Annotated in this window: 102 protein-coding genes, 2 tRNA genes, 1 other RNA gene and 1 pseudogene (1 of these 106 cut by a window edge); 54 read left to right on the forward strand and 52 right to left on the reverse strand. The window is 70.7% G+C overall.

Annotated features, from left to right (window positions below; genetic code table 11):
• The first annotated feature begins 187 nt into the window (after nt 1–187).
• Nucleotides 188–631 carry a nucleoside deaminase gene (locus AB0I28_RS04395; protein WP_357490816.1) on the forward strand — a complete coding sequence of 148 codons (444 nt, stop codon included), beginning with the start codon at nt 188–190 and terminating at the stop codon, nt 629–631.
• 23 nt (nt 632–654) lie between these two features.
• Here the strand turns inward: AB0I28_RS04395 and AB0I28_RS04400 are convergent, their stop codons facing one another.
• The 5 genes from AB0I28_RS04400 to AB0I28_RS04420 all read right to left on the reverse strand — a co-directional run bounded on the left by AB0I28_RS04400 (nt 655) and on the right by AB0I28_RS04420 (nt 7,187).
• Nucleotides 655–1,836, reverse strand: a complete 1,182-nt coding sequence (locus AB0I28_RS04400; RefSeq protein WP_357489344.1) for a hypothetical protein — start codon at nt 1,834–1,836, stop codon at nt 655–657.
• A 143-nt stretch (nt 1,837–1,979) separates the two neighbouring features.
• Nucleotides 1,980–2,687, reverse strand: a complete 708-nt coding sequence (gene deoD / locus AB0I28_RS04405) for a purine-nucleoside phosphorylase (protein WP_357489346.1) — start codon at nt 2,685–2,687, stop codon at nt 1,980–1,982.
• Nucleotides 2,688–2,703: 16 nt separating this feature from the next.
• Entirely contained in the window at nt 2,704–4,410 is a 1,707-nt protein-coding gene (locus AB0I28_RS04410) for a hypothetical protein (protein WP_357489348.1), read from the reverse strand.
• 14 nt (nt 4,411–4,424) lie between these two features.
• Nucleotides 4,425–6,140, reverse strand: coding sequence for a hypothetical protein (locus AB0I28_RS04415; RefSeq protein ID WP_357489350.1), 1,716 nt, complete (start codon nt 6,138–6,140; stop codon nt 4,425–4,427).
• 39 nt (nt 6,141–6,179) lie between these two features.
• Nucleotides 6,180–7,187 (reverse strand): hypothetical protein, encoded by a 1,008-nt coding sequence (locus AB0I28_RS04420; protein ID WP_357489352.1) that lies wholly within the window; start codon nt 7,185–7,187, stop codon nt 6,180–6,182.
• A 94-nt stretch (nt 7,188–7,281) separates the two neighbouring features.
• On the opposite strand from AB0I28_RS04420, the gene AB0I28_RS04425 reads away from it, so the two are divergent.
• Together AB0I28_RS04425 and AB0I28_RS04430 are read left to right on the forward strand one after the other, a co-directional pair.
• Nucleotides 7,282–7,371: transfer RNA gene (locus AB0I28_RS04425), tRNA-Ser, on the forward strand.
• Between the two features lie 62 nt (nt 7,372–7,433).
• Entirely contained in the window at nt 7,434–7,751 is a 318-nt protein-coding gene (locus AB0I28_RS04430) for an HAD hydrolase-like protein (RefSeq protein ID WP_357489354.1), read from the forward strand.
• Nucleotides 7,752–7,802: 51 nt separating this feature from the next.
• Here AB0I28_RS04430 and AB0I28_RS04435 read toward each other — a convergent pair whose 3' ends face one another.
• From AB0I28_RS04435 to AB0I28_RS04460, 6 genes are all read right to left on the reverse strand, one after another.
• Nucleotides 7,803–9,647: a hypothetical protein gene (locus AB0I28_RS04435; RefSeq protein WP_357489356.1), complete on the reverse strand. Its 1,845-nt coding sequence runs from the start codon at nt 9,645–9,647 to the stop codon at nt 7,803–7,805.
• A gap of 248 nt (nt 9,648–9,895) precedes the next feature.
• Nucleotides 9,896–11,614: a hypothetical protein gene (locus AB0I28_RS04440; protein WP_357489358.1), complete on the reverse strand. Its 1,719-nt coding sequence runs from the start codon at nt 11,612–11,614 to the stop codon at nt 9,896–9,898.
• 26 nt (nt 11,615–11,640) lie between these two features.
• Complete coding sequence (locus AB0I28_RS04445) at nt 11,641–13,368, reverse strand: hypothetical protein (protein WP_357489360.1); 1,728 nt, start codon at nt 13,366–13,368, stop codon at nt 11,641–11,643.
• Nucleotides 13,369–13,697: 329 nt separating this feature from the next.
• Nucleotides 13,698–14,573 carry a hypothetical protein gene (locus AB0I28_RS04450; RefSeq protein ID WP_357489362.1) on the reverse strand — a complete coding sequence of 292 codons (876 nt, stop codon included), beginning with the start codon at nt 14,571–14,573 and terminating at the stop codon, nt 13,698–13,700.
• A gap of 220 nt (nt 14,574–14,793) precedes the next feature.
• Nucleotides 14,794–15,825, reverse strand: a complete 1,032-nt coding sequence (locus tag AB0I28_RS04455; protein ID WP_357489364.1) for a TerC family protein — start codon at nt 15,823–15,825, stop codon at nt 14,794–14,796.
• Nucleotides 15,826–15,998: 173 nt separating this feature from the next.
• Entirely contained in the window at nt 15,999–17,939 is a 1,941-nt protein-coding gene (locus tag AB0I28_RS04460; protein WP_357489366.1) for a hypothetical protein, read from the reverse strand.
• Nucleotides 17,940–18,193: 254 nt separating this feature from the next.
• Between AB0I28_RS04460 and AB0I28_RS04465 the strand changes: the two genes are divergently transcribed.
• Nucleotides 18,194–18,622 carry a hypothetical protein gene (locus AB0I28_RS04465; RefSeq protein ID WP_357489368.1) on the forward strand — a complete coding sequence of 143 codons (429 nt, stop codon included), beginning with the start codon at nt 18,194–18,196 and terminating at the stop codon, nt 18,620–18,622.
• Between the two features lie 94 nt (nt 18,623–18,716).
• Here AB0I28_RS04465 and AB0I28_RS04470 read toward each other — a convergent pair whose 3' ends face one another.
• Entirely contained in the window at nt 18,717–19,214 is a 498-nt protein-coding gene (locus AB0I28_RS04470; protein ID WP_357489370.1) for a hypothetical protein, read from the reverse strand.
• 189 nt (nt 19,215–19,403) lie between these two features.
• Nucleotides 19,404–19,488: transfer RNA gene (locus tag AB0I28_RS04475), tRNA-Ser, on the reverse strand.
• A 133-nt stretch (nt 19,489–19,621) separates the two neighbouring features.
• Between AB0I28_RS04475 and ffs the strand changes: the two genes are divergently transcribed.
• From ffs to AB0I28_RS04515, 8 genes and pseudogenes are all read left to right on the forward strand, one after another.
• Nucleotides 19,622–19,715, forward strand: an RNA gene (ffs, locus tag AB0I28_RS04480) — signal recognition particle sRNA small type.
• Nucleotides 19,716–19,741: 26 nt separating this feature from the next.
• Nucleotides 19,742–21,778: pseudogene (locus tag AB0I28_RS04485) on the forward strand (DNA polymerase III subunit gamma and tau); the annotation flags it as partial.
• A gap of 356 nt (nt 21,779–22,134) precedes the next feature.
• Nucleotides 22,135–22,458 (forward strand): YbaB/EbfC family nucleoid-associated protein, encoded by a 324-nt coding sequence (locus AB0I28_RS04490; RefSeq protein ID WP_357489372.1) that lies wholly within the window; start codon nt 22,135–22,137, stop codon nt 22,456–22,458.
• Between the two features lies 1 nt (nt 22,459).
• A complete protein-coding gene (locus AB0I28_RS04495; protein ID WP_357489374.1) occupies nt 22,460–22,783 on the forward strand; it encodes a YbaB/EbfC family nucleoid-associated protein in 324 nt (107 codons plus the stop codon).
• A complete protein-coding gene (locus AB0I28_RS04500) occupies nt 22,780–23,115 on the forward strand; it encodes a hypothetical protein (protein ID WP_357489376.1) in 336 nt (111 codons plus the stop codon). Before AB0I28_RS04495 ends, AB0I28_RS04500 begins: the two co-directional genes overlap by 4 nt.
• Nucleotides 23,116–23,124: 9 nt before the next feature.
• The gene (locus AB0I28_RS04505; protein WP_357489378.1) at nt 23,125–23,916 is read left to right on the forward strand and encodes a hypothetical protein; all 792 of its coding nucleotides are present in this window, start codon (nt 23,125–23,127) and stop codon (nt 23,914–23,916) included.
• The gene (locus tag AB0I28_RS04510) at nt 23,913–24,296 is read left to right on the forward strand and encodes a hypothetical protein (RefSeq protein WP_357489380.1); all 384 of its coding nucleotides are present in this window, start codon (nt 23,913–23,915) and stop codon (nt 24,294–24,296) included. Before AB0I28_RS04505 ends, AB0I28_RS04510 begins: the two co-directional genes overlap by 4 nt.
• Complete coding sequence (locus AB0I28_RS04515) at nt 24,293–24,970, forward strand: hypothetical protein (protein WP_357489382.1); 678 nt, start codon at nt 24,293–24,295, stop codon at nt 24,968–24,970. The genes AB0I28_RS04510 and AB0I28_RS04515 overlap by 4 nt, the downstream gene beginning before the upstream one ends.
• On the opposite strand, the gene AB0I28_RS04520 is transcribed toward AB0I28_RS04515, so the two are convergent.
• Entirely contained in the window at nt 24,959–25,477 is a 519-nt protein-coding gene (locus tag AB0I28_RS04520) for a helix-turn-helix domain-containing protein (RefSeq protein WP_357489384.1), read from the reverse strand. The two genes, AB0I28_RS04515 and AB0I28_RS04520, sit on opposite strands and share 12 nt — an antisense overlap.
• Before the next feature lie 53 nt (nt 25,478–25,530).
• Between AB0I28_RS04520 and AB0I28_RS04525 the strand changes: the two genes are divergently transcribed.
• The 3 genes from AB0I28_RS04525 (at nt 25,531) to AB0I28_RS04535 (ending at nt 27,661) form a co-directional block, all read left to right on the forward strand.
• Nucleotides 25,531–26,280, forward strand: coding sequence for a class I SAM-dependent methyltransferase (locus tag AB0I28_RS04525; RefSeq protein ID WP_357489386.1), 750 nt, complete (start codon nt 25,531–25,533; stop codon nt 26,278–26,280).
• 273 nt (nt 26,281–26,553) lie between these two features.
• Nucleotides 26,554–27,228, forward strand: a complete 675-nt coding sequence (locus AB0I28_RS04530) for a hypothetical protein (RefSeq protein WP_357489388.1) — start codon at nt 26,554–26,556, stop codon at nt 27,226–27,228.
• Entirely contained in the window at nt 27,215–27,661 is a 447-nt protein-coding gene (locus tag AB0I28_RS04535) for a hypothetical protein (RefSeq protein WP_357489390.1), read from the forward strand. The genes AB0I28_RS04530 and AB0I28_RS04535 overlap by 14 nt, the downstream gene beginning before the upstream one ends.
• Here AB0I28_RS04535 and AB0I28_RS04540 read toward each other — a convergent pair.
• Both AB0I28_RS04540 and AB0I28_RS04545 read right to left on the reverse strand, forming a co-directional pair.
• Nucleotides 27,658–27,831: a DUF397 domain-containing protein gene (locus AB0I28_RS04540; RefSeq protein WP_357489392.1), complete on the reverse strand. Its 174-nt coding sequence runs from the start codon at nt 27,829–27,831 to the stop codon at nt 27,658–27,660. The two genes, AB0I28_RS04535 and AB0I28_RS04540, sit on opposite strands and share 4 nt — an antisense overlap.
• Nucleotides 27,828–28,679 carry a helix-turn-helix transcriptional regulator gene (locus AB0I28_RS04545; RefSeq protein WP_357489394.1) on the reverse strand — a complete coding sequence of 284 codons (852 nt, stop codon included), beginning with the start codon at nt 28,677–28,679 and terminating at the stop codon, nt 27,828–27,830. Before AB0I28_RS04545 ends, AB0I28_RS04540 begins: the two co-directional genes overlap by 4 nt.
• A gap of 253 nt (nt 28,680–28,932) precedes the next feature.
• Between AB0I28_RS04545 and AB0I28_RS04550 the strand changes: the two genes are divergently transcribed.
• Genes AB0I28_RS04550 through AB0I28_RS04560 form a run of 3 tightly spaced genes read left to right on the forward strand, consistent with a single transcriptional unit; the run spans nt 28,933 to nt 30,259 of the window.
• Nucleotides 28,933–29,658, forward strand: coding sequence for a hypothetical protein (locus AB0I28_RS04550; RefSeq protein ID WP_357489396.1), 726 nt, complete (start codon nt 28,933–28,935; stop codon nt 29,656–29,658).
• A complete protein-coding gene (locus tag AB0I28_RS04555) occupies nt 29,655–29,912 on the forward strand; it encodes a hypothetical protein (protein WP_357489398.1) in 258 nt (85 codons plus the stop codon). The genes AB0I28_RS04550 and AB0I28_RS04555 overlap by 4 nt, the downstream gene beginning before the upstream one ends.
• Nucleotides 29,909–30,259 (forward strand): hypothetical protein, encoded by a 351-nt coding sequence (locus AB0I28_RS04560; RefSeq protein ID WP_357489400.1) that lies wholly within the window; start codon nt 29,909–29,911, stop codon nt 30,257–30,259. Before AB0I28_RS04555 ends, AB0I28_RS04560 begins: the two co-directional genes overlap by 4 nt.
• Nucleotides 30,260–30,334: 75 nt before the next feature.
• On the opposite strand, the gene AB0I28_RS04565 is transcribed toward AB0I28_RS04560, so the two are convergent.
• Nucleotides 30,335–31,204, reverse strand: a complete 870-nt coding sequence (locus tag AB0I28_RS04565; RefSeq protein ID WP_357489402.1) for an NAD(P)-binding domain-containing protein — start codon at nt 31,202–31,204, stop codon at nt 30,335–30,337.
• A gap of 81 nt (nt 31,205–31,285) precedes the next feature.
• On the opposite strand from AB0I28_RS04565, the gene AB0I28_RS04570 reads away from it, so the two are divergent.
• Nucleotides 31,286–32,314 (forward strand): helix-turn-helix domain-containing protein, encoded by a 1,029-nt coding sequence (locus AB0I28_RS04570; RefSeq protein WP_357489404.1) that lies wholly within the window; start codon nt 31,286–31,288, stop codon nt 32,312–32,314.
• On the opposite strand, the gene AB0I28_RS04575 is transcribed toward AB0I28_RS04570, so the two are convergent.
• Nucleotides 32,286–32,921: a TetR/AcrR family transcriptional regulator C-terminal domain-containing protein gene (locus AB0I28_RS04575; protein WP_357489406.1), complete on the reverse strand. Its 636-nt coding sequence runs from the start codon at nt 32,919–32,921 to the stop codon at nt 32,286–32,288. The genes AB0I28_RS04570 and AB0I28_RS04575 overlap by 29 nt on opposite strands.
• Nucleotides 32,922–33,006: 85 nt before the next feature.
• Between AB0I28_RS04575 and AB0I28_RS04580 the strand changes: the two genes are divergently transcribed.
• The 4 genes from AB0I28_RS04580 (at nt 33,007) to AB0I28_RS04595 (ending at nt 37,078) form a co-directional block, all read left to right on the forward strand.
• The gene (locus AB0I28_RS04580; protein WP_357489408.1) at nt 33,007–34,611 is read left to right on the forward strand and encodes an FAD-dependent monooxygenase; all 1,605 of its coding nucleotides are present in this window, start codon (nt 33,007–33,009) and stop codon (nt 34,609–34,611) included.
• Between the two features lie 1,031 nt (nt 34,612–35,642).
• Nucleotides 35,643–35,963 carry a YbaB/EbfC family nucleoid-associated protein gene (locus AB0I28_RS04585; protein ID WP_357490818.1) on the forward strand — a complete coding sequence of 107 codons (321 nt, stop codon included), beginning with the start codon at nt 35,643–35,645 and terminating at the stop codon, nt 35,961–35,963.
• A 9-nt stretch (nt 35,964–35,972) separates the two neighbouring features.
• Nucleotides 35,973–36,569 (forward strand): recombination mediator RecR, encoded by a 597-nt coding sequence (gene recR, locus AB0I28_RS04590; RefSeq protein ID WP_357489410.1) that lies wholly within the window; start codon nt 35,973–35,975, stop codon nt 36,567–36,569.
• Nucleotides 36,566–37,078, forward strand: coding sequence for a hypothetical protein (locus AB0I28_RS04595; protein ID WP_357489412.1), 513 nt, complete (start codon nt 36,566–36,568; stop codon nt 37,076–37,078). The genes recR and AB0I28_RS04595 overlap by 4 nt, the downstream gene beginning before the upstream one ends.
• A 10-nt stretch (nt 37,079–37,088) precedes the next feature.
• Here the strand turns inward: AB0I28_RS04595 and AB0I28_RS04600 are convergent, their stop codons facing one another.
• The 4 genes from AB0I28_RS04600 to AB0I28_RS04615 are packed head-to-tail and all read right to left on the reverse strand — an operon-like array spanning nt 37,089 to nt 41,062.
• Entirely contained in the window at nt 37,089–38,054 is a 966-nt protein-coding gene (locus AB0I28_RS04600; RefSeq protein ID WP_357489414.1) for a hypothetical protein, read from the reverse strand.
• Nucleotides 38,055–38,078: 24 nt separating this feature from the next.
• Nucleotides 38,079–38,885 (reverse strand): GNAT family N-acetyltransferase, encoded by an 807-nt coding sequence (locus AB0I28_RS04605; RefSeq protein WP_357489416.1) that lies wholly within the window; start codon nt 38,883–38,885, stop codon nt 38,079–38,081.
• 5 nt (nt 38,886–38,890) lie between these two features.
• On the reverse strand, nt 38,891–39,895 hold the full coding sequence (locus AB0I28_RS04610; RefSeq protein WP_357489418.1) for a P1 family peptidase: 1,005 nt from the start codon (nt 39,893–39,895) through the stop codon (nt 38,891–38,893).
• A gap of 6 nt (nt 39,896–39,901) precedes the next feature.
• Nucleotides 39,902–41,062: an MFS transporter gene (locus AB0I28_RS04615; RefSeq protein ID WP_357489420.1), complete on the reverse strand. Its 1,161-nt coding sequence runs from the start codon at nt 41,060–41,062 to the stop codon at nt 39,902–39,904.
• A gap of 71 nt (nt 41,063–41,133) precedes the next feature.
• On the opposite strand from AB0I28_RS04615, the gene AB0I28_RS04620 reads away from it, so the two are divergent.
• A complete protein-coding gene (locus AB0I28_RS04620) occupies nt 41,134–41,805 on the forward strand; it encodes a TetR/AcrR family transcriptional regulator C-terminal domain-containing protein (RefSeq protein ID WP_357489422.1) in 672 nt (223 codons plus the stop codon).
• Here the strand turns inward: AB0I28_RS04620 and AB0I28_RS04625 are convergent.
• Entirely contained in the window at nt 41,802–43,019 is a 1,218-nt protein-coding gene (locus tag AB0I28_RS04625; protein ID WP_357489424.1) for an MFS transporter, read from the reverse strand. The two genes, AB0I28_RS04620 and AB0I28_RS04625, sit on opposite strands and share 4 nt — an antisense overlap.
• Before the next feature lie 62 nt (nt 43,020–43,081).
• Between AB0I28_RS04625 and AB0I28_RS04630 the strand changes: the two genes are divergently transcribed.
• Nucleotides 43,082–43,633 (forward strand): TetR/AcrR family transcriptional regulator, encoded by a 552-nt coding sequence (locus AB0I28_RS04630; RefSeq protein ID WP_357489426.1) that lies wholly within the window; start codon nt 43,082–43,084, stop codon nt 43,631–43,633.
• Between the two features lie 341 nt (nt 43,634–43,974).
• Here the strand turns inward: AB0I28_RS04630 and AB0I28_RS04635 are convergent, their stop codons facing one another.
• The gene (locus tag AB0I28_RS04635) at nt 43,975–44,697 is read right to left on the reverse strand and encodes a metallophosphoesterase (RefSeq protein ID WP_357489428.1); all 723 of its coding nucleotides are present in this window, start codon (nt 44,695–44,697) and stop codon (nt 43,975–43,977) included.
• A 58-nt stretch (nt 44,698–44,755) separates the two neighbouring features.
• Between AB0I28_RS04635 and AB0I28_RS04640 the strand changes: the two genes are divergently transcribed.
• The 10 genes from AB0I28_RS04640 to AB0I28_RS04685 all read left to right on the forward strand — a co-directional run bounded on the left by AB0I28_RS04640 (nt 44,756) and on the right by AB0I28_RS04685 (nt 53,851).
• Nucleotides 44,756–45,361: an ABATE domain-containing protein gene (locus AB0I28_RS04640; RefSeq protein ID WP_357489430.1), complete on the forward strand. Its 606-nt coding sequence runs from the start codon at nt 44,756–44,758 to the stop codon at nt 45,359–45,361.
• A gap of 164 nt (nt 45,362–45,525) precedes the next feature.
• Entirely contained in the window at nt 45,526–47,193 is a 1,668-nt protein-coding gene (locus AB0I28_RS04645) for an ABC transporter substrate-binding protein (protein ID WP_357489432.1), read from the forward strand.
• Between the two features lie 112 nt (nt 47,194–47,305).
• A complete protein-coding gene (locus tag AB0I28_RS04650) occupies nt 47,306–48,310 on the forward strand; it encodes an ABC transporter permease (protein WP_357489434.1) in 1,005 nt (334 codons plus the stop codon).
• Nucleotides 48,307–49,257 carry an ABC transporter permease gene (locus AB0I28_RS04655; protein WP_357489436.1) on the forward strand — a complete coding sequence of 317 codons (951 nt, stop codon included), beginning with the start codon at nt 48,307–48,309 and terminating at the stop codon, nt 49,255–49,257. The genes AB0I28_RS04650 and AB0I28_RS04655 overlap by 4 nt, the downstream gene beginning before the upstream one ends.
• Before the next feature lie 11 nt (nt 49,258–49,268).
• Nucleotides 49,269–50,327 (forward strand): ABC transporter ATP-binding protein, encoded by a 1,059-nt coding sequence (locus tag AB0I28_RS04660; protein WP_357489438.1) that lies wholly within the window; start codon nt 49,269–49,271, stop codon nt 50,325–50,327.
• Nucleotides 50,324–51,367 (forward strand): oligopeptide/dipeptide ABC transporter ATP-binding protein, encoded by a 1,044-nt coding sequence (locus AB0I28_RS04665; protein WP_357489440.1) that lies wholly within the window; start codon nt 50,324–50,326, stop codon nt 51,365–51,367. The genes AB0I28_RS04660 and AB0I28_RS04665 overlap by 4 nt, the downstream gene beginning before the upstream one ends.
• A 52-nt stretch (nt 51,368–51,419) precedes the next feature.
• A complete protein-coding gene (locus AB0I28_RS04670) occupies nt 51,420–51,617 on the forward strand; it encodes a hypothetical protein (protein WP_357489442.1) in 198 nt (65 codons plus the stop codon).
• A gap of 49 nt (nt 51,618–51,666) precedes the next feature.
• Complete coding sequence (locus AB0I28_RS04675; protein WP_357489444.1) at nt 51,667–52,500, forward strand: DUF1963 domain-containing protein; 834 nt, start codon at nt 51,667–51,669, stop codon at nt 52,498–52,500.
• A gap of 122 nt (nt 52,501–52,622) precedes the next feature.
• A complete protein-coding gene (locus tag AB0I28_RS04680; protein ID WP_357489446.1) occupies nt 52,623–52,874 on the forward strand; it encodes a hypothetical protein in 252 nt (83 codons plus the stop codon).
• 26 nt (nt 52,875–52,900) lie between these two features.
• Nucleotides 52,901–53,851 (forward strand): WD40 repeat domain-containing protein, encoded by a 951-nt coding sequence (locus AB0I28_RS04685; protein ID WP_357489448.1) that lies wholly within the window; start codon nt 52,901–52,903, stop codon nt 53,849–53,851.
• Here AB0I28_RS04685 and AB0I28_RS04690 read toward each other — a convergent pair.
• Nucleotides 53,848–54,426: a TetR/AcrR family transcriptional regulator gene (locus AB0I28_RS04690; protein WP_357489450.1), complete on the reverse strand. Its 579-nt coding sequence runs from the start codon at nt 54,424–54,426 to the stop codon at nt 53,848–53,850. The two genes, AB0I28_RS04685 and AB0I28_RS04690, sit on opposite strands and share 4 nt — an antisense overlap.
• Nucleotides 54,427–54,474: 48 nt before the next feature.
• Here AB0I28_RS04690 and AB0I28_RS04695 point away from each other — a divergent pair, with 48 nt between their 5' ends.
• The 4 genes from AB0I28_RS04695 (at nt 54,475) to AB0I28_RS04710 (ending at nt 58,603) form a co-directional block, all read left to right on the forward strand.
• Complete coding sequence (locus AB0I28_RS04695) at nt 54,475–55,416, forward strand: alpha/beta hydrolase (protein ID WP_357489452.1); 942 nt, start codon at nt 54,475–54,477, stop codon at nt 55,414–55,416.
• Between the two features lie 96 nt (nt 55,417–55,512).
• Nucleotides 55,513–56,202: an RICIN domain-containing protein gene (locus AB0I28_RS04700; RefSeq protein ID WP_357489454.1), complete on the forward strand. Its 690-nt coding sequence runs from the start codon at nt 55,513–55,515 to the stop codon at nt 56,200–56,202.
• A gap of 522 nt (nt 56,203–56,724) precedes the next feature.
• Nucleotides 56,725–57,642, forward strand: coding sequence for a hypothetical protein (locus AB0I28_RS04705; RefSeq protein ID WP_357489456.1), 918 nt, complete (start codon nt 56,725–56,727; stop codon nt 57,640–57,642).
• Between the two features lie 316 nt (nt 57,643–57,958).
• Nucleotides 57,959–58,603, forward strand: a complete 645-nt coding sequence (locus tag AB0I28_RS04710) for a hypothetical protein (protein ID WP_357489458.1) — start codon at nt 57,959–57,961, stop codon at nt 58,601–58,603.
• Nucleotides 58,604–58,653: 50 nt separating this feature from the next.
• Here AB0I28_RS04710 and leuA read toward each other — a convergent pair whose 3' ends face one another.
• From leuA to AB0I28_RS04735, 5 genes are all read right to left on the reverse strand, one after another.
• Nucleotides 58,654–60,345, reverse strand: coding sequence for a 2-isopropylmalate synthase (leuA, locus tag AB0I28_RS04715; RefSeq protein WP_357490820.1), 1,692 nt, complete (start codon nt 60,343–60,345; stop codon nt 58,654–58,656).
• A 233-nt stretch (nt 60,346–60,578) separates the two neighbouring features.
• Nucleotides 60,579–61,235, reverse strand: coding sequence for an HAD family phosphatase (locus AB0I28_RS04720; RefSeq protein ID WP_357489460.1), 657 nt, complete (start codon nt 61,233–61,235; stop codon nt 60,579–60,581).
• Entirely contained in the window at nt 61,232–61,801 is a 570-nt protein-coding gene (locus AB0I28_RS04725; protein ID WP_357489462.1) for a nitroreductase family protein, read from the reverse strand. Before AB0I28_RS04725 ends, AB0I28_RS04720 begins: the two co-directional genes overlap by 4 nt.
• 94 nt (nt 61,802–61,895) lie before the next feature.
• Complete coding sequence (locus AB0I28_RS04730) at nt 61,896–62,420, reverse strand: SUKH-4 family immunity protein (RefSeq protein WP_357489464.1); 525 nt, start codon at nt 62,418–62,420, stop codon at nt 61,896–61,898.
• Between the two features lie 88 nt (nt 62,421–62,508).
• Nucleotides 62,509–63,273, reverse strand: a complete 765-nt coding sequence (locus AB0I28_RS04735) for a hypothetical protein (protein WP_357489466.1) — start codon at nt 63,271–63,273, stop codon at nt 62,509–62,511.
• A gap of 118 nt (nt 63,274–63,391) precedes the next feature.
• Here AB0I28_RS04735 and AB0I28_RS04740 point away from each other — a divergent pair, with 118 nt between their 5' ends.
• Nucleotides 63,392–64,657, forward strand: coding sequence for an aspartate kinase (locus AB0I28_RS04740; RefSeq protein WP_357489467.1), 1,266 nt, complete (start codon nt 63,392–63,394; stop codon nt 64,655–64,657).
• Between the two features lie 5 nt (nt 64,658–64,662).
• Nucleotides 64,663–65,736 carry an aspartate-semialdehyde dehydrogenase gene (locus AB0I28_RS04745; RefSeq protein ID WP_357489469.1) on the forward strand — a complete coding sequence of 358 codons (1,074 nt, stop codon included), beginning with the start codon at nt 64,663–64,665 and terminating at the stop codon, nt 65,734–65,736.
• 44 nt (nt 65,737–65,780) lie between these two features.
• Here the strand turns inward: AB0I28_RS04745 and AB0I28_RS04750 are convergent, their stop codons facing one another.
• The 4 genes from AB0I28_RS04750 to AB0I28_RS04765 all read right to left on the reverse strand — a co-directional run bounded on the left by AB0I28_RS04750 (nt 65,781) and on the right by AB0I28_RS04765 (nt 71,333).
• Nucleotides 65,781–67,184 carry a hypothetical protein gene (locus AB0I28_RS04750; protein WP_357489471.1) on the reverse strand — a complete coding sequence of 468 codons (1,404 nt, stop codon included), beginning with the start codon at nt 67,182–67,184 and terminating at the stop codon, nt 65,781–65,783.
• Nucleotides 67,185–67,259: 75 nt separating this feature from the next.
• On the reverse strand, nt 67,260–67,850 hold the full coding sequence (locus AB0I28_RS04755; RefSeq protein ID WP_357489473.1) for a pentapeptide repeat-containing protein: 591 nt from the start codon (nt 67,848–67,850) through the stop codon (nt 67,260–67,262).
• A 31-nt stretch (nt 67,851–67,881) separates the two neighbouring features.
• Entirely contained in the window at nt 67,882–70,656 is a 2,775-nt protein-coding gene (locus AB0I28_RS04760; protein WP_357489475.1) for an ABC transporter permease, read from the reverse strand.
• The gene (locus AB0I28_RS04765) at nt 70,653–71,333 is read right to left on the reverse strand and encodes an ABC transporter ATP-binding protein (protein WP_357489477.1); all 681 of its coding nucleotides are present in this window, start codon (nt 71,331–71,333) and stop codon (nt 70,653–70,655) included. Before AB0I28_RS04765 ends, AB0I28_RS04760 begins: the two co-directional genes overlap by 4 nt.
• Before the next feature lie 448 nt (nt 71,334–71,781).
• Between AB0I28_RS04765 and AB0I28_RS04770 the strand changes: the two genes are divergently transcribed.
• Nucleotides 71,782–72,357 (forward strand): hypothetical protein, encoded by a 576-nt coding sequence (locus tag AB0I28_RS04770; protein WP_357489479.1) that lies wholly within the window; start codon nt 71,782–71,784, stop codon nt 72,355–72,357.
• A gap of 5 nt (nt 72,358–72,362) precedes the next feature.
• On the opposite strand, the gene AB0I28_RS04775 is transcribed toward AB0I28_RS04770, so the two are convergent.
• From AB0I28_RS04775 to AB0I28_RS04790, 4 genes are all read right to left on the reverse strand, one after another.
• Nucleotides 72,363–72,860, reverse strand: a complete 498-nt coding sequence (locus tag AB0I28_RS04775) for a GNAT family N-acetyltransferase (RefSeq protein ID WP_357490822.1) — start codon at nt 72,858–72,860, stop codon at nt 72,363–72,365.
• A gap of 71 nt (nt 72,861–72,931) precedes the next feature.
• Nucleotides 72,932–73,807, reverse strand: a complete 876-nt coding sequence (locus AB0I28_RS04780) for a sugar ABC transporter permease (RefSeq protein ID WP_357490824.1) — start codon at nt 73,805–73,807, stop codon at nt 72,932–72,934.
• 11 nt (nt 73,808–73,818) lie between these two features.
• A complete protein-coding gene (locus AB0I28_RS04785; RefSeq protein ID WP_357489481.1) occupies nt 73,819–75,399 on the reverse strand; it encodes an ABC transporter permease subunit in 1,581 nt (526 codons plus the stop codon).
• An 8-nt stretch (nt 75,400–75,407) separates the two neighbouring features.
• Nucleotides 75,408–76,643, reverse strand: coding sequence for a maltose ABC transporter substrate-binding protein (locus AB0I28_RS04790; RefSeq protein ID WP_357489483.1), 1,236 nt, complete (start codon nt 76,641–76,643; stop codon nt 75,408–75,410).
• Nucleotides 76,644–76,794: 151 nt separating this feature from the next.
• On the opposite strand from AB0I28_RS04790, the gene AB0I28_RS04795 reads away from it, so the two are divergent.
• Nucleotides 76,795–77,796, forward strand: a complete 1,002-nt coding sequence (locus AB0I28_RS04795) for a LacI family DNA-binding transcriptional regulator (RefSeq protein ID WP_357489485.1) — start codon at nt 76,795–76,797, stop codon at nt 77,794–77,796.
• A 27-nt stretch (nt 77,797–77,823) separates the two neighbouring features.
• Nucleotides 77,824–79,386, forward strand: coding sequence for a glycoside hydrolase family 13 protein (locus AB0I28_RS04800; protein ID WP_357489487.1), 1,563 nt, complete (start codon nt 77,824–77,826; stop codon nt 79,384–79,386).
• Nucleotides 79,387–79,447: 61 nt separating this feature from the next.
• Here the strand turns inward: AB0I28_RS04800 and AB0I28_RS04805 are convergent, their stop codons facing one another.
• Nucleotides 79,448–82,759 (reverse strand): hypothetical protein, encoded by a 3,312-nt coding sequence (locus AB0I28_RS04805; protein WP_357489489.1) that lies wholly within the window; start codon nt 82,757–82,759, stop codon nt 79,448–79,450.
• Nucleotides 82,760–82,837: 78 nt separating this feature from the next.
• On the opposite strand from AB0I28_RS04805, the gene AB0I28_RS04810 reads away from it, so the two are divergent.
• Complete coding sequence (locus AB0I28_RS04810) at nt 82,838–83,098, forward strand: hypothetical protein (protein WP_357489491.1); 261 nt, start codon at nt 82,838–82,840, stop codon at nt 83,096–83,098.
• Here the strand turns inward: AB0I28_RS04810 and AB0I28_RS04815 are convergent.
• Nucleotides 83,095–84,546, reverse strand: coding sequence for an MFS transporter (locus AB0I28_RS04815; RefSeq protein ID WP_357489493.1), 1,452 nt, complete (start codon nt 84,544–84,546; stop codon nt 83,095–83,097). The genes AB0I28_RS04810 and AB0I28_RS04815 overlap by 4 nt on opposite strands.
• Nucleotides 84,547–84,782: 236 nt before the next feature.
• On the opposite strand from AB0I28_RS04815, the gene AB0I28_RS04820 reads away from it, so the two are divergent.
• The gene (locus tag AB0I28_RS04820; RefSeq protein ID WP_357489495.1) at nt 84,783–85,595 is read left to right on the forward strand and encodes a hypothetical protein; all 813 of its coding nucleotides are present in this window, start codon (nt 84,783–84,785) and stop codon (nt 85,593–85,595) included.
• A 55-nt stretch (nt 85,596–85,650) separates the two neighbouring features.
• Here the strand turns inward: AB0I28_RS04820 and AB0I28_RS04825 are convergent, their stop codons facing one another.
• From AB0I28_RS04825 to AB0I28_RS04840, 4 genes are all read right to left on the reverse strand, one after another.
• Entirely contained in the window at nt 85,651–87,525 is a 1,875-nt protein-coding gene (locus AB0I28_RS04825) for a DUF6345 domain-containing protein (RefSeq protein WP_357489497.1), read from the reverse strand.
• Nucleotides 87,526–87,740: 215 nt separating this feature from the next.
• Nucleotides 87,741–88,412, reverse strand: a complete 672-nt coding sequence (locus AB0I28_RS04830; RefSeq protein ID WP_357489499.1) for a hypothetical protein — start codon at nt 88,410–88,412, stop codon at nt 87,741–87,743.
• Nucleotides 88,413–88,444: 32 nt separating this feature from the next.
• The gene (locus AB0I28_RS04835) at nt 88,445–89,113 is read right to left on the reverse strand and encodes an SDR family oxidoreductase (RefSeq protein ID WP_357489501.1); all 669 of its coding nucleotides are present in this window, start codon (nt 89,111–89,113) and stop codon (nt 88,445–88,447) included.
• Between the two features lie 30 nt (nt 89,114–89,143).
• Nucleotides 89,144–89,863, reverse strand: coding sequence for a TetR/AcrR family transcriptional regulator (locus AB0I28_RS04840; protein WP_357489503.1), 720 nt, complete (start codon nt 89,861–89,863; stop codon nt 89,144–89,146).
• Between the two features lie 113 nt (nt 89,864–89,976).
• On the opposite strand from AB0I28_RS04840, the gene AB0I28_RS04845 reads away from it, so the two are divergent.
• On the forward strand, nt 89,977–90,690 hold the full coding sequence (locus tag AB0I28_RS04845) for a DUF2306 domain-containing protein (RefSeq protein ID WP_357489505.1): 714 nt from the start codon (nt 89,977–89,979) through the stop codon (nt 90,688–90,690).
• Nucleotide 90,691: 1 nt separating this feature from the next.
• Here the strand turns inward: AB0I28_RS04845 and AB0I28_RS04850 are convergent, their stop codons facing one another.
• Together AB0I28_RS04850 and AB0I28_RS04855 are read right to left on the reverse strand one after the other, a co-directional pair.
• Nucleotides 90,692–91,195 carry a hypothetical protein gene (locus tag AB0I28_RS04850; protein ID WP_357489507.1) on the reverse strand — a complete coding sequence of 168 codons (504 nt, stop codon included), beginning with the start codon at nt 91,193–91,195 and terminating at the stop codon, nt 90,692–90,694.
• 361 nt (nt 91,196–91,556) lie between these two features.
• Nucleotides 91,557–92,885 carry a dicarboxylate/amino acid:cation symporter gene (locus AB0I28_RS04855; RefSeq protein ID WP_357489509.1) on the reverse strand — a complete coding sequence of 443 codons (1,329 nt, stop codon included), beginning with the start codon at nt 92,883–92,885 and terminating at the stop codon, nt 91,557–91,559.
• A gap of 335 nt (nt 92,886–93,220) precedes the next feature.
• Here AB0I28_RS04855 and AB0I28_RS04860 point away from each other — a divergent pair, with 335 nt between their 5' ends.
• Nucleotides 93,221–93,856 carry a hypothetical protein gene (locus AB0I28_RS04860; RefSeq protein ID WP_357489511.1) on the forward strand — a complete coding sequence of 212 codons (636 nt, stop codon included), beginning with the start codon at nt 93,221–93,223 and terminating at the stop codon, nt 93,854–93,856.
• A gap of 49 nt (nt 93,857–93,905) precedes the next feature.
• Here the strand turns inward: AB0I28_RS04860 and AB0I28_RS04865 are convergent, their stop codons facing one another.
• Nucleotides 93,906–96,773 (reverse strand): BTAD domain-containing putative transcriptional regulator, encoded by a 2,868-nt coding sequence (locus tag AB0I28_RS04865; RefSeq protein WP_357489513.1) that lies wholly within the window; start codon nt 96,771–96,773, stop codon nt 93,906–93,908.
• Nucleotides 96,774–97,199: 426 nt separating this feature from the next.
• Here AB0I28_RS04865 and AB0I28_RS04870 point away from each other — a divergent pair, with 426 nt between their 5' ends.
• From AB0I28_RS04870 to AB0I28_RS04880, 3 genes are read left to right on the forward strand one after another with little or no spacing between them, the layout of a single operon-like run.
• On the forward strand, nt 97,200–97,529 hold the full coding sequence (locus tag AB0I28_RS04870) for a hypothetical protein (protein WP_357489515.1): 330 nt from the start codon (nt 97,200–97,202) through the stop codon (nt 97,527–97,529).
• 36 nt (nt 97,530–97,565) lie between these two features.
• Nucleotides 97,566–98,216, forward strand: a complete 651-nt coding sequence (locus tag AB0I28_RS04875) for a pyridoxamine 5'-phosphate oxidase family protein (protein WP_357489517.1) — start codon at nt 97,566–97,568, stop codon at nt 98,214–98,216.
• A gap of 21 nt (nt 98,217–98,237) precedes the next feature.
• The gene (locus AB0I28_RS04880) at nt 98,238–98,921 is read left to right on the forward strand and encodes a hypothetical protein (RefSeq protein WP_357489519.1); all 684 of its coding nucleotides are present in this window, start codon (nt 98,238–98,240) and stop codon (nt 98,919–98,921) included.
• Nucleotides 98,922–99,436: 515 nt separating this feature from the next.
• On the opposite strand, the gene AB0I28_RS04885 is transcribed toward AB0I28_RS04880, so the two are convergent.
• Both AB0I28_RS04885 and AB0I28_RS04890 read right to left on the reverse strand, forming a co-directional pair.
• Nucleotides 99,437–100,576, reverse strand: coding sequence for a hypothetical protein (locus AB0I28_RS04885; RefSeq protein WP_357489521.1), 1,140 nt, complete (start codon nt 100,574–100,576; stop codon nt 99,437–99,439).
• A gap of 52 nt (nt 100,577–100,628) precedes the next feature.
• Nucleotides 100,629–101,909 carry a hypothetical protein gene (locus AB0I28_RS04890; protein WP_357489523.1) on the reverse strand — a complete coding sequence of 427 codons (1,281 nt, stop codon included), beginning with the start codon at nt 101,907–101,909 and terminating at the stop codon, nt 100,629–100,631.
• Between the two features lie 214 nt (nt 101,910–102,123).
• Between AB0I28_RS04890 and AB0I28_RS04895 the strand changes: the two genes are divergently transcribed.
• Together AB0I28_RS04895 and AB0I28_RS04900 are read left to right on the forward strand one after the other, a co-directional pair.
• Nucleotides 102,124–104,739: a hypothetical protein gene (locus AB0I28_RS04895; RefSeq protein ID WP_357489525.1), complete on the forward strand. Its 2,616-nt coding sequence runs from the start codon at nt 102,124–102,126 to the stop codon at nt 104,737–104,739.
• Nucleotides 104,740–104,894: 155 nt separating this feature from the next.
• Entirely contained in the window at nt 104,895–107,870 is a 2,976-nt protein-coding gene (locus tag AB0I28_RS04900) for a hypothetical protein (protein ID WP_357489527.1), read from the forward strand.
• 41 nt (nt 107,871–107,911) lie between these two features.
• Here the strand turns inward: AB0I28_RS04900 and AB0I28_RS04905 are convergent, their stop codons facing one another.
• From AB0I28_RS04905 to AB0I28_RS04915, 3 genes are all read right to left on the reverse strand, one after another.
• The gene (locus AB0I28_RS04905) at nt 107,912–108,340 is read right to left on the reverse strand and encodes a hypothetical protein (protein WP_357489529.1); all 429 of its coding nucleotides are present in this window, start codon (nt 108,338–108,340) and stop codon (nt 107,912–107,914) included.
• 220 nt (nt 108,341–108,560) lie between these two features.
• Nucleotides 108,561–109,511 (reverse strand): pentapeptide repeat-containing protein, encoded by a 951-nt coding sequence (locus AB0I28_RS04910; protein ID WP_357489531.1) that lies wholly within the window; start codon nt 109,509–109,511, stop codon nt 108,561–108,563.
• A gap of 16 nt (nt 109,512–109,527) precedes the next feature.
• Entirely contained in the window at nt 109,528–110,316 is a 789-nt protein-coding gene (locus AB0I28_RS04915; protein WP_357489533.1) for an isocitrate lyase/phosphoenolpyruvate mutase family protein, read from the reverse strand.
• A gap of 121 nt (nt 110,317–110,437) precedes the next feature.
• On the opposite strand from AB0I28_RS04915, the gene AB0I28_RS04920 reads away from it, so the two are divergent.
• Nucleotides 110,438–111,694, forward strand: the 5' portion of a protein-coding gene (locus AB0I28_RS04920) for an AlkA N-terminal domain-containing protein (protein WP_357489535.1). The gene runs 225 nt beyond the window's last position; only the first 1,257 of its 1,482 coding nucleotides appear in the window; its start codon is at nt 110,438–110,440; the stop codon falls past the right edge of the window.

Raw genomic sequence — 111,694 nt, forward strand, 5'->3', positions numbered from 1 at the left:
CCCTCAACACCGCCATCTGGCACAACTGGAACACAGGCGCACCCGTCAAACGCTCCCTCATCGCCTACGACCATTAACCCATCAACGATCTAGGGAGCGTCCGGTGGGCCGTCGCGGGTGCCGCGGCGACCCACCGGACGCCTCTGCGCCTACCCTCGAAGGCGTGATCACGCGTTTCGACGACTGGATGGGCCGCGCGCTCGACGTCGCGGCCGGCGCCGACCCGGCCGACGTGCCGGTGGGCGCGGTCGTCTACGGCCCCGGCGGCGAGGAGCTGGCGGCCGCGGCGAACAACCGCGAGGCCACCGGCGACCCCACCGGGCACGCCGAGATCCTCGCCCTGCGCGCGGCCGCCCGCGTACACGGCGACGGCTGGCGCCTCGAAGGCTGCACCCTCGTCGTCACCCTGGAGCCGTGCACGATGTGCGCGGGCGCGCTCGTCCTCGCGCGCGTGGCGACGGTCGTCTTCGGCGCCTGGGAGCCCAAGACCGGCGCGGTCGGCTCGCTGTGGGACGTCGTGCGCGACCGCCGCCTCAACCACCGCCCGGAAGTGTGGGCGGGTGTGCGCGAGGAGGAGTGCGCGGGGCTGTTGCGGGGGTTCTTTCGCGACCGTCCCGAACCGGCCGCCTGAGCGCGCGGCCGGCCCGGGCGGAGTCACAGCCCCAGCCGCCAGCCCGTGAGCGAACCCGCGTCACCGGCCGAGCGGTCGGTCACCCGCAGCACCCATCTCCCGTTCGGCGCCCTCAAACACCCGTCGACGGTGACGGCCAGGTCCGTGACGCCCGGATCGGCCAGTGCCGACGGCGCCCCCTCGACCACGCACACGCCGTCGACGGGAAGCACCGTGAGCACGATCGTCGCCACCCTGACGATCCCGTCGCGGGTCCCGCGCCCGCTCACCCTCATCTCCCTCGTCCCCGGAAACGCATCCGGCGGCGTGGTCACCGTCAGCACCGCCGACTCGCCGACGGCGAGCTCGGACGGCGTCACGTTCGTCGTGCCGCCACCGAAGGGCCTCGGGGGCATCAGCGTCAGCCGCTGCGGGTCCCCGGAGACCGGCGACGTCGTCACCGGAAGCGTGAACGACTCACCGGCGTGGATCGTCACCTCGGCCGGACCGTCGATCGCCACGGCGAAGTCGCCTTCGGGCGAACCCGGAAGGAAGCCGGTGTTCAGCAGTCCGTCCGGCGAACCCGGGTGCGGCTCGGACCAGGTCGCCACCGCGCCCTCGACGAGGGCCGCGCCGACCTGCGCCGGCGTCGCCCCCGGCGAGGTCTGCAAGTACATCGCCGCGACGCCCGCCGTGTGCCCGGCCGCCGCCGACGCGGACGCCACCGTCCCCGTCGCTTGACTCCCTCCCGGCGCGGCCGCGGTGATCTGAGCGCCCGGCGCGTACAGGTCGACGCACTCGCCCCAGGCGGTGACCCACTCGACGCCTTCCACGGTCCGCGCGGGCACACCGGCGCAGCCGGACACGCGGACCGACGCCAGCGTCACGTCCTTGGCGACGCCGTAGGCCTCGCCGCCGATCACGCCGGCGGTGCCGGTCGACGACTCGGTGCAGGCCCCCGACACCAGCGAGACGCCGACGGACGCGCGGCCGCCGAACTCCTCGTGCGCGGTCGAGACCCCCTCGCCGATCACATAGACGGTGACGTCGGGCGCGCCGTTGGGCGGGGCGTAGACGCCGTCGAGCGGCGGCTCCTCCTGGTCGACGCGGTCGAGACCCCACGCGCCGGGTGGCGGCGCGGCGGCTTGTGCGGGCCCCGCCGCGAAGGCCGAGACGGCCCCGGCGAGCACCAGCGCGGAGAGGAATGTGAGTCGGGCGGAGGGCATGGCGACTCCTCGGACTGGGCATCGGACGGGCGATCCGGTCACGATGAAGTTACCGACCGGGTCCGACATTTTCGATCTAGCCGCCACCCCTCCCCGCACACGCGAAAGGCCCGGCTCCCGCCGGGCCCCACCAGCCGAAACGCCTACCGGATGACCGCCCCCAGCGCGATCTCCACCATGTCGGCGAAGGTCCGCTCGCGCTCCTGCGCGGGCATGGCCTCCTCGCGGAAGATGTGGTCGGAGATCGTCACCAGCGTCAGCGCGCGCGCCTTGAACTTCGCGGCGAGGGTGTACAGCGCCGCCGCCTCCATCTCCACCGCGAGGCAGCCGTACTCGGCGGCCTTCTTGTAGGTGTCGAGGGAGTCGCCGTAGAACACGTCGCTGGACAGGATCTGCCCGACCCGGATGGCCGCGCCCTTCTCGGCGGCGACGGCCACGGACGCGCTGAGCAGCCCGTAGTCGGCGACGGGCGCGTAGGACAGCTGCCCGGCGAAGCGGTTGACGTTCATCGACGAGTCGGTGGCCGCGCCGATGCCGGCGACGACGTCGCGCAGGTTCACGTCGTCCTGGATCGACCCGGCGCTGCCGACGCGCACGACGGTCTTCACGCCGTACTCGGCGAGCAGTTCGTGGGTGTAGATCGACGCCGAGGGCATGCCCATGCCCGAGCCCTGGATCGACACGCGGTGGCCCTGGTAGGAGCCGGTGAAGCCGAACATGTTGCGCACGGTGGAGTAGCAGACCGCGTCGTCGAGGAATGTCTCGGCGATCCACTTGGCCCGCAGCGGGTCGCCGGGCATCAGTACGGTCTCGGCGATCTCGCCGGGCTTTGCGCCGATGTGGTTGCTCATCCCCCGGATCTTGCCATCACTCCCCGACGGCCGACGCCGGAACCCAGCCACACGAGACGGACCCGTCGGCGCGCGTCATCCGCACCACCGACCAGCCCAGCCCGGTGTCGCGGTACACGGCCATGACCTCGGTGAACTCGCCCGGGTCGCCGACCTTCGGGGCGCCGTCGACGGGCCACACGAGCGCGGTGGTCCCGGCGGTGACGGGCCTCGGCACGTCGTCGGCCATGAGGGAGCAGCGGTGGACGGAGCCGAAGGCCGGGGCGGTGGCGACGGGGTAGCCGCCCTGGACCTCGACGAGCAAGGTCGCCTCCTCGAAGTCCTCCGGAGCGCCGGCGCAGCCTCCGGCGTAGCCGACGCGGGCGAAGCTCTTGATCTCTATGGCGCCGTCGACGACGACGGGGTCTTCAAAGAAGTCTCCACAGTGGACGCGGGAGATGACCGTCCCGGGGATCTGCACGGGCCCGCCGTCCTCCCACAGCCAGATCTGCATCCAGGCGGGCTCGGCGTTGCCGCCGTGGGTGACGAGCATGGTGACGGCGTCGAGGTCGTTGTCGCCGTCGAGGTCGGCGTAGACGGGCTCGGCGGCCAGTTCGGTGAAGGAGATCTCGTCGTAGCGGTCGGCCTCGCCGCCGACGAGCGTCGTGCTCGCGTCCGTGCCCTCGAAGCCCACGTAGGTCGCGTTGGCCCAGTCGTGGGCCTTGATGTCCTCGCTGGGCGGCCCGGGCTCCTGGATCTGCGGAGAGGCCTGCCCGCCGCTGCCGTTGAAGGCGTTCACGCCGACGACGACGCCCCCGGCGATCACCGCGACGCCGACGGCGGTGGCGCCGATCTTCAGCGCGGCCGTGCCGATGAGGCCTTTCGCGGCGGCGGCCTTGGCGCCGCTTCCGGTGGTGAGCGCCGACAGCGCCCCGGCGGCGTTCTGCCCCGCGATGATGCCGGCGGTGGCTGCCATGCCGGTGGCGGCGGCGCCCGCGACGGCCAGGTTGATGGACACGACGGCGTCGTTGAGGGGGCGCACGTCGGCGCCGACGAGCGCGGCGGCGAGCGGGATCGGCGGGGCGCCGGGCATCGGGCGGGCGGGGAGGGTGAGGGCGTCGCGGAACTGCGCGGCGGTCGGCCGGGCGGACGGCTCGGGGGCGGTGGCCGAGCGCAGGAGTTCGGTGAACGACGCGTCGATGCCGGGGATGTCGGCGACGGGGCCGGGCCGCCCGCCGAGCGCCCGGTACACAGTGGACGCCAGCGCGAACACGTCGGCGGCTGGCCCGAAGTCGTTCGGCGCGAAGGGATTGGGCACCGACATCGGCCTTGCCAGGCCGGGCGCGCACGTGTCGAAACCGCCCAGCGCCACCTGCGAGTCGTAGATCACTGTGGACGGACACACGGCGCCGTGCGTGAGACCGCGCGCGTGCGCCGCGGCCAGCCCGTCGGCGACCGCCTCGGCGATGATGACGGCGGCGGGCCAGGTGACCGGGCCGTGGTCGACCAGGTACTCGGCGAGCGTCGCGGAGGAGGCGTCCACGACGAGCATCGCGCGTCCGTCGGCCTCGCGGGCGGCGTGCCGGACGTCGGCGATCCCGGACTCCCTCGCGGCGTCGAGAAGCGCGGCCGCCCACGGGTCGAAGTCCTCGGCGGCGACGGGATGGCGGCCCACGATGCGCAGCACGGGACCGGGCCCGGCGTAGACGTCGGCGGTCTCGTCGGAGTGGATCGGCGTTTCCATGGCGCTCCTCGTGCTCAGTCGTCGAGGCCGTTGTTGGGCACCCAGCCGCAGCTGACCGTGTCGTCGTTGCGGGTCATGCGGACCCGCAGCCACTCGGGCGGTTCGTCTTCCTGCCAGGTGGTGTAGACCAGTTCGAGCCGCTTGAACCTGTCGGGAGTGTCAACGGTCGGCGCGCCCTCGGCGGGCGCGATCAGCGGCTCGTAGTTGAAGATCTCCCGGACGTCCTCGTACTCCGACGGCAGGCAGGACTGGGCCGCGCCGTAGGTCGGCTCGATCGCGACGGGGAAACCGTGCTTCACACCGATGACGACCGGGTCGTCGGTGTGGATCACCTCCGCGCAGCTGATCGTCGACTCGGTGATCTTCCGGACGATCCGGAAGCCGTTCTCGACGGCCGTCGGCGGGTCGAAGTCGTCGTCGCAGCGCGCGCCGTCGGCGAGGGCGTACGGGAGCTGCACGGCCTTGTCGCCCTCCCAGAGCCAGACGTAGGCCGCACGCCAGTAGCCGTTGCCGTTCTCCAGGATCAGCACGGTCATCGCGTCGAGGTCGTTGTCCCCGTCGGCGTCGGCGTAGACGATCGGGTCGTCGGCGAGCCGGTAGCCGTGGTCGGGGTCGTTGTAGTTGAAGTCGGGGCTCTTGCCGCCGGTGAGCTGCGCGTCGAAGCCGCGTTCGGTGTCGAAGAAGGTCGTGTTGGCGAAGTCGAACTGCTGGATCGCGGTGACCAGCGGGCCGGGGCCGGCGGCCTCGTCGTCGAGGACGTTGACGGCGACGATGGCGCCGGCGGCGATGACGGCCGCGCCGGTGGCGAAGGCGCCGATCTTCAGGGCGCTCAAGCCCATGAAGCCCTTGGCGGCGGCCGCTTTCGCGCCGGTACCGCCGGCCAGCGCCGACAGCGCCCCGGACGCGTTGTGGCCGACGATGACGCCCGCGGCGGCGGCCATGCCCGTCACGGCGGCGCCGGAGATCGCGAGGTTGATCGACACGACGGTCTGGTTGACCGGGCGGACCGGCGCGCCGACGAGCGCGGGATCCATCGGCACGGCCGGCTGCGTGTTCTCGGTCGCGCCGACGCTCGACAGGGTATGGAACAGCTGCTGCGCGGTGGGCCGCTGCGCCACGTCGGGCGACAGGGCCGCGCGCAAGGCTGCCGTCAGCGGCGGCGGAACGTCGTAGATGTCGCCGACGTAGCCGCCGAGCTGCCCGCCGAGCGCGAGGTAGAGCGTCGCGGCCAGCGCGTAGACGTCCCCGGCCGGTCCCTGCATCCCTTCGGGCGCCGTGAAACGGCTCGGCTCGGGCGCCTTGGCCATACCCGGCGCGCACGCGTCGAACCCCGCGAGGCGGACGGTGTCGGCGAAGACGACCGTCGAGGGGCACACCGCGCCATGCCACAGGCCCGTGCCGTGCACCTGCGCGAGCGTCGCGGCCAGCGCCACACCCGCCGTGTGCACCTCCGCGACCGGCAGCGGTCCCTGCGCGACGAGCCGCTCGGCGAGCGTCACCCCACTGGCGTCGACGACGATCATCGGCCGCCCGTCGGGCTCCCGAGCGGCCTGGAAGACCGTCGCGACGCCCGGCAGCGGCGACACCGACAGCAGCGCCGCCGCCCACGGATCGAAGCGCGAGGCCGCGACCGGCGCCGAACCCACGACCATCACCGCCGGACCGCCGCCCGGCGCGGCCGCCGCGTACACGGATGCGGTCTCGTCGCGGAAAATGGGCGTATCGCTCATGTCCGTGACATTAGCGAGCAGCGGCAAGGGCCCTTCGGGTCAGCCCGTCACCGCCGACCACGGCACCCAGCCGCAACCGGTCCCGCCGTCGGCCCACGTGATCGTCGCGATCGCGTAGCCGTTGTCGAGCGTGGCGTCGGGGGAGGGCCGGTGGTGGACCTCCAGCTTGCTGTAGTCGGCCGTCTCGGCCAGCTTCGGCGCGCCCTCGGCGTTCAGGACGACCGGTTCGGCCTTGCCCGTCACGTCGGTGATCTCCGTCGAACCCGCCGGGACCACGCGGCAGCGCGTCGTCGCCGAGTGGTGCGCGCCCATCACCTCGACCGGGAAGGCCTCGTGCATCCCGACCGTGATCGTCTCGGTCGCCGGGTCGCCGCCGCACACGTTCGCCGTCGATCGGGTCAGCGCGAAGCCGCCCTCGCCCGCCGCGACCGCCATCGGCGTCAGCGGGTCGCACGCCCACTGCCAGCTCGCCTCGAAGGCGATCGGCTGAGCGGCCGTCCCGTCCCACACCCACAGCAGGACCTGCGACCACGGCTTCTCGCCGGCGATGTCGACCACGGCGGCGGCGTCCTTGTCCCCGTCACCGTCGATGTCGGCGAACACGGGGTCCCCCTTGAGGGTGAAGTCCTCGAACTTCCCGTCGGCGAAGGCGACCAGGTCGCCCTTGGCGTAGACGGCGGCGTTCTTGAAGTCGACCGCCTCGATCCCGCCCGCCGGCTGCTCGGTCGCGCTCGACGAGGGGCCCGGGTTGAGCGCGCCGGGGTCCTCCTCGTCCTTGTTGATGTAGTCGAGGCCGAAGTACACCGATACGCCGAGGACGACGACGGCCGCCGCGACGATCCCGATGATCGGCCACGGGCCGCGCTTCTTCGGGCCGCCCTGCTGCGGTGGCGTCGGAGGCAGCGGGGGGAGCGGTGACCAGCCGTGCTCGGCCGGGCCGAACGGCTGCTGGCCGTGCACGGGAGTCGGCGGGGGCTGGTGCGACGTCGGTGCGCCCTGTGTCGGGTCCCACGGCATGCCGCCGGGTGGGGGAGGGGTCACGCTCATGGAGATGAGGCTAGCGCCGCCGGTCAACGGGGGTGTCGGCGGTGAGCCGATACCGGCGTGCGAAACGCCGAGGCCGTCAGGTAGCCTCGTCGACGGTGGCGTGTCCGAGTGGCCGAAGGAGCACGCCTCGAAAGCGTGTGACGGTGCAAGCCGTCCGTGGGTTCAAATCCCACCGCCACCGCCAGCACGTGAGCGCCGCGCCCCCACAAGGGCGCGGCGCTCTGCTTTGGCCGTGAGGGAGGGCGCGTGAACGCACGCGACGGCTACCTCACCCTCGCCGGCCTGCGCGAGGACATCGCCGCCATCGTGGGCAGGCCCTACGCCGCTCCCGAACGCATGAAGCCCGACCCGGCTCCCATCCGCGCCGCCCTCGCAGTACTGGGCGAGCACGCGCGCGAAGCCGTCATGGCCGGCGACTCGGCCACCGACGTGCGGGCCGCCCGCGCCGCCGGCACCGCCGCAGTCGGCTACGCCAACCGCCCCGGCAAAGCCCGCGCGCTCACCGACGCCGGCGCCGAGGCGGTCATCACGCACATGCGCGAACTCGCCGCACAAATGGCCTGAACGACGGCGCCGCCCGCCACCCCCAGGGGCGACGGGCGGCGAAATCGCGCGTCAGACCACCACGTCCCAGGGCACCCAGCCGCAGCCGAGCTTCCCGTCGGTGAAAGTGATCACGCCGTAGGCGTACCCGTTGTTGATGTCGGTGCTGGTGCCCTCGCTGTAGTACACGACCATCTTCGTGAACTCGCTGTCTTGCGCCACCACGTTCGACGACGCCTCCGGGTGGAACAGCGGCTGCGCCTTCCCGGTCACGTCCTCGGTCTCCAGGCCGGTGGAGTTGACGTCGTCGCGGCAGTTCACGACGGCACTGAGGTGACCGTCGTCGTTCTGCACGATCTCGTCGTCGTGCATCTCGACGTGCACGGTCTCACTGGGGTTGAAGCCGTCGTTGCAGAAGTTCGAGTCGGAGCGGGTGATCTCGAACTGCCCCGGCGTCGAGGAGCTCGCCGCGACCTCCAGGTTCGGCAGCTCGCTGCACGTCCACTGCCAGGTCGCCTCCCACTCGACGGGCTCGGCGCGCTTGCCGGCCGGGTCGTACAGCCAGACGTGCACGAACTCCCACGGGTCGATGTCCTCCGACGAGTCGCCCTCGTTCTGGATGACGGCGGCGGCGTCGAGGTCGTTGTCGGCGTCGATGTCGGCGTAGACGGGCGTCGAGGTCATCTTGTACAGGCCGGTCTCGCCGTTGCTGAGGCTGCCGGGCGCCTGGAGGAGCGAGACCTCGGCGTTCTCCAGGTCGATGGTCGTGATGCCCTCGTCGATCACCGGCTCCGACGGCACGGGGTCGGGGTCGGCCGTCTCCTCCTTGCTGAAGGCGTTGACGGCGACGATGATGACGGCGGCCACGACGACGAGCGCGATGGCGCCGACCACGAAGATCATCGCCGCGTTCGACTTCTTCTGCGGCGGCGGCTGGGGCCCCCAGGGCTGCTGGAACTGCTGCGCGGGGGGACCGGTCACGGGGTACATCGGCGCGCCGGAGGTCGGGTACTGCGCCGGGACGCCCGAGGTCGGGTACTGCGCCGGCACTCCCGAAGTCGGGTAGGGCGCGGGCGCGCCGGACACCGGCCGGGCGGCGGCACCGGCGTTGTTGATCTCGACGACGCCCTGCGTGACCGGGCGCACGGCGATGCCGACGGCCTCGGGATGCAGCGCGGGCGCGGCGTTGGGGACGTGCGGCAGGTCGATCGTCGACAGCTCGGCGTGCAGCTGTGCGGCACTGGGGCGCCCGTTCGGGTCGGGGTTCAGCGCCGCCCGCAGGATCCCGGTGACCTGCTGCGGAACGCCCGGTAGGTCGAGCACCGACTGGTTGCGCAGGCCCGGGTTGTACGGGTCGGAGGCGTAGGGGAGCTGCCCGCCGAGCGCGACGTAGCTGGTCGCGGCGAGCGCGTAGACGTCGGCGGCCGGGCCGGGCGCGGAGTCGAGCGGGTTGAACCGCGAGTTCACCGAGTGCAGGCCCATCCCGGGCGCCTGACCGTCGAGCCCGGCGAGCTGCGGGTGCCCGAAACCGTTGAACAGCACCGTCGAGGGGGATACCGCGCCGTGCCGCAGTCCGTTCTGGTGCAGCGTGTCGAGCGCCTGGGCCAGCAGGGAGGCGTTGGTGACGGCCTCGCCGACGGCGAGCGGACCCATCTGGCAGAGGCGTTCGGCCAGTGTGCTGCCACCGGCGTCGACCACAATGGACGGTCTGCCGTCCGGGCCGACTCCGGCGTGGAAGACGGTGGCGATGTTGGGGTGCGAGGACAGCTGCCGCACCAGGCCGGCCCAACCGCCGAAGGACGCCTGGTCGACGAACTGGTGGCCGACGATCTGCATCGCCGGCGAGGCGTCCGGACCGCTGGTGGGATAGCTCGCCGCGGTGTCGTCGGAATGGAGTGGGGACGCAGGCGTGGTCATGGCGTTGCCCTCGTTCTCTTCGGTGTTCTCACGCGATCGTGCCAGGGGGGATCCACCCTCGGACGACCGTGGGGTCGGCCGGGAGCGAGGCGGGCGAAGTGTTCCCAGTGACAAGGGTCCACCCGGATGGACTTCCTGGGATCCCCGACTCGTGCCGATCCGGCGGTCGGTGCGAGCGGTGTCTGCGTGGCTGTCATAGGCGCCGGGTTCTCCTCGGGCGGTTCATGGTGGGCTTTCGCGGTGCGGTGTCAGGCGACGTCGGCGGCGGCCACCCATCCGCAGGTGGCCGTGCCGTCGGATCGTGAGACGTACGCCAGGAGCCATTCGACCGTTCCGGCGGTCTCGGGACGGAATACCGTTACCGATTCGATGCCGTCGCCGACCTCCATGGCTTCGCTTGTCGGGGCCACCCGGACGATCGTGTCGGCGCCGTGGTCCTCGGTCTCCACGCCGGGTGTCGGTTCGCAGCGTGAGGCGGCGCCGATGTGCGGCCCGGCCTGGATCAGCAGTCCACCGGACATCTGGACGCCGATGGTCTCGTACCTGCGGTCGGACTCCTTGACGGCCTCGCAGTTGACGAAGGGGTTGGCCGAGACCAGTTCCAGCTCGAACGAGGGACCGGAGGGCCGCATGTCCCTGACCTCGCAGATCCCGTTGACGACCTGGCCGGCCTGCCGCAGCCCGTCGCTCCAGTAGAAGACCAGCACGTAGGCGCGGGTGCCGTTCTCGGTGGTGACGGTCAGGTGGATCGCGGCGGTGTCCTGGTCGCCGTTGTGGTTGCCGTCGGCGAACACCGGGCCGGTGACCAGGGTCCAGGTCTCCGTCGGCGCGCCCTCGCCCGAGCCGACGCCCGTTCCCGTGCCTCCCTTGAGTTTCACCTCGCGGGCGGCGTCGTAGGGGACGGTGAACTCCACGGCGTCGAAGTCGACGCGCTCGATCTCGGCGGAGCGGTCCTCGGTGGCGTCGGCGAACTCGTCCCGCAGCATCCAGGCGCCGCCGAGCCCGCCGGCGAGCACCAGGAGCACGATGAAGACGACGAGCACCCGTCCGCTGTAGGTCCTCTTCGGCTTCGCGCCCGTCGACGGCAGGGGTGCCACGCCGGCGGGCATCGGCGGCCGCTTCTCGCGCGGGATCCTCGGCTGCGTACCTGTCACGGCCTCGTTGATGGGGGCGACGCCCTTGTTCGCCGCGCGTACGTCGGAGCCGACGACGGTGACGGGCAGCGCGACGGTCGGCGGCGACTCCGCGATGTCCACCGTGGACAGCGCGTCGCGCAGGAGCGCCGCGCTCGGCCGCGCCGACGGGTCGGGATTGAGCGCCGTGCGCAGCATCCCGGTCAGCTCCGGCGGAACACCCGGCAGTTCGGTGATCCCGCGACGGCGCAGCGCCGGGTCGGTCGGGTCGCCGACGTACGGCAGCGTCCCCCCGAGCGCGACGTACGCCGTCGCGGCGAGCGCGTATATGTCGGCGGGATATCCCGGATCGAGCTCGGGCACCGTGTACAGGCCCGGCCGCGCGGTCTTGACCAGCGAGGGCGCGCACATGTCGAAACCGGTCAGCATCGGCGTTCCGTCGACGGCGTAGACCACTGTGGACGGACAGATCGTGCCGTGCCGCAGGCCCGCCGCGTGCGCGGTGTCGAGGGCGTCGGCGATCGCGGTCGTCGTCCGCACGACCTCGGTGACACTCGGCGGAGTGCGCACCAGGCGCTCGGCGAGAGTGGTCGATCCCGTCCCGCACAGGACATAGGGCCGCGAGTCGTCGGTCAGCCCGGCGGCGGCCACCGCGACCAGGTGCGGATGCCGCACCCCGCGCAGCCGCTGCGCCCACGCCGAGAACTCCCCGCCGGGCTCGACGGGCCGGTGGCCGACGGTGTAGATGAGCCGACGCCCGCCCGGCCCGGCGGCCTCGTAGACCGCGGCGGAGTCATCACTGCTCAGCCAGCGGATGATCTGGAAGCCGTCCATCGCGCAACGTTATCCGTCGAACGCCACTAGACAGCCAGCTCGATCCACCCGCACGCGACGCTTTCGTCCGCATACGTGAGTCTCGCGTTGACCCAGCCGTCGGAGTTGATGAGCTCCCCGGGGTTGTAGGAGATCGACGGAAAATCGCCTTCGATGACCGGTGAGTCGGCACTGGGCGCCAGGTGCGGTGTGACCGGTTCGAGGACCTCCGACATGGAGGCCGGGTCGAGGCTGTTGCAGCGGTCGGGCGAACCGAGTACAGGGGCGGTCTGCGCGAGGAATCCCTTGTGGACGCCGATGGTGTAGGTCTCGGTGGTCATCTCGTCCTCGGTGACGGCGTAGCAGCCGGAGGCCGCCGACGTGCCGCGCGTGGTGGCCTCGACCTTGCCGTCGGCGACGTGGACGTCGTCGACGTGGCACAGGCCCTCGCCGGTGTTGGGGACCTGGACGGCCTTGCCGTCCTCCCAGATCCAGGCCATGAAGAAGGGCGCGCCGTACTCGTAGCCGGACAGGTCCATGACCAGCACGGCGTCGAGGTCCTTGTCGCCGTCGAGGTCGGCGTAGACCGGGTCGTGGGTGATGGTCCAGCTGTAGTCGTCGAAGACGTTGTCGTGCTTGGCCTCGTAGGTGCCGTTCTGGAGCTGGACGGCGTCGGCGCGGCCGTTGGGCTCGATGAAGGAGATCGAGGTGAAGTCGACGCCCTTGATCGGCGGCTCGTCGAGCCGCACGACGGGGGGTGCGGCGACGCCGGTGTCATTGGCGACCTGCACGCCGACCACCGCAGCACCGGCGGCCACGGCCGCCGCCGTGACGCCCAGTCCGACTTTCCACACCAGTGCCACGCCGGTGCCCTTCGCGGCGGTCACCGCCGCCGTCCCCGGCCCGGTCGCCTGCGCGAGCGCGATCGGGGCGGCTTTGCCGGCCAGGATGCCCGCCGTGGCGGCGATCCCGGTCGCGGCCGCCCCGGACATCGCCAGGTTGATCGACACGACCGTGTCGTTGACGGCCCGGACCTGCGCGCCGACGCGCTCGGCCTCCATCCGCTCGATCGCGGCGGCGGGCATCACCACGGCCGCCAGCGAGTCGCGGAGCAGGCCGACGCCGGGCCGCGCCTTCGGGTCGGGATGCATCGCCGCCCGCAGCGTTGCGGTGACCTGCACCGGAATGCCCGGCAGGTCCTCCACCGGCGCCGAGGCGTAGGGGATCGTGCCGCCGAGGGACACGTAGGCCGTCGCGGCCAGTGCGTACACATCGGACGGTGGGCCCTGCTGTCCCTCCGGCGGTGTGAAGACGCCCGGGGTCACCGGCGCGGCCATCTCCGGCGCGCGGGTGTCGAGGCCCGCGAGGCGCACCACGCCGTCGCCGTCGAGGAGCACCGTGGACGGACACACCGCGCCGTGCCGCAAGCCTCTAGCGTGCAGCGCTTCCAGGGCGCCCGCCACCCGGACGACGACGTGGAGCACGACGTCGGCCGCGGGCGGTGTGGCCGTGGTGAGGAGTTCGGAGAGCGTCCGCTCGGCCGTCGCCGACACCAGGAAGGGCCTCCCGTCGGCGCCCACACCGCCGAGTGTGACGTCGATGAGGTTCGGGTGCGCGCTGATCTCGATGACCGCCCGCGCCCACGCGTTGTAGCCGTCGCGGTCGGCCGCCGGGCGGGTGCCGACGGTGTAGATGAGCCGGCGGCCGGTGGCGTCGGCGGCCTCGTAGGTGGCCGCGGCGGGGTCCTCACCGAGCGGACGCACGATCCTGTCCATGCGGCAACCGTATGGCGCCGGGGCAACAGGGGCCTCGGGTGAAGGGTGGGAGGGGGAGGGACGTATGTCCAGAAGATGAGGGTTGGCCGGGTGGTTGCCCGCAGATTGTCGGTTATCCACAGGCGGGTGGTTATCCACAGCGAACGGCGCTCGCGTTCGCCACCTGTGCGTGAAGGTCCTCTACCGTCGGACGTAGGGAGGAGGCCGGGAGGCCCCAGGGCTGAGAGTGAGCCGGATCGCCCGCGTGGGGCTGAGAGCGAGTCGCATCGGGGCCGCAGAACACGGCGAACGCGAGCCCGGATCGCCCGCGTGCGCGCCGCAGCCGGCACCTACCGCCGCACCCCCCGCAACCGCCGCACCCTCCCCAGCGCCTCGGCCACCCCCGCCGACCCGAGCCCCGCCGCCAGCACGCCCGCCTCCCCCAGGTCCTCGTCGCACCCGCCCAAGTTCCCCAGCGCCAGCCGCGCGTGCGCCCGCCGCGCCAGGCACGCCGCCCTTCCCCGCACCCGCCCCGCCCCGAACGCGCCCGCCGCCTCGCCGAGCCACTCCTCCGCCCGCCGATACCGCCCCAGCACCAGCCACGCCCTCCCGATCACGCCGGGAACATGCCCCGCGTCGCCGAGCACCGGCACCGCCCACGCCGGCACGTCGCCCGGATCCGCCGCCGCCCACAACCGCTCCGCCGCCTCGACATGCGCCACGGCCGCATCGGTGTCCCCGGCGCGTTCGCGGTAGCGCGAGGCGCCCGCGCGCAGGTTCGCCGCCTGTACGGCCGGCAATCGCCCCGTGAGGGCGTCTTCCGCATGTCGTGCCGCACCGGCGTGGTCGCCGCACGCGTCGAGCACGGATGCGCGATCCAGCCGGATGTGCGCCCGCAGCTCAGGAGCGACCGCCACGCGCTCCGCCGCGTCGAGCAGCCGGTGCTGTTCCCGCGGATCAGCAAGCCCGGCGTCCCCGAGGGCCGAGGCGACCCGGTCGGCGAGGACGGCGACGGCGTGGTCGAGCCGCCGGTCACCGCCGCCGAGGCTCAACGCCCACCGAACCGCCTCCCGCCCGGCGCCGGCGATGGACGCGCCACCCTCGGCGAGGTCGCGGCGGGTCAGGTCGCCGGCGAGGGCCTCGACGGCACCCGCAGGGGTGGGGGCGGCGTGAACCGCGGCGATTGGTGTGAGGGCCAGACCGGCGAGCAGCTTTCGGCGACGCATGGGCTGAAGTTAGTGGCTTTCGCCCTGATTTCCAGGGATTTCACGCGGCATTCCGGCACCGATGCCGGGCACATCCGCGCGACGTCGGCCTCTGCGCGCCCTGAGCGGACGCGCAGAGGCCGTCACCGTCACCGTCGCGGCGGAGGAAGAAGCGAGATGCAGGTGATCGCGAGACCGACGACGGCGAGCACCCAGACCAGCGCTTCGAGCAGCATTCGCATCATGGTGGGCTCCCGCCCGCGACGCGCTCACGCTCCTGCTCGCGCTTCTCCTCGCGCGAGTTGGACCGCAGGCTCGTCACCGTGACCGTCGCCAGCACCAGGACGATCACGCCCAGCGAGATCGGCGTCGGGATGTCCGGCACCGCCGGCCACACGGTGTGCGCCCAGTGCAGCACGAGCTTCACGCCGATGAAGGCGAGGATGATCGCCAGGCCGTGGTTGAGGTGGCGCAGTTTCGTCAGCGCCGAGTCCAGCAGGAAGTACAGCGCGCGCAGTCCGAGCAGCGCGAACGCGTTGGTCATGAACACCAGGTACGGATCGGCGGTGATGCCGTAGACGGCCGGGACCGAGTCGACGGCGAACACGATGTCGGTGGCGAACACGGCGAAGACCACCACGGCCAGCGGCGTGAGCGCCCGGCGGCCGTTCTCGCGCGCGAACATGCGCGTCCCGCGGTAGTCGTCGGTGACGGGGAGCACCCGTCGCAGGAGCCTGACCGACCGCATGTCGCTCATGTCGCGTTCCCGCTCAGATCCGCCGACGGCGTCGCGGAGGATCTTCACGGCCGTGACGAGCAGGATGCCGCCGAAGACGAGGAACGCCCAGGTTCCCGCCTCCAGCATCGCCGCGCCGAGCGCGATGAACACCGCCCGCAGCGCCAGCGCGCCGACGATGCCGAACAGCAGCACCCGCTGCTGGAGCTTCGCCGGCACCGCGAAGGCGCCCATGATCAGCATGAACACGAACAGGTTGTCGACCGACAGGGACTTCTCGACGACGAAGCCGGTCAGGAACTCCATCGACACCCCGCCGCTGAAGGCGGGCCACAGCGCGAGGCCGAACAGCAGCGGCAGCGTCAGGTAGAAGATCGACCAGCCGGTGGCCTCGCGCATCGACACTTCGTGCGGCTTGCGGGTGACGATGAAGTCGACGACCAGGAGGGCGATCAGCACGGCGACGCTCGCCGCCCAGAGCCATGGGGAGCCGATCGACTGCGTCAAGGCAGCGTCGGCTGACGCGGAAAAGGGCACGAGACCTCCACGAACGTTGTCGTTCGAGGTCTCTTTCGCCCCCGCAGGGACGGCCCGCCGAGGCCACATGGGTGGCCGTACTGACCGGTCGGACCCGAGGAAATACTCCCCTCGCACCGCATTCTACGGGCGATCAAGGGCGCGAGGGAACAGTGCGGGGTGAAGTTGGCCGGTCAGCCGCAGATGTCGTCCCGGGTCAGCGTGAACGTCCCTTTCCCCGTCGTGATGACCAGCCCGTCGAAGCGTGCGTCCGGCGTCGAGCACATCCTGATGTCGCCGCGGCGCTTCTGCAGGAAGTCCACCAGCCCTTCCTGGTCGCGGTTCCAGTACGGCGAGGAGGCCTCGACGAACATGCGCACCAAGGCGGTGCAGCCGTTGAGGGCCTCCTCGTGGGTCGGGTCCGAGCCGCCGGTGACGCTCTCCCCGTTCAACTGGTCGACCGCCTTGTCCAGGTGCTGGATGATCGCCTGATTGGTCACCGACTTCACCTGGTAGCACCGCTTCTCGCCGCCGCTCCCGCCCGGTGCGCTCACCACGTCGGTCACCTTCAGCCGCCCGTCCTCCCGCACGGGCGTATCGAGCGTGACCGTGCGGTCGGGGGCCACGTTCAGTTCGTCGATCGCGTGGTGGAGTTCGCGCAGGTAACCGCGCAGCTGGTCCTCGTTGGCGCCCGCGCTGAGCTTAGCGGCGAGCGCCTGCCACACCTGGGCCCGGGAACCGGCGTTCTGGAGGGCGACGAGGTGCGGCAGCATTCCCCAGTCGATGGCGTTGTCGAGCGCCTCGGGCACCTTCGCGGGCTGCGCTCCGGCGTCGAGCATGGCGTTCATGATGTCGAGCACGTCGGCGGTGTGCTCGCCCACTCGGGCGAGGACCTCCCACACGTTGGCGCCCGGCACGCCCTTCTTGTAGACGTTGTTCAGTTTCTTCTGGTCGGCGTCGACGTCGGGGCTGAAGAGCTCGGCCTCCATGGAGATCCGCACCGAGCCTCCGGTGCCGATCGCCTGGTTGGGGTGGCTCACGGTCGGCGAGGGCGCCGACGCGCCGGGTTCGATGACGCCGAGGTCGAAGGGGCCGTGGGTGGAGCCCGGCCGCTCCACGAGGGTCACGAACACGCGGCCCGCGACGGCGCCGTTGTTGGCGACGACCACCGACCAGCTGCACGTCCTCGTGATGCACGGGCCCGAGCCGAGGTCGTAGGTGACCTCGAAGGCCGGGCGCTGCGGCGGCAGGTCCGCCTGGGCAGGCGGTGGGCCGGACGCGCTGTCGGGGGCGGGGGCCGCCGAGGGCGCCGGGCCCCGGCCCGACATGGTGGCCGACGCGTCGGACCGCGTCGTGTCGGCGGGCCCCTTGTCCTCGGGTTCGGGGGACATGACGATGTGGCCGCTGCCGTCGGTGTCGACGTCGCGGTAGGTGGCGCCGGGGCCGTCGGCGAGCCCGAGGGGGACGATGGGCGCCGCGCCGCCGGTCGCCGGTGTGATGCGGCCGGACTCGATGGGGCCTGACAGGGAGACGACGTGCCGCGGTGTCGTCTCGCTCAGCAGGAGCGTCCACGCGCCCGACGTGATGGTGAGAACAGGGGCGTCGTCGTCCTCGGCCGCTTCGCCGCCGGCGGCGACCGCGGACACCAGAGCGGCGATCGACGACGGCTTCAGCGCCGCGGCCGGCTCGAAGGGGAACGCCACGCCGGCGTCCGGGCGCACCCAGCGGTCGCGCAGCTCGGCGACCTGGGCGGGCGCGCGCCGCAGCCACCAGTCGGCGTCGCCGTAGACGGCAGACCCGTCGGGGGTGGCCATGAAGGTCGCCGTTCCCTGGCCGGGGTCGGTGACGGTCCCGGTGGCGTACCCGTCGGACGTCACGGTGAAGGAGCCGTTGGTCTCCAGGCCGGTGGCGTCGAGGTAGGTGTAGGCGAGCCGCACGGCGGGAGCGCCGCCGAGTTCGCTCGCGGGGCCGTCGGTGAACGTGGCGGTGGCGGCCCAGGGGTGCCAGACCGCGACGGTGACGAGGAGGGTCACCAGGACCGCGGCCGTGGTGAGGAAGGCGATCCAGACGCGCGGCGGGCGGGGCGCCCCCTGAGTCGCGATTGGGGTGGGATCGACCGGGTACCGGGGCCCCATGCAGCGCTCCTTCTCGTCGGGAACGCACAGGTTCCTGCTGTTCTGGCCGAGTTGCGGGTTATGCCTGCCGGGACCCTAGCAATCCGTCCTATGTGGAGCAACCTGTGCCGGACCCGTTCCCCGGCCGGTGATCCGGAATGGAGACAGCGGCGGTTTCGTCTGGCAAGATCATGCATCGACCGGCCGGACTGCTCCCTCCGCATTTGTCCGTTCCCCGCCGGTCCGGATCCATCCCCCCTTGAGAGGTCCACTTCATGTTCGTCAAGAAGCTGCTCACCGCCCTCGCGGTGGTCGTCGTCGCCACCGCCGGAACCCTCGTCGCGGCGTCCCCCGCACAGGCCGCCGACTGCGACCACATCTGGTACACCGACGAGTCGGACTCGGTCGGCTCGGTCGACCAGGGCGGACGCCTGTGCTTCCGGGAGCACGGCGACTACATCTGGTTCACCGACTTCGACGCCGACGGGTGGGGCGCGCGCCTGTTCGTCTACATGGCCGGCACCGGTCAGTTCCTGTACTCGCTCCAGGCCTCGGGCGCCGGTGACGTGCAGACCGCCAACGCCGACGACGGCATCGCCTTCCACAACCTGCCGGAGACCTCGATCAAGTTCCGGATGTACCTCTACAAGTCCGGCTCGAACCCCATCGGAGAGGTCACGCACACGGTCGTCAACGACCACTGACCTGCGCTGAAGTGACGGCGGTCGGCTTTCGGGCCGGCCGCCGTTCTCGTTCGGTCACGCGGCCGGTGCGTCGGTGGCGTCGGGACCCGCGGCGTCAGCCAAACGTCTCGGTCACCCCGTACGGCAGCCGCCGCCCGTCCACCTCCGCGCTGTCACCGTGGGCCAGGACCGGCGGCAGCAGGGTGCCGGGCCATGGCCAGTCGAGACCGACGCCGACGTCGGCGGCGCGTTCGGTCAACGCCTCGGCGGCCAGGTCCAGCAGCAGTTCAGCGTCGTGGACGTCCTCGGCGTCACCGTCGGGGGCCGGCACGACGTTCACCGGTGAGTGCTCGGCGTCGAAGCTCAGTTCGGCGAAGTCGGGGATGTGCAGACGGAGGCGCGGGAACAGGTCGTGCTCGGCGACCATGTCGCCGGAGACGTAGACCCGCAGGACGAGAGTCTGGCCGCAGCCGGGCGCCAGGTCGAAGCCGCCCGAGCGGATGAGCTCGGCGACGGCCGCCTCCGTCTCGCGGCGGTCTCCGTGGAGCCCGATGTGCTCGAAACGCGTGTTGCCCGACCAGCATTCGCCGCCGACCATGAAGAAGCTGCGCATCCGGCCACCTTAGGGTTCCCGGCGCTCACACGCCTTCCGTCGGGTCTTCCCAAAGAGCGAAGCCAGGTGGTCTGAGCAGCTAAAACGTGGGTCAAGAAGCCAAAACGGATGGACCGAACGTTCGGCCAAGCGCACGTACAACGAAGGCGCCTGCTCCGCGTTACCGCAGGGCAGGCGCCTTATCGCCGGCGGAGGATACGAGATTCGAACTCGTGAGGGCGTGAACCCAACCCGCTTTCCAAGCGAGCGCCATAGGCCTCTAGGCGAATCCTCCGTGGAGGAGGATACATGAGCACCGCGCCCGCCTCGAAGGCAGTTACACCCCCTGCGACCCGGCCATGACCCAGCCCACACCCGCGACTCCCGCGACGCGCTTCAAGACCGCCCACCGCGTGCGGTACGCTGGCGAAGCCCCTCGTGCGGCGTCATCTTGTGAACCTCCCCAGGGCCGGAAGGCAGCAAGGATAAGCAAGCTCTGTCGGGTGCGCGAGGGGCCCTTCGTTTCGAAGTCGTCGAAGGAGACCCACGTGGCCCTGGCGCTCTACCGCAAATACCGGCCGCAGTCCTTCGGGGAACTCATCGGCCAGGAGCACGTCACCGAGCCCCTGATGCAGGCGCTGCGCAACGACCGCCTGAACCACGCCTACCTCTTCTCCGGCCCTCGCGGCTGCGGAAAGACGACTTCGGCCCGCATCCTCGCCCGCTCGGTCAACTGCGCCCAGGGCCCCACTCCCGACCCGTGCGGCGTGTGCGACTCCTGCGTCGCCCTCGGCCCCGACGGCAACGGTTCCGTCGACGTCATCGAGATCGACGCCGCCTCCCACGGAGGCGTCGACGACGCCCGCGAGCTGCGCGAACGCGCCGTCTTCGCGCCCGTCCAGTCGAAGTACAAGGTCTACGTCATCGACGAGGCGCACATGGTCTCGTCGGCCGGGTTCAACGCGCTCCTCAAGCTCGTCGAAGAACCCCCCTCGTACGTCATGTTCGTGTTCGCGACGACCGAGCCCGACAAGGTCCTCCCGACCATCAAGTCCCGCACACACCACTACCCCTTCCGTCTCATCCCCCCGGCGACCCTGCGCGGCTACCTCGAAGAGCTCGCCACGCGCGAAGGCGTCCAGGTCGAACAGGCCGTGTACCCGCTGGTCGTGCGCGCGGGCGGCGGCTCGGCCCGCGACACGCTCTCGGTCCTCGACCAGCTCATCGCCGGCGCCGGACCCGAAGGCGTCACCTACCAGCGCGCCATCGGCCTGCTCGGCGTCACCGACGTCAACCTGATCGACGAGATGTGCGACGCGCTCGCCGCCGTCGACGGGGCCGGGGTCATGCAGGTCATCGACCGCGTCGTCGAGGCCGGACATGATCCGCGACGCTTCGCCGCCGACCTGCTGGAGCGTCTTCGCGACCTGATCGTGCTCAACCAGGTCCCCGACGCCGCCGGCAGCGGTCTCATCGACGTGCCCGCCGACCAGCTCGAACGCATGACGGGGCAGGCGCTGCGCCTGGGCCCGGCGTCGCTGTCGCGGATGGCCGAGATCGTGCACGACGGTCTGCTGCTCATGCGCGGCACGACCGCCGGACGGCTGATTCTCGAACTCGTGTGCGCCAAGGCGATCCTGCCCGCGGTCGACGACTCGGCGGCCGGGCTGCTGCAACGCATCGACCAGCTCGAACGACGCGTCGCCGACGGTCTCGTGGTCTCCGGCGGAGGCGCTGGGGGCGGCGCGGTTTCGGCCGGGCCCGCCGCGAGCGCCGGTTCGCCGGGTCTGTCGGCGAAGGACGCCGCATTCGCTGCCGCGCAGGCAGCGAAGGGAAAGCCCATCACGGTCGAGCCGCCGAGCCCCGCGCCGCGCCCCGAGCCGCAGGTGACGGCCTCGCAGCCGACCCCGCCCGCCGCTACTTCAGCTTCCACAGCTTCTCCCTCCGACACGCCGTCCACCCAGGGCTCACCCTCCCAGGGGGCCCACCGTCCGCACTCAATGCAACCTGGCCAGGCACCTGAGGGCCAAGCCCCGTCCACAGACCCTGTGGATAACCGGCCGGTTGTGGATAACTCTGTGGACACAGGCGTGCCGAGCGGCCCTCCCCGCGTCGGCGTGAGCCCTCCGACGCCCCCCACCTCCCCGGCGCAACCGCCCGCCTACCCGCCGGCGGCCCCGCCCACCTCGGCCGCCCCTGTGTCGCAGCCGTCGGCCACCGCCCCCGCGCAACCGCCGACGCCGCCCGAGCCCCCCACCCCGTCGGCGCCGCCCGCCACGGGCAGGCCCGACGCCGCGGCCGTGCGCCGCTCGTGGGACGCCATCAAGGACGCCGTCAAGCGCCGCAAGCGCACCGTCGGCGCGTACCTGATGGAGGCGACCGTCCGCGACGTCGACGGCGACACCATCGTCCTCGTCTTCAAGCACGCCTTCCACGCCACGGCCATGGGCAACGGCCAGTCCCTCGACATCTTCGTCGAGGCCCTCACCGAGGTCATGGGCGGCAAGTGGAAGGTCCGCTGCGAAGTCGGTGACGCCGGCCCGCAGGCCGCCCCCCGCCGGCCCGCGTCCCCGCCCCCGGCGGCCGCGCCCATACCCCCACCCGCGGCGCCCGCCCCCCAGCCCACCCGGCAGGCACCGACCGCACCCCCCACCCCGAGCCGGCGCGAGACCCCGTCGGCCAGGCCCAGCGCCGCCGACGAGCCGCCCTGGCCAGAGGAACCTCCGCCGGACGACCTCGGCGGGGACCCCGACGAGTTCCGCCGCAGCGTCGCCGGCAGCGACAGCACCCCGATCGGCACCGCCGCCGAACGCGCCGAGCGCCTGCTGCGCAGCGAGTTCGGCGCGGAGAGCATCAACCAGTAGGCCGGGTGCGGTTCATCGCTCCGATTCATCGGGCGCCTTGCGTTCGGAGGCTATGGTGCGTGTCGGGAGGGAAGGCAATGGCAGACGATCGATCAGACGACGTCCGTGACGACGCCCTGGATTTATTCGCCGAGCTGCGCGCATTCGGCCTAGAGGCCGAAACTCCCCTCGGTACCGCGGTGGAAAAGATGTCGGCGATCCTCTTCAAGACCGATGCCGAAGACGGCACGGTCAAGGTGCACATGACGGCGACAGGTTCGCTCACTCGCGTCGAGTTCCGAAACCATGCCTTCCGCCGGCACGACGAACAAAGCCTCGCTTTGACCCTCGTGGAAACCATTCGCAAGGCCGAGGACGTGGCCCGGGTCGCCGCTGGATTCGTGCGCGGAAACGAGCGCTGACATGGCCAGAACACTCCGTGAGTATCACGACCAAGTCGAGTCGGCCCTCGCCGGCTTCCAGAAAAGGCTGGCGAACGCGACGCTGAAGGCCACCGAAGGTCGAGTGAGCGTGACTTCCCCATGCGGAACCGTACGCGTGGAGGTGGGCGGAGACCTGCGCCTGCGGGATCTGGCCATCCGGCCGGGCGCTCTCGCCCGGCTCACCGAAGACGAACTCGCCTCGCTGATCACCGACGCGTACAACCAGGCATTGACCGCGATGGTGCAGGCGCAGTATCGGCTGGTCAGCCGCTCGTTGACGATCGAACGGGGTGGATCCGGGTGAAGGCAGATCTGGACAGGCTTCGCTGGTTCGCCGAGTTCTGCGAACGAACGCGAGGTGTCAGCGATGGCGCGAGGACGCAGGGCGTGCAGGCCATTGCGGACATCATCACCAGAACGGAGCTGGGCTTGGCCTCGTTCGGCGGGGAGGAGGCTCCATGGTCGCGGGAGCTGATGGCCGCGTGGAACGGTGCCTTGGAGTGGCGCCGGAACGAAGCGAGCTCGGTGGCCCGTGAGTTGCTCTATTACGTACAGGCGCTCGAAAAGGTCGCTCGGGAATACGACGAGGAAGACCGGGAATCGGCCGCCGAGCTCGGAAACTACCATCATGCCTGATGAGGTGGCATGAACACCGGAGCCGACTTGCGCACCACCGCCGAGAACTATGTCGACGACATCGTCTTCGCCGATGACATCGCGTGCACATATCTCGGTGCGCCGGAGAGCCTCCCCCTGCCGAGCGTCTTGATCGCCTCTCTCGCCTCCATCGACACCGAGGCCATGCGCGCTCAGATGACGGCGCTCGACGGGGCCAAGGACTTCTATGGGCCGATCACGGCCGAGCACGGCGAATTCCAGGCGCTCATCGCGCAGTGGCGTGGGGACGGGGCTTCGGCTTTCGAGGGGCGGTGGCAGGCCCTGGCGCGCTACGTGCACGGTGATGCGTCGGCTGCGGAGAATCTGAGCCTCGTCTCCCGAATCGGTGAACACGTGGCGCTCACCATCGGCTCGGACTACATCAGCGGCGTCGTCGGCGCCTGCGAGGCGGCTCAGGTCGAGTGCGCCCGATATATCCGCGAGGATTTGAAGGCGGCCCGGACCATGGGCGACGACTTCATGGCGATCGGAACGGGGCTGGTCGGAGGCGGGGTCACCGGAGCGGGCGTCGGCGCTCTGTTCGCAGGAGTCGGTGCCGTCCCCGGTGCCGTGATCGGCGGACTGGTGGGTGCGGTGGGAGCGGGGTACTCGATCTTCACCGGATGGGCGGCGGAGACCAACCGCGTCAAGGCAGCGGTGATGGGCATGGGCGCGCTGGACGACCTCATCGCGCTCGACGTTTCCGGGATCGGTGAGCTGAAGTTCGATCCCGGTGCGGCGAGTTCGAGCGAACTGACCGCGCCGTGGAGGCCTTCGTGAACACGACTCCCGCGTGGCGCGACCTTGAGGCGATTCGCGAGTCGGAGGCTTACCTGAAGGTCCTGCGATACCACCGGTTCTTCTACGGCTTCGCTGCCGGCGGCGCGCTCGTTCTCATTGCCACATATGTTGTCGGCGTCGCGGTCTCCTCCCCGGTCAGGCCGAGTGGTGCGCTCGTCCTCGCGTTGTCGGCCATGGCCGCGGTCGTGGTGGGCGTGCTGGTCGTCTGCATGGCGCGCGCGGTGCGGACGGCACAGGTCTTCGCGCGGCCGTTCCTCGCCGACGGTGCCGATCAGCGCGAACGCCGGCGCCGCAAGCAGCGACTCAACCAGGCGATATTCACCGACGTCTTCACTCGGCGACGGGAGTCAGGATCGTGACGGCTGAGGCGCCCGCCGCCACCAGGGGACGGCCGGTCGTCAAGGCCGTGCTCTGCCTGGCTCTTCTGGTGACCACCGCTATCGGATGCACGCCGAAGCCCGGCCAGGACAGCACCGCCTCGCCGACCCCGTCTGCCCCTAGCTCGCCCGGACCGTCCGAGACATGGGCGGACCCGGGGTACGGCCAACACCAGGGCTATCACTTCTTGCACGGCCTGTGCTCCCAGCTGGACTGGGCTGGCTTCGAGCAGCTTGCGCCCCTCGACGGCCTTCCTCGCGACTTCTACCAGATCGGCGCTCAGGCCAGTGTTCTCGAGTGCGATCGCCAGTACGACGGAGACGCGGCCTCGGCAGAGCGCGATGTGGTCGGCCTGGCGATCGCGCTCCATAAGGCTGGAGGGACGGCCGAGGACGACTACCGCCAGCAGGCCGAGGGAACACAGTGGCGGAAGCTGGAGATCGACCCCGCCATCTGGGATGAAGCGGTGATCCACGACGGCGTCGAGGATGGCACGCGGTACGTGAACCTCCTGCTCCGTGACGAGGTCTTCGTGGCGTCGATATTCATCGAGGTCGGGGAAGAGAAGCTCGCCGACGCCGCCGATCCCGCCGCCGCACTCGAACAGCTCGCGCTCGACCTGGTCGCGGAGGCCCGGGAGCTGTCACTCGTCTGAGCGCGCTCCCGCCCGCGACGCGATCAGCGGCCCCAGCACCTGCGTGCCCGGCCCGATCCGCCCGCCCGGCCCGGGCAGCTGGGTCGTGTTGTCCGACGTGAGCGCCTCGCCGCAGTTCCCGCAGGTGGTCACCGGCACCGTGTCGCTGCGGCAGTCGAGGTGGTGGACGCGCGCCGGGGGACCCGCTTCGCCCGCGTACCAGCGGTCGCCCCAGTTCATCAGCGCGAGCAGTACCGGGTAGAGCTCCTTGCCCTTCTCCGTGGCGACGTAGTGCTCGCGGGCCGGGCGCTGTTGGTATGTCTCGCGCGTGAGGACGTCTTCGTCGAGGAGTCGCGCGAGCTTCGCCGCGAGGGTCTTTCGCGAGATGCCGAGGTCGCGAGCCAGGTCGTCGAAGCGGGTGACGCCGGCGAGCACGTCGCGCATGATCAGTGCCGTCCACGCGTCGCCGAAGAGGTCGGTGGCGCGTGCGATGGAGCAGGCTACGTCGACGAGCGGGGTCCGGGTCATGTTTCGATCCTACTCAGGTTCCTTTAGGGAACTTGTCCTGGTAGCTTGGGGCCATGAGCGCCCCGCGGATCGAACTCGACTCGGCCGAAGCCATCGACGGTCGCCACATCCGTGCCCTGGCCTTCCACGACGTGCGCATGCGCTACCTGTCGGAAGTCCTCGCGAAGGTCGGCGTCGACGGGGGTCCCGCGCTCGTCGTCGGCAGCGGCCGGGGGTTGATCGCGACGGGCTTGGCGGAGCGGGGCTTCGCCGTGACCGGCGTCGACCCCTCGCCGTCGGCGACCGCACTGGCTCGCACCGCCGACCCGGCAAGCGCCGCGACCTATGTGACCGCCCCCGCCGAGGACCCGGGACTGCCCGACGGCGCGTTCACGTTGATCTACTACGCCGACACCTTCGAGATCACCTCGCGCCTTGACCAGGTGCTGGCCCATGCCGCACGGCTGCTCGCCCCGGGCGGGGTGCTGGTGTACGACACCGTCAACCGCACCCTCCCTTCGCGACTGGTGTACCTCGGCGCGTTCCAGGGGATCCCGACGACCCGGATCATGCCGCCTGGGCGGTACTCGGCGTCGCGGCTGCGGCCTCCGGCGGAACTGTCGGCGGCGATGGAACGCAACGGACTGCGGAACCGGGATGTCTGCGGCTTCAAGCCGAGCGACCCGCGCAACCTGCTGAAGGCCGTGCTGGCTCGCCGGAAGGGGCGGATCACCGACGCGGAGATCCCGCCGCTGGTCGACTTCGTGCTCGACCCGAAGGGCTCCCCGGTGGTCACATACCTGGGGTATGCGACTCGGGTGTGATCACGCCAGGAGCAGCCTCCCGGCCGCGAGGGTTGCGAGCGATACGGCGAGCACATCTCCTCGCCCGACAGGTTCGAGCGCGCCGTCACCTCGACGACCTCGGTTCCCCGAAGGAGTCCGGCGTTGACGTGAAGCCGAGGCGGCGACCGGTGGTCATCCGCCGGGGATGTGACGGGGAGTGGGGATAAACCGGCACGGGAGTTGTCCAATGTGTACCGGTGGTGTTGACGTTGAGGATTTGGGTGCTCGACCACTGTGGTTAGAGTGGCGGGGATGGGGGCGTTCGAGGAGTTTCAGCGGCTGGTGTCGGCCGGGCTGGAGGCCCTGGGTGACGGGTTCGGGCTACTCCAGGCTGCCCGAGACAGGTATGCCGAGGCGCAGGCGGAGTTGCGGGAAATCGTCGCGGGCGGTGCGAACGAGAGCGTCGAGTCGTCGCTTAAGCGGCTGGACAAGGTGGTCGCAGCCCTTGACGCGGCGATCCTGCGGCGCGACAAGGGACTTGACGAATTCGAGTCCTATTTGGACCAAATCGGCGCCTACGGATCGCAGGGGGCGTTGGGTGACAGGCCGCACCGGGTGGTGGCGCCCAAACCGAAGAGCGGCGACCTAGAGAAGGAGCTGGCCGGGAGCGACGACGGTGACTCCGAGATGAGCCGGAAGCGCCGGATCGCCCGTGCGATGGTGCGCAACACCGGGGACATGCGTAAGCAGGTCGAAACCTGGGCGAAGACGAGCCAGCGTACGGACCGTGAGATCGAGCCACCGCCGCCGGGTTCGACGTACCCTGGCGTGGTTCATCCCTCAGGTCCGGATCCCGCCGTCCCCGATCATGCTCCCGCGTTCGATCCCGTCGGCGCTGTTACCCAGGCCGGCGTGGTGGTAGTGATGACGTTCCACGCCGTTACTCAACTTCGACGTAAGAAGAAGGAGAAGCATGGCCAAGCCTGAGTACAAGGAGTTCGTTCGGGCGTACCTGCACGCGGAGCACGACAGGGCCGATGCGATCCGGGTCGCCATCCACGCGGATGATCAGGCGGACTTTCACCTTTTCCTCGGGGCGTTCCTGTCGGTGATGCTCGACAAGCGCTTCGGCGGCAGCTTCGGTGTCGAGGACATACGGGTCTTCGTGCGAGAGATGGAGTACGACTACCGGAACAACCCGAACCCGATCAACCCCCGGGCAGTCGAAGGCTTCCTGCGTGCCATCAACGGTGAGGAACGCTTCTTCGACGAGTTCTCGATGGAGGAGCAGGTCCGGGCGCAGTTTCTGATCATCACGAAGATCGCCGTGCAGGACCCGGCCGTGCTTCTGAAGTTGGACGAGTACTTGGCAAAAGCGGACGCCGATCACGCCGAAATGGTCAGGGACCTCGGCGTCTAGCGGAGACCCGAGACGAAACCGGCCCAAGTCGCACGGTCGCAGGTGAGGGCGGGGCCGGCCTTGTCCTTGCTGTCGCGGACGGCGACTTCCGGGCCCGAGGCGGCGACCTCGACGCACTGTCCTGTCCCGCTGTTGCTGCGGGAGCTTTTGCGCCAAGCGAGCGGAGTCATGTCAGCTCCTCGGTGAGCGAACGGATGTAGTCCCTGGACTTCTCGGGGCTGTACGCGATCCGAGCAACGTCAGCGTACGCGGCGCGGAACGCCGAAACCCGGGACGGTTCCTCGAAGAAGGTCCGATCCACGAGGCTCTCGATGTACGCCACCTCGGGGTAGGGATCTGGCATCTCGAAGTGCGTGAACGGTCCCTTGCAGTCAGGACTCCAGCCCGCGGAGTCCGGCAGAATCCGCACCTTGATGTGCGGGGGTAGCGCCGTGAGGTGCCGCAACTGTCCAATGCGGACCTCGGGGCCGCCGATCGCCCGCCGCAATGCTGCCTCGCCGATGACCGCCGAGAGGGATGTGGGTTCCGCGGATTCGAGGATGCGTTGGCGCGTCAGCCGAAGTTCGACCAGGCGCTTCACTTCCTCGGCGGTGGGGTCTCCGGGACTGTGCATCATGATGGCCTTGATGTAGTCCTCGGTTTGGAGCAGGCCGGGGACGATCATCGGACTGAACTCGCGGATCTGGGTCGCACGGGACTCCAGCCAGGTGTAGTCGATGAAGCCCGTCTCCAGGCCGTCCGTATCGCCGTCCCACCAGTCCTTTCTCCACGAGTCCTCTGACAGGCGCAGGAGAGCATCACGTTCCCGGGCGTTGTCGATGCCGTAGAAGCTGATCAGGTCGCGGATGTATGAGGGCCGGATCGGCTGCGTGCCACGTTCGAAGCGGCTGATGGCCGAGAGTTCCAGCCGGAGGTACTCGCCTGCCTGCTGCTGGTTGTAGCCCGATCGCACTCGTGCCGCTCGGAGACGCTCACCGAGCCATTGGGAACGCAGGGAGAGAGTCTGGTTCTTGGCCATGTCCCAATGTTATCCCAATCAGTACTTGCCCCAATTCGGATCACGTGTCATGATGCCTGTGTGGCATCAGTGACCTAGAGTTATCTCTTGAGGTCACGACCGATGTCGCGTCCTCGATAAACGACCGGGGCGGGCCGCTTGGCCTGAGAAACCTGTCCCGCCCCGGTCCAGAACGATCGGAGGTGCCCGCAATGCGGGTTCCCGACCAATACCCTGTGTACCACGCCGACCACGCCTCCCCCGGGAGGCGGGCATGATCACCTCCACGACCCTCTACCGCCGCCGCTCCATGCACCGCCAGCGCGACCTCGACTCGCACTACCTCATCCCCTCGGCAGCCCTCATCGCGTTCGCGCTCGCCACCGCCGAAAACCCCGCCCCCACCACTCTCCTGACCTCCACGCTCTACATTCCCCTCCTCTCCTTCTGGGCCTCCTGGAACGACACCCGCCAACTCGCCGCCGGCCGCGTCGAGATCTGGCGCGACGTCAAGTGGTGGACCCACAACTTCCCCATCACCGTCCCGCTCGTCCCCGTCGGCAAACTGACACTCGCCTTCGCCGCCCTTCCCGCCTTCACTTCCACGGCAATCGCAGTGGGTTGGGTCGACCATCTTCTGTGGACTGTTGCCGCATCGACTCTCTTGGCAACGCTCGTCTACACGGTTCTCGGCATCGCCCTCGCCGCGACCTCGCACAAGGCCGTCACCGTCGGAATCGCCTACGTTCTCGGCATCGAACTCGTCGGCGTCGTCTACATCGACGCCCTCGCCTGGCTTTCGCCCACCGCGTGGGTCCATTCCATCGTGCTCGCCGACCCACCGCTCCCGACCGTCGCGGCGTGGACGCTGCTCGCCTGCTTCCTCGCGCTGGTCGTCTTTCTCGGCAGTGTCGCGGTGATCTTCCCGCACCGATACCGGTACTCGCGGTTCCGCCGGAAGCTCGCCGACCTCGGCTGGGGCGAGGAGGACGCGTCGTGATCGCGCATCTCAACCACCACATCCGAACCCAGATCACCGCCGAAATGGCCTACGCCTACCGCCAATTCCGCTCCCACCTCCACGACCCCTGGTCGGGCTACTGCTATCCCTGCGACACCCCCGGCCCCTGCCCCATGTACACCCACTGGCTCGAACGACTCCACGCCCTCGAAACCGCACAACAACGACTCATCACCGATGCCACCGCCGACACCGAACCCGAACCTGATCCCGACGGGGAGGGAGCGCCGTGACCGTTTCCGCCCTCGCCGGCCCGCGTCCCTGGCGGCACAAGCCCCAAGCGGGCACCGCCTCGCCTGTCGAGTTCCACCTCGCACTCGCATTGCAACGACAAGAACGCCGACAGTCCATTGTCGACGATCACCGTCCCGGGCGTCGACGCCTGCGGATCGTGCGCTTCGCGGGATTCCCGATCCTCGCCCTCGTTCTTCGCTGCGGCTGCTGCGGCGCGGTGTGGCCCTGCCGGGAACTACTCGGCGTGCTGCGCGCGAAGGTCGGATGGACGGCGCAGATCGACAAGCTCGACCAAGTACTCGACAGCCTCCGCCGGAAGCGCCCGAGCGCTCGAAACTCCTGGTGACGCCCGCGCCCTCTGCTTCCGACCACCGACAGCCTCGCCCGGCGCCCCACTGTGGGGCGCCGGGCGGGGCTCGGGTCAGCGCAGTTCCTCGATCACCCGAGTGAACCCGCTCTTGCCGTGGCCCTTCTCGGCTTGGGCGGCGAACAGTCGGGCGAGGGGCTCCAGCAACTCCGTTGAGGCGCCCTGGTCCCTGCTCGTCTTGAGGATGTTGTCGAGGCCGGCCTGGTTGACGTCGAGGTCGGAGAAGCTGACCGGGAAGTCGCCGGCGTCGATCTCTTCAGCGAGGGCCGGCAGCAGCTCGACGGTCTCGCGGAGCCAGGGGAGCAGCAGCTCCTTGGTGAACTCGCCGGCGGTGGCGCCTTCGGTGGCGACCATCGCCACGGCCTGGAAGAAGCCCGCGAACAGGCCGTACATGCCGCCCAGGACGGCCATGTCGTTCAGCGAGCCCAGACCGTGGTCGGCGCCCAGGTACTTGGTGCTGCCGAGCAGGGCGATGAGGTCGGCGTGTTGCGCCTTGGCGTCGGGGGAGCCGCTGTAGATGGTCAGCGACTCCTTCGTGCCGATCGTCTGGGGGACGCCGAAGACGCCGCCGTCGAGGTAGCGGCCACCCTGTTCCTCGACGTAGGCGCCAATGGCGCGGGCTTCGTCGGGGCGGCCGGTGGACAGGTTCAGCACCGTCTTGTCCTTCAAGGCCGGTCCGGCCTGCTTGAGGGTGGCCAGCACCGCCTCGGCGTCGAACAGCATCGTCAGCACGAAGGGACTGGCGGCGACGGCTTCGGCGACGCTGCTCGCCTCGACGGCCCCTGCCGTGACGAGCTCGGCGGCCTTCCCGTCGCTGCGGTTCCAGACGGTGACGGTGCGGCCGCCTTCGAGGAAGAGGCCGGCGATGGCCGAACCCATGCGGCCGAGGCCGAGGACGGTGGCGGAGGTGCTGGTAGCGGTCATGAGCCAAGCTTCGGCCGTCGGGAGAGGATCGAACAGCGGCAGGAATGACCGCTTGCGCAAAATTCCTGCCACACTTCGATCATGACTTTGGGAACCGTCGCCATGGCCATCCTCGGGGACGACGATCTGCTGCCCTGGGACCTCTACGAGTACGGCATCGTCGCCTCGATCTTCGGCTCGCCGCAGCCCGATCTGGCCGACCCCTGGTACGACCTGAAGTTCTGTGCCGCCTCGCCGCGCGAGCGCGAGTTCGGCCACGGTTTCGCGCTGACGCCCGCTCACGGGCTCGACGACCTGGTCGCCGCCGACACGGTGATCGTGCCGTCGGTGCCGCAGGCGTGCGTGACCGGTGTGGTCGACGTGGCGCCCGAGCTGGTGGAGGCGTTGCGGGCCGCGCATGCCCGAGGCGCGCGGATGGTCGGGTTGTGCGACGGGGCTTTCGCATTGGCCGCGGCGGGCATCCTCGACGGGCGGCGGGCGACCGTCCACTGGGAGCACACGGCCAAGCTGCGGCAGCGGCATCCCGAAGTCGTCATCGACGACTCCGTGCTCTACGTCGACGAGGGCGACGTCCTCACCGGGGCGGGGATGACGGCCGGGCTCGACCTGTGTCTGCACGTGGTCCGCCGCGACCTCGGCGCGCGGATCGCCAACCGGCTCGCTCGCCGGATGGTGATCCCGCCGCATCGCGCGGGCGGGCAGGCGCAGTTCATCGAGCTGTCCATGCCCGTCGCCGACGACGATGGGCTCGGCTCGGTCCTCGACTGGGCCAGCGCGAACCTGGACCGGCCGCTGACCGTCGACGACCTCGCCAAGCGTGCGAACATGAGCCCGCGCACCTTCTTCCGGAGGCTGCACGAGTCGGCGGGCACGACGCCGCTCCAGTGGTTGCTGCACCAGCGGCTCGCCTACGCGCAGTCGCTGCTGGAGTCGTCGAAGCTGTCCGTCGACGCGGTCGCGCGGATGTGCGGCCTCGGTACGGCGGCCAATCTGCGGCGGCACTTCTCCCTTCAGATAGGCGTGTCGCCGGCGGAGTACCGGCGCACGTTCCAGCTCGGCCCGGGGGCGGATCCGGGCGCGCTCACAGGCGTGAGCGCAGCCCGGCGATGATCGTGCGGGCGCCGTCGTCGAAGGTCTCGTCCGGATTGTCGCGCCACATCTCCCCGAGTGTCGCCGCCGACAGGGGGTAGCGCGAGGCGTCGAGGTTCGACGACGGCATGCCTCTGGCGTAGGGGTTTTCCTCGGCGTAGGTGTGGCCCAAGCGCGCCTGTTCCTCGATGGTGAAACCGACGGTGTAGTGGAAGAGGACCGGGAAACCCCGTGCCGCTTCGGGCGGGGAGAACCCCGCGTCGGTCAGGGTCCGCAGCGTCAACTCGGTCGTGCGGAACATGGCCGGGTGCGAGATGTTGGTGCCCGCGAAGACGCGCGCGCCGTCCCGGTAGCGGAGCATGCCTCGGCGCAGCCGGCGTGTGGTGTCCAGCAGCCAGTCCTCCCAGGTCTCGCCTCTCGCGGGGGACTCCAGGCCGTCGACCGTCTCGACGAACATGACCTCGGCCATCTCGTCGAGCAGCTCCTGCTTGCCTTTCACGTGCCAGTACAGCGCGGGGGCCTTGATGTCGAGCTCCTTGGCCACCGCGCGCATGGTGAGCCCTTCCAGCCCGACGTCGTTGAGCAGGCCGAGTGAAGTGCGGGCGATCAGGTTCGCGTCGATTTTCATGACCCCTCCAAATTCCTCCTTGACAACTTAACACAGTTCGAGTAATCCTTAACAGCGTTCGACTAACAACGTTAAGGAGATCATCATGATCCGGGCAGAAGTGATCATCGCGGGCGGCGGGCCGAGCGGACTGATGCTCGCCGGGGAGCTGCGGCTCGCCGGCGTCGACGTCCTCGTGCTCGAACGCCTCGCCTCGGGCATGCAGGAGTCGCGGGCGGGCGGAATCCACGCCCGGACCATGGAGATCTTCGACCAGCGGGGACTCCTCGACGCGATGCTCCCCGAGATCAAGCGGATGAACGTCGCGCACTTCTCCGCCCTCTGGCTCGACGTCAGCACCATGCCGACGCGCCACCCCTACCTGGGCATGATCCTGCAGAGCCGCATCGAACGACATCTCGGCGACTGGACCTCCGGGCTCGGCGTGCGCGTCATGCGCGACGCCGAAGTCGTCGGCGTCGAACAAGGCGACACCGGGGTCGAGGTCCGCGTCAGATCCGCGGCAGGGGAGGAAAGCGTCGTCCACGGGGACTACCTCGTCGGCTGCGACGGCGGCCGCAGCGCCGTGCGCAGACTCGCCGGCTTCGAGTTCCCCGGGACCCCGGCGAGCATGACCGCGCTGCTCGCCGACGTCGAACTCGCCGAGCCGCCCGCCGGGCGGGTCTTCCAGGAGCGCCGCGAGCACGGGTCCTTCTCGGTGATGGACTTCGAGCCGGGCTGGTACCGGGTCATGACCAACGAGTACGACCACGTCATCGACCGCGACGCCGAGGTCGGCCTCGAAGACGTCCGCAAGGCCATGGTCAAAATCGCCGGCACCGACTTCGGGATGCACTCGCCGCGCTGGGTCTCGCGCTTCAGTGACGCCGCCCGGCAGGCGAGCGAGTACCGGCGCGGGCGGGTGCTGCTGGCCGGCGACGCCGCGCACATCCACTTCCCGGCGGGCGGGCAGGGGCTCAACACGGGTGTGCAGGACGCGGTGAACCTCGGGTGGAAACTCGCGGCGGTGGTGCGGGGCGGCGCGGAGGAGCTGCTCGACACCTACCACTCCGAGCGGCACCCGGTGGGCGAGCGCGTGCTGCACAACACGAGAGCGCAGACGGTCCTGGGCGCGCCCGGAGAGCACATGACCGCCCTGCGGGAGACCTTCGCGGGGTTGCTCGGGATCGAGGAGGCGAACGCGCGGCTCGCGGGGATGATCACGGCCCTCGACGTGCGCTACGAGATGGGCGGAGGCGGAGACCACCCGCTGCTGGGGCTGCGGGTGCCGGACGTGGAGATCGAGCTTGCCGGGGCCGATGGTGCCGAGAGGACGCAGAGAACTGGTGGGACCGATAGGACCGGCGGGGCCTCGCGGGTCCACGAGTTGCTGCGGACGGGGAGATGGGTGCTGCTCGACCTCGGCGTGGGGCGCGACCCGGCAGCAGAGCCAGACACGGCTGCGGGGCTCGACCTGGCCGCGGGGCTCGACCTGGCGGCTTTGGCGGCGGAGAGAAGCGAGGTCGACCTGGTGGCGGCGACCTGCCCGGAACAGAGATGGGCACTGCCGCCGACGGGTGAGGTGGAGGCACCGCTGGCGGTGCTGATCCGGCCCGACGGGCACGTGGCGTGGGTGGGCATGGGCGCCGACGGCGACGCGGAAGGACTGCGGGCGGCGATGAGGAGGTGGTTCGGGACGAGGGGGGAATGACGAGGAGCCTGTGGGTGTGAGCGGTCGGTCGCGGCCGCGCTCGGCCCGAGGGCGGGACGACTCGTGTGCGCGGGCGGGAGTCTGCGCGCCTGGGGTGGTTCCGACGGCCCGAGGAATCGCCCGTGCGTGGGTGAGGGACGCGACGAGCCCGGCCTTGCCGGGACGTGCCGTGAATCGCCATCGCGCGGGTGGGGGACGCCGAGCCCGGCAACCCTCACCCACGCCCAGGAACCGCGTGCGCGGGTGAGGGTGCCCAACGCGGGAAGCGGACGGGCCTGCGCGGGAACCGCCGTGCGCGAGCGGGTGGCCGAAGCCGAAGGCCCTCGCTGGCAGCGGGTGGAACCGCCGTGCGCGCGAGCGGGCGGGCGGCCAACCGACTCTAGGGCGTCCTGTGAGACGTCAACCGCCGTGCGCGCGAGCGGGCGGGCCGGCTGCGCTCGGTCCTGAGGCGGGCGCTGCCATGCGAGGGCCGGTGCCTCCAACGCCGGAAGCAGATCGGCCCGAGCGTGGAAGCCGCAGTGACTGCGGGGTCGGTGGCCGCGGCATTGGGTGCGGACGGGCTGCGTCAGGGAGCCGGTGTCTTGCTCCGGTGGCCGCAGCGCCGGCAGGAGAGGGGCGCCTGCGCCCGGCATCCGCCGCGCGTGTGTGAGCGGTCGGCGGGCCCCGGCCGCGCTCGGGTTCGAGCGCTGGGCGCGCTCGCGTGCGGGTTTTGGCCGCAGTGCTGGCGGGAGACAGGGCACCTGTGTCCGGGGACCGCCCTGTGCCTGGCTGCGGCCTGGCTGCGGCCTGTCGGTGGCCGGGCGACGGTCGGGCGACGGTCGGATGCGTCGGGCTCCTGCGTCAGACAGCGGCCACGCCGCAGTCGTGCTCCGCCCCGAGCGCGGGAGCCGCCGTGCGTGCGGGTCGGTGTCAGCGGACACGTCAGGGCCACGGGCTAAGCTGCGGGGGCGGGGCGGGCACGAACGTGGGCACGTCAACCGCGTGAGACGGACATGGGGACGGCGGAGGGAAACGGCATCATGATGCCCGACATGCAAGGGCTGCTCCAGCAGGCCCAGCAGATGCAGCAGCAGTACGCGGAGGCGCAGGCCGAACTCGCCTCGGCGAAGGTCGAGGGCAGCGCCGGGGGCGGCCTGGTCAAGGCCGTCGTCACCGGCGACAACACCCTCGTGTCGGTCAAGATCGACCCGTCGGTGGTCGACGCCGACGACATCGAGACCCTCGAAGACCTCGTCGTCGCCGCCATCCACGCCGCCGGCACCGAGGCGCGCAAGCTCGCCGAGAAGAAGCTCGGCGCGCTCACTCAGGGCCTCGGAGGTCTCGGCGACAGCCTCGGCCTGCCCGGCTTCTAGGCGGACGACGTGTACGAAGGCGCACTCGCCGACCTCATCGAGGAACTCGGCCGCCTCCCCGGCATCGGGCCGAAAGGCGCGCAGCGCATCGCGTTCCACATCCTCTCGGCCGACACCCACGACATCGACAAGCTCGCCGACGCGCTCAAGCGCGTCAAGCAGCTCGTCCGCGTCTGCGAGATCTGCTTCAACGTGTCCGAAGAGGACCGCTGCCGCATCTGCCGCGACGGACGCCGCACCGACGAGAACATCTGCGTCGTCGAGGAGTCCAAGGACGTCATCGCCGTCGAGCGCACCGGCGAGTTCCGCGGCCGCTACCACGTACTCGGCGGTGCGATCAATCCGCTTGAAGGCATCGGCCCGGACAACCTGCGCATCCGCGAACTGATGACGCGCCTCCAGGCGGGCGAGACCAAGGAACTCATCCTCGCCACCGACCCCAACACCGAGGGCGAGGCGACCGCGACGTACCTGGCGCTGCTCGTCAAGCCGATGGGCATCACCGTTTCCCGCCTGGCCAGCGGCCTGCCGGTCGGCGGGGACCTGGAGTACGCCGACGAGATCACCCTCGGCCGCGCGTTCGAAGGCCGACGGGTCCTGGATTGAGGCTCACCCGGGGCGGGTGGCACGTCTTAGCCCTCGCCGTCGCCGTGGTCATGGCGGCGGCCATGCCCTTCGCGATCGTGTGGCGGATGACGCTGGCCTGCTCCGAGGACCTCGCCGCCGAGGAGGCCGAGGTCCACAGCGACCACCGCTTCACCGCCGATGACATAGGCGGCATCGGCGACTACATCGGTGTGCACTGGGCCCTCGACCGTCTCGGCGACTGCTCGTCGGGGCGCCCGCCCGAGGCGCTGGTCTACCGCGCCCTCTTCGAGCTGGACGCGCCGAGCGTGCAGACACTCCTCTGGGATCACACGTGGCTGCCCGCCACGCCCGTGACCGCCGACGGCCCGGCCGGTGAGAACGCGATCGGCTCGGCGCTGCTCGCCTACGTGCCGGCGGGCGCCGAGTGGTCGATGGCCGCCGCGCTCGACATGGCCGACCTCGGCGCGTACACCGGCTCGCTCTTCCTCGACGCCGAGCACGCCCTCGCCTACGCGCGCTTCTGGTGAGGCGCCGCCGTCACTCGATGAGCACGACGGCGACCTCGGTCCCGCCGAACAGGATCAGGCAGCCGGTGCCGCCGCCCCAGTTGAAGTGGCCGTCGACGTTCACGTCCAGCCCGTAGACGAGCGGCGCCGGGCCGCCGTCGGCGAGACGGGCGAAGATCGTGGCGAACAGGTCGCGGCCGAGGTGGGCCACCAGGAGCTCGTCGGGAAACCGCGGCCGCGCGGACTCCATCTCATCGGCCGAGATCGCGCCGAGCAGCGAGGCGCCTTCGGCGGCGCGGTACAGGTTTCCCGCCTCGAAGACGTTCAGGAACGTGGTGAACTCGGCCGGCGAGAGAGCGTCGAGATCATCCTCGTCCTCGTCGTAGATCTCATCGTCGTCGACGAGATCGGCGCCGTTCTCCCGCCACCACTCGTCGACGGCCGTCCCGGGATCGGCCGCTTCGGCCAGGTCGAGGCCGTGCTCGGCGAAGGTCACCGCGGCCTCGATCCGGGCGTTCTCGCCGACCGACACGAACTCGCCCAGCAGGCGGTTGACGCAGGCGAGGCGCTCTCCGGAGCCGGGGCCCAGGTCGGCGGGGTCCGGCCCGTCACCGGGCTCCGCGGGGCGAGGTGCCAGCGACAGGCGCAGCGCGCGGCCGGATGCCGAGCCGCCGACCAGGACGATCCCGTCGTCGGTGCCGACCCGCGAGAGCCGCGGGAACCGGTCGACGACCGTTCGCCCGATCGCGGCGGTGAGGGCGCTCGCCGCTTCGTCGAGGTCTCCGCCGAGGAACCGGGTCAGCAGTTCCTCGACATCGCCGGCGCCGGTCACCGCTTCGCCCGCGCCATCGGCGGGAAGGTCGCTCGCGTTTCCCACCACGACTTCCCCGCGCAGGTCGCCCCTGCGCGCCCAGTGCGGCAGCAGCCGCATCGCCGTCGCCAGGTCGAGCGCGCTCGGGCCTGCGCTGCCCGCCTGCACGGCCCCATCGCCGGTCATCGTCAGTCTCCCGTCCTCATCGCGTCAGGCGCCCCACACATACGGCGTCGTCGTCTCCACCGCGAGCAGCCCGAGCCTGCGCAGGATCGGCATGCTGTCGTCGGAGGCGTCGACCTGCACGTACTTGTACCCGCGCTCGACCGCCAGCCGCGCCCGGTAGGCCACCATCGCCTTGTAGATTCCCTTGCCGCGCCACTGCTCCAGCGTCGAGCCGCCCCAGAAGGACGTGAACTCGGTGCCCTCGTGGAAACGCATCCAGGCCGCGCAGACGACCTCACCGGTCGCCTCCACCTCGGCGACGATCACGACCGCCGGGTCGCCGACCTCGGAGAGGTCGCGCGTGAGCGCGTCGACCATCCACGAACAGTCGTAGCCCCACACGGTCTCCTGCATGGCCGCGATCTTCTCCAGGTCGGCGCGTTCGCTCACCTCTCGAATGCGCACGCCCTCGGGCGGCTTCGCCTCGCCGGCCAGCACAGCGGCCTCGCCGACGATGAGCGTCTCGCGCTCCTCCGGCACGAAACCGGCGGCGGCGAGGCGATCGGTGAGGTCGGCCGGCCGGTCGAGGCCGTGCGTCTTCCACTCCACCGACAGGCCATGAGCGCCGAAGTGCGCGCACTGGCGGGCGATCAGCGCGTCGAGTTCGGCGCCCTCGAGGCCGTCGAGTCCCGTGTAGGTGAGGAAACCACGCCCGGTCAGGGGCGTCTTGCGATGCAGCGGACCGTCGGTGTCGATGTTCGAGACATTGTCGACGAGCAGCCGCGCGCGGATCTGCTCGGTGTAGGCGGCGCGGTAGGCGTCGGCGAGAGGTGTGCGATCAAGATCGTCCATATGGGTCACCTAAGCACCAGCGCGCGCAGGCGGTCCACAGGTATTCCGGGCAGCGTCCGGCCCTGGAAGCCGACGGTCGTGCGCGCGGCCACGAGCGAGTTGAGCACCGACTCCTCGACGGCGTCGAGCGCGGCGGCGAACAACGGGCTCAGCCCCTGGTCGGACGGGGCGGCGCCGCTCGCGGTCGAGAAGGCGACCCCGTAGTCGCCGCTGCCGTGGGAGTAGTCCGCGCCGGTTCGGCCGAGCCCGAACACCAGCCGTCGCGCCAGCCGGGTCAGCTGCCGGGCGTCGAGCGGCGCGTCGGTCGCCGCGATGATCATGCACGAACCCGCCTCGGGCGCGTTCGGGTCGGCCAGGCCCAGTTCGGCGTGCCCGGCGGTGACGCCGCCGACCCGCAGCGTGCCACCGAAGTTCGCCTGCACCAGCACTCCGAGGGTCACCTCCCCGCCCGGCAGGTCCACGAGCCGCGAGGCCGTGCCGATCCCCGCCTTGTAACCCAGCGCCCCCGTGCCGGTCCCGGCGCCGACCGAGCCCTCCGCGACCGGCCCTCCCGCCGCCTCGCCGATCGCCGCGAGAACGTCGGCCTCACCGACCGGCCGCGAGCGCCCGTCGGAGAGGAAACCGTCGTTGCACTCGCCGACGAAGGGGTTGAAGGACACGACTGCGGAGTGGGCGGGCTGCGCCAGCATCCACGTGACCAGGGCGTCGGCGGCGCGGAACGCCGACAGCGTCGAGGTCAGCACGATCGGCGACTCCAGGACGCCGAGTTCGGCGAGCTGCGTCGAGCCGATGAGTTTCCCGTAGCCGTTTCCCACGTGGAGTCCGGCCGCGACGGTTGAGTCCGGGCCGATGCCCTCGGGGACGATCGCGGTGACGCCGCTGTGGATCGCCGGCGGCCGCAGGATCGTGGTGTGCCCGACGAGTACGCCCGGCACGTCGGTGATGGCGTTGTGCGGGCCGGTGCGGCCGGGCGCGGGTACGAGTCCGTGATCGCGGGCGCGTGTCGTCATGGGGGATCAACGTACGCCTTTGATCCCGGCGTGCGCGGCCAGCGTCCCCGCCGCGGTGACACCGGCCGCGAGGAGGAAGGCCCAGTGCAGGCCCCGGCTGAAGTCGCCGGCGCCGAGGACCGCGCCGTAGGCGGTGACCCCGATGCCGCCGCCGAGCTGCTGGACGGTGTTGTTGATCCCGGCGGCCAGGCCGAGGCGGCCTGGGCCGTCGACGGTGAGCGCGCCCAGCACCGGCAGCGCGATTCCGGCCCCGAAGCCGGAGACCACCATGCCGGGCATCAGCGCCCACCAGCCACTGCCCGTCCCGGTGAGGAACATCCACGTCAGCGCGAGGACGACCAGTCCGAGGCCGCCGACGACGAGCCGTCGTGGCGGGACGCGGGACATGAGCGACCCGGCGACCGGTCCGGCCAGCAGCAGGGGCACGACTCCCGGCAGGAGCGCCAGGCCGGCGCCGATCGCGGTGTAGCCGCGCACGTCCTGGAAGTACACCGAGATGTACATGAACAGCGCGAAGGAACCGGCCTGGACGACGAAGGCGGCGGCCTGCGTGCCGAGGAAACGCGGACGCAGGAAACCCGCGAATCCCAGGCCGGCCGACGCGGGTGGGTCGGTGCGGGGGAGCGTGCGCCATGCGATGAGCAGGCACACCGCGGCGACAGGGACGTTGAGCAGGAAGATCCAGCGCCAGGACGCACCCGACACCAGCGCGCCGCCGACGAGCGGTCCGGCGACCACGCCGACGCCGGCGGTCATCCCGCGCACCCCGAAGGCGATGCCACGGTCGCGGCCCTCGTAGGTGAGGGCGACCAGCGACATGGTGCTCGCGAACAGGATCGCGGCGGCGAAACCCTGCACGACACGCCCGGCGAGCAGCGTCTCGATGCCGGTCGCCAGCCCGCACGCCAGTGAGGCGGCGCTGAACAGCGCGACTCCCGCGTAGAACATGCGGCGGTGCCCGACGCGGTCGGCGAGCATGCCGGTCGGCAGTTGCAGCAGGCCCATGGTCAGCGCGTAGGAGGTGATCACCCACGAGAGGCCGCCGAGGCCGGCGTCGAGGTCGTCGCCGACGGCGGGCAGCGCGACGGTGACGACCGTGGCGTCGAGCATGAGCATGAAGACGGCGAGCACGATCGCGGCCAGTGGCCACCAGCGCGACTTGAACATCGAACCTCCCTAGCGGTGTTCGGGAGAAACTAACATCGCTAGGGAAACTCTGGCAATGCTAGATTTCGGCCATGTCCGACAACCCGATCGGGGCGGCGTGGAGTGACGACGAGACCGGCACGCGACTCGACCGCGCCGAGATCGTCCGGGTGTCGCTCGAACTGCTCGACACGCAGGGCCTCGACACCTTCAGCATGCGCAGGCTCGCGCAGGCGCTGAACATCAAGTCGCCTTCCTTGTACTGGCACGTGCGCAGCAAGGAGGAGCTCTACGACCTGATCATCGACACCGTCTACGGGCGGTGCGCGCTGCCGGCGCAGACCCCGGACTGGGAGGGGCGGCTCACCGAACTCGCGCTGTCGCTGCGGAAGGTCCTGCTCGACCATCCGGCCGCCGCGCGGCTGCTGCCCGGGCGCGTTCCGGCCGGGCCGAACGCGTTGCGCCTGGCCGACCATGTCGTCGGGACGATGCGGCGGGCCGGGTTCGACGACACCTACGCCTCCTACGGCTACCTGATCCTGCACTTCTACGTCACCGGCTTCGCCAGCCAGGAGGTCGCCTTCGGCAAGGGGTCGGCCGGCGACGTGCGCCTGGCCGACTTCGGCGCCTTCCTGTCCGGGCTGCCCGAGGAGCGCTACCCCGACCTGACGGCGGTCGCGGGCGTGATGCTCGACGGGCGGCTCACCGACCGGTTCGCCTTCGGGCTGGAGGGGATCCTCGCGCGGTTCGCCAGGGAGCTCTAGCCACGCACCCGCCGGAACTCGCGCAGTCGCAGGGCGACGATGCCGAGGCCCAGTACGCAGGCGAGTCCGCCGCCGATGAGGGCGCCGGGCAGGCCGGCGACCTGCGCGACCACGCCCGCACGCGCGCTGCCGAAGGCGGGCGCACCGTTGGTCTGGGCGAGCCACAGGCTCGTCACGCGGCCGCGCAGACCGTCGGGGGTGTGGGCCTGGAGGAGGGAACCGCGCAGGATCTCCGACACGAGGTCGGCCGCGCCCGACAGCGCCAGCAGGGCCATGCCGGCGAACAGTGCGTGGGTGAGTCCGAGGCCCGCGATGGCCAGGCCCCATATCGCCGTGGCGATCAGCGCGACCATGCCCGGGAGGCGCACGCGGCTCGTCCAGCCGCTGGTCGCGGCGGCCGCGATGGCGCCCGCGGCGGGCGCTGCCGACAGCAGGCCGAAAGTCGTCGCGTCGCCGCCGAACCAGTCGGTGGCCAGGGCCGGGAAGAGCGACTTCGGCGCGGCGCAGAGCATCGCGACGGCGTCGACGAGCATCACCCCGGCGACGATCTGGTTGCCGCGGACGTACCGGAAGCCCTCGGCCATCGACCGTAGGCCCGGGCGCGTCGGCGCGGGTGTCGACGGCGGTAGTGGGCGCACGAAGCGCATCGCCACGGCGAACAGCGCGAAGCCGGCGGCGTCGACGGCGAAACAGGCGACCAGGCCCGGGCCGGCGATGAGGTAGCCGGCCAGGGCGGGGCCTAGGAGTGCCGCCGACTGGGTGGTGAGGCCGTTGAGGGCGGCGACGGCGGCGAGCCGTTTCACGCCGACGAGGGCGGGCACGGCCGCGTAGGTCGCGGGGGCGCCGAGGCCGGCGAGGAAGCCGATAGCGGTGGTCGACACGTAGATGAGCCACAGGCGAGGGCTGTCGAGGAGGCTGTTGCCGAGCAGGGCGAGGGCGAACAGCGCGCCCGGCAGGCGCACGGCGGTCAGCAGGGCGCGGCGGTCGACGCGGTCGGCGAGCATGCCGCCGAGGAGGAGCCCGGCGATCATGCCGAGGCTGGTGACGAGGCCGCCGAGCCCGACGGCGACGGTCGAGCCGGTGAGTCCGTAGAGCTGCCAGCCGGCGGCGGTCTCGGTGAGGGCGCCGCCGAGCAGGAGGGCGCAGCGTCCGGTGAAGAGCCAGCGGAAGTCGCGGCTTTCGCGCAGGGGTGACACGTCGAGCAGCAAGGCCATGCGAGAGACGATACATAGCTTATCTTGAGATGCAACATGCTGTTTCACACTATGCTGCGCTGGTGGACGCCAAGCTGCTCGACGCCGCCATGTCCCTGCTGGCCGAGACCACGTGGGACGGGTTGACGCTGGGCGCCGTCGCCGACCGGGCGGGGGTCTCGCGGGCGACCTTCTGGCGGCAGGTCGGCGGGAAGGACGAGCTGCGGGCGGCGCTCATCTCGCGCCTGGCCGTCGACTACCGCGACGCGCTGTGGCCGATCCTCACCGCCGACGGGACCGGGCGCGACCGGCTGCGGGCCGCGCTGGAGGCGCTGTGCGAGGTCGCCGACCGGCACCTGCCGCTGCTGTCGGCGGTCGACACCGCGTTCCACGACGCCGAGCCGGAGGACAAGGGCGGGTCGCCGGCGGGGTTCGTGGGGCCGCTGACGCGGCTGATTCGCGACGGGATGGCCGACGGGAGCCTGGCGGAGCAGGAGGATCCGGAGACGGCGGGGGATCTCGTGTTCAACACGGTGTGCTGGCCGTACGTGCACCTGCGGCGGCATCACGGGTGGGCGCCGGGGAAGGCGCGGACGCCGTTGCTGGATCTGGTGGTGGGGGGAATGGCGACTTAGGGGGCGTTGGGTGGGGGTGCTCGGGGGCCGGGCGGCGGCTCGATCGGGGGTGGGCGCTCAGGGGGCCGATCTGGTGCGTGGGGAGGATCGGCCGAAGGTACTTGCCGGGCGGCTTGGTGGAGTGGTTGGCCGGCTCGATCGAGGGTGTGGGGCCTCCCGGCCTCCTCCCTACGTTCGACGGTAGATGCGCGCCCGGCGTGGGCGGCGAACGCGAGCCGCGCTCGCTGTGGACAACCGGCGGGTTGTGGACAACGGCCCGCCGGCGCCCCGTCCGTTGTCGCCCCGGCCCGTCGCCCCGACCGCCCGGCCACCCCGCGCCCGCCCCCTGCCCCGCCGTTCCCCTAAACCACCCGCCAGTGCGTCATCACCCGGCGGTCCTCCACCACGTGGAACGCGACCCCCGGCGGCGCCTCCAGGTCGACCAGCCCCTCCCCGGGCTCCCAGTCCAGCCGCAGCGTCGACGTCACGCCCGGCGCGATCAGCAGCGGCAGTCCGGCGAACGTCGACGCCGCCGCCGTGTGCGTGTGCCCCGTCAGGATCGCGATGACGTCCGGATATCCCGCCAGCACCTCGGCCAGGTCCTCCGGCTTCTGCAGCAACCACTGGTCGACGACCGCCTGATGCATCCGCACCGGCGGGTGGTGGAACGCGATCAGCGTCGGCGTCCCGCGCAGCCCGTCCAGCGTCGCCGCGAGCCAGGTCAGCGTCTGCGGCGTCAGCTCGCCCTCGTCGCGGCCCTCGATCAGCGAGTCCAGCAGCACCAGGGCATGCCCGGCGACGTGGTGCACGACGTTGAGCTCCCCGTCGGGGCCGCCGAGGACTTTGCGATACCCCTCCCGGCGGTCGTGGTTGCCGGGCAGGTGCAGCACCGGGTACGGCGAGTCGAGCAGTCCGGCGACGATCTCGTACTCGTCGACCCTTCCGTGGTCGGCGATGTCGCCGGTCACGAGGATCGCATCAACGGGCCGGGTGAGGCCGTGCAGATAGTCCATGACGCGGCGGGCGCGGTCGGTGGCGCGATCGCCGCCGTCGATGTGGGTATCGCTGATGTGGGCGAGGAACATGAGCGGAGCCTAACGCTTAGGAGAAGTCCAAACGTTAGGTAGCGTAGGCTCTCGTCCCGTGGAGATCAAGCAGGCCCGCGGCATCGCCCTCGAACTCGCGCTGACCATCCGGCACGACGGCGAGGGCGGCATCGCCGACGACATCGGCGATCTGGCCGGCTTCCGTTCCTGGCTCAGGGAACACGCGGCCGTCCTCGGCGCCGGTCACACCGCCGACGAGCGGCATCGGCTCCGGGTCGTGGCTCTGCGCAAGGCGATCCGCGCGCTCTTCGCCCACGCCGTCCATCCGGGCCCGCGCAGTCGCGCCGACACCGGCCGCCTCATGTCACGCCCGAAGGCGCTCGGCGTCGTCAACGCCGCCGCGAGCGAAATGCCCGTCGTGCCGGTTCTGTCGTGGCCGGCGGAGCCGGTAGCGACACAGTCTCCTGTGGACGGACGACCGCTCACGGCCGTCCTCGCGCAGGCGGCCATCGCCTTCCTCGCCGGCCCGGATCGCCTGCGGCTGCGGGCATGCACGGCTCCGCGTTGTGTCCGATACTTCGTCAAAGAGCACAATCGGCAGCAGTGGTGCAAAACGTCCTGCGGCAACCGGGCCCGAGTCGCGCGTCACTACGAGAAACAACGCGAGAGTGGGCGCACCGGGCACAAAACCCCCACTCAGTGAACGATCCGGCGGCATTCACACGCAGCCGGTCACAATCGAATATCAGTCTCGAGTGGGCCGGTTCACACCAGCGCCACCTCCCACTAACGTTCCCACCAGACGGCACCGGAACGGCCGATGATCTCGCCGCCGGGGCACCACAGTAGAAACAGTGAGGTGGCTTGATGAAGCTTCGCAAGCTCCGAGGCGTGTTGGCGCTTGCCTCTGCCACAGCCCTGGTGCTGGGCACGGCGGCGTGTGCCGACAGTGACCGCGGCGAATCCGGTTCCGAGGACCAGACCTTCGTCTTCGGCGCACCCGGCGACCCCAAGTCGCTCGACCCGAGTCTCGCCACCGACGGCGAGACCTTCCGGGTCACCCGCCAGGTGTTCGAGACCCTTCTCGAGCACGAGCCCGGTGGCACCAAGATCGTTCCCGCGCTCGCCGAGAGCTACGAGCAGTCGCCCGACGGCCTGCAGTGGAAGTTCAAGCTCAAGAGCGGCGTCACCTTCCACGACGGTGAGGCCTTCAACGCGGCGGCCGTCTGCAAGAACTTCGAGCGCTGGTACAACTGGAGCGGGACCTACCAGTCCACGAACTTCTCCGGTTACTGGCAGGAGCTGATGGGCGGCTTCGCCAAGAACGAGAGCGAAGACACCCCCGCGGCGAACTTCAAGTCCTGCACCCCCAACGGCGACCTCGATGTCACCATCGACGTCAACAAGTACTCGGCGACCCTTCCCGGCGCGTTCACGCACGCCGCGATGGCGCTGCACAGCCCGAAGTCGATCGACGCCTACGCCGCGGAGGCCCCTCCGACCGGCCAGGAAGGCTCGTTCACCTACCCCCAGTACAGCCAGACCGCCGGGACCGTCGCGGGTACCGGACCGTTCAAGCTGAGCAACTGGGACAAGGGCGCGCAGCAGGTCACCCTTGAGCGCTTCGACGGCTACTACGGCACCAAGGCCGGCGTCCAGAAGCTGGTCTTCCAGACCATCAAGGACGCCAACGCCGGTCGCCAGGCCCTTGAGGCCGGTGACATCGACGGCTACGACCTCGTCGCGCCCGCCGACGTCAAGCCGCTCCAGGACGCCGGATACCAGGTCCCGACCCGCGGCGTGTTCAACATCCTCTACATGGGGATGCAGCAGGAGACCGAGCCGCTGCTGAAGAAGAAGGAGGTGCGCGAAGCCCTCGCGCACGCCATCGACAAGCAGTCCATCGTGGACTCCAAGCTCCCGCCGGGTGCCACCGCCGCGACGCAGTTCATGCCCGACACCGTCGAGGGCTACAACCCCGACGTGCCGCAGTACGAGTACGACCCGGCCAAGGCCACCGAGCTGCTGAAGTCCGCCGGTGCCGAGAACCTCAGCATCGACTTCTGCTACCCGACCGAGGTCAGCCGGCCGTACATGCCGAGCCCGCCGGACATCTTCGAGATCCTCAAGGCCAACCTCCAGGCCGTCGGGATCACCGTCAACGACAAGCCGATGAAGTGGGCGCCGGACTACCTCGACGCCACCGACGCCGGTAAGTGCCCGCTGTACATCATCGGCTGGACCGGCGACTACAACGAGGCCTTCAACTTCATCGGAACCTGGTTCTCGGTCTACGACTCGGGCTGGGGCTTCAAGGACGAGAAGCTGTTCGCCGACATGGCCGCCGTGTCCGCCGAGCCCGACCAGGCCAAGCGGGTCGAGCTCTACAAGGCGCTCAACGCGCAGGTCATGGAGCTCCTCCCGGGTGTGCCGCTGACCAGCTCGCCGCCGTCGATGGCGTTCGCCAAGAACGTCAAGCCGCCGACGACCAGTCCGCTCACCCAGGAGAACTTCGCCGAGGTCTCCTTCACATAAGCAAGCACTCGTCGACCGCCCGGGACTGTGTCCGAAAGGGACACGGCCCGGGCGGTCGCGAGTCCGGTCTGTTCGGCGGTGGCCGAGCCATCGAAGCGCACGGAGGTCGCGGATGCTCCGATACATAGTCAGACGCCTGCTGCAGCTGATCCCCACCCTGTTCGGGTTGTCGATCCTGCTGTTCGCCTGGTTGCACAGTCTTCCCGGCGGTCCGGAGGCGGCGCTGCTCGACGTGCGCGCCACCGACGCCAAGCGGGCCGAGATCCGTTCGGCGCTCGGCCTCGACGAGCCGCTGCTGGTCCAGTACGGACGCTTCATGCAGCGCCTGCTGCGCCTCGACCTCGGTGACTCCTTCACCACGGGCACACCGGTCATGGAGGAGTTCGGACGGCGCTTTCCCGCGACCGTCGAGCTGACCATCGTCGCGATGGTCATCGCGATCGGCGCCGGCATCCCGCTCGGCTACCTCGCCGCCCGCAGGCACGGCCGGCTCTTCGACGGCCTGACCGTCACCGGTTCCCTGCTGGGCATCTGCGTGCCGATCTTCTTCCTCGGCTTCATCCTCAAGGCCATCTTCGCCGTCCAGCTCGGCTGGTTCCCCTCGCTGGGCCGCCAGACCCCGGGCATCGACGCGACGAGAGTGACCGACTTCTACGTCCTGGACGGGATACTCACACAAGAGTGGGACGCGTCATGGGACGCGCTCGTCCATCTCATACTTCCCGCGATCGCGCTGGCGTCCATCCCCTTCGCGATCATCGTGCGGATGACGCGCGCCAGCGTCCTCGAAGTGCTCGGTGAGGACTACGTCCGCACCGCCGAGGCCAAGGGCCTGCGCGAGAACACGGTTCGCGGACGCCACGTGCTGCGCAACGCGATGCTCCCGGTGGTCACCTCGATCGGCCTGCTGACCGGGGGTCTGCTGTCGGGGGCGGTGCTCACCGAGACCGTCTTCGTCTTCGGTGGCATCGGTTCCTTCCTGGCGACGGCGATCAGCAACCGCGACTACCCCGTCCTGATGGGCTTCATCATGATCATCGCGGTGATCTACGTGCTCATCAACCTCGCCGTCGACCTGTCCTACAGCGTCCTCGACCCAAGGGTGCGTGTGCGATGAGCACGAAGACCGAACGCATCGACCGCCTCGCCGAGCTGACCGCTCGCACCGACGAAGGCGGGCACGGCCTTTGGTACGAGGCCTTCCGGCGGCTGCGGCGCAGCCCCCTGGCGATCACCGGTGCCGTGATCATCGCGATCTTCGTGCTGATCGCGATCCTCGCGCCCTGGCTCGCGCCCTACGACCCCGCCTCGCAGCTGTGGCTCAGCGAGATCCGCGGCTCCGAGGGCTTCATCCCCGGCCCGCGACCCGAGAACTGGCTCGGCGTCGACGGTCTGGGCCGCGACGAGCTGTCCCGGCTCATCATCGGCTCGCGGCAGTCGCTGCTGGTCGGCGTCGTCGCGACCCTCCTCGGCTTCACCGTCGGCGCCATCCTCGGCGGCCTGTCCGGCGCCTTCCTCGGCATGTTCGGCAAGCCCGGCCGCTGGATCGACTCGGTCCTCATGCGCTTCAACGACATGGCGCTCGCCGTGCCGTCGCTGCTGCTGGCCATCAGCGTCGCCACGATCCTGGGACAGGGCCTGGTGACCGTCATGATCGCCGTCGGTGTCACCCAGGTCCCGGTGTTCGCCCGGCTCCTGCGCGGCTCGATGCTCGCCCAGTCGCACTCCGACTACGTGCTCGCCTCGACCGCGCTCGGCGTGCGCAAGAAGCGGATCGTGCTCAATCACATCCTGCCCAACTCGATGAGCCCGGTTCTGGTGCAGGCCACGCTGAGCCTCGCCACCGCGATCATCGAGGCCGCCGGGCTGTCCTTCCTCGGACTCGGCGGCGCCGACGCCTCCAACCCCGAGTGGGGCGTCATGCTCGCCGACTCGCAGCAGTACCTGGCCACGAACCTGCGCCTGGCGGTCTACCCGGCCGTCGCGATCATCATCACCGCGCTCGGCTTCACCCTTCTCGGTGAGGCCATGCGCGAGGCGCTCGACCCGAAGCTGCGGAAGTAGGGACGGACACGATGGCACTTCTCGAAGTAGAGGACCTCGCGGTCACCTTCCAGCGCAAGGGGACCCGGCCGGTGCACGCCGTCGACGGCGTCTCCTTCACCGTCGCCGAGGGCCAGGTCGTCGGCCTGGTCGGCGAGTCCGGCTGCGGCAAGAGCGTCACCTCGCTGGCGCTGATGGGTCTGCTGGCCAAGCGGGGCGTGAAAGTCGGCGGCCGGGCCCTTTTCGAGGGCAACGACCTGCTGACCATGCCGAACTCGTCGCTGCGGGACATGCGCGGCTCCGAGATGGCGATGATCTTCCAGGACCCGCTGTCCTCGCTGAACCCGGTCGTCCCCATTGGACTCCAGGTGACCGAGGTGCTCAAGCGGCACCGGGGCATGAAGGGCGAGCCGGCCCAGAAGGAGGCCGCCGACCTGCTCGACCGCGTCGGCATCCCCGACCCGCGCCGGCGGCTCAAGGAGTACCCGCACCAGTTGTCGGGCGGCATGCGGCAGCGCGCGCTGATCGCCATGGCGGTGGCGTGCAAGCCCCGGCTGCTCATCGCCGACGAGCCGACCACGGCGCTCGACGTGACCATCCAGGCCCAGATCCTCGAACTGCTCAAGGAACTGGTGGCGCAGGAGGGCACCGCGCTGATCATGATCACCCACGACCTCGGGGTGGTCGCCGGTCTGTGCGACGAGATCAACGTGATGTACGCCGGACGGGTCGTCGAGGCCGCCGCCCGCAGGCCGCTGTTCGCCAACCCGACGCACCCGTACTCGGTGGGGCTGCTGGGATCCATCCCGCGGCTCGACGCGCCGAAGGGCGAGAAGCTGCGGCCGATCCCCGGTTCGGTCCGCGACAACATCGCCTGGGTCGACGGTTGCGCTTTCGCGCCGAGGTGCGCCCACCGCACCGACGAGTGCCTCGACGGTCCGCCGGCGCTCGTGCAGACCTACACCGGCCACTCCTACCGTTGCGTGAACCCGTTCACCAGCGACGAGGTGGAGGCCGCCGCCGCGTCGGCACCGATCCTGCGCGCACCGGCCATTGTGGACCCCTCGACCGAGACGGACGGTGAAAGATGAGCCTGCTATCCGTACGCGACCTCAAAGTCCACTTCCCGATCAAGCGGGGCGCGCTCTTCGACCGCACCGTCGGGCACGTCTACGCCGTCGACGGGGTCTCCCTCGACGTCGAGCAGGGCCAGACCTACGGCCTGGTCGGCGAGTCCGGTTGCGGGAAGAGCACCCTGGGCCGCGCGGTCCTGCGGCTGGTCGACGTGACCGCAGGGCAGGTCCTCTTCGACGGCACCGATCTGGCCTCGCTGGGCGCCGAGCCGATGCGCAAGGAGCGCCGCCGGCTCCAGATGGTCTTCCAGGACCCGATGTCGAGCCTCGACCCGCGCCAGAACGTCGAGTCGATCCTGTCCGAGGGCCTCGCCGCGCACGGGATGATCGGCGACCGCAAGGCCCGCCGCGCGCACATCCAGCAGACCCTCGACGCCGTCGGCCTGCCCAGCGGCGCGCTGAGCCGCTACCCGCACGAGTTCTCCGGCGGTCAGCGGCAGCGCATCGGCATCGCCCGCGCGCTGGTCCTCAAGCCCGACGTCATCATCGCCGACGAGCCGGTCTCCGCGCTCGACGTGTCGGTGCAGGCGCAGGTCATCAACCTGCTGGAGGAACTGCAGGACGATCTCGGGCTGACCTACCTCGTCATCGCCCACGACCTGGCGGTCGTGCGGCACATCAGCGACACGATCGGCGTCATGTACCTCGGCGGAATCGTCGAGGAGGCGCCCAGCGACGTGCTCTACGTCAGTCCGCGCCATCCGTACACGAAGGCGCTGATGTCGGCGGTTCCCGTGCCGGACCCCGAGGTCGAGGACACCCGCGAGCGCGTGCTGCTCAAGGGCGACCTGCCCTCGCCGGCGAACCCGCCGTCGGGCTGCCGGTTCCACACGCGGTGCCCGTGGCGGCAGGAGACCCGTTGCGACACCGAGCGGCCGGAGCTGACGCTGGTCGCCGAGGGGCACAAGGTCGCCTGCCACTGGGCCGCCGAGATCGAGGCCGGCCAGATCCAGCCGAACAGCGAGGCGGTGGTCGCCGCGGCCGAGGTCGCGGCGTGAGGAATCCGGCCGACGGTGGCCATCGGCGGCGGGCATGGCCGACACTGGATTCATGAGCGCGAACGAGAAGGATACGGGCAAGAGCCGTACCGGCTTCGCGGTGTGGATCGCGATCGGCATCGCCATGGGCGCGGTGTTGGGTCAGGTCGCCTTCGACAACATCGCGATCGGCGTCGGCTTCGGTGTCGCGATGGGTGTGGCGCTGGGGTTGGCCTTCGACAGCGGTAAGAAGACGGACGGCAAGGACTGATCCACCCCGGTCGATCCGCTTGTCACACCTCCATGTTGAAATGCCCGGCATGGATCGCGACGCTGCTTTCGCCGCGCTGCAACAGTTCTGCGCCGACCGGCTCGGGGCAGAACTCGCCGCCGAGTACCTGAGGCTCGCCCGGCCGGGTTTCTCCCTCACCTGCGCCGAGCCGGGTGAGGCGACCGGGGAGTGCCGTTTCGGTGGGCGGGCGATGCTCGCGCCGGGTACGCCGTGGCCGAGGTGCGACGGTCATCCGCTGAGTTTGATCGCGGTACTGGACACCGATGCGCTCGGTTCCTGGCTCGACGGGATCGTGCCGCCGGGCACCGGGCTGCTCAACTTCTTCTGTCTCGACAGCGATTCCGACCACGCCGACCCGGTGGCCTTCGACATCGCCGGGAAGCACTCGGCCTCGGCGCCGCAGATCGGCGTGGTCATCGCGGCTCCGGCCGCCACGGCCGTCGAGACCGGAGCGCCCGAACGCGCGAGCGAGTTCGAGGCGGAGGAGTGGAAGGCGACTGCGGGGTTCTGCTTCCCCGACGACTGGGACCCGGCCTGGAATCTGATGTTCCCCGGGACCGGCGCCGACCACTACGCGCTGCGGTCGAGGATCCTCGATCAGCTCACCGACTGGGACGAGCGGCCCGGCGCGGTGGTGTCCGAGGACATCGCCTTCGGCCGCCCGCAGTTCCCGACCGGCAGCGCGCCCTACATCGGCGACGGCTCCGATCCCAACGACTACCACCACCTGCTGCAACTCGGCGGGAACGAGCGTGAGTGGTTCATCGGCGGGGAGGGCGGCGTCATGCACTGGTCCATCCCGTCGGCGGCGCTGCGGGCCGGGGACTTCAGCCGGGCCGTCCCGACTCCGGACCACTTCTAGGAGTCCGGCATGGATCGTGAGGCCACTTTCGAGGCCCTGTACCGCTTCTGCGCCGACCGCCTCGGCGTCGGACTGGCCGCCGAGTTCGTGAGACTCGCCTGGCCGGTGAGAGGGGCGTCGAGATGATCGAGACGATCCGGGTGTCCTCGCCGAAGCTGGGCGTCGCCTTCGGCCGGCCGGACTTCCCCTCCGGCGGTTCCCTCGCCATGGATCCCAAGATCGACTCCCGGGACCTCCACCACCTGCTCCAGCTCGGGGAGGACCACGAGTGGGAGATCGGCGGGGAGGGCGGGGTCATGCACTGGTCCATCCCGACGGCGGCGCTGCGGGCCGGGGACTTCACCAGGGCGATCCCGACGCCCGACATGTTCTAGGACCACCGACCCCACCGAAGGCAGAGATGATCCGCCAGATCCTTTCCAGCACACCGATCCCCAACGGCACCACCATCACCGACGTCTCCTTCGCCGACCACGGCGGTTCCCCGCTCGTCGTCTGCGCCGACCGCTACGGCGGGCTGTGGATTTGGTCGCCGGCGACGGGCGAGTGGGCGGCCAAGCCGGTGCCCTTCGCACACGCCGCCGATCCGGTGATGGAGCCCTATCCCGACGCAGGCAACGAGTTCGATCACATCGCCCTGGCCGATGTCGGCGGCCGCCTGCTTCTTGCGGGCGGCGGCGACGAGCAGGAGCCGGCGGTGTGGGACTTCGAGACCGGCGAGATCGTCGCACGGGTGCCGGTCACCGGCGCCTACCTCACCGACATCGTGGCCGTCGGCGGCGCTTTCGTGACCGCCGAGCAGTACGCCGAGCGTGCGCGCTTCTGGTCGCCCGCACCGGATCGGGTGCTCGGCGAGGTCTCCTCGCTGTTCTGCCTCGCCACCGCGCGTGCGTGCGGGCACGACCTGGTTCTGGCGGGCGGGGTCGGAGCGGTGGCGTGGGACGCCGTCACGGGCGCCAAGATCGCCTCCTGCTACGTCGATGACAACGACGAGCGGATCTGGGGCGTGACGGCCTGCGACGCCGGCGGCCGGTCGTTCGTCGTGGGCGCCACCGAGTACGGGCGCGTGTGCGTGTGGAACTTCGACGCGGGCGGCACGGAGGAGGACTACGCGCAGGTCAAGGCCGCCGAAGGCGAGCTGGAGGACGTCGAGGTGCTCACCGTCGACGGCCGCGTCCTGGCGGTCACGGCCGCCGACGGGGGCGGCCTGCGGCTGTGGAACGTCCCGGATCTCGGCGAGGCGGGGCACGTCAGCGGCCACGAGGTGAGCGTGATGGAGAAGGCGCTCGTCGACGGCCGCGAGGTCCTGATCACCGGCGGAAACGACGGCACGATCCGCTTCTGGCGCTAGGAGGCCAGTTCCCGCTCGACCGCCGCGACGACGATCTCGCCCGCGCTCAGCACCGGCTCGGGGCTGCGCAGAGCGCGGGCGAGCACGAAGGCGCCCTCCAGGCTCGCGATCGCCGACACGGCAAGGGTTCGCGCCCTCGCCGGGGCGATCCCGGCCTCGGTGAAGCGGGCCGCGGCCTGCTCGATCCAGTCGGTGAACACCTCGGCGGTGGCCTGCCGCAGGTCGTCGTCGGTGCTGGCGACCTCCAGCGCGATCGCGGCGATCGGGCAGGCGTCGGCGTAGTCGCCGGCCTCCAGGACCTCCGCGGCGCCGGCGAACCAGGCGCGCAGTCCGGCGACGGCGTCCTCGGCGCGCACGACGTCGAAGGTCCGGGCGTACCCGGCGCCCTCGGTGCGGATGATCTCGGCGGCCAGTTCCCTTTTACCGCCGGGAAAGAAGTGGTACAGCGAGCCGAAGGGCGCCCCGGCCTCGCCGGTGATCTGCTTGAGCCCGGTGCCGGTGTATCCGTTGCGGCGGAAGAGGCGTGCCCCGGTGTCGAGGATGCGGCGCCTCGTCGGCGACTTCGATGCGGCCATGCCGCAAGTGTAGGGTCACGCTAGAGCGATCTATCAAGAGGAGTCGCCGTGACCCCCGAACCGGCCCCGTCCGCGCCGCTCCTGCTGGCGGACCTGCCGTCCGGCCCGATGCACTATCGCGCCGAAGGCCCCGCGAACGCGCCGCCGATCGTCTTCCTGCACGGCCCGCTCATGGACGGATCGGTCTGGGACGACGTCGTCGGCCGGCTCCGCGACGGCTACCGATGCATCACCCCGACCCTCCCCCTCGGCGCGCACCGCCTCCCCATGCCGGCTGACGCCGACCTGTCCATCCGGGGCGTGGCGCTGCTCGTCGAGGAGTTCCTGGAGGCCCTGGACCTCACCGGTGCCACGCTCGTCCTCAACGACTGGGGCGGCGCCCAGGTCCTTCTCTCCGAGCGCCGGACCGAACGCCTCGGCCGGGTCGTGCTCACCTCCTGCGAGGCCTTCGACAACTACCCGCCCGGCACCCCCGGCCGCACCCTGCGCGCCGCCGCCCGCGTCCCCGGCGGCCTGTGGCTGCTGTCGCGGCTCTCCGGGTCGCGTGCCTACCGTCGTGCGCCCAACGGCTGGGGCGCCATGAGCAAGCGGTCCGTGCCCGCCGCGATGATGGACGCCTGGTTCGCGCCCTCGCGGCAGTCCCCGCTCGTGCGCCGCGACCTGCGCAAGTACCTGCTGTCGGTGCCCCCGCGCGAAACGCTGCTCGCCTGGTCGGAGGCCATGCGGGGGTACGCCGACCCCGTCCTGGTGGTGTGGGCGGCCGAGGACCGGCTCATGCCCCGCGAGCACGGCCGGCTCCTGACGGAGCTGTTCGCCGACGCCCGGCTCGTCGAACTCGACGACTGCCGGACACTGATTCCCCTCGACCGGCCGGAAGCGCTCGCCGGCGAGATCGTCCGCTTCGTCGGCAACGGGACCGTTGTCCAGCCGTTATACCACCGTGATCGGGGCGGCGAAGATCAACCCGAACGGAGGAGGCCCGCGCGCTGAGCATCTGAAATCTGTTTCGGGGGTGTTGCGCGCGCCACGTTTGCCTCTATGCTGACCCGCACGGGACCACGCCCTAGGTCCCGCTGGAGGTGTGGCATGCGGTCCAAAGACGCGCTGATCGCGGGTGTGGTGGCGCTGCTGGCGTTCGGTACGGTTTTCACCGGCCTGAGCGTGATTCGCGGCGAATTCCGCGACAACACCGTCGACATGTACCGCGACTACGACAGCGGCGAGCCCGGCGGTCGCGATTTCGCTTTGCCCGACTCCGGAAACGATCCCGCTGCCGCGTCCCCCGCCGCCGGACCGGAGGTCCCCCTCGCCGACGGCGCCTACGTCCTGCGGCCCGCGCACTCCCTCAAGTGCCTGGCCGGAGCCGACGTCGACGGCCGCGTGCTCCTTGTCCAGCGGACCTGCCTGCTCGGCGAGAAGGCCCCCGTCCAGCCCGAGACGATGCCCACGATCCAGCTGACCGAGACCGGCGGCGGAAACTACCTCGTGCAGCTGGCCGGGGCGGCCGGGCTGTGCATGACCGTCGACTACGGGATCGGCGAGGAGGGGCGCCTGGTCGGACAGCAGGAATGCAATCCCGGCCTCTATCACCAGCGCTTTATTCTCAAAGCGGTGAAAAGCCCCGTGGCGGGTGGATTCCAGATTCGTCCCGAACACAGCGAACTGTGTTTGACCGTCCCGAAGAGCAGCACCAAGTCGGGCGTTTCACTCGTGCAATCCGAGTGTAAGAAGAATGCGGCCAACCAAGAGTTCATGGTCGACCCGGCGATCGTCTGAATCGGCTGTCCGACAGTCCCATTCCGGCCCCACTGTCACACCCTGGATCTAGAATCAAGGCAGATCTGCGTCACCGCCGGGGGAAGGACGTGGCATGCCGGATTCTGTCCAGAAGTTCACCGTCCACAGGGGATTCACCAGGGTCTGCCGGACCCTGCTTCGCAGGCTCCGCACGCCGTTGATCAAGCGCGACGGGGCCCCGCAGGACCCGCACGACTCGCTCGGCGTGCACTCGGCGCTGGAGTTGCCGTGGCGTGATCCGCCGTCGGTGCGACCGCGCAGAGTGCGCGGATGGTGGCGGCGGACGCGCGATTCCTTAAACCGGAGCTTTAATCGGACGCGAGTACTGCTTGCCACGATGATCATTTCGCCGATACTGGCGATCCTCGCCGGTTCCTGCGCCTACTTGAACTCCCGGTGATCATTTAGCCTCGGTCCGGTTCATCCCTTTTGTTCCGCCGCCCCCCACGCGCTCGGTGCTGTCCGTACGCTATCGCCCAAGACTGTCGAAAGGACGGGCGTATGGCGCAGACCCCACCCGCCGACCACGAGCCGCAACCGGATCTCACGGCACCTTTCGCCTCACTCGCCGACACCCACCGGCGAGCACGGCCGATCCGGCCCGCCGCACCGGCGCGAGCCGTGCCTCCGGCGAAGAAGAAGACGCCGGCCAAGAAGCCCGCGGTCAAGAAGACGCCGGCCGAGAAGACCCCGCCCGAGAAGCCCGACCCGAAGCCCGCGGTGAAGGCCTCGCCACGACCGAAGCGAACGGCACCGAAGCCGGAACGCGCGAAGAAGACGGCTCGCCGGGCCCGGCCTCCGCGCGCCAGGCGGACGCCGATCCTCGTGCGGCTGTTCGACCGCACGCCGACCGCCCGCCGCCGGGCCGCGCCGAGGCTCTCCCCCGACACCGGCACGACCAGTGGCATCGCGTGGAGCGTGCGCTCGCTGGTGCTCGTTGCCGGAGTCGGGATCACCATCGCGCTCGCCGGTACCTGGAACGGCGACGGGCCGACGATCCCCGAGGCGCAGCCGATCGAGGAGATGGCACCGCCCTCGCTGGACCCGGCGGCCGGCCCGACCGGTGCCGAGCCGACGACCACCCCGCCGGCCGAGAAGCCGGACAAGCCCAAGGCCCCCGACGACGATGACGACAAGGGCGACTCGGGCTCCGACGGTGGCGGCGGCTCCGACGGAGGCGGCTCGAACGGGGGCGGTTCGAGCGGCGGCGACGACGCGAAGCGTCCGGCGCCGGAGCCGACGGACGAATGCCCGGCGGACATCTGTTACGTGCCCGACCCCGAGCCGACCGAGGAGTACGACCCCTACGAGCCCGACCCGTACGAGCCTTACGAGCCCTACGAGCCGCCCCCGGACGACGGTGGCGGCGGCCAGCTGTGCAGCGTCGACCCGATGACGGGCCAGGTCTGGTGCTACTAGAGCCTGGCCGTCGGTCGCCGCGGATGCCGCAGCCCCGCTGCCGCCCAGCGGTCACGCCCTAGAAGGGGACGCCCCCGCCGAAACGGGGGGCGTCCCCTTGCCCGGCGAGGGCTGTGCGTCCTGCCCGGCTTCATGCGCCACCTCTGGCGGATCCTGGCCGCCCTCGCCGACCTGCACGGCCCGGCGACGTCCGGCTCGTTGTCCATTTCGACAGCTGATGTCAGGGGGCTTTTCCCTACCCTGACACCGAAACCGGGGTAACCCTCCGGGTCTTCACCGATACCGGCCCCCTTCGCCCGGTCGTAGCGTTTCGCCCATGACGACCGCCACCGCCCCCGCAGTCCCCGCCGCCCCCCGGCTGCTCACCTCGCCCGCAGCGATCGCCCTGGTCGCCGCCCCCGCCCTGTGGATCGTCGGCTGGGTCTTCATGCGCGTCGACGGGCACACCGGCCCCGGCTGGGGCTGGCACAGCGCCCACCTCATCTGGGTCGTGAGCTTCCTGCTCTTCGCCGTCGCCTCCGTCGGCCTGCACCGCCTCGCCGACGCCCGCCACGTCGGCAGCCGCGCCGGGAGCATCACCGGCCTCATCCTGGCGCTCGCCGGCGCCGCCGCGATGCTCGTGCAGATGGGCATCGACCTCTACGTCGGCTTCACCAGCGCCACCGACGCCGAGATGAGCGACAACTACGACCCCTTCCTCGACAAGCCCTGGATCGACCTGACCTTCTTCCAGATCGGCCCGTCGCTGCTGTTCATCGGCCTGCTGATCCTCAGCATCGTCGTCACCGTGCGCGGCAAGGCCCCGGTGCTCACCCCGATCCTGGTCGGCGTCGGCATCACGATGATGGTCCTGGGCCGCACCGCCCTGCCCGACAGCCTGCGCTTCGTCGAAGGCGTCGGCGAGCTCGTCATGTGGATCGGACTGGTCGCGGTGGTCCGGCACAAGGCCGTGGCCCGCTGACGGACACGAAGAAGCCGGAGTCCACAAGGGACTCCGGCTTCTCGTCGTCGTTATCCGGCGTACGCGCGGTTCACCGCGCTCGCGACGGCCCGCATGGAGGCCGTGACGATGTTGGCGTCCACTCCGGCGCCCCACAGCGGGTCTCCGTCGACGGCGCACTCCACATAGGCCGCGGCCTTGGCGTCCCCACCGGACGACATCGCGTGCTCGGCGTAGTCGAGGACCTGCACTTCGATGCCCACAGTGGACAACGCGTCCACGAAGGCCGAGAGCGGGCCGTTGCCGGTCCCGGTGACCTTATGCTCGACCTCGTCGACGTCGATGGTCGCCGACACCACGACGGCGCCGTCGGCGCCCGTGGTGGAGCTGTGCTCGCCGATGACGACCCGGCGCGCCGGGCGCTCCAGGTACTCCCCGGCGAAGATCTCCCACATGCGCTCCGGCGACACCTCGCCGCCCTCGGCGTCGGTGTGGGCCTGCACGACGTGCGAGAACTCGATCTGCATGCGGCGCGGCAGTTCCAGCTGGTACTCGGTCTTGAGGATGTAGGCGACGCCGCCCTTCCCGGACTGCGAGTTGACCCGGATGACCGCCTCGTAGCTGCGGCCCACGTCCTTCGGGTCGATCGGCAGGTACGGCACGCCCCACGTGAACTCGTCGACGGACACGCCCGCGGCGGCCGCGTCGGCGGCGAGCCGGTCGAAGCCCTTGTTGATCGCGTCCTGGTGCGACCCGGAGAACGCCGTGTACACCAGGTCGCCGGCGTAGGGGTGGCGCTCGTGCACCGGCAGCTGGTTGCAGTATTCGACGGCGCGCTTCACCTCGTCGATGCGCGAGAAGTCGATCATCGGGTCGACGCCCTGGCTGAACAGGTTCAGCCCCAGCGTCACCAGGTCCACATTGCCGGTGCGCTCGCCGTTGCCGAACAGGCAGCCCTCGACGCGGTCGGCGCCGGCCATGACGCCCAGCTCGGCGGCCGCGACGCCGGTGCCCCGGTCGTTGTGGGGGTGCAGCGACAGCACGACCGACTCGCGGCGCGGCAGGTTGCGGTCCATCCACTCGATGGAGTCGGCGTACACGTTCGGCGTGGCCATCTCCACCGTCGCGGGCAGGTTGATGATCAGCGGCCGGTCGGGGGTCGGGTCGATGACGTCGATGACGGCCGAGCAGACCTCCAGCGCGTAGTCGAGCTCGGTGCCGGTGTACGACTCGGGTGAGTACTGGTAGCGGATCTCGGTGTCGGGCGTGTAGTGCTCGGCGTACTTCAGGCACGTCCGCGCGCCCTGCGTGGCGATGTCGGTGATGCCCTCGCGGTCCAGGCCGAACACGACGCGGCGCTGGAGCGCCGACGTCGAGTTGTAGAAGTGCACGATCGCGCGCTTGGCGCCGACCAGGGACTCGAAGGTGCGCGAGATCAGGTGGTCGCGGCACTGGGTGAGGACCTGGATGGTGACGTCCTCGGGGATCAGGTTCTCCTCGATGAGCTGACGCACGAAGTCGAAGTCGGTCTGGCTCGCCGAGGGGAAGCCGACCTCGATCTCCTTGTAGCCCATGCCGACCAGCAGCTGGAACATCCGGCGCTTGCGCTCGGGCGACATCGGGTCGATCAGTGCCTGGTTGCCGTCGCGCAGGTCGACCGCGCACCACTGGGGGGCGGCCTCGATGGCGCGGGTGGGCCAGCGGCGGTCGGGCAGGTCTACCGCGAAGGGCTTGCCGTAGGCGGTGTAGCGCTGTACCGGCATGGGGCTGGGCTTTTGTGATGTGGCGGACACGCTGGGGACTCCTCGAAATGTGGTCTGCGGTCTTGGTGGACGGGCGCAGCCGGCGCGCGGAACCTCCGCGACGGGGTGCCAGCTCTAGCGAGCCCCGCCGCGGCGACCAAGAAGGAGTCCATGCCACATGAGATCGCCAACCCTACGCGCGTGAGCGCGGGCCGGGCCACATTCCCGGGACGGCCTCCCGAATTCTGGGACGCTTACAGCTCCGGGAGCAGCCCTTTCACTTCGCGCATGGAGCCGACCACGATGTCGGCGCCCGCCTCGGCGAGCCTTTCCGGGGGCAGCAGCGCCGCGTGCCCGACGACGAACATGCCGGCGGCCTTGGCGCCGGTGACGCCGGCGATGGAGTCCTCGATGACCACGCAGTCCGACGGGGCCACACCGTGCCGCTCGGCGGCGTAGAGGAACAGGTCGGGCGCGGGCTTGCCGTGTGCGACCATCACGCCGCTGTGGATCCAGTCGGTCTCGAAGTGCTCGGCGAGGCCGGTGACGGTCAGGCGCAGGTCGATCTCGGCGGGCGTGCCCGAGGAGGCGATGCAGTAGGCGGTGCCGTCGCGCTGGAGGGTCTCCAGCAGTTCGGCGACGCCCTCGACGGCGACGAGTTCGCGCCGCAGCACGTCCCCGCAGCGCTGCTCGTAGTCGGCGATGAACGCCGCCGGCAGCGCGCTGCCGAGGTTCGACTCGATGAGGGCGACGCAGTCGGTGGTGCGCTTGCCCATGTAGAGGTCGACCGACTGCTCGAAGGTGGTGGGCAGCCCGGCCTCGGTGAGCATGGCGGCGAACACCACGTTCGAGAGGCGCTCGGAGTCGACGAGGACGCCGTCGTTGTCGAAGATGATCAGCTTGGGGGTCATCCCAGCACCAGTTCCGACAGCGGCAGGCGCACGCGCGGGGCGTCGTCGGGGCCGCGCAGGTCGTCGGGGAGCTTCTTGGGGTCGTCGGCGCGCCCGACGGCGGCGACCGTCAGCGGCTCCAGCGTCTCGGGCAGGCCGAAGGAGGCGGCCAGCGCGTCGCGGTCGAAGCCGGCCATCTGGCGGACGGTGAGCCGGTCGGCGGCGGCCTGGAAGGTCAGGTGGGCCATCGCCTGACCGACGTCGTAGGCGCCCGAGCCGGGCATCGGGCCCTTCTCGTCGGCGGTCACGCGCACGGCCACGACCAGCAGCGAGGCGTGGCGCGCCCAGCCCTGGTTGCCCGGGTTGAGGGCGGCGAGGATGCGGGTGAAGTTCTCGTCGTCGCGGCGCCCGACGATGAAGCGGGCCGGCTGGGAGTTCCCGGCCGACGGCGCCCAGCGCGCGGCCTCCAGCAGGGCGGTGATCTCCTCGTCGGCGACGGTGTACTCCGAGTCGAAGGCGCGGGTGGAGTAGCGGGTCGCGAGCAGGTCGTGCAGCGGCACCGAGGTCTCGGCGTGCCGGTCGGACATGAGGGCTCCTAGCGGGGAAGATACTGGCGCATTCGCCTTCAATCCTGCCGCAGTGGGGCCGTGCGGGCCCGGAGCCCGGCCTGTGGGTTTGGCCTCACTCCAGCTCGACGCGGGCCAGGATCGTCGCCCACCACTGCTCGGGGTCCTCGAAGGAATGGGGGTCGAGTTCGTGCAGTCTCGCCGACAGCTCGGCGAAGGACGCCGCGGCGACCTCGGGCTCGGCGGCCGCGCGGATGCGGTGGCTGTCGACGGCGTGCAGGAAGGTCACGAAGCCGGCCAGGTCGTTGTTGACGATCTCGCCGTGGGCCTTGCCGCGCAGCTGCGCGAGCATGACGAAACCCTGCCCGGCGTTGACCGAGTACCGCATCCCCAGCCGCCCGGGAGGCCCGCCGAAGACGACCTCGCGCTGGGGGCCGAACTTGGTCTCCACGTCGAAGAAGGTGAGGAAGTCCGGGCCGCCCTCGACCTCCACGGTGAACGAGGGCGCGGCGAAGCGCGGCAGGCCGACGTCGATCAGGACGCGGGCGTCGACGTCGCGGAGGCCAAGGGGGGCGACCCGTTCGGCGTCCAGCGTGACGACGTCGCCGTACAGGTCGGACATGTCCGCGTGTGTCAGCACGGCGTCACAGTAACTCAGTTCACCCCCCGGCGACGGGCCGTCGGCGCACCCCCGGTGCCCGGTTTGATGCCTGTTTGCGGCGAAACGGTCAGTCTCGTGGCTTCGGTGACCCCGACTCCGAGGGCTTCGGCGGTGGCGGCGGGGCCTTCGTGCCCAGCGGGGCGCCCTCCGACACGTCCGCCGGGAGCGTCGCCGTCGGCGCGGCCGGCAGCGGCTCACCGACCAGCGTCACCGTCCCGAACCACACCTTCACGGCCGTCGGCACGCCGTCGGGGGCGAAGCAGTACGTGCCCGTCGCGATCGGCGCCGACAGGACCACCGAGTTCGACTCCACCGAGAAGCACTCTCCCGAGGCGCCCTTGGGCTGCTTGCCCGCCGCGATCGACAGGGGCGCGTTGCGGTCGAGGAGGACGTCGAGCCAATCCGTGAACAGATGCTGGACCTGGGGGTCGGAGCCGCGGGGAACCGCCCCGGTCGCGGCGGCCATCCGCACGCACTGCTGCGGCCCGCCCGCCAGGACGCACTGGAAGAAGCCCTGCGCCGTCCACAGGATCGACACGTCGGCCCGGCCGCCCAGCGCGCCGCCGGGCACGTCCACCCGCCACGTCCCGTCCTCGGCCATCAAGACCGTCACCGTCCGCTCCGCCGACCCGTGCTTCCACAGGTAGGTGGCGGTGTAGCGGCGGTCCTTCGACAGCGCGACGACCGAGGTCAGCGCCGCGCGCGGCCTCGACCACGCAGGCTCCGACGACGACGTCGCGGGCTCCGGAACCGGCGCCCCCGACCCGCATCCCGACAGCAGCAACGACAACACCAGAAGGCCCGCCCCGGCCCTTCGACCCTTACGCCCCATCGCCACATTGTGCTCGCGACCTCTCGTTACTCATGTGGCGGCTCGCCGCACATTCGGTAGGCTGGCCACGCCGACGCCACAGCGAGGTGGCCCCGCCGTCGACCAGAGGAACCCACACGTGGCTCTCGTAGTTCAGAAATACGGCGGCTCTTCGGTGCAGAACGCCGAGCGCATCAAGCGCGTCGCCGAACGGATCGTCGCCTCCCGCAAGGCCGGCGACGACGTTGTGGCCGTGGTCTCCGCGATGGGCGACAGCACCGACGAGCTCCTCGACCTGGCAGCCCAGGTCTCACCCCTTCCCCAGCCGCGTGAGCTGGACATGCTCCTCACCGCCGGTGAGCGCATCTCCATGGCCCTCCTGGCGATGGCCATCAACAACCTCGGCTACGAGGCGCGGTCGTACACCGGCTCGCAGGCCGGCGTGATCACCACCTCGGTGCACGGCAAGGCCCGCATCATCGACGTCACGCCCGGCCGCATCCGCAGCGCCGTCGACGAGGGCGCCGTCGCGATCGTGGCCGGCTTCCAGGGCGTCGCGCAGGACACCAAGGACATCACCACGCTCGGCCGGGGCGGGTCGGACACCACCGCCGTCGCGCTGGCCGCCGCCCTGCACGCCGACGTGTGCGAGATCTACACCGACGTCGACGGCGTCTTCACCGCCGACCCCCGGATCGTCCCCGACGCCCGGCGCCTCGAGAAGGTCACCTACGAGGAGATGCTCGAACTGGCCGCCTGCGGCGCGAAGGTCCTGAATCTGCGCAGCGTGGAGTACGCCCGCCGCGAGCGGCTGCCGATCCACGTGCGCTCGTCGTACTCGAACAAGCCCGGAACGATCGTCTCCGGATCTATGGAGGACACCGACATGGAGCAGGCCCTGATCACGGGCGTGGCCCACGACCGCAGCGAGGCCAAGATCACCGTCCTCGCGGTGCCCGACGAGCCGGGCGCGGCCGCGGCCATCTTCAACACGGTCGCCGACGCCGAGATCAACATCGACATGATCGTGCAGAACGTGTCGACGAAGGGCACCGGCAAGACCGACATCTCCTTCACCCTCCCCAAGGACGACGGCCCGACCGCCATGGCCGCGCTCCAGCGCATCCAGGCCAAGACCGGCTTCGACGGCCTCCTCTACGACGACCACATCGGCAAGGTCTCCCTGGTCGGCGCGGGCATGCGCTCGCACCCGGGCGTCGCGGCCTCCTTCTTCGCCGCGATCGGGCAGGCGGGGGTCAACATCGAGCTGATCTCCACCTCCGAGATCCGCGTCTCCGTGGTCACCCGCGACACCGACCTCGACGCGGCCGTCGCGGCCGTGCACAACGCCTTCGACCTCGGCGGCGAAGAAGAGGCCGTCGTCTACGCCGGAACGGGCCGGTGAGCAGCATGAGCCGCAAACCGATCATCGCCGTCGTCGGCGCCACCGGGGCCGTCGGCACGCAGATGCTCAAGATCCTCACCGAGCGCGCCGAGGCGGGCGTCGGCGACGTGTGGGGCGGGGCGCGGCTGATCGCGTCGCCGCGCTCGGCGGGCCGGCGACTGTCGGTCTTCGGGCGCGAGGAGACCGTCGTTGCGCTGTCGCCGGAGGCCTTCGACGGCGTCGACGTGGCGCTGTTCGACGTCCCCGACGAGGTCTCGGCCGAGTGGGCGCCGATCGCCGCCGCCCGCGGTGTCGTCGTCATCGACAAGTCGGGCGCGTTCCGGATGGACCCGCAGGTTCCCCTGGTGGTGCCGGAGGTCAACCCCGACTCGGTCACCGACCGTCCCAAGGGGATCATCGCCAACGCCAACTGCACGACGTTGGCCATGATGCCCGCCCTCGGTGTCCTGCACCGGGAGTTCGGGCTGGTCAAGCTGTACGCGGCGAGCTACCAGGCCGCGTCGGGCGCCGGGCAGCAGGGCATCGACGAGCTCTACGACCAGTACGAGGCCGTCGCCGGCAGGCGCACCCTCGGGCAGACGCCCGGTGGTGTGCGGGATGCCTTGGGCGAGAAGGGTTCTGAGGTCTTCGGTGCGCCGCTGGCCATGAACGTCGTGCCGAAGGCCGGTTCGTGGAAAGAGGACGGCTGGACCAGCGAGGAACTCAAGGTCCGCAACGAGAGCCGCAAGATCCTCGGCATTCCCGACCTCGCCGTATCGTCGACCTGCGTGCGCGTCCCGGTCCTGGTCGGCCACTCCCTGGCCGTTCACGCGACCTTCGCCTCCGAAGTCGACGCCGACACCGCCCGCAAGCTCCTGACCGGGGCGCCGGGTGTGACCGTCCTCGACGATCCCGCCAACGACGTCTACCCGATGCCGGCCGACACCGCCGGCACCGACCCGACCTATGTGGGCCGGATCCGCCGTGCCCTCGACGATCCGTACTCGCTGGACATGTTCATCGTCGGCGACAACCTCCGTAAAGGCGCGGCGCTGAACTCCGCGCAGATCGCCGAACTGGCGGTCGCGCGCGGGCTGTAGCCCTCGACGTCCGACGGCCCCGGTGCTTCGCGCCGGGGCCGTTGTCAGGTCCGGGTGAGGTCGTCGCGGGGTCCGGCCCGCCGGTCCAGTTCGGCGGTGTCGATCCCTTTGGCGGCGAGGAAGACCGCCGCCTCGGCGAAGACCTGCCGCTCCATGGTCTCGGCGTGGCGCAGCATGTCGCGTTGCTGGAGGTGTTGTGGCGCAAGGTGTCCGGCGCCCAGCTCCCGGATGCTCGCCGGTGCCCCGCGGTCGTGCCGGGTACGGCGTGAGTCGCTGACGGCGATGTCGCCGAAGGCGCCGAAGACCATGAACGGCGCGGTCACCGCGTCGAGGGGGAGCATGGCCAGGGCGCGTAAAGCGTTGCGCGCGAACCCGGCCGCGCCGGTCCGCCGCTTCGCGCCGAAGACGTGGAACCCGGCCCGGGTGGGCGGCAGCGCGAAGGTCGCCGACTCCAGGTGCATCACCGCGTCCTCGATCGCGGCGTGCGTGTAGACGGTCGTGACCAGTTCGCCCGACCACGCCACCACCTGGCAGCGCAGGAAGTGCCGCAGGCTCGGCGAGGGATTCTCGATGACGGCCGCCATGACACCGTCGGTGGCGAAGTGCCCGTCGACGCTGCGGACCGTGCTCAGCGCCGAGGTCCCGGCGAGGAAGACCTGGTCGGCCACGGTCAGCCCGGCCAGATGCGAAGGGCCCAGCACGCCCGAACCGAGCCGGACCATCCCGGCGCGCAGGCTCGCGACGAGCTCGCCGGTGGTGAAGGGCGCGGCCGGGCCGTCGGCCGGTCGCAGGGGGAACGTGGACCGGCTGCCGCGCAGGAACTTTCCCGACCCGGCGAAGGGGTGGCCGGCGGAGTAGATCACCAGATCGGCCTCGGCGGGGAAGCGCGCGAGTTCGCGGTGCGACGAGAGGCGGCCGTCGGCGATCAGGGTGAGCAGGATGGTGCGGACCAGCGCGGTGGCCAGTGCGACGGCGGCGAGGAGGGCGAGCAGCGACCAGGTCGCGGGGTCCGGCGGGCCCCATTCGGCGCCGAGGCCGGCCGCGAAGTCGGTGAGGCCGCCGACGAGGTCGGCGATGACGGAGGGTTCGAAGACCACGAAGAAGACGCCCGGCGCCAGGATGAGCACGCCGAGCACAACGGTGGTCCACATGACCGCCCGGTAGCGGAAGATCGCGGTGACCAGGCCGAGCACGGCGAGCCAGACGAGCAGGAACGGCGTGACGATCGCGATGGCGACCAGGATCGCCGACAATGCGGCGCCGTGGAAGAGCCGCAGCGTCCCCGCGCGTTTGCAGTGGGCGACCACGAGTGCGGGTTCGATGCCGAACTCCGGCGCGGCGGCACGTGTGCGGTCGTTGACGACCTCGCGCAGCACTCGCCGCCGGAACACGTCGTCGAGGTAGGCGCCCGCCGACAGGTGGCGGGTCGCGCTGGATGTGTCTTCCATCGGACCCCCCGGACGACCGAGAGTGGACGATCCCTCACCGTCCCACGGCGGTCGCGCAGCGTCAATCCCCGCCCGCTACTGCACTTTCAGGCCGAGCGCCTGCGCCACCACGACGGCCTGGTCGCCGTCGATGACCGCGTCCCGCAGCCGCACCGTGAGCGGGTCGAGGGAGGTCAGGTCGCTGCCCCGGAGGTCGGCGCCGGTCAGGTTCACCTCGCCCAGCGCGGCACCGGACAGGTCCACATTGGTCAGCGTCGCGCCGCTCAGGTTCGCCGCCGTCAGGTCCACCTCGCGCATCCGCACGTTCCGGAACACCGCCCCCGTCAGGTCGCGCCCGTGCAGGCTCGCGAAGGACCAGTCCCCGCCCTCCACCCGCAGCGGCCGCATGACCGACTGCCCGAACTGCGAACCGGTCATCTTGCATCCGTCGAAGTCGGCGTCGAAGAAGTTGCAGGACTTGAAGGAGCAGCGCAGGAACGCCGAGTCGGTGTGCCGCGAGGCGTTGAAGCGCACGTTGTGGAAGACGCAGTCCTCGAAGACCACCCCGCGCGTGCTCGCCTCGGTCATGTCCACCTGCGAGAACGTGCAGCGCTTGTAGGCGCGCTCGGTCAGCTCGTCGCCGTACCAGTCGTCGCCCCGGAACTCGGTGTCCTCGATCGTCTCCACGAGGGCACGGTAGCCGACCGGGCGGACATCCTCACCCGTCTCGGGTGAGGAGCTCGGTGAGCGGTCTGCCGCGGACGGTCAGGGCCGCCACGACCGACATCGCCGCCGTCAGCACGACGGCCGCGCCGCCGACGACTCCGGCGGCGGCCCACACGCGGCTGTCGGGCGCGCCCATCAGTGCGCTCACCGCGCCCAGACCCGTGGCCGTGCCGACGATCGCGCCCGTGACGCCGAGCGCCACACCCTCACCGGCGATGAGGCGGAACAGGTGACCCGGGCCCCAGCCGATCGCGCGCAGCGTCGCCAGCTCGGCGTCCCGCTCACGGATGTTGAGGTAGACGAGGTCGGCGATCGACAGCGCTCCCAGCATCATTGTCAGCGCGGCGGCGGCCAGGTCGACCCCGCGCACCTGGACCGACACGTGGTCGCCGAGCAGCGAGCCGTGCGCGGTCCCGTGGAAACCCCACATCGCCGCGGCGAGCACGGCCATGGCGCCTGTTCCGACGGCCAGCGCGAGCACGCCGAGCAGACTGCGGCCCGGCAGCCGCCGCAGGTTCGCCAGCGCGAGACCGAGGAGACCGCGGCCGGCGGTGACCGCGCGGTCGGAGACCGGTGGGCGCAGGGCGGCCATCGGGTCGAGCCGCCGGACCCGCCACGCCGGGACCGCCCCGGCGAGCAGCGCCAGCACGACGGCGACGGGTACGGCCAGAAGGGCCTGGCCCACCGGTACGCCGACGCTGAGCCACCTGGTCGCGGGGACGCTGACACCGGCGCCTAGGACGCCGGCGGCCAGGCCCACCGCGCCGACCTCGGCGAGGACCAGCGCCATGAGTCTTCGGCCCGGCCAGCCCACGGCGGCCAGGACGGCGAGTTCGTGGCGGCGGGTGCGGACCGAGGCGGTGACGGCGTTGCCGAGGAACAGGACGCACACGACGAGGATCAGTCCGAAGAGGACGACGCTCTTGCGGTCGACGGCCTCGATGAGCGCGACGGCCACGCCCTTCTTCGTCCACTGCTCCTCCAGCAGCAGTTCCGGCCTGCCGAGTTCGCCGGCGGGGAGGAGGACGGGCCGGCCCGTCGGCGAGGCGCCGATGGTGATGTCGACGTCGAGGCCGGTCTCGCGCTGGATTCCCTCGGCGACGAGGCGGATGCGCTCACGGGAGGACTCGTCGAGGCCGTCGATCCCGGAGACGCGGATCCGGACGGCCGAGACCGGTGCCTTCCACTGGTACTCCTTGCCGGGGGTGAGCGCGGTGAGGGTCTCGAAGGTCGTGAGGAGTTGCGGGGGAGCGGTGAGGTAGCCGGCGGGATTACCGGTCGGAAGAAGCGGCTGTCCATTGAGGAGGGCGGTGCTCGTGTCGTCGGCGGGCGTGAGCCGCTGGGTCTCGTAGGAGTTCGAGCCGGCGGCCAGTCCGGGGACGGCGGTGAGCGCGGCCGGGTCGAAGGTGCCGACGACGTCGGCCTGTGAGATGCCGAGGGCGGCGGCTCCGGGACGGAGCGAGACCTCGTGGAAGGCGGTGTCGGTGAGCAGCATCGACGAGTCGTCGTGGACGACGAACGGCGGCGAGTACCACGAACCGCCGGCCGAGTCCGGTGCCTCGGCGGGCCGGAGCACCCCGTCACCGTCCACCGTGGACACCAAGGGCGCCGGGAGATAGATGACGCCGGCGCTGATGTCGAAGAGGTCGCCGGCGAGAACGGCCGCGTCGATCGCGCCGGCGACGGTCTCCGCGGACTCGGCGTCCAGGGCCGCCAGTCGCTCGGCGCTCTCGTCGAGCGTCATGCCGGGCAGCGGGAGTCGCCCGGTCGAGATCTCCGTGCCGACCCGCTGATCGACGCCGAGAGAGGTCGAGGCGAGCATGGGCACGAAGACGATGTCGTTGCCGGGTTCGCGGTAGACGGTCTCGCCCGGGGTGAGCGGCCGTCCGGTGCTCAGCGCCGTGTCGAGACCGGTGAGAGCCGCCTCGGCGACCGGATCCACGGCTGCGAGCAGGGCCGGGACCGACCACTTGACACCGATCCGCAGCTCCGCCTCGACGTGCGTCTCACCGTCGAAGGTGACGAAACCAGCGGGCGTGCGCTGGATGACCAGCAGCGAACCGCGCTCGTCGGCGTCGTAGGCCGACGGGGTCCCGCCGATCTGGTTCAGCACGCACACTGGTTCCCATCGTCCCGGGGAGATCTCCTCGAACGGCGGATTCGCGTGGGTGTCACCGACATCGCAGGGCGAGCCGTCCAGCTCGGCGCCCCGTGCGGCGGGGTAGCTCGTCGTGAGGCTGTCGTGGTCGAGCTTCGGCCAGGCGATCGGGTTGGTGGTCAGGTAGACGTAGGAGGTGCCGGGGTCGGCGACCTCGCTGAGGCCGCGGTCGGTGCGCCAGGTGTTGCGGAGCCTGATGATCTGGTTCCCGGCGCCGGTGTCGACGTGCGCGGTGACATCCACATAGGACGTGCGGGTGTGCGGCAGGTAGCCCCCCATGCCGATCGGCGCGGCCACCTCGATCCCGTCCATGGCGGCGATCCGGTCGACGGTGTCCAGGGTGATGCCGCCGGCGAATCCGTCGGACAGGTAGTTGCCGCGCACCAGGCCCTCGGTCGCCTCCGTCGGCGAGCGGGAGCCGGGCGGGCGCACGAGGATGTCGTAGACGCCCCGGGAGTTCGCCTCCACGGTCTCGGTGACCGACAGGCGGGAGCTCGCGACACTGCCGGTGAGGACGGTGAACCCACTGGTGGCGACGAGAAGACCGAGCAGCAGCGCGACGCTTCGCGACGCCCGCCGCCGCAGCTGGATCCACGCGAACCGGATCACGCGTCCGTCACCTTTCCGTCCCGGACGCGCACGACGCGGTCGCAGCGCTCGGCGAGTCCGGCGTCGTGGGTGGCGATCATCATCGTCGTGCCGAGGCGTTCGCGCAGCTCGAACAGCATGTCGACGATCTCCTCGCCGGTGCGCGAGTCGAGGTTCCCGGTCGGCTCGTCGGCCAAGAGCAGGACCGGATCGTTGACCAGTGCCCGTGCGATCGCGACACGCTGCTGCTGCCCGCCGGAGAGCTTGGCGGGCAGGGCGGTCTCGCGGCCCTTCAGTCCCACCGCGTCGAGGAGTTCGGCCGCCTTGGCGTGTTTGTCGAACGCGGTCTTGTACGGCAGAAGGGGAGCGGCGACGTTGTCGGCGGCCGTCAGCGTCGGCAGCAGGTGGAAACGCTGGAACACGAAGCCGATCCGCCGCCGGTACTCCGGCAGCCTGCGGCGTTTCAGCGCGGTGATCTCGGTTCCGTCGACGACGATCGTGCCGTCGTCGGGCGAGTCGAGCGCCCCGATCAGGTGCAGCAGCGTCGACTTCCCCGACCCCGACGGCCCCGTCACGGCGACGATCTCCCCGCGCTCGACCTCGACCGACACGTCGTCGCAGGCGCGGATCGGCTCGTCGGCGCCGGTGCGGTAGGTCTTGTGCAGGGCGGTGGCCTTCACCAGGGGACCGGACGGCACATCTGCTCCTCTATCCACTGTGGGGGGAGCAGCGGGCCCCTCGAGGGGCCCGCTGCCGCCTTGTCAGCAACAGCCGTTCTCGAACCAGCCGGTGTCGGAACCGTCAGTGCAGATACGACGCTTCTGCCGGTACTTTCCCTGGAATGTGTTGCAGGGAAGGTTGTTGAAGCACTGGGTGTACTCGCTGCAGGTGACCGCGGATGCGGACGCGCGTGGAGCCACCCGGGATAGGAGGGCGTCACTGATTCTGGCGAAAAGGCGCATGAAGGGGCACTCCTTGAAATCGGGCACTGATCGCATTGGGCATGCGGCGCACGCGGGCGGCGTGCACGGCAACACACTAAGTGACAACGCCGAATCGCGTCAACCCTCCTCTTTGTCCAGTTGATCATCCTCTGACCCACGGGAAACGGCTTCGTCACGGCGATCCCGTCGCTATCGTGTCCGGATGAGCACCATGAGGCACTGGGACGGCGACCCGCACTGCCGGCTGATCATCGCCCCCGGAATGGGATACACCGCCGACGCGCCCCTCCTCTGGTACGCCAGGGTGGCCGCGCTCAACGCGGGATGGTCGGTCACCGACCTGAACTGGGCAGGCTCGGCCTCCGACATCGACGGCGTCAACGCCGGCGTAGCGCAGGCGCTCGACGAGAAGCCCGCCACGACAACGGTCCTGCTCGCGAAGTCGCTGGGCACCCTGTCGGTCTCGACCGCCGCCGACCGCGGTGTCGCCGGCATCTGGCTGACGCCGCTGCTCGCCGGCGACGGCCCTCGGCAGGCCCACGTCCGCGCGAACCTGCCCTCGCTGTTCGGCCCGCAGCTGCACATCGGCGGAACCGCCGACGACCTGTGGGACCGCACGCTCGTCCCGGCCGGCCACGCCGTCCTGGAGATTCCGGGCGCCGACCACGCGATGCACATCGCCGGCGACGTGCTCGGCACGATCGACGTGGCCCGCCAGGTCACCGAGCGGATCATGACGTTCATGGACACCGTCTGCCATGGAACGGCGACGGCGTAAAGGGCTCAGCCCGCTCGCTTGCGGGTCAGCAGCACGCTGACCTCACCGTCGTCGGGGTCGACGATCTCACCGTCGTCGACGTATCCCAGTCGGCGCAGCAGTTTCAGCGAGGCCGCGTTCTCCGGCGCCACCGTCGCGTGCACCTCGTCGAGCCCCAGTTCGCCGAAGCCGTACTCGGTGAGCAGCACCGTCACCGCCGACCCGATACCGCGTCCCCACACCGAAGGCGCCAGCGCATAGACGATCTCGTGGCCGTCGACGGCCGGATGCGGGCTGGGCTTGAGTTCGGCGTGACCGATGTAGACGCCGTCCTCGCAGATCGCCCAGATGTCCCAGGCGGGACGGCTCTCGGCGAGGAAGGCACGCCGGAAGACCGCGGCGGCACCGTCGGCGGGCATGCCCATCCACCGGTTCACGCTCTCGTCGCCGAGCAGGCCGACGAAGTCGTCCTCGTCGGCGGGGGTGTAGGGCCGCAGTTCGAGGCGGTCCGCGCGCAAGATCATGGTCACGGTCGGACGGTACCGCCGGTCCCGGGCCCTCGAAAGCGAGTTTCGCACGGCCCGGGACGCGGCGGTCAGCCCTTCACCGCGCCGACCGTCAGGCCGCCGACGATGTATCGCTGCAGCAGCTGGAACACCGCCACCGTCGGGATCGCCGTCAGCAGCGTGCCGACGGCGAAGATGCCGAAGTTGGCGTTGCGGTTGGTCTCGTTGATCAGCCCGAACAGGCCGATGGCGAGGGTCTTGTTCTCCGGCTGGGTCAAGAACACGTTGGCGATCAGGAACTCGTTGATCGAGCCGATGAACGCCAGCAGCCCCGACACCGCCAGGATCGGCGTCACCAGCGGCAGGATGATCCGGAAGAACACCTGCGCGTGCGACGCGCCGTCCATGACCGCCGACTCGTCGAGCTCCTTCGGCACGGTGTCGAAGAAGCCCTTCATCAGCCAGGTGTTGGCGCCCAGCGCGCCGCCGAGGTAGACCAGCGTCAGCCCCGACAGCGTGTTGAAGCCCAGCCCCGGCCAGTACTCGGTGACCTCGCTGAACATCAGGAACAGCGCCACGATCGCCAGGAACTGCGGGAACATCTGGATCAGCAGGAGGCTGATCAGCCCGACCCGCCGGCCCTTGAAGCGGAAGCGGCTGAACGCGTAGGCCGCGATCGCCGAGACGAACACCGAGATGAACGCCGCCGAACCCGAGACGATCAGGCTGTTGAGATACCAGTGCGCGAACGGCGTGTTCGCGAACAGGTCGCCCACATTGGACAGTGACACGCCGCCGGTCGGGATCAGCGCGGTGGAGCTCAGCGTGCCCTGCGGGTTGAGCGCCGCCGAGATCACGAACACGATCGGGACCAGGGCGAACACGACCGCCAGGCCCAGCACGAGGTGTCGCCACCAGTCGCGGCCGCCGGAGGGGCGACGCCGGCGCTTGGGCGCCGTGCTCACCGTTGCAGCACTCACCGGTAGACCTCCTCCTGGTTGCGGGTGACCCGGAAACCGATCGCCGAGACCGTCGCCACGATCAGGAAGATGAACACCGACACCGAGGCGGCGAAGCCGTACTCGGCGCCCTGCCCGCCGAAGGCGAGCCGGTAGGTATAGGTGATCAGCAGGTCGGTGCCGCCGACGGTGGAGTTGCCCGCCTCGAAGGGACCGCCCCCGGTGGTGAGCTGGATGGCGTTGAAGTTGTTGAAGTTGAACGCGAAGGACATGATCAGCAGCGGTGTCAGGGAGACCAGCAGCAGCGGCAGCGTGACCCGCCGGAACGCCTGGAACCCGGTGGCTCCGTCGATCTTGGCCGCCTCCAGCGTCTCCGTCGGGATCGACTGGAGGGCACCGGTGGAGACCAGGAACATGTACGGGAAGCCGAGCCACAACTGCACGAGGATCACCGCGAAGCGCGCGGTCCAGGGATTGCTGAACCACCCCACGTCGAGCCCGAACATGGTGTTGATCAGCCCGAAGTCCTGGTTGAACATGTCGCGCCAGATGAGCAGCATCGCGAAGGCCGGCATCGCGTAGGGCAGCACCATCAAGGTCCGGTACAGCGCCTTGAAGCGCAGCCGCTCCTTGTGCAGCGCGATCGCGCACAGCAGCCCCAGCACGAAGGTCACCAGCACCGAGATGATCGCGAAGGCGAAGTTCCACCACAGCACCGACAGGAACGGGCCGCGCACCTTGTCGTCGGTGATGACCCGGGTGAAGTTGTCGGCCCCGACACTCACCTGCCACCCCTGCGGGAGGCTCTCGCCCGCCGCGTCGGTGAAGTAGCCGTGTCCGGGATCGGCGGTCCACACCTGGCCGGTCACGGCGTCGCGAACACAGTCGCAGCCCTCGTCGTAGGCGCGCGCCGATGTGCCCTGGAACGCCCGGGACAGGCCGTTGGCGCGGATGCCGCCGCCGTCGACGGGCACCGCCAGGTCGGTGATCTCCTGGCTGCGCTCGGCGGCCTCGGCCGCGGTGAGGATCGTGTAGCCCTCGGCCTCGGTGATCTTCCCTGACAGTCCCTTCTGGACGTCGGTGGGAGCCAGATCCCTAAGGCCCTCGGCGTTTCCGGCCCAGTACTTCCCGCTCGCCGGGTCCGACAAGATGAAGACGAGCGCGTCCTCACCGTCGGCGGCGATCGCCAGGTCGTACTCGGGGGAACCGGGGACCTGCGTGATCGAGGCGGTCTCGATCGACACGATCGCCTCGTCCTTGTCGCCGCGGTGGCCGTCGCCGAAGTTCGTGACCGATGTGGACAGTGTGTACAGCACCGGCACGATCTGGAAGGCGATCAGCAGCAGCGTCCCGGGGATCAGGTACTTCAGCGGGAGCCGCCGGTTGGGGGAGAGATAGATCCAGAAGAGCAGGGCGGTGGCCGCGGCCACCACCCCCACTCCGATCCACGAACGCGCGCCGATGAGCGGCAGAACCGCCCAGACGGCGAGCGCGGCGACCACGCCGAGCAGCGTGATCCGTACGACCAGGCCCGTGAGGCCCGAACCGGCGTAGCCCTGTTTCGAGCGTTGCCGGCTCGCCGTCTGAACAGCGTCCATGTTCTTCGTTACTTCTTGATCGCGTCGCCGATGGTGGTGGCGGCGCCTTCCACCGTCTCCGTTACGTCGGCACCGCCGACGATGGCCGACTCCGCCTTGCCGAAGGGGTCCCAGATCGCCGACATCTCGGGGATCGCGGGCAGCGGGGGAGCGCCGGCGCCGGCCTCGGCGAACTTAGCCAGGTCGGGGTCGGTGGCCTTGACCTTGTCGAAGGACGCGGTCAGCGCCGGGGGACGCGGGTCGGCGTTGTAGAGGGCGGTGGCGAGGGGCTCACCGGTGACGTAGTTCGCCACGAACTCCTGGGCGACGGTCTTGTGCTTGCCCTTGCTGGCGACGAAGAAGCTCTGCACGCCGAGGAAGGGGGTGGCCTTGCCCATGCCCTCGAAGCCGGGGATGGGCGTGATGTCGTAGTTGACGCCGGCCTTCTTGATGTCGCCGACGGCCCAGGGGCCGGAGACGAGGTAGGCGGTCTTGCCCTCGGTGAACAGCGGGATCGAGTTCTCCGAACCGATCGAGGTCTTCAGCACGCCCTTCTTGCCGAGCTCGGAGATCTTCTCGAAGGCCTCGATCGACTCGGGCTTTCCGACGCCGAGGTCGGCCGGGTCGTAGTCGCCGTTGTCCTTCTGTCCGAAGAGGTATCCGCCGGCCGAGGCGTAGAGCGGGTAGGCGTGGTAGGCGTCGCCGTTGTCGCCGACCTGCAGCGACAGCAGTTCCTCGGTCTTGCCGTCCTTCTTGAGCTTCTCGGCGTCGGCGACCATGTCCTCGATGGAGGAGGGCGCTTCGGGGGCGAGGTCGGTGTTGCGGATCAGCGCGAGGTTCTCGACGGCGTAGGGGGCGCCGTAGACCTGGCCGTTGTAGGTGACGGCCTTGAGGGCGTCGGGGTTGAAGCCGGCCTTCTGCGCGTCGGTGAGCTGGACCGGGTCGATGGCGCCGTTCTGGACGAGGTTGCCGATCCAGTCGTGGGCGCCGATGACGACGTCGGGAGCGTTGTCACCCTGGGAGGCGGTGACGAAGTTCGCCTGGAGGTCCTTGGAGACCGCCTCGACCTTGATGGTGACTCCGAGCTCGCTCTCGAACTGGGACCGGAAGGACTCCAGGACCGGGGCCCTCTTGTCGTCGGCCCAGATGACCAGGCCGGGCTCGCTGCCCTGTGCCCCGTCGTCCTTCTTGTCGTCGCTGCCGCAGCCGCTGACGGCAAGCGCCAGCGCGGCGGCAACGGCGACGCCTGCGATCTTCACGCGCATTGTTGCTCTCCGTATGGGGGGAGGTGGCCGTCCGTAGAGGGGGGTCGGCCAGTGTGAGTCATTGTGAACGCACGTTAGCAAGGGATTTCAGGAACCGAAAGAGTTTGCAAGGTCTTTGTTTTCACGTTTCACAGCGGTTACAGTCAGCGCTATGCGTACGCGACTGGCCGACATAGCCCTCCAGGCTGGGGTGAGCGAGGCCACCGTCTCCCGGGTGCTCAACGACAAACCGGGCGTCCGGACCGAGACCCGGCAGGCCGTGCTCACCGCCCTCGACGTGCTCGGTTACGAGCGGCCGCCCCAGCTTCGGCGCCACAGCGCCGGCCTGGTCGGGCTGGTCATCCCGGAGCTGGAGAACCCCATCTTCCCGGCGATGGCGCAGACCATCGGCTCGGCCCTCGCGGCTGTGGGCTACACCCCTGTCCTGTGCACCCAGTCGCCCGGCGGCGTGCCCGAGGACGAGTACGTCGAGATGCTCCTCGACCGAAACGTCGCCGGCATCATCTTCGTGTCCGGTTTGCACGCCGACACCAGCGCCAGCCATGACCGCTATCACAAGCTCGCCGACCGGGGCCTGCCGATGGTGTTCATCACCGGTTACGTCGCCGGTCTGCCCGCGCCCTGCTTCTCCTGCGACGACGCCGCCGCCGCGCGCGTCGCGGTCAGCCACCTCGCGGCCCTCGGCCACGAGCGCATCGGCCTGACCTCGGGTCCCGAGCGTTTCCTGCCCGTCCAGCGCAAGCTCATCGGCTACCGCGACAGCATCCGCCACTTCGGCGGCGAGGAGCTGATCGAGCTGTCGATGTTCGGCGCCGAGGGCGGCCACGCGGCCACCGGCCGGCTCCTCGACCGGGGCGCGACGGCGATCCTGTGCGGGTCGGACCTGATGGCCCTCGGCGCGATCCGCGCCATCCGCGAGCGCGGACTGACGGTCCCGCACGACATCTCCGTCGTCGGCTACGACGACTCCCCGCTGATCGCCTACACCGACCCGCCGCTGACGACCCTGCGCCAGCCGGTCCGGCAGATGGCGCTGGCGGCCGTGCACGCCCTCGTCGACGAGATCAACGGGCAGGCCGCGCCGCACTCGGAGTACATGTTCAGCCCCGAACTCGTCGTCCGCGCCTCCACCGGCGCGGCCAGACGGAACTGACGACCCCATCCCCTAGGAGCACTTCTCGTGTCTGACACCACCGGTCAAGAATGGTGGCGCACGGCCGTCATCTACCAGGTCTACCCGCGCAGCTTCGCCGACGGCAACGGCGACGGAACCGGTGACCTCAAAGGCGTGCGCGACCGCATCCCCTACCTCGCCGACCTGGGGATCGACGCGATCTGGCTGTCGCCCTTCTACACCTCCCCGCTCAACGACGGCGGCTACGACGTCGCCGACTTCCGCGACGTCGACCCGCGTTTCGGCACCCTCGCCGACTTCGACGCGATGGTCGCCGACGCCCACGCCGCCGGCCTGCGCGTGATCGTCGACATCGTCCCGAACCACAGCTCCTCGGAGCACAAGTGGTTCAAGGAGGCCCTGGCGGCCGGGCCCGGCTCGCCGGAGCGCGAGCGCTACCTCTTCCGTGACTCCACTGTGGAGGGTGAACCGCCCAACGACTGGCAGTCGGTGTTCCACGGCTCGGCCTGGACCCGCGTCGAGGACGGGCAGTGGTACCTGCACCTGTTCGACTCGACCCAGCCCGACTTCAACTGGGAGCACGAGGACGTACGGGCGGAGTTCCTCGACATCCTGCGCTTCTGGCTCGACCGCGGTGTCGACGGTTTCCGCATCGACGTCGCCCACGGCATGGTCAAGGAAGCCGGCCTGCCCGCGCTCGGTGCCCCGCAGACGATCGAGATGCTCGGCACGACGAAGGCCCCGTACTTCGACGTCGACGGCGTCCACGACATCTACCGCACCTGGCGGCCCGTCCTCGACTCCTACCCCGGTGACCGCATGGCCGTCGCCGAGGCGTGGGTGGAATCGCCGGAGCGCCGCGCGATGTACGTCCGCCACGACGAACTGCACCAGGCCTTCAACTTCGACCTGCTCCTGGCCGACTTCGCCGCCGCCGACTACCGCAAGGTCATCGACGCCGAGCTGGCCATCAACGCCACCGTCGGCGCCCCGGCGACCTGGGTCCTGTCGAACCACGACCGCCCCCGCCACGTGACCCGCTACGGCGACGGTGAGGCCGGCCTCGCGCGGGCCCGCGCCGCCTCGCTGCTCATGCTGGCGCTCCCCGGTTCCGCCTACGTCTACCAGGGCGAGGAACTCGGCCTCAACGAGGTCCTCGACCTCCCCGACGAGGTCCTCGACGACCCCACCTGGAAGCGCTCCGGCGGCACCGACCGAGGCCGCGACGGCTGCCGTGTTCCCCTGCCGTGGAAGAGCACCGGCGAGTCGCTGGGCTTCGGCACCGGCGGATCCTGGCTCCCCCAGCCCGCCTTCTGGTCGCGGCTGTCGGCCGAAGCGCAGGACGGCGTCGCAGGGTCCACATTGGAGCTCTACCGGGCGGCCCTGCGCGCCCGCCGCGAGCACCTGCCCAGCGACGCCATCACCTGGCTCGACGGGCCCGCCGACGTCCTCGCCTTCTCCAACGGCTCCATTCGCTGTGTGACGAACTTCGGTGAGACGCCCGTCGCACTCACCGAGCTGGGCACACTGGAAGGTGACATCCTTGTCTCGTCGGGACCGGTGGCCGAAGGCGTGCTGCCGGCGAACACGACGGTGTGGATCGGGTAGGCAGGGGTAGGTAAGAACCACAGACCTGGGTCTTCGGGCCTTGTGGGGTGGAGGCGGCGTCTCAGGGGTGGGGCGCCGCCTCATCACGTCCGGGGGTGTTTCGTGGGGCGTTCTGGCAGGTGGGGACGCCGCAGGAGTCCGTGCCGGGGCGCAGGTAGGAGAGCCAGGCGAGCGTCGCGGAGACATTGGCGCGGGCCCGGGGCGTGAGGCCGGGGTCGTCGAGGGCCGCGCGGAGGTGCGGGAGAACGATGTCGCGCCGGTTGGCCTTGAGGATCACGCTCGATACTTCGACGGAGAGCCCCGTTTCGAGGTATGGATGGGTCAGGGCGCGCACCGCCAAGGCGGCGAACTCCTCATCTCGGCCCAGATGGAACATCAGGCCCATCCAGGGAACGAATAGCTCCACGGCCGACACCGTTGCGGCCCGCGCGACGATGGCAGGCAGTGTCCCGTCTCCCTGATGCCGGAGCAAGAGCCCGGCGACGGCGATCAGATCGTTCTCTCCAACTTCCGGATCGTCCAGAACCGAAGCGGCCAGTGCCGAGTAGAGAGGAACTCCCGCCTCGGCCAGTTTCTCTGCCGCGATGCGCCGTTTGCGTACGTCGAGCGTGTCCCAGTTGCCCACGGCCACTTCGCTCTCAGCGTCGTCGACGCCATGACCGAGCAGCAGGAGGGCCATATTTGCCGAGTCCGAATCGGAAAGCTGGGCAGTCGCGAGCGCGCGCCGTGCGTACGCGACGGCGAGGTCCGGGTCTCCCGCGTACTCCGCTCGTTTCATCAAGACGTTTGGGTTCGTTTCATGCGGTTGGTCATCGCGCTTCCTGGACGCGCTTTCCGCCTCCAACCGTCCTCGTAGCTCAGTGGCGTTCTCGGTCATTCCGCTCTCGCCCAGGCAATCGATGAGTTCATCCAAGTAGGACCCGTTCAGCTGGCCGATCGAAGCACGCGAGACCAGGTCGCCGACGACCGTGGCGACTTCGGCGCGGGTTGCCTCCCCAGCGCCTTTGCTCCAGGCGCGCACCGCCCACCCGATGTCCATGCCGTCGGCATCCGGGGAAGCGAGTACCGCACGCGCCGGTATCGGCACGAGGTCGTGGCGACCCACCTTGGCGAGGCGGTCGGCAACCTGCGCGAGACTCCAAGGATCCAGGAACTCTAGTCGTCGGTGCTCAACGACTCGGTCGGCCTGGTCTGGTCCGGAGACGGTGAGCCAGAGTAGGGATGCCTCCACGTCAAGGTCCTCCAGCAGGTGCTTGGCCAGTTCGTGCTCGGCCACCGCCTGCTCGCCGAGTTCGAACAGCGCCTCGATCGCCGACAGCCGGACCTGATTTCGCGTGCCCGCTTCAGCGATCACTCCCGAGACGATCTCGATCGGTACGGCCGTCTCCCCGATGACTTCCGTGAGTGTCTGGGCTATCTGGAGCCTTAGCTCAGGAGACGCCCCATCGAGCAGCCGCACCAGTGGATCGCGGCCATATGCCGGTCCCTTGATCCGAAGTAGAGCCCCGGCGGCACCGGCACGCACAGCGACCGGAAGCTCCTCGTGTTCGATCAGGCCCCGAAGGTAGGCCTCGGCCACGGCGTTCTCGCACATCGAGGCGAGCACGCGGAAGTCGGATCGTCCACTGGCCAGACCGCTGTCGCCGAGGTACCTGACGACCTGCTCCGCCACCGCCGGCGAGACGGCCGCTCCTCCTTCGGCGAGCAGCATCCCGGCGAAGTCTCCGGAGTCGCGGCGCAGCATCCGGCGAACGCTCGCGTCGAGTCCGCCGTCGTTCGCCTTCCCCCAGATCAGGGCGGTGAACAGCGCCAGGTTCTCGGGATGGTCGCCGTCCAGCCACGCCTCCAGGTCCGTGGCACTGTCCAGGCCGGCCGCGATCGCCCGCGCCGAGACGTACTCGGCGAAGGAGTGGTGCAGGAAGCGGATCGACGGTCCCTCGTGGACGAACAGCCCGGTGCCGATGAGAACGTTCTGCACCGAGCCGACGCCGTCGGTGGAGTCCGACGGCAGGCCCTGGGACTCCGCCCACTCCCGCGCGACCTCCGCGAGGTCCCGCTCGCTCTCCAAACGCGCTCGTCCCAGGTGCTCGATCAGCGCGTCGCGGCGGGCGCGCGGCCAGCCGTCGGACCGCGACCGTCCGCTGAAACGCTCGTCCACCAGGTACTCGTAGAAGCGTTCGTAGAGTTCGACCCTGCTCGTCGGCAGCGGGCGGGTCGGCTCCTTGGCGAACATCACCGCCGTGATCGTCGCCAGCAACGGGTTGCGCACCAGTTCGCGCAGCCTGCTCGTGCGGACCTGGTGCAGGTACTGCCCGGCACGCTCGTCGGGGAACCAGCGCTCGGCGAAGTCGGCCAGGTCGGCGGACTTGAACTCCACCATCCGGTAGTGCCCGATGCGCTCGGTCATCAGGGGTGCCAGTTCGTCGGAGGGCAGCGCGCGGGTGCTCACCACGAGCCGGAAGTCCCCTCCACCGCGAGCGTGATGGGCGAGGGTGGACACGAGCTTGCGGCGCGCCTCGTCGTCGGTGATCTCGTCGAGACCGTCGACGAACAGCAGCCACCGCGCTCCGTGCACCCGGCGCGCGAGGAGTTCGGCCGTGACCGAGGTGACGAGGATCGGCCCGAGGGTGTCGTTGACGGCCCCGGCCAGGGCCGTCGTCCAGCTCCCGGGCCGCACGAGCTCCCGGGCCGGAACCCGCAGGGGGATCAGCGGTTCGGTGACCGGGCAGTCCTCCTCGGCGCCGAGCCAGCGGCGGGCCAGCAGGCCGGTCACGAAGTACCCGAAGGTGGACTTCCCGCTGCCCGGTTCGCCGGTGATCAGCAGGTGCTCATGGAGGTTCAGCGCGTCGAGGGCGGTCGCGGTCTCGGGCGTGCCCCGCTTGGGTTCCGGCGCGTCGGCGTCCTCGTGCGCGGTCACCTGCTGGCGCACGTAGATCGTCGACAACGGCGGGGGTGTGACCTGGAGCCGCTGGTAGGGCAGCTGCTCCACCGTCTCGCTCTGCGCCTCCAGCAGGTCCTTCAGCTGAGGATGCGGCTGCCCCGGAATGTCGTCCCAGGAGGAGATCGCGCTCGCCGCGTCCTGGTCGGCGCGCACCTGGCGTTCCGCGGCCCGCCTCGCCGTTCGCCACAGGGTCTCCGCCTCCGCGGCGGGTTGCCCCAGAGTCGCGGCGATGGTCCGGATCTCTTCGAGTTTCAGCGGGCGGGCGGCCTTGGCGAGGTCGTAGACCAGGTTCTTGTTGAGCAGCCGATTGGCTTCGAGGAAGGCGTTGACACTGCGGAATCCGGCGTTCTCCAGCGCTCGCGCGAACCACTCGGCGAGCGGTTCGAAGACCTCGTAGCGCTCCTGCCTCTTCGCTGGCCGTCCCCCCGGCATCGGGTCCCCTTTCGCGCTGGAGTTTCCCCGAGTTTCCCACCGTAGCGGGAAACTCACCGCCTCCAACACGCTGGATCCATGCCGCAGCAATTGATCCCGTATCTCGCCCTGGTCCCGCTGGCCGTCACGCTTCTCGCCGTTCTGCGCACCTGGCTCGCCGAGCGCGCCCGGCTGAAACGCCTCGCCGCGATGATCGCCGACACCGCTCCCGCCAACCGTCCCGCACTTCTGCGCGCCGCCGCCGCGTACGAAGCGGCCGCCGCCTCCGTCAAGGAGGCGGCGGCCGCTGACGGCCCGCCCGCAGAGGCGGCCCAGCCCGGGTGCGGGCCGTGCCCCTAGCCGACCGGGACGGGCGCGGGCCCGGCGGCGGCGGTCGGCGCGGTGGTGTCGTCCGGCGCGGGCTGCTTGCGGAGGAGGCGGGCGAGGCCGGCTCCGACGAGGGTGAGCAGGCCACCGGCGAAGGCGGCGGCGCGCAGGCCGTCGGAGACGTCGCCGACGGGGGCGGGCGTGGCGGAGTGGAGGTCGATGCCGGCGTTGGCGATGGCCACCAGGCCGGCGAGGATCACCGCGCCGCCGATGAACTGGGCGGTCGAGGTCATGGCCCCGGCGACGCCCTGCTCGTCGGGCGCCACCTCGGAACCGGCGGTCATGAAGATGGGCGGGAAGGCGGTCCCGGCGCCGAGTCCCCAAAGGACGATGCCGGGGATCAGGGCCGAGTAGGAGCCGCCGACGGTCATGCCGAGCCCCAGGGCGAGGAAGGACGCGGCGACCACGACCATCCCCAGCGAGATCGACGTGCGGGTCCCGAACCTGCCGACGATGTAGGGCGCGACCTTCGCCGCGCCGGCCATCGACAGCGCGCTCAGCGGCAGGAACGCCAGCCCCGCCTGGAGGGTCGTGTAGCCCAGGACGTTCTGCACGTGGCTGGTGAACAGGAAGTACTCGGTGCCGATGACGCCCATGAAGATGAACACGACGGCCATCGCGACGACGAGGCTGCGGTTGCGGAAGAGGCGCAGCGGCATCAGCGGCGAGGCGCTGCGGTGCTCGATCCACACGAACAGGGCCAGCAGGGCCAGTCCGGCGCTCAGCGCGCCGAGCCCTTCGAGGGTCGCCCATCCGCTTTCGGGACCACTGACCAGACCGAAGACCAGGAGCGTCGCGCCGACGGTGGCGACGATCGCGCCGGGGAGGTCGAAGCCCTTGCCGCTACCGTCCACAGTGGTGTCGCGGTGCAGCAGCCGGGGCGCGGCGAGCAGGGTGAGGGCGACGACGGGGACGTTGACGAACAGGACCCATTCCCAGCCGAGGAAGCTGGTCAGGACACCGCCGCCGAGGGCGCCGACGGCCGCGCCGGAACTGCCCGCCATGCTCCAGATCGTGAAGGCGCGAACCTTGGCCTTGCCCTCGAAGGAGATGTTGATCAGGCGCAGCACGGCCGGGGTGAGCAGCGCGCCGCCGAGTCCCTGGACCGCGCGGGCGGCGATGAGGACGGTCTGCGACTCGGCGAGGCCGCCGACGAGTGAGGCGAGGCCGAACACGGCGATGCCGGCGATGAAGACCCGGCGGGCGCCGAGGCGGTCGGCGGCGCGTCCGCCGAAGAGCAGGAAGCCGCCGGTGGTGACGGTGTAGGCGCTGATGACCCACTGGAGGGTCTGCGGTGAGAAGTCGAGGTCGCGGCCGATGGCGGGCAGCGCGACGAAGACGATGTCGAAGTCGACGGCGATCAGGAACTGGCTGATGGCCAGGAGTGCGAGCCGGAGAGCGGGGCGGTCCTTGCGTTCCATGACGGGCCTTTCTGCGGAGTCAACCCGTGCCCTTGGGGCACTGTTTGTAACAGGTATGAAGTTATGTGCCTGTGCGGTCGTCCGTAAGAAGGCAGTTTTGTGTTCCGGTGGCACAAGGATGTGACCGTGCAGGTCAGCGGCCCGCTATTTAGTGCAAGGTGAGCGTTGCCACTGGCGGGTAGCCTCGGTGGAGCCCACGGATCGTCGCCCGCGATCCACGTTCGCGAGGAGTGCCCATGCCGCTCGTCTCCCTGCCCGTGCGCGCGTTCGCCGCATGTCTGCTGCTGGCGGTCACGTCGGCGTGCGCCGGTCCGACGGTCACACCGAACGCGCCGATGGGCGCTTCGGCGGAACCGGTGCAGTCGCCGGATTCGGCGGGCGAGGCGGCCGCGATCCTGGCGACCGGCAGCTACCGCTTCGACATCGACTTCACGACGCCTCAGCGGACCATGGGCGGCTTCCAGAAGCCCGCCGCCTCGGCCGAGGGCGGCGGAAGCGCCGACGCCCACGCCGGAACCTTGCGCGTCGCGTACGAGGAGGTCGACTCGCGCTTCGCGTCGGGCGCCGAGATCCTGATGATCGGCGAGGAGGCGTGGAGCCGGATGACCAGCGGTGGCCGGGCCGTCATCGGCTGGGTGCGGACCGTGCCGGGTGCGACGGCGTTCTCCGGGCTGGAGCCGTGGGCTCTCCCAGGGGCCGTCGCTTCGGCCGAGGGGGTGGCCCAGACGGCGCCGGGTGAGTACACCGGCACTCTGGATCTGCGCACCTCCACGCTCGCCGACCTGGACGGGAGCGTCGGCGCGGACGTGTCCGCCGTGCCCTTCACCCTGACGCTCGACGCCGAGGGCCGGCCCGCCACCTTCCACTTCGCGACCGTCGACGGGACGCTCTCGGCGGCCTACTCCTTCACCGACTACGGCCTCACCGTCGACGAGAAGCCGCCCTCGGACGCCGAACTCGGCGACCCCCTCGACGCCGCGCCCGGCACCGATACCAAGTGCTCCATGAACGGCGAACCCGTCGACTGCGACGACATCTTCCCCGGCTGACGCCCGACGGCCCGGCCCGGCGTGAGCCGGACCGGACCGCCGATCAGCGTCTACATCAGACGGTGCCGCTCACCGTCCACCACCAGCCGGTGGGCATGATGTCGGGCCCCGTCGAGTAACCCGACTGCCAGTAGTGGTCCTCGGCGTTGGTCAGCCACTTGCCGCCGCCGAGATAGCGCGCCGGCCCGAAGGACCGGTACACGACCCCATGGGGTTCCTTCAGCAGCGCCATCGTCGCCCACGCCTTGCGGACGGTGTAGGCCGGCCGGATCGTCCACCACAGGAACTTCTGCGGGAACAGGTACTTCGCGAAGGTCCCGCCGGTCCCGCCGCCCACGCAGTAGGCGTTGGTGTGGAAGCCGTTCATCATGTGCATCCCGCGGAACGACTGCCCCCAACGGGAGATGTAGTCGTGGGATCCGTTGGTGTCGCGCAGGACCTGGCACGACTCCAGTTGCAGCCACTCGTTGTTCACGTCACCCAGACGCAGGTCCGAGGGCACGATGCTGGTGTCGTTCACACTGCTCTTGAACGTGAAGCCGCCCGACCAGCCGTGCCCGGTGTACCACTGGGCGTCGACGTCGTCGGCGTACTCGTAGTCCCAGCCGCTCTGGCCCGAGTCCTTGAAGTCCTTCTCCCAGGACGAGGCGCCGCGCCAGTCGTGGTCGACGAACTGTCCCTTGCTCTGCATCACCGACTTGAAGCCGTTCGCGCTGGCCTGCGCGCACTGCCACTCGTCGACGGTCTGCGAGATCCCGACACTGCCGAGGGCGAAGCCCCCGCCACCGGGCTGCGAACCCCCGAAGAAGCCGCCGTCGCCGTCGGCGACGACGGACGCCAGCGCCGTGATCCCGTTGGCGTCGGTCACTTCCAGCGTCACCGACTCGCCCTTGGCGCCGTCGCGAGCGGTGCGCCGGTAGCCGACGGAGGGGTCGGTGCTCTTGTCGAGAACGGTCGTCGACGACGACCACTGGTAGCTGTAGGGCGCCGTTCCGCCGGAGACCTTCGAGGTCGCCGAGACGCTGTCGCCCTGCCGCTGGACGTCGACGGTGAACGACGGCGCCGACTCGCGAACCGCCGGCACGAGCCTGCTCGCCTGCGTGGTGTCCTGCCCGGCCGGGCGGCACGTGTACTGCGGCCAGACCTCCTTGACGGTCCCGCGACCGTCGGCGTTCTGCGAGGTCAGCTCGGGCATCTGGTAGCCCAGCGTCGGCTCGCCCTGCTCAACGGCGTCGCCGTACAGGCGCTTGCAGTCGGCGCGGGCCTCGTCGGGGCTGATCACGGGGACCTGGCGGCTCGGGGCGAGGCGGCGCAGCGACTGCGACAGTTCGGTGACCGTGCCGCCGCCGTCGAAGCTGATGCGCAGGTTCGCGCCCTGACCGGTCAGCGGCAGGCCGTCGAGGGTGATGTCGAAGCTGACCTGGGTGTCGATGGCGTGCTCGGCGACGACGTTGCCCTTGTCGTCGTTGAGGCTGAAGTTGCTGTGCGAGACGACCGGGAGGGCCGACATGCCCTCGCTGAGCAGGGCGATCCCGCTCAGCCGGCGGGCCGCGGCGAGCGCCTGGTCCTCCGGGTAGGGCTTGATCGCGGCGAGGGCGGCGAGGTCGACGGCCGTGCTGACGGTCGGGTTGCCCTCCTCGTCCTTGCCCTGGCCGACGCTTTCCTTCGGCAGTGCCTGGAAGCGCTCGGCGTCGACGTACTGGAATGAGCCGTTGGGGTAGAGGGCGTTGCCGACGCGGAATGCCTCGGCGAGGCGGGTTCCGTCGTTGACGGTGAGGCCTTCCTGCGTCACGACGTAGACGGTCGCCACGCCGCCGGCGCCCTGCGCGGGAATGGCGGGGGCGAGGGACGCGGCGAGAACGACGGCGAGAGCACCGGCTCCGGCCACTGTGGACCCGCGGCGGGCGGGCTTGCGAACTAAGGATTTCATGGTGGTGTTACCCCCATTGGGCGGTTCGTGCGTGCTGTCCAGGGAGACGGTATTGACGCCGGGACCCCGGGTCGCGGCACTCAGGGCAAGCATCGGGTCACGGTGAGGCGGCGACGGGGGCAGAGTTTTTCAGTGGGTGTTCAGGGCTTTTCCGGAACCGACCTGACTCGCTCGCCGCGATGGCGATCTCCGGCCCGCGGCTCGCCGACCGCGCCCTACTCCGCCAGCTCGACCTCGGCCAGTGTGAACGCGTGGAGGTGGTCCAGCATCGGCCGGGGATCGCCTTCCCAGTCGAGCGCGAGGATCTGCGCGCGACTGCGGCGGCCCAGCGTCAACCGTGCCAGTTCGTAGACATCGGTGCGCAGGGTCGCCGCGGGGGCGCCTTCGCCGAGTGTGCGGTCGATCCCGCCGGCGACCGCGCGGACGGCGGGCAGTCCTTCCGGCCAGCGGCGGGCGAGGTGGGTGAGGGTGAACCCGGCCATCCAGGCGCAGGTCTCGGCGTTGCGGTCGCCGGGCAGGCCGAGAGCGCCGCGCACGTCCTGCTCGTGCTGCCAGGCGTCCTGGACCATCAGGGCGCTGCGCTCGTTTCCGGGAGCGGCCAGCACCATGTCGATACCGGGACCGCGCTTCTCCCACTCGGCGCAGACGTCCACAAAGGACAGCGGCGCGCGCTCGGCGAGCTGGCCGGCCGTCCACTCGTGGTTCGGCATCCCGGTGAGGCGCTGGTCGAGCACGTCGGTGCACATCCCGGCCAGGTGCGCGTAGGTGTCGCGCACCGACCATCCGGGCAGGGCGGGGACGGGTTTCGCCTGGGTCGCGGCGTCCATCGTGGACGCCAGATCGAGCAGACGACGGCGGACGGCGGCGTAAGTCTGGGAAGGCGTCATCTAGGCAACTTAACGACCGTTCGGTCGCCGCGCTAGCGCTCTGTGCCCTTTGCCACCGCGCGCACGGCGTCCTCGACCGACAGTGGCCCCTCGACGAGTTCGAGCGTCATTCCGCCGGTGCCCGGCTCGGCGAGGACCGCCAGCAAGACGGCGGCGACGTCGGCGCGAGGCACCGATCCGCGCGGCACCGAGGGCTCCAGGCGCACCTTGCCCGTCGGCGGGTCGTCGGTGAGCCGGCCCGGCCGCACGATCGTCCAGTCGAGGTCGCGTTCCCGCAGGTCCCGCTCGGCGGCGGTCTTGGCGCGCAGGTAGGCGGCGAAGACCGGATCGGTGCCGGGCGGCGGTTCGGCGCCGGCGCCCATCGAGGAGATCTGCACGAAACGGTCCACATTGGCCTGTTCGCAGGCCTCGGCCAGCACGACCGAGGCGCCCCTGTCGACGGTGTCCTTGCGGGTCTCGCCGCTGCCCGCGCCGGCGCCCGCGGCGAAGACCACCGCGTCCGACCCGGCCACGAACTCCGCGACGGTCAGCGACGCGGCCGTCTCCAGGTCGCACAGGATCCCTTTGGCGCCGACGGCCGCGAGGTCGCCGAGGTGGTCGGGGTTGCGCACCAGTCCGACGGCCTGATGCCCCTGCTCACTGAGCAGTCGCTCCAGGTGCAGTGCGATCTTGCCGTGCCCGCCCGCGATGACCACGCGCATGTCGACCTCCTCCGCTCGCTGACCACTTTGTCACACGGTGGTGTCGCCGAGGTGGGTTTCGATCCCGTCGAGGAGGCGTTCGAGGCCGAAGGCGAATCGCGCGTCCTCGCCCGCGCTCGGCGCCTCGGTGAAGGGGAAGGTCTCCATGACCTCCATGAGTCGCGGGAAGTCCGCCGCGCGGCCGTGCTCGGTGAGCAGTTCGGGCGTGAAGAACGGCCCCTGCCGGGCGACCTCCTCGCCGTGCACCTGTTCGAGCGCGACGCCCCGGACGTATCCGTTGACCAGCAGGGTCAGGTCGAAGCGCGGCATCGGGGCCAATGGCAGCGCGGCGAGCGCCTCCAGTCCGGCCTCCAGCCAGCCGAGTTCGCGCGGGCCCATGACGCGGGGGCTGGTGACGACGTCGAGCATCCAGGGGTGGGCGAGCAGGATCGTGCGGGTGGCGTGCGCCCACGCGGTGATCGCGGGACGCCATCCGGCGGCGACGTCGAGGTCGGGAGCGTCCCCGGTCGCCGTCTCGATCATCAGCGAGATCAGGTCGTCCTTGCCGGGAACGTAGCGGTAGAGCGACATGGTCCCCGCGCCGAGGCGGCGGGCCAGTGCGGGCATGGTCACGCCGCCGACGCCCTCGGCGTCGGCGATGGCGATGGCCTCCCCGACGATCAGGTCGAGGCTCAGTCCCGGCCGGGGTCCGCGCGAGGGGCGTTTCGGCTCGCCCCAGAGCAGCTCGACGCCGGGCCGCTGCTCGCTCATGGCGTGGTCCTCGTGGTCACCTCCTGGACTTTACGGGGTCTAGACCCCTGGTCCATCAATTGCGTATCTCATACGCTTCACTGCGTATCTCATACGCAGTAGGGAGAAGCGTGATGGTGACGACAGCGACCCCGAAGAGGTCCTTCTGGCGCAGACCGTGGGTCGCGCCCATGTTCGTGGTGATGGCGGCCTTCCTGGCCTTCTCGCTTCCGCCGTACCTGACCGGCGGTTCGCGGGTCGCGATCCGCGAGAACGCCCCCTGGCACCAGCCGACCCTGGTCGGGCACATCGGCTTCGGCACGATCGCCCTGATCATGTGCGGATTCCAGGTCTGGCCGTGGTTTCGCGCGAAGTACCCCCTCGCGCACCGCCGGATGGGCCGCGTCTACGTGTTCGCCGGCGTGCTCCCGACGGCCCTGCTCGGCATCGTCGCCTCGCTGACCTCGGTGGTCGGCATCGTCGGCAGGGTCGGCAACGCGACCCTGTGCGTGGTGTGGCTGCTGGTGACCTACCGGGGCTACAAGTCGGCGCGGCGGCGGCAGTTCGGCGATCACCGCCGCTGGATGGTCCGCAGCTTCGCGCTGTGCACGTCCATTGTGGTCAACCGCCTGTGGATCGGCATCATGCTCGGGTTGCTGATGCCCTTCCTGGAGCTGGAGTACGACGGCGACATGGACCGCCTGATCCTCGACGCCGCCGGCGCCAGCATCTGGCTGAGCTGGGTGGTGAACCTGCTGATCGCCGAGTGGTGGCTGGACAAGGGGAAGGGCAAGGCCCGCGCGAAACGCGGCGCGGCCCCGGCCCGCGAGGCCGAAGCGGTCGGCTGACTCAGACCGTCGCGCGCAGCCAGAAGCGCGGCTCGCGCAGGACCAGCGGCCCGTCGGACTCGATGCGCCGCTGGACCTCCCTCCACAAGGGACGGCTCGCGGCCGGGTCGAGTCCCGGCACCGCCCACGCGGTGATCCGCACGTACCAGACCAGCGGTGCGACGTCGGCGTAGGCGACCAGGTCGGCGCCCTCCCCGCTCTCGACGACGGTGAGGCCGCCGGCCTCGGCCTGCGTCACGGCGAAGTCGCGCGTGAAGCCCGTCGCAGGCGGACGCGGCAGGCCGAGCACGTCGTGCAGGTCGTCGCTCCAGCCGTCGGCGACCTGCTGCGTCAAGAAGGCCCCGCCGGGCTTGAGCACTCGTCCGACCTCCGAGGCCAGGTAGGACTCGTGCCGGTTGAGGACGACGTCGAAGGCGTTGTCCCCGAAGGGAATCGTCCCCTCGGACCCACCGGGGCACCTGGTCGACGTTGTCGGGAGCGCCGTCGTAGACGACCACGGGAACACCGTGGGCGGCGAGGCGCTCGGTGGCGACCGGGACGTTGGGCGCCCAGCCCTCGGTCGCCGCGACCAGCGGCGGCCGGTGCCGCTCCAGAATCCCCGACAGCCACTCGCCGCCGCCGGTTCCCATGTCGAGCAGCGCCTTCGCCCGCGACGCCAGCGAAACGGCGCTTCCGGTGAAGTCCCAGGGCGCGTTCTCATGACGCAGCCGTCGCCCGAAGCGGGTGAAGTCCCACCCTTCGACGGGTGTGGACAGGCCTTCGTCGATGAGCGCTTCGATGTCGGTCACGGCCCGATTGTCCGCCGGGTGCGGCGGAGGCGGCCACCGGTTATCACCGGCGGCCGCCTCCAGGCGTTTTGTGGACGGTCAGGAACCGTAGGCCGGTTCCGGCTCGCGGATCACCGTCGGCTTCGCCGGTTCGGCGGGCTCCGCGGGCCTTGCCGGTTCGGCGTCGAGAGGCTGGCTCGGCGCGGTGAAGATCCCCTCGTCGAGGCTGCGCTCCGAGCGCGCGACCAGGACGGGGACCACCATCTGGCCGGTCACGTTGGTGGCGGTGCGGATCATGTCGAGGATCGGGTCGATCGCCAGCAGCAGGCCGACACCCTCCAGCGGCAGGCCCAGCGTCGACAGGGTCAGCGTGAGCATCACGATCGCGCCGGTGAGACCGGCGGTGGCCGCCGAGCCGATGACCGAGACGAAGGCGATCAGCAGGTAGTCCTCGATGCCCAGCGGCACGTTGAAGACCTGCGCGATGAAGATCGCCGCCAGCGCCGGGTACACCGCCGCGCAACCGTCCATTTTGGTCGTCGCGCCGAAGGGAACCGCGAAGGACGCGTAGTCGCGCGGGACGCCCAGACGCTCGGTCGTCACGCGCTGCGTCAGCGGCATCGTGCCGACCGAGGAGCGCGACGCGAAGGCCAGTTCGATGGCCGGCCAGGCCTTCTTGAGGAAGGTCAGCGGGTTCACGCGGCCGAACACGCGCAGCAGAATCGGGTAGATCACCAGCATGACCAGCAGCGATCCGATGTAGACGTCGGCGCTGAAGGTCGCCAGCGGCCGCAGCAGATCCCAGCCGTAGGTCGCCACGGCCTTGCCGATCAGGCCCAGCGTGCCGATCGGCGCGAGGCGGATGATCCACCACAGGGCCTTCTGCACCAGCTCCAGAAGCGACTCGTTGAGCTTCAGGAACGGTGCGGCCTTGTCCCCGACGGCGACCGCGGCCGCGCCGAGGACGATGCCGATGAACACGATCTGCAGGACGTTGACCTCGGTGAACGACTCCACGATGTTGGTCGGGATGATCCCGGTCAGGAAGTCGGTCCAGCCGCCGACGTGCTCCGGCGCCTCGGCGGTGCCCAGCGACACGCCCTTGCCGGGGTCGGTGAGCAGTCCGAGACCCAGGCCGACGCCCACGGCGAGCAGCGAGGTGATCCCGAACCACATGAGGGTCTTGCCGACCAGGCGCGCGGCGCCGGACAGCTTGCGCAGGTTGGCGATCGAGACGACCACCGCGGTCAGCACCAGCGGCGGAACGGCGAGTTTGAGCAGCTGCACGAAGATCGTGCCGATCTGGGTCAGCGTCGTGGTCAGCCAGGACACGTCCCAGTTGCGGGCGACCCAGCCGAGACCGGCGCCGAGCACCAGACCGATGAGCAGCTGCACGCTGAAGGGGACTCTCTTGACGAGAGCGAGCATGGGGTGACTCCAGGAAAAGGCGCACGCGGGCATGAAGCGGATAAGGCGTGCGGAGGGGTGAGTGAGGGGCCGAACGGGTGCGTTTAACGCACGCTCTGCTGGATCAGAGCGCGCAACACGCCACGCCGGTGACGCGGCAGAAGTCGACGTGCAGGCGGCGAACCAGCCAGACACGGATGACGGAGAACCTCACGAGGAGTAAGCGTAGGGACTGCGTCCGCGGATCGCCAGGGGGAGTGAGCCACGACGCAGCGCGCGAGGGACAGGTCACCCGCCGAGGCGAAGTCGGGGAGGACCTGTCAGTCGGGTGGCGCCCACCTGGCACGATGCCCGCCATGGACTGGAACACCGCGCTGCGCACCCACACCGCCCCCGACGACGACCACGGCGACTTCGTCGAGATCGGCATCCTCAACAGCCGCGGCGGCACGGTCGTCATGTCCGGCGTCGACTCGATGGAGTACATCTACCGCGAAATGGCCGAAGGCCCCTGCCGGGTCTTCCTCGCCTACCGCCCGGCCAAGGGCGCCGACCGCACGTGGGTCCCGGGCTTCGAGCGGGTCGTGGCGGCGGTCGCGCTCATCCCCGAAGCCTGGACGCCCGAACAGGTCGCCGCCTCCGAGGTCCACGACGGCGCCTTCGACTCCAACTACCTCGACCCGCTCTCGGCCGTGTACAGCGACCTCCCCGACGTGCGCGTTCCCGCACCCATCCTGCTCGGCGAGAAGAAGACCGACCCCGAGGGCTACGCGCGCAAGCACGACGAGTTCATCGCCGAACTCCAGCGCCAGGACGCCGCGGGCGTGCCCGCCCCGATGATCGAGTTCATGGGCGAGCCCGCCGGCGGCGCCAACGGCTTCCTCTTCCCCGCCGGCGGACAGGACAGCCTGGCCACCGCACTGGGCGGCGAGTGGGTGGCCGAGGGCAACGTCGACTTCGTCATCTGGTCGGGGTTCGAGTACACCTACTGACACGGCGAGGGCGGGGCCGTGACGGCCCCGCCCATACCCGCGCCTCTTCTCAGTCCAGATCCAGTTCCGACAGGATCTGCCCGTACCTTCCCTGCGCATCCCGTGCCGCGGCACGGTTCCCGCCGCGCTCGCAGGCGTCGATGAGCAGGCGCCACCCCTCGTCGTGGTAGCGGTCGATGGCCACGCAGCGCTCGGCGGCCGTGGTCGCCGCGCCCGCGTCCGAGCGCGCCAGCTCCAGCGCCGCCAGGGTCGCCGCCGCGTCGGCGGCCGCCCTGCGCAGCTGCTCGCGCTCGTGCACGACCCACTCGCTGGCGCCGTCCTCGGGCAGCAGATCGCCCGTGTAGGCCGAGATCACCGCCCGCAGGGCCGTCGCGGTCGTGGTGACGTCACCGGTCATCCGCGCCAGACGCGCGTCGTGCACCGCCCGGCGGAAGGCGATCACGTCGCCGTAGCCGTCGGTGGGCAGCACGAGCTTGTAGCTGTCGCCCTCGCGCATCAAGACCCGGTGGGCCCCGCGCTCGACGCCCGGTTCGAGCAGCCGTCGCAGGCTGGACACCGCGACGTGGAGACTGTGCGTCGCCGCCGTCACCGGCAGCGTCGGCCACAGCGCCTCCGCCAGGCTCTCGCGGTGAACCGGTGCGCCGCCGTGTATCGCGAGCAGCCGCAGCAGCGCGCGGGCCCTCGGTTTGACGGCCGTGAAGTCGATCCGGACGCCGTCGCGGAAGGCCTGGAAACCGCCGAGGCACAGCAGTGCCAGCGGAGCCCGGGCGACCGGGGCGGGGTTCGGGTCGGTCGACTCGGCCGGCGCGTCCAGCCAGCGGTCCACAAGGGACTGCGGCAGGCCGCACTCGATGGCCAGCAGCCGGGCCCGGTCGGTCAGTTCGATCGACTGGGCCGGTTCGGCCCGCGCCGAGGCGATCAGCGCGGCGACCTGCGCGCCGTGCGCGCCCGCCGCCCGGGCGACGCTGATCGCGCGGGAGGCCTCCACGTCGGCGTCGGGCAGGTTCGTCGCCACCGCCGACAGCGCGTACAGCGACTGCGCCCAGGAGTGCAGCACGCCGGCGTCGAGCCGCGAGCAGCGCTGGACCAGTTCGGCCAGCGCGAGCGGATCGGCGTGCGCGCTGCCCGCGTGCTGGAGCCAGGCGAGCCCGGTGGCCAGGACCGCGCCCCACTCGTCGCCTTCGCGTGAGCACTCCTCGGCGACGCCGACGGCGGTCTTCGCGCTGTCCTCGGTGCCGTCGAGCGCGACCGCGGCCCGCGCCATGCGCGCCAGCCACGGGTATTGGGCGCGTTCGGCCTCGCTGGCCAGCTCCGACAGGCGCGAGGTGCCGGTCGCCGGATCCTCGGTGAGCACGCCGATGGCCTGGCAGGCGCGCAGCGCGAGCATCACCAGGTCGGTGCCGTCGGGTTCCACAGTGGACAATGCGCCGGCGGCTTCGGCGATCCGTCCGCTCAGTACGTGGGAGAGGGTCCGCACGAGCGTTCCGTAGGGCGCCGGCATCCGGTCGGCCTGGGCGGCCGCCAGTGCCGGGTGCCGCTGGGTCGCGGCCCGCAGCCGGTTCTCCCAGTGGCCCTGCGGGCCGGCGGGCCCGGGCATCCAGACGCTGACCCTGGTGAGGGCGGCGCGGCTGTGCGCGCGGCCGTCGTCGTCGCCGAAGAGCGCCGCGCCCCTGATGAGGCATTCGGCGGCGGCGGTGAGCTGGCCCCGGCTGAACAGGTGCTTGCCCTCGGCCAGACGCAGCCAGGGATCCTCGGTGACCAGCCACGCGGGCAGGACGTCGCGCCAGGGTTCGACGCCGTCGGCGACGATTCCCGACCCGATCCGCGACAGGAGCCTGCGCACGGTCGTCCAGTCCTCGGCGCGGGCGTAGGCGCGGGCCGCCTCGGTGAGCGCGCCCTCGTCGAGGAGCAGCTGCGCGGCCCTGGAGTGGTGGCGCCGCGCGGCCTTCTCGCCGATCCCGTCCGACAGCGTCGCCGCCAGGTGCGAGCGCAGCGCCTCGTGGTAGCGGTAGGTGCGGCCGCCGTCGGGGCTGGTCGTGAACGCCTGCAGGCGTTCCAGCTCCGCGAGGTGCCGCGCCGAGTCGTGGCGCCGCAGGAGACGGTCGCAGCGGGCGGCGGTGAGCACGTCGAAGACGCTGGTGCGGACGAGGAAGTCGCGCAGTTTCGCGGGGAGCTCGGCCAGCACGGTACGCGCCAGGTAGGCGCGCACGAGGGTCGCGCGTCCGTCGAGGGCGGCGACGGCCTCGCGGCGCTCGGCGAGCGAGCGGCCCCTTGTGGACAGATGGAAGAGCTGGAGTCCGGCGACCCATCCGCCGATGCGCCTGTCGAGGGCGGCGATGTCGGCGGGCGGGAGCGGCTCGCGGTAGACCAGGCGCAGCAGCTGTTCGGTCTCCCAGCTGCGGAAGCGCAGCTGCTCGGCGTCGATGATGCTCACGTCGGCCAGCTCGTGCCGGGCCAGGTTCAGCCTCGGCATCCGCCTCGACGCCAGCACCAGCCGCAACCGACTGGGCGCGGTTGCGATGAGGCGGTCGAGGATCTGCTCCGAGGGTGAGTTGTCCAGGCAGTGGACGTCGTCGAGGACCAGGAGCATGTGACCGACGGCCGCCGCGTCGAGTGCGCGCAGGAGCTCGTCGAGGTCGCCTTCGTCGCGGGCTTCGGGTAGCTCGCAGGGAATGCAGCGCCTGATGTCGGCGACGAGGCGGTGCGGGTCGGCGTGTCCGGGCCCCACACCCAGCCACCCGACGCTGCCGCCGGTCGTGTTGCGGAAATAGTGGGCGTAGTGGGTCAGCAGTGTGGTCTTGCCGAATCCGGCCGGTGCGGTGACCAGGGCCAGTGGTGCTGTACGTACCGAGTTGAGGTCCGCGAGCAGTCTGGTTCGCACCAGTCCGCTCGTCTCGCGGTGCATGACGGTCTGCATCGCCCTCCTCCCTGCGCGGCCACGCCGCCGTTCTCCCCCGACAGGAATGAAGTGCCCGGAGGTCTCCGCGATCGTGGAGGGCAGCCACTGGGGACGACCGGTTCGTTCCTGAGAGTAGCGAACTCTTCACATGATCGCCGTGGCCGAACGGTCAGGTAGCCCTGGCGCTTGGGATGATGGTCTTGCACAGGGCGGGAGTCGGTCATGTTCACGGAAGCGCAGGTCAGCCGGGGTCCATTACGTCCACAAGGCTTGGTCCACAAGGGACCTTAGTCCCGATCGCGCGGTTCGCGCCTGCCCGTATCCGTCATGATCTAGGCGGAAACCCGCCGCAAGCGGGGGTTTCATGCCCCACTGCGCGACTGTAGTCGCGGCGGCACCGGCAAACCGCCCGCCCGCGCCGCCGAACACGCCTAACATGGCGCCATGACCGATCCCGCGACCACTCCCGGATCCGACGCCCGCCCGGCGCCCGTCGAAGGACTCGCCGCCCTGTCCACCGAGGAGCTGCGCGAGCGCGCCTTCAGTCTCGCCCGGCGCCGCCTCGACCTCAGCTTCTTCTGGGACGTCATCGAGCACCTGCCGCACTCCTACAACGCCGAGACCGACGGCTCGGTCGGCTCGATCGGGTCGGTGATCGACAACATCGTCGAGACCTACCAGGAGTTCCACGGCCGCGGGTACGGCGAGGAGGAGCCCTTGCTGCGCGCGGCGTTCATCGACTACATCGAAAAGCACGGCAAAAAAGACCGCTAGGATCGAGGCGTCGATCTAGAGGCGGGAGCCCTCACCATGACCTCAGCACTGGACGCCGAACGCGGTTACGTCGAGGTCGGCTCCGCCGACGAACTGCGCGAGATGTTCGGCGTGCCCAAGCAGCGCGCCATCACCAAGGAGCGCACCCGGCTGCTCGACGTCGACCGCGAATGGCTCGCCGCCGCGTCCTTCTGCCTCATCGCCACCAGCGACGCCGACGGCAACCTCGACGTCTCCCCGAAGGGGGACCCGGCCGGGTTCGTGCACGTCCTCGACGACCACACCCTCGCCATCCCCGACCGGCCCGGCAACAACCGCGTCGACGGGTTCACCAACATCCTCGCCAACCCGCACGTCGGGCTGCTGTTCCTCATTCCGGGCCGCCCCGACAGCCTCCGTGTCAACGGCCGAGCCAGGCTGGTTCGCGAGGCGCCCTTCTTCGACGGCATGGTCGTGAAGGGCCACCGGCCGAGGCTCGCGATCGTCGTCGAGGTCGAGCAGATCTTCTTCCACTGCCCCAAGGCGTTCCTGCGGTCGTCGCTGTGGCGGCCCGAGACGTGGAATCCGACGGCGGTGGAGTCGCACGCGCGGCTGGTCAAGCGGGTGCAGGAGACCGAGGAGACGGTCGAGGAGCTTGAGGAGTACTACGGGCCGTCGTACGAGAAGGGGATGTACGAGATTCGGTAGGGCGGCGGGTGGGTCACGACCATGGACCGAGCCGAGGCTCGACGCCTGCTGGCGAGGCACGCCGAAGCGCGCGCGGTGCTGTTGGAGCGCATCAGCGCGCAGGCCGCCGCGGACGGGCGGAGTCTCTGGCAGGTCGGTTCCTTCGCCAAGGGCGGGGCCGACGACTGGAGCGACCTCGACCTCGTGGTCACCGGTGGACCGTGTCTCCTCGGCGAAGCGGTGCTGGTCCGCGACGATCCCTCGAACGGGCCGGTCGGCGGCGGTTACCTCGCGGCCGTTCATCTCACCGGGCCGCTGCTGGTCGGGGTCGACTGGTACACCTGGCCCGGTGAGTCGCCGCTTCCCGCCGAGGCCGGGCTCCTCGTGGGTGAGGACGGCCGCCGGGGCGAGCTGCCGCTGTCCGAGGCCCTCGACGGGCTCGGGCGTGGTGCGCGGCCGGACGACGGCGATCCGGGGGTTGTCGCGCTGCTGATGATTCCGATCGTCGCGAAGTATCTGGCGCGGGGTGACCGGGAAGTGGCGGCTTACTTGGCGGGGATGCTGGGCGGGGGGCTTGGCGAGGGTCTGGGTGGGGGCCGGGGTGGTGACGGCGGCGTTGACCTGGTGGGGGAGCTGCGGGAGATTCTTCGGGCGACCGCGGGGCCGGGGCGGCTCATCGAGCGGATCGGGTTGGTTCTCGATGTCGCCGTCGCGCTGCGGGGTTGAGTGCGTGGCGGGGTTCGGTAGGGCTGGGGATCGGCGAGGGCTGGGGGAGAGTGGGAGATCAGCCGGTTGTGGCGGGGCTCGTGGCGTGGGTGGTGTTGCGGCCTTCACCCGGCCGGGGGCTCCGCCCCCCGCGCCCCCGCTGGGGACGCCGTCCCCAGGCCCCTGCTGGGACTCCGTCCCAGACCCTGCTGGGAGGCTTCGCCCCCAGACCCCCACCAGGGACTCCGTCCCTGGACCCGGTTCTCGGCGAGGGTTGCGGGCCGTCGGTAGTCGCCCCGGGCGGCCCCAGCCGCCGGGCTTGCCCCGCACTCGCCAGCTTGGGCGCACCGAATCCCGCAGCGGTGCCGGCCGCTTCGCGCCGGGCACCCGCCAGTTCAGGCGTCACCCCACTCCGGGGACCCGGCACCGGAGGAGGTGCCGCAGCCCGATCCCCTACCCGGCAGGCGTTTCGTTAGCCTCCGACCCAGCAAGCACAGAAAGGGACCCGCGGGCAGGGCGGGTCCCTTTCGTGTTCTTCACTTGCGGGTGAAGAACTCCAGCTCGGCTATGGCGACGGCTTTGCCGTGTTCGTAGCCGTAAGCGCTTTTGACGGTGAGTTTGACCGTGACGACGTCGGATACGCCGAGTCCGAAGGTTTGGGGGTCGGCTTGGTCGACGAGGGTGATTTCTTCGATGGTCTCTTTGCCGTCTTCGGCGGTCATGGTGACGACGAGTTTCTCGGGGCGGGCTTGGGTGAGGAACTGGTCTTGGGCTCGGGAGGCGCCTGAGGAGACGACGAGGTCGACGATGCGGACGGGGTTGTTGAATTCGACTTCGACCCATTCGTCGAGTCCGTCGCCGCCGGGGGCCCAGTATTTGTCGGCGATGCCGTCGAGGAGGTTTTGGGCTTTGGTGCCGGTGGTGCTGCTGGATGTCCGTACGTCGCTGGGGACGATGGGGACGTGTTCGGTGAAGCGGTCTTTAACGGTGTTGACCATGGCGTCGACGTAAGAGCGGGCGGGCCAGGCGGCGATGACGCCGAGGACGATGGCGATGACGAGGAGGATGCCGACGATGCGCATGATGCGGATGCGTCGTTGGGATCGCCGGTGCCCGGCGGCGTACCACTTCTTGTCCTCGGGGCCGCGTTTGCGGAAGAGCCTGCGCCACCAGGAGAGTTTCACTTCGGCGGGGCCGGTTTCGGCGGCGAGTGATGCTCCGCAGCGTCGGCAGAACTTGCGGGTGTCGTCGTTGGCGGCGCCGCAGGGGCCGCAGCGGACCTGGTCGGTGCCGAGGAGTTCGATCGGGGGCGCGGCGGGGCGTTCGACGTGTGCGGGGCGGGGCCGGATGGGCTGTTCGGCGACTTGTCCGGGCTGCACCGGCGGCGGTTCGGTGTGCCGGGGCGGGGTGGGCTGTTTCGGGGCGGTCGGCATCTGGGGTACCTGCCGTCCGAACGCCGGTGCCGCCGTCGCCGCCGTTGTTCCCTGCTGCGCGATGGCCGCGGCGGTGGTGGAGCCGCCGTTCTGCGCGCTCGCCGCGACCTGCGTGTCGGCGGCGCCCGGGTCGGCTTGGCCGGCCTGCCCGGGCGTCTCGTCCCATTCCAGGTATTCGCCGCAGGATCCGCAGAACTGGTCGTCGGCGGTGACCGCCGCGCCGCACCGGTTGCAGACCGTCATGTCGCCTCCGTTTTCGGGGTGAGGGGGTGTGGCTCGCGGGGGCGGTCGGTGCCTACGCCTCGGCCTTCTTGGCGTTCGTCCCGGCGAGCAGTACGAAGGAGCGGCAGGAGTCGGAGCTGGTGCCGACCAGTCGCGGTCCGGGCTTCTGGCAGGTCAGCCGGATGATCACCGACTTCTCCGCCGGTACCCGCAGGGGCGTCACGAAGTGGTAGTCGAGGTCGCGGAAGTTCGCCAGCGACACGGTGAACACGAGCTGCCCGTTGACCTCGACGTCGAGGCGGCCGGTGTCGCCCTGCGGGTTCTCCAGGACGATGTCGGTCAGCGACAGCGTCGTCTTCTCGGGCACCACGTGCTCGTCGGCGTCGGTGCCGTTGGCGCCGGCCGTGGCCTCCAGCCGTGTCGAGAACGGCGAGCGCGTCGTTCCGGGAGGGGCGGGTTCGGTCGGCGGCGCGGAGTTTCCCGCCGCGGCCTCCTCGGCCTTCTCCTCGGCGGCCTCGGCTTTCTCGTCGGCGGCGGCGACCTGTTCTTTGAGGTCTTCGACGGGGCTCGCGACGGCGTTCTCCGCGGCCGACTCGACCGCGGGCTTGAGCATGAACATCCAGCCCAGCGCGGCTAGCAGTGCTAGCGCGACGAGCGCCGCTAGCCAGCGTCCGGCGTGGCGGGGGATGATCGGGTTCTGCACCAGGTTGCCGTCCAGCAGCACCGGCGGCTGGGTCTCCTGGTCGTTCTTGTCGAGCGTCGTGAGCGCCACGGCGTAGGGGTGCGTGATCGCCGGGCCGCGCCAGCGCGGCTTGCGGGCGCGCACGCTCAGTTTGGTGAACACCGCCTGCCCGGGCTGGACCGCCTGCTCGGGGGGCCGGGCCTCGAAGCGCAGCGCGTCGTCGGCGTCCTTGGCGTTGACGCGCACGTTGACGGGAATGTTGCCCCGGTTGTCGACGGCCACCTCGGTGCGGCCGAAGACGCGCCCGCCCGCGGTGCGCGGGGTGAGCTCGCCGGTGGTGTCGGTGAAGGGCTGCACCCGCAGCAGGCCCTCGGGCGCCACCGCCGTCTCGGGGTGCTCGCGGGGGAGGACGCGGACGGCGAAGGGCACCTCGCCGGCCGGTACGTCGGAGTTTCGAGGGGCGCTGAAGGTCAGCCGCACCTGGGCGTCGGTGTCCGGGTACAGGGAGAGCTCGGCCGGTTCCACGGCCGTCCACGCCTCGGCGGCGCCAACGACGGTCAGCGTGTAACCCTCGACGATCGTGCCGGTGTTGCGCAGGGTGAGGTACAGGCTCGCGGGCTCGCCGGGAGTCACGTCGAGCACGGTGTCCTGGAGGGCAGCCAGCGTCGTCATGCGCCGAACCTAGATGCGCAGGTGGTAAGGGGCGACGGCCGAGCGGGAACACCTACAGGCAGACCGTTCTGCCCGATCGGCTGCCCCTTAGCGGCTGCGCCTCCCCCGTTTGTAAGGCAACCCTCTGGGGTGATGTTGTCCGGGAAAGGGGAGTCCTGTGCGCGTACGCTCTCACGTCGTCTCAGCGGTGACTTTAACGACCGCTCTAGCTTTGATGGCCCTGCCCACGATTGAAGCCGTCGACAACGCGCCCGCTTCCGCCGACCCGGTGATCACGGCCGTGGCCGCGCCGGGCCGGCTGGCGTACTCGGCGCAGGCCTCCGACTTCCACTATCTCGCCAAGACCTCCGCCAGTGGTGACGAGTCGCCGGTCCTGCCGGCCGACGTGTCGCCGCCGGCGAGCAGCGACGAGGGGGACGCCCGTGCCGGGCGCGTCGCGTGGATCGCCGACAAGACCGGCCGCGCCGTGATGCTGTCCAACCAGACGACGGGCGCGGTCACCACGCTCGTCCCGGCCGTCAGCGGCGTCTACAACCGCACGCCCGCGGTGTCGCCGGACGGCCTGTGGGTCGCCTTCAGCCGCAACACCTTCGGCGGCGTCTCGAAGATCTGGAAGGTGCGCACCGACGGGACCCAGCTCCAGCAGGTCACCACGGGCACCAACGCCGACTACTGGCCGACCTGGGATCCCGACGGCGAGAACATCGCCTTCAGCCGCTACACGACCGCGGCCAACGGCTACGACATCTACCGCATCCACGTCGAGTCGAAGTTCACCCTCCGGCTGACCGCGACCCCCTCCCGCGACTACGAGCCGGCCTGGTCCCTCGACGGGACGCGCATCGCGTTCACCACCACGGGACGCTACAACGACGCCGCCGGGTACCCCACCACCGAGATCGTCACCATCCCCGCAGGGGGCGGCGACTACCGGCGCGAGGTGTTCCCGATCTGGCCGCGGCCGAGCTCGCAGGCGGTGTGGACGACGACGGGCAGCACGCCGACGGCGGGTCTGGCGTTCACCAGCACCGAGGCCGGCGGGACCACGTCGGGGATCTACACGCGCCTGGCCGACGGCTTCGTCGTGGCGGTCAGCGACCAGCCCGACTTCGCCGAGAGCCACGCCTTCTGGAGCGTCGAGCAGAACGCCGTCGGCTACACCGCCGACCGGCGCCAGCCGACCTCGCGGATCAACACGATGAAGGTCGACGGCACCAGCAAGCTGCCGGTCAGCGACAAGTGGAACGACCGCGAGGACGCCCCGGCGTACTCCGCCGACGGCAAGCGGCTCGCCTACAGCCGCGCCGCCGCCGACGGCACCAGCGCCGACATCGTCATCGTCGACCTCGCCACCGGCGTGGAGACGCTGATCCCGGGCGCACGGCCCACCTACCGCGAATACTTCGTCGACCCGGCGTGGTCGCCCGACGGGCGCTTCCTCGCCTTCGGGCACGAGTACGCCAAACTCGACGTCGGCGAGTTCCCGCCGCAGGTCAGCGCCATCACGGTGCTCGACCTGACGACGGGAACCCGCAGCGAACTGCCGGTCGAGCTGAGCAACAACGAGGCCTTCTACTCCTTCGACGGCGAACCGGCGTGGGACCCGGTCAGCGGGCGCCTGGCGTTCTCGCGGACCTGGGTGAGCACGGCCGGCGCCGACCCGGGCATGGGCCTGATGGCGCGTGACGTGGGCATCGAGGCGGCCTTCCCGGAGGAGTCGGACACCGACCTGTACCTGTCGGCCTACCCCTTCCCGGCCGGCGTGAAGCCCACGCAGCTCACCACCGACCTCGGCACCGCCTGCTCGCACGGCTGCGAGGACCGCGCCCCGGCGTGGTCGCCGACCGACCCGGGCAAGATCGCCTTCACCCGCGACTTCGGCGACATCGTCGTCGTCGACCCGGCGACGGCGGCCCTGACGACCCTGGCCGTCAACGACGACTCCGTCTACGGCGTCGCCGACCCGGCCTGGTCGCCCGACGGCGTCAAACTCGCGTTCACCGGCTTCGGCAACGGCACCTCGCCGCCGTCGATCTGGGAGCTGCCGGCCGCCGGCGGCACACCGACGCACCGCACGTCGACGCCGTACTCGGTGGGCCAGGCCGCCTACCAGAACGTCGCCGACTACGAGGTCGTCCCCACCGCCGACGAGGGCACGATCGAGTTCGGGGCGTCGACGACGATCCGCGTCGCGGTCACCAACCTCGGCACGGCCACCACGGTCCCGACCCTCCAGCTGACCATCCCGACGGGCCTGACGGTCACCTCGGTGGTCCCGGCCAGCGGCACCTGCGACCTCGTCGCGATGACCTGCACCCGGGCCCCGCTGGCGCCGAACACGCCGTGGAACGTCGCGGTCAACGTGACCGGAGCGGTCGCGGGAAGCCACGCGTTCACCACCTCGGTCTCCAGCCCGACGGTCGACCCGCTGCTCACCAACAACACCGCGACGGGCTTCATCACCGTCCTCAACCCGCCCGACCTGAACGTCTCCGGCGCGGCCTCGCCGTTCCCCGGGACGGTCGGGGGCCCCCCGATCACGGTGACCTTCATCGTGCAGAACGGGCCGGGCGTGACGGCCAGGAACGTGCAGCTGAACGTGACATGGCCGGCCGCCGTGCCCGCCAGGACCACGGCCAGCCCGGTTTCCTGCCTGACGGTCAACCCCTGCGTGCTGGGTGACATGGCGCCGTCGACGAGCCGGATCGTGACCTTCACGTTCCCGGCGAACACGCCGCTCAACACGCTCGTCACCGGAGTCGTCAGCACACCGGTGATCGACCCGACGCCCATCAACAACACGACCAACGTCTCGGTCATCGTCATCTGACCCGGACCGCCGTCCGTCGCCCGCCGCTTCCTCGCGGCGGGCGACGGACACATATAGGCAGGCCGCTCTGCCCGAACGGCTGCCCTCATGAAGATGCCCGAGACAACCCCGCGCGCCATCCTGACGGTGAACGGGTGACAGGGAAGGGGACCGCCGTGCGCGTGCGACCCGAAGTGGTGTCCGCGATGGCCTTGTCCATGGCGCTCGCCCTGATCGTGCTGCCGGCCGCCGAGGCGCTCGACGACTCGCGCGCCGCCGCCGACCCGGTGACCTTCGCCGACCCGGCCCCCGGCCGTATCGCGTTCTCCTCCACCGACGACTACTTCCAGTACCTCGCGGCCACCGACGACGAGGGCGCCGAGGCGCCCGTCCTCCCGCAGGACGTTTCGCCGCCGGCGAGCAGCGAGGAGGGCGACGCGCGCGCCGGGCTGGTCGCGTGGGTCGCCGACGAGGACGGGCGCGCGATCCTCCTGTCGGACGGGACGACGGTGACGACGGTCGTCCCCGCCGTCGAGGGCGTCCTCAACTACGACCCGGTGATCTCCCCCGACGGGTCCCGCATCGCGTTCGCCTCACGGGACTACCGGGGCGAAGACCCCACGATTCACGTGTGGACGGTCAACGCCGACGGCACCGGCCTTGCCCGTATCGCGCCCAACGACTCCGAACCGGCCGAGTCGCCCAGCTGGTCGCCCGACGGTGAGAACCTCGCCTTCGCCCGCTGGACGGCCACCGCGAACTACGACATCTGGCGCCAGCACCTGCCCTCGGGTTCCCGCACGCGCCTGACGTCGACGGTCAACTCCGACAGCGACCCCGCCTGGTCCCACGACGGCCTGCGCATCGCCTTCACCGCCAGCGGCCGCTTCGAGGACGAGGACGGGTACGGCACCACCGAGATCGTGTCCATCCCGGCAGGGGGCGGCGACGTCCGTCGCGAGGTCTACCCGTTCTGGCCGCGCGCCTCCACCGAGGCCGTCTGGACCGGACCCGACAGCGGCCCGTCGTCGGGAATCGCGTTCACGTCCAGCTCCGTCGACGGCAACACCCTCGGCGTCTACGCGCGCTTCGGCGAGGGATACGTCGCCGAGGTCAGCGACCGCGACGACTACACCGAGCAGCACCCCTTCTGGAGCGCCGAGCTCGGCAAGATCGGGTACACCGCCGGCCGGCCGCTGGCCACGTCGCTGCTCCACACGATCCAGACCGACGGCAACGGCCAGCAGCCTTTCAGCGACCGCTGGGACGACCGCGAGAGCGCCCCGGTGTACTCGCCCGACGGCACGAGGCTCGCCTTCAGCCGCGCGTCGGGCGGGGAGACCGCCGACAGCGCCGACATCGTCATCGCCGACCTCGCCGCCGGCACCGAGACCCTCATCCCCGGCCCCCGGCCCGGCTTCCGGGAGTTCTACGTCGACCCCGCCTGGTCGCCCGACGGGCGCTTCATCGCCTACGGGCACGAGTTCACCGAGTTCGGCGACGAGGAGAACCCGACCCCGGTCAGCGCCATCACGGTCGTGGAGTTGGCGACCGGCATCCGCAACGAGCTGCCCGTCGAGACCAGCGCCAACGAGTACAGCTACTCCTTCGACGCCGAGCCGAGCTGGGACCCGGTGGGCTCGCGGCTGGTCTTCGCGCGCGCCTGGGTGCCGCGCGGCAGCGGCGGCGACGACCCCGGCGGCCCGATCTTCAGGATGCGGGCGGCCTTCCCCGACGAGGACGCCGACCTGTACCTGACGCCCTTCCCCTTCCCCGCGGGCGTGCGGGCCGTGCAGCTGACCAACGATCTCGACGAGGAGTGCTACTACGACTGCGACGACCGGGGGCCCGCGTGGTCGCCGGCCGACCCGTCCAAGATCGCCTTCAGTCGTGACTTCGACACCCTCAACCTCGTCGACCCGGCGACCGGCACGATCACGGCCATCCCCGTCGACGACGACTCCGTCGGGGGTGTGGCCGACCCGGCGTGGTCGCCGCAGGCCACGCGCCTGGCCTTCAGCGGCTACCAGAGCGAGGGGCCGTCGTCGATCTTCACGATGGAGGCCGCCGGCGGTGAGCCCGTCCACCTGACGTCGACGCCCTACTACGTCGGGGAGCCGACCTGGCAGCCGACGGCCGACCTGATGGTCACCGCGACCGCCGACCTCGGCACCATCGAGTACGGCATGCAGGACACCATCCGCGTCACCGTCACCAACCTCGGTTCGATGCCGACGGCGCCCACGGTGAAGCTCACCATCCCGCCGGGGCTGGCAGTGGCGTCGATAACGCCCGACAGCGGCTTCTGCGACCCCGTCGCGTTGGTCTGCACGCGCGATCCGCTCAGCGCGCAGGTCCCGTGGTCGATCGTGATCGTGGTGACCGGCGTGGCCGCCGGGACGCATCCGGTGACCGCGGACGTGACCGGCTCGGCCTTCGACCCCAACCTCCAGAACAACAGCGCGATCACGCGCGTGACCGTCGGGCTGCCGCCGAACCTGGCGCTGACCGCGACCGTGGCGCCGGCCGTCGGCTACGTCGGCGGGGAGAAGCTGGTCGTGACGTTCACGATCCAGAACTCTCCCGAGGCCTTCGCCCGGCAGGTGACGCTCGACGCGTCCTTCCCGGTCAGCCTGCCGCCGCCGGTGGCCGCCGACCCCGCCGCGTGCCTGATCACCAACCCCTGCCCGATCGGCGACATCGAACCCGGCGGCTCGCGCGTCGTGACGTTCACGATCGACCCGGTGACCGTCGTCGACGAGGACGCCGTGGGGGTCGTCAACAGCTTCGTCACCGACACCGACCCGCTGAACAATGTGGCCAGTGCCCGCATCAAGGTGATCCAGCCGATCATCACCTCCAACCCGGGCCTGAGCGCGCCGGGGAAGGTGATCCAGGTCCACGGCGAGAACTTCCCGCCGGGCGCCACGGTCGGTTTCCTGTGGAGTGAGGGCATCTCGGCCGGCGAGGAGATCGTCGCCGACGCCGAGGGCAAGTTCGACACGCCGATGCTGATCTTCCACCGCGACCGGCCGGCCGCGCGCACGATCGACGCGAGACACCTGGGCGGGCCGCTGTTCGGGCCGGTGGAGACGCCGTTCCTGGTGGTGCCGGGCGACCAGGGGCCGCCGGACTTCATCGGGAGACGCTGAGGTCGGTTTCGGGTGCGCCCGACACGGAAGCCGCGCGTCGCTCAGTGGTCGCTGAGACGCCGCCGCCACCAGGCGGACGCGTGCCAGCGAGATCTTGAGGAAGCGTGCGGGTCGGGCAGCGTCCGGTGAAGGAAGTCCCGGTCCAAGGGGCCGACGATCCGTCCGAGTTCCGCTCGGGCCCGTGGTGGCAGGTGGCGGAGGGCTTCGCCGAGGATGTCGCGGGCGTCGACCGGATCGCAGGCGGGGGGCTCGTCCTTGGGAAGGTAGAGGATCTTCCCCGTGCGCTTGAGGAAGCGCCGGTAGTCGTCGAGGGCATCGGCCACGGCTCCTTGCCGCAGACGCAGGGCTTCGAGTCGGTGGATGGCCGTCTGGGTGAGCCGAGAGATGCCGGAGATCTGGGGACCGGCAAGGGTCCACGGGGTGGGCGTCGGCTGTTCGGCGCGGAGAGCGCCGGGTGACCTACGAGCCATGGGCCTTTCGGGGATTCGACATGGTCGCAGCATGACAGATTCCGCGTGGGCGGGGTGTCGGACTTCATTGGCAGTCGACGAAGGCGCCCCACACACACGCCCCACCCCAACCAGGGGGCAAACCACCCCGGTTTCCAGTCAACCACCACCCACGCCTGACGGTCCAGAGGCGACGAAGCGGCCTTGTGGATAACCGGTGGGTTGTGGACAACCCGTGCCCTCACTCCTCACGCAGGAACTCCACGCCGTTCGACGCACCGGCGCCACCCTCCAGCCCCCACCCCGGCACACCCCCCACCAACCCCTCCACCCGCGCGACCACCGCGCCCTCCAGGTCGAACTCCACCCCGCTGTCCCAGAAGAAGGCCGTCCCCCCGAACCGCGCCCCGCTCAGCACCACCGTCGCTTCCCCGCCGACCCCGCCGAACCCCGCGTACTCCTCGAACACCGCCCCCGAGAACTCCGCCACCCCCACCAAGGTCGCGCCGTCGAACACCCCTTGTCCGAACCGCGCCCCACTGAAGTCCACGTTGAGCAGCACCGCCCCCGTCAAGTCCACGTCGAGCGGCCCCCACTCCCGCAACCCCCCGCCGACCAGCCGCTGCACGCTCAACCGCACCTCGCGCTCACCCGCCGGGAACACCGGCCGCCCGCCCCGCTGCCCGTCGCCGGAGTCGGCGCCCATCGGCGCGATCGACTTCTCCGGCTCCTCGGCGACCTCGACCGGCATCCGCAAGTAGGCGCACCACACGTCCACCACCATCTGCCGGTACTCCGCGTGCCGCCGCCCCAGCCGGTCCAGCGCGTAAGCCCCGCCGAGCCTCACCGGCGCCTTCTCATGCCCCAGCTGCTCGACGGCCCGCCCATACATCTCGGCGACCCGACCCTCACGCGCGTCGGCGTCCCTCTCCCCGGCGGCCCGCTGCCGTGACACCAGGAGCACCACCCCGCCGACCACAGCCGCGACCCCCAACGCGACCTTCGCGGCCTCCACCGCCAGCGACGCCTGCCACGGCCCCCGCACCCCCGGCAGTCCCGCCAGTCCCCACAAAACAAGCCAGGCCGCGACCGCGCTCGCCCCCAGGACCGCCGGCCACCACACGGGGTGGCGCGCGTGTCCGGGGATGGCGTCTCGGTCGCGGCCCGCGGGGCGCGTCAGGTCATCGCTCACCGGTCAACTGTGCCCCTCAGCCCAGGGCGCGGTTCAGCTCCCCGTAGTCGACGGCGTCGGCGACCGACTCGTAGGTCCCCGACTCCAGCAGCTCCCTCGCCGCCCGCCGCGCCACCGCGTAGGCGGCCTGCGCGACGCCCGAGCCGAGGCTCAGGCGCGCCACACCCGTCGCGGCGAGCTCGGCGACGCTGGGCGCGCCGGGCCCGATGAGGAGGTTCACGGGGGCGTCGATGCCCTTGGCGAGGATCGTGGCGGTCTCGACGTCGACGACGCCGGGTACGAAGATCCCGTCGGCGCCGGCCGCGACGTAGGCGGCGGCGCGTTCGAGGGTCGCGTCGAGGCGCCCGGCGGGGTCGCCGACGCCGCGCAGGTAGGTGTCGATGCGGGCGTTGACGAAGACGCCCGACTCGGCGGCCGCGGCGAGGCGTTCGGCGAACTCCTCGACGGGCAGCAGCGGCCGGCCGGTGCCGTGTCCGGCGTCTTCGAGGTTCACTCCGGCCGCGCCGGTCTCGGCGACCAGGCGCAGCGTCTCCCCGACGCCGGCCGCGTCGTGGGCGAAGCCGCCCTCGATGTCGGCGGTCACGGGAACGTCGACGGCGGCGACGACGCGCGCGATGAGCGCGATGGCGGTGTCGCGGTCGAGGGCGTCACCGTCGGGGACGCCGAGACTCCAGGCCACGCCGGCGCTGGTCGTGGCGATCGCGGGGGCACCGGCGTCGGCGATGATGCGGGCGCTGGCGGCGTCCCAGGCGTTGGCCAGCAGCAGGGGCCGGCCGGGGACGTGCAGATCGCGGAAAGTCGTCATGGCCCCAGTCGACCAGACGCCGGTGGCCCTCGGCTGGCGGTTTTCCGACATTGTGTCCCGCCGGAGTGAGCCGTCGTTTTCTCGCTAGTCATTCGCCCGACCACGGGAGATGCTGGAACACGTGAATATGGACACCGAGCACTGCGTCCGGGCCGTGCGGGCAAGGGACGCCCGCTTCGACGGATGGTTCTTCACCGCCGTGGTCACCACGGGCATCTACTGCCGCCCGAGCTGCCCGGTCGCGCCGCCCAAGGTCGAGAACATGCGCTTCTACCCCAGCGCCGCCGCCGCGCAGCAGGCCGGCTTCCGCGCCTGCAAGCGCTGCCGCCCCGACGCCAGCCCCGGCTCGCCGCGCTGGAACGAACGCGCCGACCTCGTCGCCCGCGCCATGCGCCTGATCGCCGACGGTGTCGTCGACCGCGAAGGCGTCCCCGGCCTCGCCCAGCGCCTCGGCTACAGCGTCCGCCAGATCGAACGGCAGCTCAACGCCGAACTCGGCGCCGGTCCCCTCGCCATCGCCCGCGCCCAGCGAGCCCAGACCGCACGGCTGCTCATCGAGACCAGCGCCCTGCCGATGGGCGAGGTCGCCTTCGCGTCGGGCTTCTCCAGCATCCGCACCTTCAACGACACCGTCCGCGAGGTCTTCGCGCTCACACCGACCGACCTGCGCCAGCGCGCCGCGCGCGGCCTCGCGACCGCCACCCCCGGCCTGCTGTCGCTGCGCCTGCCCTATAGGGCGCCGCTGTGCCCCGACAACCTCTTCGGGCACCTCGCCGCCACGGGCGTCCCCGGCGTCGAGGAGTGGCGCGACGGCGCCTACCGCCGCACCCTGCGCCTCCCGCACGGCCACGGCATCGCCTCCCTGCGGCCCATGCCCGACCACATCGCCTGCCAGCTGTCCCTCGCCGACCTGCGCGACCTGTCGATCGCGATCAGCCGCTGCCGCTGGATGCTCGACCTCGACGCCGACCCCGTCGCCGTCGACGAACTCCTGTCGCACGACCCCGTCCTGGCGCCGCTGGTCGCCAAGGCCCCCGGCCGCCGCGTCCCCCGCACCGTCGACCCCGCCGAGTTCGCCGTCCGCGCCGTCCTCGGCCAGCAGGTCTCCACCGCCGCCGCCCGCACCCACGCCGCCCGCCTCGTCCACGCCCACGGCGAGACCGTCGACGACCCCTGGGGCGGCCTCACCCACCTGTTCCCCTCCGTGTCGGCCCTGTCCTCCCTCGACCCCGAGAAACTCGCCATGCCCCGCACCCGCCGCACCACCCTCACCGGGCTGGTCGCCGCGCTCGCCGACGGCGATATCGACCTCGGCCTGGGCGCCGACTGGACCGAGTCGCGCCGCCGCCTGCTCGCCCTGCCGGGGTTCGGGCCGTGG

It is taken from the genome of Phytomonospora sp. NPDC050363, from assembly GCF_040655735.1.
Taxonomy (GTDB): Bacteria; Actinomycetota; Actinomycetes; order Mycobacteriales; family Micromonosporaceae; genus Phytomonospora.

Coding starts and splice junctions, on each gene's coding strand:
- AB0I28_RS04810 (WP_357489491.1), top strand. CDS start 82,838: ATGCCGCAGCAATTGATCCCGTATCTCGCCCTGGTCCCGCTGGCCGTC.
- AB0I28_RS04625 (WP_357489424.1), bottom strand. CDS start 43,019: ATGGCCTTGCTGCTCGACGTGTCACCCCTGCGCGAAAGCCGCGACTTC.
- AB0I28_RS04795 (WP_357489485.1), top strand. CDS start 76,795: ATGCGTACGCGACTGGCCGACATAGCCCTCCAGGCTGGGGTGAGCGAG.
- AB0I28_RS04790 (WP_357489483.1), bottom strand. CDS start 76,643: ATGCGCGTGAAGATCGCAGGCGTCGCCGTTGCCGCCGCGCTGGCGCTT.
- AB0I28_RS04635 (WP_357489428.1), bottom strand. CDS start 44,697: ATGTTCCTCGCCCACATCAGCGATACCCACATCGACGGCGGCGATCGC.
- AB0I28_RS04880 (WP_357489519.1), top strand. CDS start 98,238: ATGGACCGAGCCGAGGCTCGACGCCTGCTGGCGAGGCACGCCGAAGCG.
- leuA (WP_357490820.1), bottom strand. CDS start 60,345: ATGCCGGTACAGCGCTACACCGCCTACGGCAAGCCCTTCGCGGTAGAC.
- AB0I28_RS04675 (WP_357489444.1), top strand. CDS start 51,667: ATGGATCGCGACGCTGCTTTCGCCGCGCTGCAACAGTTCTGCGCCGAC.
- AB0I28_RS04750 (WP_357489471.1), bottom strand. CDS start 67,184: ATGGAAGACACATCCAGCGCGACCCGCCACCTGTCGGCGGGCGCCTAC.
- AB0I28_RS04610 (WP_357489418.1), bottom strand. CDS start 39,895: ATGACGACACGCGCCCGCGATCACGGACTCGTACCCGCGCCCGGCCGC.
- AB0I28_RS04770 (WP_357489479.1), top strand. CDS start 71,782: ATGAGCACCATGAGGCACTGGGACGGCGACCCGCACTGCCGGCTGATC.
- AB0I28_RS04855 (WP_357489509.1), bottom strand. CDS start 92,885: ATGCTCGCTCTCGTCAAGAGAGTCCCCTTCAGCGTGCAGCTGCTCATC.
- AB0I28_RS04690 (WP_357489450.1), bottom strand. CDS start 54,426: ATGGCCGCATCGAAGTCGCCGACGAGGCGCCGCATCCTCGACACCGGG.
- AB0I28_RS04725 (WP_357489462.1), bottom strand. CDS start 61,801: ATGTCCGACCGGCACGCCGAGACCTCGGTGCCGCTGCACGACCTGCTC.
- AB0I28_RS04535 (WP_357489390.1), top strand. CDS start 27,215: ATGGCCAAGCCTGAGTACAAGGAGTTCGTTCGGGCGTACCTGCACGCG.
- AB0I28_RS04815 (WP_357489493.1), bottom strand. CDS start 84,546: ATGGAACGCAAGGACCGCCCCGCTCTCCGGCTCGCACTCCTGGCCATC.
- AB0I28_RS04420 (WP_357489352.1), bottom strand. CDS start 7,187: ATGAGCGTGACCCCTCCCCCACCCGGCGGCATGCCGTGGGACCCGACA.
- AB0I28_RS04565 (WP_357489402.1), bottom strand. CDS start 31,204: ATGACCGCTACCAGCACCTCCGCCACCGTCCTCGGCCTCGGCCGCATG.
- AB0I28_RS04840 (WP_357489503.1), bottom strand. CDS start 89,863: ATGAGCGAGCAGCGGCCCGGCGTCGAGCTGCTCTGGGGCGAGCCGAAA.
- AB0I28_RS04825 (WP_357489497.1), bottom strand. CDS start 87,525: ATGAAATCCTTAGTTCGCAAGCCCGCCCGCCGCGGGTCCACAGTGGCC.
- AB0I28_RS04490 (WP_357489372.1), top strand. CDS start 22,135: ATGGCAGACGATCGATCAGACGACGTCCGTGACGACGCCCTGGATTTA.
- AB0I28_RS04775 (WP_357490822.1), bottom strand. CDS start 72,860: ATGATCTTGCGCGCGGACCGCCTCGAACTGCGGCCCTACACCCCCGCC.
- AB0I28_RS04650 (WP_357489434.1), top strand. CDS start 47,306: ATGCTCCGATACATAGTCAGACGCCTGCTGCAGCTGATCCCCACCCTG.
- AB0I28_RS04735 (WP_357489466.1), bottom strand. CDS start 63,273: ATGGGGCGTAAGGGTCGAAGGGCCGGGGCGGGCCTTCTGGTGTTGTCG.
- AB0I28_RS04520 (WP_357489384.1), bottom strand. CDS start 25,477: ATGACCCGGACCCCGCTCGTCGACGTAGCCTGCTCCATCGCACGCGCC.
- AB0I28_RS04415 (WP_357489350.1), bottom strand. CDS start 6,140: ATGAGCGATACGCCCATTTTCCGCGACGAGACCGCATCCGTGTACGCG.
- AB0I28_RS04905 (WP_357489529.1), bottom strand. CDS start 108,340: ATGGCTCGTAGGTCACCCGGCGCTCTCCGCGCCGAACAGCCGACGCCC.
- AB0I28_RS04550 (WP_357489396.1), top strand. CDS start 28,933: ATGATCACCTCCACGACCCTCTACCGCCGCCGCTCCATGCACCGCCAG.
- AB0I28_RS04400 (WP_357489344.1), bottom strand. CDS start 1,836: ATGCCCTCCGCCCGACTCACATTCCTCTCCGCGCTGGTGCTCGCCGGG.
- AB0I28_RS04600 (WP_357489414.1), bottom strand. CDS start 38,054: ATGACCGGCGATGGGGCCGTGCAGGCGGGCAGCGCAGGCCCGAGCGCG.
- AB0I28_RS04865 (WP_357489513.1), bottom strand. CDS start 96,773: ATGCAGACCGTCATGCACCGCGAGACGAGCGGACTGGTGCGAACCAGA.
- AB0I28_RS04830 (WP_357489499.1), bottom strand. CDS start 88,412: ATGACGCCTTCCCAGACTTACGCCGCCGTCCGCCGTCGTCTGCTCGAT.
- AB0I28_RS04685 (WP_357489448.1), top strand. CDS start 52,901: ATGATCCGCCAGATCCTTTCCAGCACACCGATCCCCAACGGCACCACC.
- AB0I28_RS04605 (WP_357489416.1), bottom strand. CDS start 38,885: ATGGACGATCTTGATCGCACACCTCTCGCCGACGCCTACCGCGCCGCC.
- AB0I28_RS04445 (WP_357489360.1), bottom strand. CDS start 13,368: ATGGACAGGATCGTGCGTCCGCTCGGTGAGGACCCCGCCGCGGCCACC.
- AB0I28_RS04655 (WP_357489436.1), top strand. CDS start 48,307: ATGAGCACGAAGACCGAACGCATCGACCGCCTCGCCGAGCTGACCGCT.
- AB0I28_RS04435 (WP_357489356.1), bottom strand. CDS start 9,647: ATGACCACGCCTGCGTCCCCACTCCATTCCGACGACACCGCGGCGAGC.
- AB0I28_RS04680 (WP_357489446.1), top strand. CDS start 52,623: ATGATCGAGACGATCCGGGTGTCCTCGCCGAAGCTGGGCGTCGCCTTC.
- AB0I28_RS04890 (WP_357489523.1), bottom strand. CDS start 101,909: ATGACGACGCTGGCTGCCCTCCAGGACACCGTGCTCGACGTGACTCCC.
- AB0I28_RS04440 (WP_357489358.1), bottom strand. CDS start 11,614: ATGGACGGCTTCCAGATCATCCGCTGGCTGAGCAGTGATGACTCCGCC.
- AB0I28_RS04895 (WP_357489525.1), top strand. CDS start 102,124: ATGGCCCTGCCCACGATTGAAGCCGTCGACAACGCGCCCGCTTCCGCC.
- AB0I28_RS04450 (WP_357489362.1), bottom strand. CDS start 14,573: ATGCGTCGCCGAAAGCTGCTCGCCGGTCTGGCCCTCACACCAATCGCC.
- AB0I28_RS04540 (WP_357489392.1), bottom strand. CDS start 27,831: ATGACTCCGCTCGCTTGGCGCAAAAGCTCCCGCAGCAACAGCGGGACA.
- AB0I28_RS04805 (WP_357489489.1), bottom strand. CDS start 82,759: ATGCCGGGGGGACGGCCAGCGAAGAGGCAGGAGCGCTACGAGGTCTTC.
- AB0I28_RS04570 (WP_357489404.1), top strand. CDS start 31,286: ATGACTTTGGGAACCGTCGCCATGGCCATCCTCGGGGACGACGATCTG.
- AB0I28_RS04470 (WP_357489370.1), bottom strand. CDS start 19,214: ATGCGCAGCTTCTTCATGGTCGGCGGCGAATGCTGGTCGGGCAACACG.
- AB0I28_RS04530 (WP_357489388.1), top strand. CDS start 26,554: ATGGGGGCGTTCGAGGAGTTTCAGCGGCTGGTGTCGGCCGGGCTGGAG.
- AB0I28_RS04745 (WP_357489469.1), top strand. CDS start 64,663: ATGAGCCGCAAACCGATCATCGCCGTCGTCGGCGCCACCGGGGCCGTC.
- AB0I28_RS04700 (WP_357489454.1), top strand. CDS start 55,513: ATGCGGTCCAAAGACGCGCTGATCGCGGGTGTGGTGGCGCTGCTGGCG.
- AB0I28_RS04615 (WP_357489420.1), bottom strand. CDS start 41,062: ATGTTCAAGTCGCGCTGGTGGCCACTGGCCGCGATCGTGCTCGCCGTC.
- AB0I28_RS04585 (WP_357490818.1), top strand. CDS start 35,643: ATGCAAGGGCTGCTCCAGCAGGCCCAGCAGATGCAGCAGCAGTACGCG.
- AB0I28_RS04580 (WP_357489408.1), top strand. CDS start 33,007: ATGATCCGGGCAGAAGTGATCATCGCGGGCGGCGGGCCGAGCGGACTG.
- AB0I28_RS04460 (WP_357489366.1), bottom strand. CDS start 17,939: ATGGGGCCCCGGTACCCGGTCGATCCCACCCCAATCGCGACTCAGGGG.
- AB0I28_RS04785 (WP_357489481.1), bottom strand. CDS start 75,399: ATGGACGCTGTTCAGACGGCGAGCCGGCAACGCTCGAAACAGGGCTAC.
- AB0I28_RS04820 (WP_357489495.1), top strand. CDS start 84,783: ATGCCGCTCGTCTCCCTGCCCGTGCGCGCGTTCGCCGCATGTCTGCTG.
- AB0I28_RS04525 (WP_357489386.1), top strand. CDS start 25,531: ATGAGCGCCCCGCGGATCGAACTCGACTCGGCCGAAGCCATCGACGGT.
- AB0I28_RS04710 (WP_357489458.1), top strand. CDS start 57,959: ATGACGACCGCCACCGCCCCCGCAGTCCCCGCCGCCCCCCGGCTGCTC.
- AB0I28_RS04670 (WP_357489442.1), top strand. CDS start 51,420: ATGAGCGCGAACGAGAAGGATACGGGCAAGAGCCGTACCGGCTTCGCG.
- AB0I28_RS04845 (WP_357489505.1), top strand. CDS start 89,977: ATGGTGACGACAGCGACCCCGAAGAGGTCCTTCTGGCGCAGACCGTGG.
- AB0I28_RS04665 (WP_357489440.1), top strand. CDS start 50,324: ATGAGCCTGCTATCCGTACGCGACCTCAAAGTCCACTTCCCGATCAAG.
- AB0I28_RS04660 (WP_357489438.1), top strand. CDS start 49,269: ATGGCACTTCTCGAAGTAGAGGACCTCGCGGTCACCTTCCAGCGCAAG.
- AB0I28_RS04720 (WP_357489460.1), bottom strand. CDS start 61,235: ATGACCCCCAAGCTGATCATCTTCGACAACGACGGCGTCCTCGTCGAC.
- AB0I28_RS04395 (WP_357490816.1), top strand. CDS start 188: ATGGGCCGCGCGCTCGACGTCGCGGCCGGCGCCGACCCGGCCGACGTG.
- AB0I28_RS04410 (WP_357489348.1), bottom strand. CDS start 4,410: ATGGAAACGCCGATCCACTCCGACGAGACCGCCGACGTCTACGCCGGG.
- AB0I28_RS04870 (WP_357489515.1), top strand. CDS start 97,200: ATGACCGATCCCGCGACCACTCCCGGATCCGACGCCCGCCCGGCGCCC.
- AB0I28_RS04575 (WP_357489406.1), bottom strand. CDS start 32,921: ATGAAAATCGACGCGAACCTGATCGCCCGCACTTCACTCGGCCTGCTC.
- AB0I28_RS04875 (WP_357489517.1), top strand. CDS start 97,566: ATGACCTCAGCACTGGACGCCGAACGCGGTTACGTCGAGGTCGGCTCC.
- AB0I28_RS04495 (WP_357489374.1), top strand. CDS start 22,460: ATGGCCAGAACACTCCGTGAGTATCACGACCAAGTCGAGTCGGCCCTC.
- deoD (WP_357489346.1), bottom strand. CDS start 2,687: ATGAGCAACCACATCGGCGCAAAGCCCGGCGAGATCGCCGAGACCGTA.
- AB0I28_RS04860 (WP_357489511.1), top strand. CDS start 93,221: ATGGACTGGAACACCGCGCTGCGCACCCACACCGCCCCCGACGACGAC.
- AB0I28_RS04885 (WP_357489521.1), bottom strand. CDS start 100,576: ATGACGGTCTGCAACCGGTGCGGCGCGGCGGTCACCGCCGACGACCAG.
- AB0I28_RS04505 (WP_357489378.1), top strand. CDS start 23,125: ATGAACACCGGAGCCGACTTGCGCACCACCGCCGAGAACTATGTCGAC.
- AB0I28_RS04465 (WP_357489368.1), top strand. CDS start 18,194: ATGTTCGTCAAGAAGCTGCTCACCGCCCTCGCGGTGGTCGTCGTCGCC.
- AB0I28_RS04915 (WP_357489533.1), bottom strand. CDS start 110,316: ATGACGACTTTCCGCGATCTGCACGTCCCCGGCCGGCCCCTGCTGCTG.
- AB0I28_RS04705 (WP_357489456.1), top strand. CDS start 56,725: ATGGCGCAGACCCCACCCGCCGACCACGAGCCGCAACCGGATCTCACG.
- AB0I28_RS04645 (WP_357489432.1), top strand. CDS start 45,526: ATGAAGCTTCGCAAGCTCCGAGGCGTGTTGGCGCTTGCCTCTGCCACA.
- AB0I28_RS04545 (WP_357489394.1), bottom strand. CDS start 28,679: ATGGCCAAGAACCAGACTCTCTCCCTGCGTTCCCAATGGCTCGGTGAG.
- AB0I28_RS04620 (WP_357489422.1), top strand. CDS start 41,134: ATGTCCGACAACCCGATCGGGGCGGCGTGGAGTGACGACGAGACCGGC.
- AB0I28_RS04835 (WP_357489501.1), bottom strand. CDS start 89,113: ATGCGCGTGGTCATCGCGGGCGGGCACGGCAAGATCGCACTGCACCTG.